The organism is Citrobacter sp. RHB21-C05 (assembly GCF_013889015.1).
GTDB classification, from domain to species: domain Bacteria; phylum Pseudomonadota; class Gammaproteobacteria; order Enterobacterales; family Enterobacteriaceae; genus Citrobacter_A; species Citrobacter_A sedlakii.
Window position 1 is genome coordinate 859,732 of the sequence record NZ_CP057611.1, and the last position, 115,343, is coordinate 975,074.

Below are 115,343 nucleotides of genomic sequence, written 5' to 3' on the forward strand. Positions count from 1 at the left end.
GAAGAAAAACTCGGTAGCCGCATTGACGGTATTGGCCTGTACCGCACCGAAATACCCTTCATGCTGCAAAGCGGCTTTCCGTCTGAAGAGGAGCAGGTCGCGCAGTATCAGGGCATGCTGCAAATGTTTAACGACAAGCCGGTCACGCTGCGTACGCTGGACGTCGGGGCGGACAAACAGCTGCCGTATATGCCGATCAGCGAAGAGAACCCGTGTCTTGGCTGGCGGGGGATCCGCATTACGCTCGATCAGCCGGAGATCTTCCTGATCCAGGTGCGTGCGATGCTCCGCGCCAACGCGGCAACGGGCAACCTGAGCATTTTGCTGCCGATGGTCACCAGCATTGATGAAGTGGATGAAGCGCGGCGGTTGATCGATCGCGCCGGGCGCGAAGTGGAAGAGATGATCGGTTACGCGATCCCTAAACCACGGATCGGCATCATGCTTGAAGTGCCGTCAATGGTGTTTATGCTGCCGCATCTTGCCAGTCGCATCGACTTTATCTCGGTTGGCACGAACGATCTGACCCAGTACATTCTGGCGGTAGATCGCAATAACACGCGCGTCGCCAGTATTTATGACAGCCTGCATCCAGGCATGCTGCGCGCGCTGGCAATGATCGTGCAGGAAGCGGAGCGAAGCGGCATTGATCTGCGCCTGTGCGGTGAAATGGCCGGGGATCCCATGTGCGTACCGATCCTGATTGGTCTTGGGTTCCGCCATCTTTCGATGAACGGCCGTTCGGTAGCGCGAGTGAAATACCTGCTTCGCCATATCGATTTTGAAGACGCGAAGGTGCTCGCCCGGCGCAGTCTGGAGGCGCAGCTGGCGACGGAGGTCCGGCATCAGGTCGCAGCCTTTATGGAGCGGCGTGGGGTCGGCGGTTTGATCCGCGGCGGACTGTGATTACGCAACTGTTTCCAGTGCGTTTGTCCGTTGCCTGACAGAACTTTTACAACCCGACGCAACTGCCGCGCGCCCCTTATGCTATTATTCGCACCTTCGGAGCGCCTGTAACCTGCGGGCGTGCATCTCGCGCGCTGACTTATTTCAGCAAAATTACAAGAACTTGTGGTGACAGATGACCAGTAGCTATCTGCATTTTCCGGAATTCGATCCGGTCATTTTCTCAATTGGACCCGTCGCGCTTCACTGGTACGGCTTAATGTATCTGGTGGGGTTCATTTTTGCGATGTGGCTGGCGACGCGGCGTGCCAACCGCCCGGGCAGCGGCTGGACCAGGAATGAAGTCGAAAATTTACTCTATGCAGGCTTCCTCGGGGTATTCCTCGGCGGACGTATTGGCTACGTGCTGTTCTATAACTTCCCGTTGTTTCTGGAAAATCCCCTGTATCTGTTCCGCGTCTGGGACGGCGGCATGTCCTTCCACGGCGGCCTGATCGGCGTGATTCTGGTGATGATCATTTTTGCCAGACGCACAAAGCGTAACTTCTTCCAGGTTTCTGATTTTATCGCGCCGTTGATCCCGTTTGGCCTGGGCGCGGGCCGTCTGGGCAACTTTATCAACGGCGAACTGTGGGGGCGTGTGGACCCTGATTTCTCTTACGCCATGCTGTTCCCTGGCTCGCGTACCGAGGATATTCTGCTGCTGCAAACGCATCCGCAGTGGCAGTCCATTTTTGACACCTACGGCGTCCTGCCTCGCCACGCTTCCCAGCTCTATGAAATGGTGCTGGAAGGGATAGTCCTGTTTATCATTCTTAACCTGTTTATTCGTAAACCGCGACCGATGGGCTCCGTATCCGGATTGTTTTTGATTGGTTACGGCGCGTTTCGTATCATCGTGGAATTCTTCCGCCAGCCGGATGCGCAGTTTACCGGCGAATGGGTACAGTACATCAGCATGGGGCAGATCCTCTCAATTCCGATGATTGTCGCTGGTGTGATCATGATGGTTTGGGCTTACCGCCGCAGCCCGCAGCAACACGTTTCCTGAGGAACCATGAAACAGTATTTAGAACTGATGCAAAAAGTGCTGGATGAAGGCACACAGAAAAACGACCGCACCGGAACCGGAACGCTTTCCATTTTTGGTCATCAGATGCGTTTTAACCTGCAGGAAGGATTCCCGCTGGTGACGACAAAGCGTTGCCATCTGCGCTCGATCATTCATGAACTGCTGTGGTTCCTGCAGGGTGACACCAACGTCGCTTATCTGCATGAAAATAATGTCTCCATCTGGGATGAATGGGCGGATGAAAATGGCGATCTCGGTCCGGTTTACGGCAAGCAGTGGCGTGCCTGGCCGACGCCTGACGGCCGTCATATCGACCAGATCACCACGGTGATGAATCAGCTGAAAAACGACCCCGATTCGCGCCGTATCATCGTTTCTGCCTGGAATGTCGGCGAACTGGATAAAATGGCGCTGGCGCCCTGCCATGCGTTCTTCCAGTTCTATGTGGCGGACGGCAAGCTCTCCTGCCAGCTTTATCAACGTTCTTGCGACGTGTTCCTCGGCCTGCCTTTCAACATCGCCAGCTACGCCCTGCTGGTGCATATGATGGCGCAACAGTGCGACCTGGAGGTGGGCGATTTCGTCTGGACCGGTGGCGACACCCACCTGTACAGCAACCATATGGAGCAAACGCACTTGCAGTTAAGCCGTGAACCGCGCGCGCTACCGAAACTGGTGATCAAGCGTAAGCCGGCATCGATCTTCGACTATCGCTTTGAAGACTTTGATATTGAGGGCTACGATCCGCATCCCGGCATCAAAGCGCCCGTGGCTATCTGACCCTTGCTATCCTGTCATGACCGACGCCACAGTGCGTCGGTTTTTTTTATCCTGATACCGATCTTTCGGCGCGGATTCCAACGATTCTGCAATCTGCTGCAACGCCGTAAATATTCTTCGTAACGCGCCGAATAATCCGCGTTCTCCCCTCGTTTTTATTTTTCGCCCGGCCATACTGCCGCTATGAAAAAACAGCAGGGTTATACGCTCATCGAAATGCTGGTCGCGATGCTTATTATCGTCAGCCTGAGTGCAACGGGACTGTATGGCTGGCAACGCTGGCAGCAACAGCAGCGCTTATGGCAGACCGCCTGCGAACTGCGGGATTATTTGCTTCAACTGCGTGAAGATGCCAACTGGCATAACCGCGACCATACCATTGCCGTCATCAGGGAGGAGGAAAGAGAGTGTCTTGTCAGTTCGCTTGCCCAACAAACGACCTGTGTGCCACGTTCCGCGCTGGTCTTTACGCCGCGTTGGCACGACATCGCCATCGCGGAGATCACGCCGTCGCTGGCCTTCTTTGGCCTGCGCAACACTGCCTGGGCCGGACATATCCGCCTGAAAAACCCGGCGGGAGAATGGCGTCTGGTTGTGTCGCCGTGGGGGCGCATTCGCTTGTGCGAGCGCGACAACACCGAGGCCTGCCGATGAACGAACGCGGATTTTCATTGCTCGAAGTTTTAATCGCGATGGCCATCGGTAGTGTACTGCTGTTGGGAGCCGCCCGCTTTTTGCCCGCCTTACAGCGCGACATTTTGCAGCATACCCGAAGGCTTTCGCTGGAAGACGATGTGTGGCAGCGGGTGTATACCGTCGCGAAGCATCTTCAGCGAGCCGGGTATTGTTATGGTAGCTGCAAGGGAAAAGGGTTGTTTATTGCCCAACAGGGGCAATGCGTGATCGCGCAGTGGGATGCCAACGGTAACGGTATCTGGGAGCGCGAGCCGCTAAAAGACGCCGAACAGATTGGGTTTCGTCTTAGCGGTAGCGCACTGGAAACATTGCGGGGGGCAAGAAGCTGTACCGACAAAGGTTGGGATAAAATGACCGATCCAGACACCGTTCAGATCACCGGGTTTGTGGTTGAACGGCAAGACACTGCTGGTTTTGCGCCCGAACTGACCCTACGGTTGCGCGGCGAGAGCCGGGCCCGTCCGCGGATGGCGATTGACGTGTTGTATAGCGTGACGGGATTTAATCTGTGAACCGTGAGCGAGGCGTCTCTTCTCTTGCACTGGTACTGTTGCTGTTGGTGCTTGGGAGCCTGCTGTTGCAAGGGCTAAACCAGCAGCAAACGCATTTTTCCCGGCGCGTGGTGCTGGAAAGCCAGGCCTTACAGCGTCAGGCGCTGGTGCAGTCAGCCATAGAGTGGGGCAGAATGCAGCATTGGGGCACAGGCGCTGAAAAACAGTGTCGGTATTATGCGGCGGAAAGGGTTCCCGTCTGCCTGCGTCAGATCGATGGAAAACGCGCGCTGCTTATTGCAAGCTGGCAGGGGACATCATTATGGCGACAAGCGGAACAGCGCGAAGAAAGCGTCGTGTTTTCTCCGTCTGGCTGGAGCGATTTTTGCCCGCTGCGGGAGGTTGCGCTATGCCAGCTTCCCTGAGCCGCCAGCGTGGTTTTAGCCTGCCTGACGTGCTGTTAGCCATGCTGTTGATGGTCATGGTGGTCACCGCGCTTTCCGGGTATCAGCGTGCGCTAATGAACAGTTTTGTCGTGAACGGCCAGTATCTGCAACAGTGGCGACTCGCCTGGCGACAAACGCAACTGCGGCCATTATCGCCACCTGATAACTGGCGGGTTAACCGGATGCAGACAACGCAGGCCGGATGTGTCAGCATCAGCGTTCAGCTGGTTTCACCGCTGGGCAGACAGGGCGCGATGACGCGTCTGCACTGCCCTAATCGTTAGTTGTCAGGAGTCTCTATGTTAAGGGTCTACCACTCAAACCGTCTGGATGTGCTGGAAGCGTTGATGGAGTTTATCGTCGAGCGCGAGCGGCTGGACGATCCGTTCGAGCCAGAAATGATTTTGGTGCAAAGCACCGGTATGGCGCAGTGGTTACAAATGACCCTTTCGCAGAAGTTTGGCATCGCCGCCAATATCGAGTTTCCTCTGCCGGCGAGTTTTATCTGGGACATGTTTGTTCGCGTGTTGCCGGAAATTCCTAAAGAGAGCGCATTTAGCAAACAGAGCATGAGCTGGAAACTTATGACGCTGTTGCCACAGCTTCTGGAGCAAGACGACTTCGCGTTGCTGCGCCACTATCTGACGGACGACAGTGACAAACGCAAACTGTTCCAGCTTTCTTCGCGTGCGGCGGATCTGTTCGACCAGTACCTGGTTTACCGTCCTGACTGGCTGACGCAGTGGGAAACAGGGCGCAGGATTGAGGGGCTGGGCGAGGCTCAACGTTGGCAGGCGCCGCTGTGGAAGGCGCTGGTGGAATACACCGCGGAGTTAGGACAACCGCGCTGGCACCGCGCTAACCTTTACCAGCGTTTCATTCAGACTCTTAACAGCGCCAGTTCCTGTCCGCCCGGACTGCCTTCTCGGGTGTTTATCTGCGGAATTTCCGCGCTACCGCCCGTCTATTTGCAGGCGCTGCAGGCCCTCGGTAAACATATCGACATTCATTTGCTTTTTACCAATCCCTGCCGTTATTACTGGGGTGATATTAAAGATCCTGCCTGGCTGGCAAAGCTGCTGGCGCGTCAACGGCGGCACAGCTTCGAAGAGCGCCATTTACCATTGTTTCGTGATAATGCGAAAGCCGAAAGCTTATTTAACCGCGACGGAGAACAGGACGTTGGCAATCCAATGTTGGCGTCATGGGGGAAGCTGGGACGAGACTACATTTACCTGCTCTCCGAACTGGAAAACAGCCAGGAGCTGGATGCGTTCGTCGACGTCACGCCGGATAACCTGCTGCACGCTATTCAGGCCGATATCCTTGAGCTGGAGAACCGCGCGGTAGCGGGCGTGAATCTGGAAGAATATTCGCGCAGCGACAGTAAGCGTCGGCTTGACCCGAACGATACCAGCGTTACTTTTCACGTGTGTCATAGTCCGCAGCGAGAAGTGGAAGTGCTTCACGATCGCCTGCTGGCAATGCTTGAGGCCGATCCCTCGCTGACTCCGCGCGATATTATCGTGATGGTGGCGGATATCGACAGCTATAGCCCGTTTATTCAGGCGGTATTTGGCAGCGCGCCGCCTGAGCGTTATCTGCCCTATGCCATTTCGGATCGCCGCGCCCGCCAGTCTCACCCGGTTTTGCAGGCGTTTATCAGTCTGCTGTCACTGCCTGACAGCCGCTTTGTTTCTGAAGATGTGCTGGCGTTACTGGATGTGCCGGTGCTGGCGGCGCGTTTTAATATCAGTGAAGAAGGGCTGCGCTATCTGCGGTTGTGGGTTAACGAATCCGGCATCCGTTGGGGGATTGATGACGATAACGTACGGGAGCTGGCGCTTCCGGCGACGGGGCAGCACACCTGGCGATTTGGCCTGACGCGAATGCTGCTCGGCTACGCGATGGAAAGCGCGCAGGGCGAATGGCAGTCCGTCCTGCCGTATGACGAATCCAGCGGGCTGATTGCGGAACTGGTTGGGCATCTTGCGTCTCTGCTGATGCAGCTCAACATCTGGCGACGTGGACTGGCGCAGGAGCGGCCTCTGGAGGAGTGGTTACCCGTTTGCCGGGACATGCTCAACGATTTTTTCCAGCCGGACAGCGAAACGGAAGCCGCCATGACGCTGATAGAGCAGCAGTGGCAGACGATTATTGCCGAAGGAATAGGCGCGGAATATGGCGATGCGGTACCGCTTTCGCTACTGCGTGATGAACTGGCGCAGCGACTGGATCAGGAGCGAATCAGTCAGCGATTCCTGGCCGGTCCGGTGAACATCTGTACCCTGATGCCGATGCGGTCCATCCCGTTCAAAGTGGTTTGTTTGCTGGGAATGAACGACGGCATTTACCCACGCCAGCTGCCCCCGCTTGGTTTTGACCTGATGAGCCAGAAGCCAATGCGTGGCGATCGCAGTCGTCGGGATGATGACCGCTACTTATTCCTGGAAGCATTAATTTCTGCCCAACAGACGTTGTATATCAGCTATATCGGGCGCTCCATTCAGGATAACAGTGAACGCTTTCCTTCGGTACTGGTGCAGGAACTGCTCGACTATATCGGACAAAGCCATTATTTGCCGGGCGACGAGGCGCTGACCTGCGATGAAAGCGAGGCGCGGGTGAAAGCACATATTGCCTGTCTGCATACGCGAATGCCGTTTGACGCGCAGAACTTCCAGCCTGGCGAGTTGCAGAGCTACGCCAGCGAGTGGTTGCCAGCGGCCAGCCGTAGCGGAAAGGCCCATAGCGATTTTGTCCAGCCGCTGGAATTTGCGATGCCGGATACGTTGAATCTCGACACGCTTCAGCGTTTCTGGGCGCATCCGGTACGGGCGTTTTTCCAGATGCGATTGCGGGTTAATTTTCGCGCTGAGGAGAGTGATATTCCGGACACGGAGCCTTTTACTCTGGAAGGTTTAAGCCGTTATCAGCTCAACCAGCAGTTGCTGAACGCGCTGGTCGAGCAGGGCGATGCGGAAAGCCTGTTCCGTCGTTTCCGCGCGGCGGGCGATCTGCCTTACGGGGCGTTTGGCGAAATTCTCTGGGAAGCTCAGCATCAGGAAATGCAGACGCTGGCCGACAAAATTATTGCCTGTCGCCAGCCGAGTCAGAGTCTGGAAATCGATCTCGACTGTCACGGCGTCCAGTTGACTGGCTGGCTGCCGCAGGTGCAGGAGGACGGCCTGTTACGCTGGCGGCCTTCCCTAATCAGTGTTTCGCAGGGCGTGCAACTTTGGCTCGAACACCTTGTCTATTGTGCCTGCGGGGGAAAAGGCGAAAGTCGGCTGTTTTTGCGAAAAGACGGCGAATGGCGCTTCCCGCCGTTGGAAAAAGAGCAGGCGTTAGGCTACCTTGCGCAACTGATTGAAGGCTATCGCGAAGGGATGTCCGCGCCGCTTTTGGTTCTGCCGGAAAGCGGCGGCGCGTGGATAAAAGCCTGTTACGACGCGGCAAATGATGCCATGTTAGAGGACGACGACACGCGCCAGAAGGCCCGCACGAAGTTTTTGCAGGCTTACGAAGGGAATATGGTCGTGCGTGGCGAAGGCGATGATATCTGGTATCAGCGCCTGTGGCGGCAGCTGGAGCCAGACACGCTTGAGATGATACTCGCGCAGTCGCAACGTTACCTGCTTCCGCTTTTCAGATTTAATCAGTCGTCATGATTGTATAAAAATTGCGCAATTTAAAGGCTTCCTTTAAGATGCGTTGCCCTGCCCGGAGTCGCAAACGGCGTGTCTTTGCGCAGAAAGAAAGTTAATGATGAGGTTTTTGAATGCCCCGCAGCACCTGGTTCAAAGCGTTACTGTTGTTCGTCGCCTTTTGGGCGCCCTTAAGTCAGGCAGACACCGGTTGGCAACCCATAGCGGAAACTATCCGGAAAAGCGACAAAGATACCCGTCAGTATCAGGCCGTGCGTCTGGATAATGACATGGTGGTTTTGCTGGTATCCGATCCGCAGGCGGTAAAATCCCTCTCTGCGCTGGTGGTACCCGTTGGTTCGCTTGAAGATCCGGAGGCGCATCAGGGGCTGGCGCACTATCTTGAGCATATGTGTCTGATGGGATCGAAAAAATACCCTCAGGCCGACAGCCTTGCTGAATATCTCAAACTGCACGGCGGCAGCCATAACGCCAGCACCGCGCCGTATCGCACCGCTTTTTATCTGGAAGTCGAAAACGACGCTCTGGCCGGAGCCGTTGATCGATTGTCAGACGCCGTCGCACAACCGCTTCTGGATAAAAAATATGCGGATCGTGAACGCAACGCGGTGAACGCAGAGTTGACGATGGCGCGTACCCGTGACGGGATGCGAATGGCGCAGGTCAGCGCAGAAACCATCAACCCTGCGCACCCGGGCTCACGCTTTTCCGGTGGAAACCTGGAAACCCTGAGCGATAAACCCGGAAACCCGGTGCAACAGGCGCTGGTCGACTTCCATAAAAAATATTACTCCGCCAACCTCATGAAAGCGGTGATATACAGCAATAAGCCGCTGCCGGAGCTGGCGAAGATGGCTGCTGAAACCTATGGTCGGGTGCCGAATAAAAACATCGAAAAACCGGCTATCACCGTCCCGGTGGTCACCGACGCGCAAAAAGGGATTATCATCCACTACGTTCCCGCGCTGCCGCGAAAAGTGCTGCGCGTCGAGTTTCGCATCGACAATAACAGCGCGCAGTTTCGCAGCAAAACGGACGAACTGATCGCATATTTGATCGGTAACCGTACGCCAGGCACGCTTTCTGACTGGCTACAAAAGCAGGGGCTGGTGGAAGGTATTCGCGCGGACTCCGATCCGGTAGTGAATGGCAACAGCGGCGTGCTGGCAATTTCGGCCACGTTGACCGACAAAGGGCTGGCCCAACGCGAAGAGGTTGTCGCCGCTATTTTCAGTTACCTCAATCTGCTGCGTGAAAAGGGAATTGATAAGCGCTACTTTGACGAACTGGCGCATGTACTTGACCTCGACTTCCGTTATCCGTCAATTACCCGCGATATGGACTACGTCGAGTGGCTGGCGGATACCATGATCCGCGTACCGGTGGCGCATACTCTCGACGCTGTAAACATTGCCGATCGTTACGACGCCAAAGCGATAAATGCGCGTCTTGGCATGATGACGCCGCAAAATGCGCGTATCTGGTACATCAGCCCGAAAGAGCCGCACAATAAAACCGCTTACTTTGTCGATGCGCCGTATCAGGTTGATAAAATCAGCGAGCAGACGTTTGCCGCATGGCAGAAAAAAGCGCAGGGCATTACCCTGTCGCTGCCGGAGCTTAACCCCTATATTCCTGACGATTTCACCCTGACTAAACCGCAAAAGTCATACACCCGCCCGGCGCTGATTGTCGATGAGCCGGCGCTGCGTGTGGTTTACGCGCCAAGCCAGCACTTTGCCAGCGAACCCAGGGCGGACGTCAGCGTCATTTTGCGCAACCCTAAAGCGATGGACAGCGCCAGAAATCAGGTGATGTTTGCCCTGAATGATTATCTGGCGGGGATCGCGCTCGATCAGTTAAGCAACCAGGCCTCCGTCGGCGGGATCGGCTTTTCCACGAACGCGAATAATGGTCTGATGCTGAATGCCGACGGTTATACGCAGCGCTTGCCGCAGCTTTTCAAGGCGCTGCTTGAAGGGTATTTCACCTATAGCGCGACGGAAGAACAGCTGGAACAGGCGAAATCCTGGTACAGCCAGATGATGGATTCCGCTGAGAAAGGTAAAGCTTACGAGCAAGCCATCATGCCGGTGCAGATGATCTCGCAGGTGCCTTATTTCACCCGCGATGAGCGTCGCGCGCTGCTGCCGTCAATCACGCTGAAAGAGGTGATGGAGTATCGTGAGGCGTTAAAAACCGGCGCGCGTCCGGAGTTCCTGGCTATCGGCAACATGAGCGAGGCGCAGGTGACGTCAATGGCGCGCGATATCCAGAAACAGCTGGGCGCGAACGGCTCTGAGTGGTGTCGTAATAAAGATGTGGTGGTCGATAAAAAGCAGTCCGTGATTTTTGAAAAAGCGGGCAGCAGTACAGACTCCGCACTGGCGGCGGTCTTTGTGCCCACGGGCTACGACGAGTATGCCAGCTCGGCCTACAGTGCGATGCTCGGTCAGATTGTGCAGCCGTGGTTTTACCATCAGCTTCGTACTGAAGAACAACTGGGTTACGCGGTATTCGCTTTCCCGATGAGCGTAGGGCGTCAATGGGGGATGGGCTTCCTCCTGCAAAGCAGCGACAAACAACCTAAGTATTTGTGGGAGCGTTATAAAGCGTTTTTCCCAACGGCGGAAGCAAAACTACGGGCAATGAAGCCGGAAGAGTTTGTGCAGATCCAGCAGGCGATCATTGCGCAAATGGTGCAGGCGCCGCAGACGCTGGGTGAAGAAGCATCGAAAATCAGCAAAGATTTCGATCGCGGCAATATGCGTTTCGATTCGCGTGATAAAATCGTCGCCCAGATAAAACTGCTGACGCCACAGAAGCTCGCGGATTTCTTCCATCAGGCGGTGGTCGCGCCGCAAGGCATGGCGATACTGTCGCAAATTTCCGGTGGTCAGAGCGGGAAGACGGGTTACGCCCGCCCGGAAGGCTGGAAAGTGTGGGATAACGTCAGCGCGTTGCAGCAAACTTTGCCCCTGATGAGTGATAAGAATGAATGATGTTGCCGAGTCCCTTGATCCCCTGCGCTTGCCCCTTACGGGCGAGCGCCTGATTGAAGCCTCGGCGGGGACCGGCAAAACCTTTACCATCGCAGCGCTTTATTTGCGCCTGTTGCTTGGACTCGGCGGTACAGCCGCCTTTCCTCGTCCGCTCACCGTGGAAGAACTCCTGGTGGTGACCTTCACCGAGGCCGCCACCGAAGAACTCCGCGGCCGTATTCGCAGCAATATTCATGAGCTGCGTATCGCCTGCCTGCGCAAGTCCACCGATAACCCGCTTTATGCCAGCCTGCTGGATGAGATCGCCGATACCGAACAGGCGGCCCAGTGGCTGCTGCTGGCTGAGCGTCAGATGGACGAGGCGGCGGTGTTTACTATCCATGGTTTTTGTCAGCGCATGCTGAGCCTGAATGCCTTTGAGTCCGGCATGCTGTTTGAACAGCAATTGATTGAGGACGAATCCCTGCTGCGCTATCAGGCGTGCGCGGATTTCTGGCGTCGCCACTGCTACCCCTTACCGCGTGAAATCGCTCAGGTGGTATTTGAGACCTGGACAGGTCCTAAGTCGCTGCTCGCCGATATCAATCGTTATTTGCAGGGGGAAGCGCCGGTCATTAAAGCGCCGCCGCCCGATGACGAAACGCTAGCCTCCCGTCATGACGCCATCGTCGGACGGATCAACGCGCTCAAGCAAAAGTGGTGTGAATCAGTCGATCAACTGGAGGGGCTGCTGGAATCCTCTGGCATTGACCGGCGCAAATTTAATCGTGGTAATCAGGGTAAATGGATCGAAAAGATCAGCGCCTGGGCGCAGGAAGAGACCCTGAGCTACCAGCTCCCGGACGCGCTGGAGAAATTTTCGCAGCGTTTTTTGCAGGAACGGACCAAAGCGGGCGGCGTCGTGCCGGAACATCCGCTGTTTGTCGCCATTGATGAACTGCTGGCGGAGCCTCTGACCATCCGGGATTTGGTGATCACGCGCGCGCTGGCGGAAATTCGTGAAACGGTTGCCCGCGAAAAGCGCCGCCGCGGCGAACTCGGGTTTGACGACATGCTCAGCAGGCTGGACGCCGCGCTGCGCAGTGAGAGCGGCGATGCGCTGGCTGCCGCCATTCGTACCCGTTTTCCGGTCGCGATGATCGACGAATTCCAGGACACCGATCCCCAGCAATACCGAATTTTCCGCCGTATCTGGCAGCGGCAGCCGGAGACGGCGCTGTTACTGATCGGCGACCCGAAGCAGGCGATATATGCATTTCGCGGCGCGGACATTTTCACGTATATGAAAGCGCGTAGCGAAGTGAACGCGCACTATACGCTCGATACCAACTGGCGTTCCGCGCCAGGAATGGTCAACAGTGTTAACCGACTGTTCGGCCAGATGGACGATGCCTTTATGTTTCGTGAGATTCCGTTCCAGCCAGTTAAGTCTGCCGAAAAAAACCAGTCGCTGCGCTTTGAGTTTCGTGGCGAAGCACAGCCCGCGATGACAATGTGGCTGATGGACGGGGAAGGCTGCGGCGTGGGGGATTACCAGAGCTACATGGCGCAGGTCTGCGCTGCGCAAATCCGCGACTGGCTGGAAGCCGGGCAGCGTGGCGACGCTCTGCTCATCCGCGGTGAGCGTGCGCAAGCGGTGAGCGCGTCCGATATCAGCGTACTGGTCAGAAGCCGCCAGGAAGCCGCGTTGGTGCGCGATGCCCTGACCCTGCTTGCCATTCCTTCTGTCTATCTATCCAACCGCGACAGCGTGTTCGACACGCTGGAAGCCCAGGAAATGCTCTGGGTGCTGCAGGCGGTCATGAACCCGGAGCGGGAAAATACCTTACGTAGCGCGTTAGCTACTTCGATGATGGGACTGAACGCCCGTGATATCGAAACGCTTAATCAAAGCGAAAGCGCCTGGGATCGGGTGGTGGAAGAGTTTGTCGGTTATCGTCAGATCTGGCAGAAGCGCGGCGTCATGCCGATGCTGCGCGCGCTGATGTCGGCGCGTCATATCGCGGAAAACCTGCTGGCAACGGCGGGTGGCGAACGTCGCCTGACCGATATCCTGCACATCAGCGAGCTATTGCAGGAGGCGGCGTCGCAGCTGGAGAGCGAACATGCGCTGGTACGCTGGCTTTCTCAACATATTCTTGAGCCGGACAACAATGCCGCCAGCCAGCAGATGCGTCTGGAAAGCGATAAGCATCTGGTGCAAATCGTCACCATTCATAAATCGAAAGGGCTGGAATACCCGCTGGTGTGGCTGCCGTTTATCACCCACTTTCGCGTTCAGGATCAGGCGTTTTACCATGACCGTCAGTCCTTTGAAGCGGTACTGGATCTCAGCCATGCGGAAGAGAGCATTGCGCTGGCCGAAGCCGAGCGTCTGGCGGAAGATCTGCGGTTGCTTTACGTGGCGCTGACCCGTTCCGTCTGGCACTGTAGCCTGGGCGTTGCGCCTCTGGTGCGCCGCCGGGGCGACAAAAAGGGCGATACCGATGTGCATCTGAGCGCGCTTGGCCGTCTGCTGCAAAAAGGCGAGCCGAAAGACGCCGCCGGGCTTCGCGCCGCGATTGAAGCGCTGTGCGATGAGCATATTCATTGCCGGACCCCGGACGTGATCCGTCCTGAGTCACTGCCAGCCTTCGCGGAAAGCGAGGCGGCGCTGAGCGTTCGTCATGTACTGCGTACCCCCGGCGATAGCTGGCGTGTGACCAGTTATTCCGGCCTGCAGCAGCGCGGACACGGCATCGCTCAGGATCTTATGCCGCGACTGGATATCGATGCCGCAGGCGTCGGCGAGGTGGTGGACGCCCCTGAACTGACGCCGCACCAGTTTCCGCGCGGCGCGTCGCCGGGCACGTTCCTGCACAGCCTGTTTGAAGATCTCGACTTTACCCAGCCGGTTGATCCCGTCTGGGTACGGGAAAAGCTTGAATTGGGCGGCTATGAGGCGCACTGGGAACCGACGCTTACCCAGTGGATCGCGGCGATTTTACGCACGCCCCTCAATGAAACGGGCGTCAGCCTGAACCAGCTTTCGGCGCGTGAAAAACAGGTCGAGATGGAGTTTTATCTGCCGATCGGCAAGCCGCTGGTCGCTGCGGAACTTGATGCGCTTATTCGTCAATATGATCCGCTCTCGGCGGGCTGTCCGCCGCTGGATTTCGCACAGGTTCGTGGGATGCTGAAAGGCTTTATCGACCTGGTGTTTCGTCATCAAGGCCGCTATTACCTGCTGGACTATAAGTCAAACTGGCTGGGCGACAATAGCCAGGCCTACACGCCGGAAGCGATGGCGGCGGCAATGCAGGCACACCGCTACGATTTACAGTATCAGCTTTATACCCTGGCGCTGCATCGCTACCTGCGACATCGCATTGCGGATTATGACTATACGCGCCACGTTGGCGGCGTGATTTATCTGTTTTTACGCGGAGTGGACAGCGAACAGCCGCAGCAGGGGATTTTCACTACCCGCCCTGACAGCGAGCTGATTACCCGCATGGATGAGATGTTTGCGGGTATGACAGAGGAGGAGACGCGATGACGTTACAGGAGCGACTGCTCGACGCAGTGGAACAAAAACAGCTTCGCCCGCTGGACGCGCAGTTTGCGCTGGCGGTAACTGGCGAGAATGAGCCTGCCGTGGCGCTGGCGGCGGCGCTGTTGAGTCGGGACGCCGGAGAGGGGCACGTCTGTTTACCGCTTGCGCGCCTGACGCAGAAGGATGATCTGCCACCGGTGCTGGCCGCCTGCCTGAGTGAGATCGGCGAGCCAGCAGACTGGCGTGAATGTCTGCTGGCCTCCAGCGCGGTCAGCCGCGGCGAGCGTCCCTCGCCGATGATTCTCTACGGCGATCGTTTGTATCTGAATCGCATGTGGTGTAACGAACGGACGGTAGCGCGGTTCTTTAGCGAAGTAAATCAGCCCATTGCGGTAGATGAAGCCCTACTGTCGCAAACGCTGGAAGCGCTATTTCCGGACGCTGATGACATTAACTGGCAAAAAGTGGCGGCGGCGGTCGCGCTGACCCGACGGATTTCGGTGATTTCCGGCGGGCCGGGGACGGGAAAAACCACAACCGTGGCGCGACTGCTGGCGGCGTTAATTCAACTGGCGGACGGCGAGCGATGCCGCATCCGGCTGGCGGCGCCGACGGGCAAAGCGGCAGCGCGGCTGACCGAATCATTAGGCAAGGCCCTGCGCCAGCTTCCGCTGACAGACGAACAGAAAAAACGCATTCCTGAAGAGGCCAGCACGCTGCACCGGCTGTTGGGCGCCCAACCGGGCAGTCAGCGCTTGCGCCATCACGCGGGTAACCCGTTGCATCTGGACGTGCTGGTGGTTGATGAAGCGTCTATGATTGACCTGCCGATGATGTCGCGCCTGATTGACGCGTTGCCGCCGCATGGGCGGGTGATTTTCCTCGGCGATCGCGACCAGCTGGCGTCGGTAGAAGCAGGGGCGGTGCTCGGTGATATCTGCGCGTATGTGAACGCGGGTTATACGCCGGAGCGGGCGCAACAGTTGACCCGCCTGACCGGTATGCCCGTCCCGGCAGGTACCGGTACTGAAGCCGCTTCTCTGCGGGACAGCCTGTGTCTGTTGCAAAAAAGCTATCGCTTTGGCAGCCATTCCGGCATTGGCCAACTGGCGGCGGCGATCAACCGGGGCGATAAGGCGGCGATAAACACCGTCTTTCAGCAGGATTTTGCAGATATTGAGAAACGGATATTGCAGAGCGGGGAAGACTACAGCGCTATGCTTGATGACGCGCTGCGCGGCTACGGACGCTATCTGCAACTGCTTTCACAGCGTGCGGAACCAGACGTAATCATTGAGGCTTTCAATGAATTCCAGTTGCTCTGCGCGCTCCGTGAAGGGCCGTTTGGCGTCAGCGGACTGAATGAACGTCTTGAGCAGGCTATGCAGCAGAAACGGAAAATTCGCCGTCTGCCGCATTCCCGTTGGTATGAAGGGCGGCCAGTTATGATTGCCCGCAACGACAGCGCGCTGGGGCTGTTTAACGGCGATATTGGCATTGCGCTTGAGCGCGGGGACGGCTTACGGGTTTGGTTCGCGATGCCGGACGGCAGCATCAAAGACATACAGCCCAGCCGCCTGCCGGAGCATGAAACAACGTGGGCAATGACGGTGCATAAATCGCAGGGATCGGAGTTCGACCATGCGGCGCTGGTGTTGCCCACCCAGCGCTCGCCGGTGGTGACCCGCGAACTGGTGTACACTGCTGTAACCCGCGCGCGCCAGCGGCTGTCGCTGTATGCCGATGAGCGCATTCTGAGCAGCGCGGTGGCCACCCGCACTGAACGCCGAAGCGGTTTGTCCGCGTTGTTCAATGGCGAAGGCTAACTGTCTGGCCGGAGAAGCGGTTGCGCGTTCCGGCCCCCGCTTATCCTAAATCCGCCATCAGCACTTTTGATCGCCGCTGGTAGTTGTACATCTCTTTTTTGCTTTCCGGCAACAAATCAATGTCCACCGGCGTAAAGCCGCGCTCCTGGAACCAGTGAATGCTGCGGGTGGTGAGTACGAACAGCTTGCTCAGGCCAATTTGCTTTGCCTGGGCGGCAATGCGTTCCAGCAGAACTTCTCCCCGCGAGGAGCTACGGTAGTCCGGATGCACCGCCACGCAGGCCATCTCGCCGATTTTTTCTTCCGGGAAGGGGTACAGGGCGGCGCAGGCGATGGTCATGTTATCGCGCTGAATAATGGTGAATTTGTCGATCTCCATCTCCAGTTGTTCGCGTGAGCGGCGCACCAGGATCCCCTGCTGCTCCAGTGGGCGAATCAGTTCCAGAATGCCGCCGATATCGTTTATGGTCGCGCGACGAATTTGTTCGGCGCTTTCCATTACGATCTGGGTCCCGATGCCGTCACGGGAGAACAGCTCCTGCAACAGCGCGCCATCTTCCTGATAGCTAATCAGATGACAGCGGCGCACGCCGCTGCGACAGGCTTTCACCGCCCCACGCAGAAAACGCACGGTGCCGGAGTTGTAATCGCCTTTTTCTTCCTGCGCCTCAACCCTGGCCTGCGCTTCATTGGGGAACAGTTCAGAGACGATATCGCCGTCCTCGTTGGTCACGCCCTGAGACGAACAGAAGCCAATCATCTTTTCTGCTTTCAGCTTGATCGCCAGTTGGGTGGCGATTTCTTCCGACGTCAGGTTGAAACTTTCGCCAGTCACCGAGACCGCGACCGGGCCCATCAGTACGATCGCGCCGCTGTCTAACTGTCGGTGGATCGCCTCTTCGTCAATACGGCGAATGCGTCCGCTGTGGCAATAGTCGACCCCATCGTCGACGCCCAGCGGCTGCGCGATAATGAAATTCCCGCTGACCACGTTAATGTGCGCGCCCTGGAGCGGCGTATTGTTCAGGCTCATTGATAAGCGCGCAGTGATATCCAGCTGCAAGGTGCCCGCTGCCTGTTTAACCAGTTCCAGTGTTTTGGCGTCGGTGACACGCGTATTTTTGTGATACATCGGCTCATGATGATGCACGGCCAGGTTGGCGTCGATTTGCGGACGCGCGCCATACACCACCACCAGGCGAATGCCAAGGCTATGGAGAAGGCCAATGTCATTGACAATACTGGAAAAGTTTTCATGCTCAATGGCTTCGCCACCAAGCATAATCACAAACGTTTTTCCCCGATGGGTATTGATATAGGGAACAGAATGGCGGAATCCCTGTACCAGTTCGGTTCTACGTTCCTTCACCACGGCCTACCCTCACTGCATGATTATTCGTAATTATTGTATTTTTATTCTGTTTCTTCGCCATGCGCAAGCGCAAATTTTAATCCGGGCAAAGTTTTTTCTCAGTAATACCGTGAATACCAAAAGAATGTTTACCCTTTTATTGATGACAGATTATGCGTCATTCGCTAAAGTTTCCGGTCAATTTGGACGTTTACTCACTCAACACCGTTAAGATTTACTTTGCTCGGGAGAAGCATGTCGGGATCACATCCACCCATCAGCCGCCGTCGATTACTACAAGGGGCGGGCGCCATGTGGCTATTGAGCGTCAGTCAGGTCGGCCTGGCTGCCACCAGTCAGGTCGTTGCGGTTCGTATTTGGCCAGCGTCGAGTTACACCCGTGTGACGGTGGAGTCGAACCGACAGTTGAAGTACAAACAGTTTGCCCTGAGCAATCCTGAGCGCGTGGTGGTGGATATAGAAGGGGTAAATCTGAACTCGGTGCTGAAAGGCATGGGGGCGCAAATTCGTCCTGATGATCCTTATATTAAGTCGGCGCGGGTAGGACAATTCGACCCGCAGACCGTCCGAATGGTGTTCGAACTAAAGCAAAACGTGAAGCCGCAGCTGTTCGCGCTGGCGCCGGTTGCCGGGTTTAAAGAGCGTCTGGTCATGGATCTTTATCCTGTCAATGCGCAGGATATGCAGGATCCATTGTTGGCGCTACTGGAAGATTACAATAAGGGCGATCTGGATAAACAGGTACCGCCTGCGCAGAGCGGGCCGCAACCGGGGAAAGCCGGGCGCGATCGCCCGATTGTGATCATGCTTGATCCGGGACACGGCGGAGAAGACTCCGGGGCGGTCGGCAAATACAAAACGCGTGAAAAAGACGTGGTGTTGCAAATCGCCCGGCGCTTACGCGCGCTGATCGAAAGAGAAGGCAATATGAAGGTCTATATGACGCGGAACGAAGATATCTTCATTCCGCTGAAGGTGCGTGTGGCGAAGGCCCAGAAACAGCGCGCAGACCTGTTTGTGTCGATTCACGCGGACGCCTTTACCAGCCGCCAGCCCAGCGGGTCATCGGTATTCGCGCTTTCCACCAAAGGGGCGACCAGTACGGCAGCGAAATATCTGGCGCAAACGCAGAACGCCTCGGACTTAATTGGCGGCGTGAGCAAAAGCGGTGACCGCTACGTCGACCATACGATGTTCGATATGGTGCAGTCGCTGACCATCGCCGACAGCCTGAAATTTGGTAAAGCGGTGTTGAACAAGCTCGGCAAGATTAACAATCTGCATAAAAATCAGGTCGAACAGGCCGGGTTTGCGGTGCTGAAAGCGCCGGATATTCCGTCGATTCTCGTCGAAACGGCGTTTATCAGTAATATTGAAGAAGAACGCAAGCTTAAAACCGCAAAGTTCCAGCAGGAAGTGGCCGAGTCGATTCTTGCCGGGATCAAAGCCTATTTTGCCGACGGGGCAACATTGGCGAGAAGAGGATAAACAGAGAGGCCGGAGAAGGCGCAGGTGTCGCCGCCCGGCCGCGTTTGGTCACCAGAAAAATCTTTTACGGACCACAGAAACAAAAAAACACCCGTTAAGGTGTTTAGTATTGGTTGCGGGGGCCGGATTTGAACCGACGACCTTCGGGTTATGAGCCCGACGAGCTACCAGGCTGCTCCACCCCGCGTCCGTCTTCTGCTGTGCAGAAAGCACTTCTGTCAAATTTGATTGGTTGCGGGGGCCGGATTTGAACCGACGACCTTCGGGTTATGAGCCCGACGAGCTACCAGGCTGCTCCACCCCGCGTCCGTCTTCTGCTATACAGAAAGCACTGCTATCAAATTTTAATTGGTTGCGGGGGCCGGATTTGAACCGACGACCTTCGGGTTATGAGCCCGACGAGCTACCAGGCTGCTCCACCCCGCGTCCGTGGATGCGCACTATACTCTGCTAACATTTTCATGCAACCCTTTTTTCACCTGGATCACGGTTTAAGGGCGAAATTGAACAAAAACAAGGCACTTCAGTTTAAATTTTGCGCGGAATTTGCGTCAGGCTAACCCTGCTCGTTTCATTAGCTGGCGGGGTTTGTTATCTTCTTTGCGTATGAATGACAGCGAAAAGATGAGAACAATGAAAGGACGTTGGGTAAGTTACCTTTTTTTGGGGGCGGTGGTTGCTATGCTTGCTGCCTGTTCCTCTAAACCGACCGATCGCGGACAGCAGTATAAAGACGGGAAGTTTACCCAGCCTTTCTCACTGGTGAACCAGCCTGACGCCGTTGGCGCCCCCATCAACGCCGGTGATTTTGCCGAGCAGGTGAGCCAGATCCGCAGTGCTTCTCCGCGCCTGTACGGCAGTCAGAGCAGCGTCTATAACGCCGTTCAGGACTGGCTACGCTCCGGCGGCGATACCCGTACCATGCGCCAGTTTGGAATCGACGCCTGGCAGATGGAAGGAGCCGATAACTACGGCAACGTCCAGTTTACCGGTTATTACACACCAGTTGTTCAGGCGCGCCACACGCGTCAGGGCGAATTCCAGTATCCCATTTACCGTATGCCGCCAAAACGCGGACGCTTGCCGTCTCGCGCAGAAATTTACGCTGGCGCGCTGAGCGACAATTACATTCTTGCCTACAGCAATTCTTTGATGGATAACTTCATTATGGATGTGCAGGGCAGTGGCTATATCGATTTTGGCGACGGCTCCCCGCTTAATTTCTTCAGCTATGCAGGGAAAAACGGGCATGCTTATCGCAGTATCGGTAAGGTCCTGATCGATCGCGGCGAAGTGAAGCGGGAAGACATGTCGATGCAGGCGATCCGTCACTGGGGGGAAACGCACAGCGAAGCGGAAGTCCGCGAACTGCTGGAACAAAACCCGTCGTTTGTTTTCTTTAAGCCGCAGTCTTTCGCACCAGTGAAAGGCGCAAGCGCGGTGCCGCTGATTGGCCGGGCTTCCGTTGCCTCTGACCGCAGCATTATCCCGCCGGGGACAACATTGCTCGCTGAAGTCCCGCTGCTCGACAACAACGGCAAATTCAACGGCCAGTATGAGCTGCGTCTGATGGTGGCGCTGGATGTCGGCGGCGCGATAAAAGGCCAGCACTTCGATATTTATCAGGGAATTGGTCCGGACGCCGGACATCGCGCAGGTTGGTATAACCACTATGGTCGCGTCTGGGTGCTGAAAAGCGCGCCTGGCGCTGGTAACGTGTTTAGCGGCTGAATATGGTATTCTGAGCGCTGTTTCTATGGATCAGACAGGGTGAGGGATAACCTCGCCCTTTTTAATTCTGAGGTGGTATGTCAGTAGTAATAAGTGATGCCTGGCGTCAGCGCTTCGGCGGCACGGCGCGTTTGTACGGTGAAAAAGCGCTGCAACTGTTTGCCGATGCGCATATTTGCGTGGTCGGGATTGGCGGCGTTGGTTCGTGGGCGGCAGAGGCGCTGGCGCGTACGGGCATCGGCGCCATTACCCTTATTGATATGGATGACGTCTGCGTCACCAACACTAACCGCCAGATTCATGCCCTGCGCGATAACGTTGGTCTGGCGAAAGCAGACGTCATGGCAGAACGTATTCGCCAGATCAATCCGGAATGCCGGGTCACCGTGGTCGATGACTTTGTCACGCCGGATAATGTCGCGGAATATCTGCGCGCAGGCTTCAGCTATGTCATTGACGCCATTGACAGCGTGCGACCGAAAGCGGCGCTGATCGCGTACTGTCGTCGCAACAAAATTCCGCTGGTCACCACCGGCGGCGCGGGCGGACAGATCGATCCCACTCAGATCCAGGTGACGGATCTGGCGAAAACGATTCAGGACCCGCTGGCGGCAAAGCTGCGCGAGCGGCTGAAAAGCGACTTTGGGGTGGTGAAAAACAGCAAGGGTAAGCTGGGCGTTGACTGCGTATTCTCCACTGAGGCGCTGGTTTATCCTCAGTCAGACGGCAGCGTCTGCGCGATGAAAGCGACCGCGGAAGGACCCAAACGGATGGACTGCGCATCGGGATTCGGCGCGGCGACGATGGTGACCGCCACGTTTGGCTTTGTCGCGGTCTCTCATGCGTTGAAGAAAATGATGGCGAAGGCGGCGCGTCAGGCTTAGTGGGATCCGAAATGGCGCCGGCAATCAGGGAGATGAAGCTGCGCTTATTTTGCCTACGGTTCGTTAAGATCCGGCGTCCTGGGCCGCGACCATAATCGCCTCGTTCAGCGCGTTCAGTCCCTGACTGCGCGACGCGCTCAGTTGCGCGCGCAACCCCAGTTCATCGAAGAACGCCAGCGGTGACTGCGCCAGCAGCTGCGCCGCGGTTTTCCCTTCGACAGCTGTCAGCAACACCGCCAGCAGTCCACGTACAATCCGCCCCTCGCTATCGCCGTAAAAGTGCAGCGCGCCATTTTCTCCACGGGTGTAACCCAGCCAGACGCGATTTTCGCAGCCCGCGATCTCCTTCGCCTGGGCTTTGAGATCGTCGGGCAGCGTCGGCAGCTGTTTTCCCAGTAATATCAACTGGCGGTATTTATCTTCCCACTGGTTGAGCGGCAGGAAGGTCTTGCGCAGCGTCTCTTCATTCACGGTTGTGCCGAACGGGTGTCCGGCAAACATTGGGCTTGTCATTCATCCACCAATAGCTCAAGCGCCCGATCAACGGCGTTGACCAGCGCATCCACATCACTCTTTGTATTATACGGCGCAAATGAGGCGCGCAGGGTACCCGTTACGCCCATTTCCGCCAGCAGCGGCTGGGCGCAGTGCTGTCCGGCGCGCAGGGCGATACCGTATTCCGCCAACAGCGTGATCATATCGCTGTGGTGAATGCCTGCAAAATCAAAGGCCAGCAGGCTGGCGTCCTGACAGCGGAAGGAGCGAAAACCGGGACGCTTCGCCAGCGCGTCTTCCGCCAGCGTCGCCAGCCCGCGGCTCCAGTTTTCCGCCTGGGCAGTATCGGTATCGGCTAACCATTCCAGCGCCGCGCTCATCCCGATGACGCCTGCGACGTTAGGCGTTCCAGCTTCCAGCTTCCACGGCGCGGCCTGAGTAGTGAAGCCGTCAAAGCTGACGGTGTCGATCATCTTACCGCCGCCAAGCCACGGCGACATAGCCGCCAGCAGTTCTGGTTTGCCGTAGAGCACGCCAATTCCCGTTGGACCGTACAGCTTATGCGCGGAAAACGCGTAGAAGTCGATGTCGAGCCGTTGTACATCGGCGGGAAAATGGACCACGCCCTGCGCGCCATCCACCATGACCACCATGCCTGCACGATGGGCAAGGGTAATGGCGCGGGCTAAGTCCGGACAGCCGCCGGTAACGTTCGACATTTGTCCCAGCGCGAGGATGCGGCTACGCGGCGTTATTCTCTCCGCCAGGCGCTCAACGTCCGGTAAAAATTGCGCATCGAGCGGCAATTTAACCACTTTCGCGCCGGTTTGCTCCGCCACCATCAGCCAGGGAACGAGATTGGCGTGATGTTCGGCGGCGCTGACGATGATTTCATCGCCAGGCTGAAGGCGGGGGCGAGCGTAGCTTTGCGCCACCATGTTAATGGCCTCGGTGGCGCCGCGAGTCCAGACGATGGTTTTGTCATTCGGCGCGTTCAGCAGCCGTGCGACCTGCTCCCGGGCGGCTTCGTAGCGCGCGGTAAGGCGTTGAGCTTCGGCAAACTGGCTGCGATGCACGTTTCCGGCGCTCAGGCTGTAGAATTGCTGCGTCGCGTCAATAACGGCCTGTGGCTTCAGCGCCGTGGCGGCGCTGTCGAGATAAACCCCGGCGTCGGCCAGTGCGGGAAACTGCGCGCGAAACTGCGCGGGATTGAAAGCGTTCATGGTATTCCTCAGTTCAGTCAGCCGATCGTGGCGCAATTTTGCCGCCGTGACAAGGCTTGCCTGTCACCAGGAATCTTCTGGATAACCTGGCGAAATCAGACCAGTGTCTTATGCTGAATAGTGTTAGGCAAATGTTTCTGCCTGTTACGGAGTACGTTTTTAATAGCATAAACAGCTTTAAGGAGAAGAAGATGAAAAAGACTGCCGCAATTATTTCTGCATGTATGCTGACTTTTGCCCTGAGCGCCTGTTCCGGTCCGAACTATGTAATGCACACCAACGATGGTCGCAGCATCGTGTCTGACGGTAAACCGCAGACCGATAACGATACCGGGATGATTTCTTACAAAGACGCTAACGGCAACAAACAGCAGATCAACCGTACTGACGTGAAAGAGATGGTCGCGCTGGAAGACTAATCCGTAGCGGACAGGTAAAAAAAAGCACCGCAATTTGGCGGTGCTACATTAATCACTATGGACAGACAGGGTAAATGTACAGGAAGTGAAAAAGGGTAGCTTCGCTACCGTGGTCTGAATCGCAGACCAATTGCAAACACAACAACACAACATCACAACCGTAAGCCAAAAGCCCACCAGAACACGCATTCCGATAAAACTTTTCGTTCCGGCTCAGGAAGTGCCGCCACTATAGGTATTTGCTGGTAGTTCCTCAACGGACAAATTATAATGGCTCAGATAAAAAAAACTAATAGGTTACAGCTTGTAATCTAATTGTTAAATTGTTTTAACATCAAAGTCTAATAGCCATGTCTAAACGTCTTCCACCTCTGAACGCATTACGTGTTTTTGATGCCGCCGCACGGCATCTCAGCTTCACTCGCGCAGCAGAAGAGCTTTTTGTGACGCAGGCCGCAGTAAGCCACCAAATCAAGTCACTTGAGGATTTTTTGGGACTTAAACTGTTTCGGCGACGCAACCGTTCTCTTCTTCTCACCGAGGAAGGCCAAAGCTACTTCCTCGACATCAAAGAGATTTTTTCGCAATTAACCGAAGCGACGCGTAAACTTCAGGCGCGAAGCGCAAAAGGGGCGCTGACGGTCAGTTTATTGCCCAGTTTTGCGATCCAGTGGCTGGTTCCCCGACTCTCTAGCTTTAACTCAGCTTATCCGGGAATCGACGTCAGGATCCAGGCTGTGGACCGTCAGGAAGACAAGCTGTCGGACGATGTCGACGTGGCGATTTTTTATGGTCGCGGCAACTGGCCGGGCTTGCGCGTCGAAAAATTGTACGCAGAATATCTGTTGCCCGTCTGTTCGCCGCTGCTGCTGACGGGGGATAAGCCATTGAAGTCGCCAGAGGATCTGGCGAAGCACACGCTATTGCATGACGCCTCGCGCCGCGACTGGCAAACCTATACGCGCCAGCTGGGCCTGAATCATATTAACGTCCAGCAGGGGCCGATCTTCAGCCACAGCGCGATGGTGCTGCAGGCGGCGATTCACGGTCAGGGCGTTGCGCTGGCGAATAACGTGATGGCGCAATCGGAAATTGAGGCCGGACGTCTGGTCTGTCCGTTTAACGATGTGTTGGTGAGTAAAAACGCATTTTATCTGGTTTGTCATGACAGTCAGGCAGAACTGGGTAAAATAGCCGCCTTCCGTCAGTGGATCCTGGCGAAAGCGGCGGCTGAACAAGAGAAATTCCGCTTTCGCTACGAACAATAACTTACTTAGGGTATTACCATGACCAGCCGTTTTATGCTGATTTTTGCCGCTGTCAGTGGCTTTATCTATGTTGCTCTGGGCGCTTTCGGGGCGCACGTGCTAAGCAAAACCCTTGGTGTGGTTGAGATGGGCTGGATCCAGACCGGTCTGCAATACCAGGCGTTTCATACGCTGGCGATCTTCGGTCTGGCGGTCGCGATGCAGCGCCGCATCAGCATCTGGTTCTACTGGAGTAGCGTTTTTCTGGCGTTAGGCACTGTGTTGTTTAGCGGCAGCTTATATTGCCTGGCGCTGTCGCATTTGCGCCTGTGGGCGTTTGTGACCCCGGTTGGCGGGGTGAGTTTCCTGGCAGGGTGGGTGTTGATGTTAATCGGCGCCGTTCGTTTGAAGCGTAAGGGCGTTGTTCATGAATAAAGTGGTGTTGTTGTGTCGCCCGGGCTTTGAAAAAGAGTGCGCTGCGGAAATTACCGATAAAGCGGGACGTCGCGAATTGTTTGGCTTTGCGCGCGTTAAAGAAAACGCGGGATATGTCATTTATGAATGTTATCAGGCCGATGATGCGGAAAAAATTATCAGCGAGCTGCCGTTCAGTTCACTGATCTTCACCCGCCAGTGGTTTGTGGTGGGCGAGCTGCTGCAGCATTTGCCGCCGGAAGACAGGATCACGCCGATCGTCGGTATGCTGCAGGGCGTGGTCGAGAAGGGCGGCGATCTGCGGGTTGAAGTGGCGGACACCAATGAAAGCAAAGAACTGATGAAGTTCTGCCGCAAGTTTACGGTGCCGTTGCGCGCCGCGCTGCGTGACGCAGGCATTCTGACGCACTATGAAACGCCGAAGCGTCCGGTGGTCCACGTCTTCTTTATCGCGCCGGGATGCTGTTATACCGGTTATTCGTATGCTTCAAATAACTCCCCGTACTACATGGGCATTCCGCGCCTTAAGTTTCCCGCCGACGCCCCAAGCCGCTCGACGCTCAAGCTGGAAGAAGCGCTGCACGTGTTCATTCCGGAAGATGAGTGGGATGAGCGTCTGGCGAACGGGATGTATGCGGTGGATTTAGGCGCCTGCCCCGGCGGCTGGACTTACCAGCTGGTGAAGCGGAACATGTGGGTTTACTCGGTCGATAACGGTCCGATGGCGCAAAGCCTGATGGATACCGGACAGGTGACCTGGCTGCGGGAAGATGGCTTTAAGTATCGCCCGAACCGTAACAACATCTCATGGATGGTATGCGATATGGTGGAGAAACCGGCGAAAGTGGCGGCGCTGATGGCGCAGTGGCTGGTGAATGGCTGGTGTCGTGAAACCATTTTTAACCTCAAGCTGCCGATGAAAAAACGCTATGAAGAAGTCTCCCAGAACCTGGCGTATATTCAGGCGCAACTGGATGAACATGGCGTGAACGCGCAGATCCAGGCGCGTCAGCTCTATCACGATCGCGAAGAAGTCACGGTGCACGTGCGTCGCCTGTGGGCGGCGGTAGGCGGGCGTCGCGACGAACGCTAAAACTACGCCGGAAGAGGCCTCGTTTGGCGCTATCTTGCCGACACGTCTGAAACAATAGACGTCACCTCATCCAGATGACCCAGCCGGGCCTCTCCCGAACGGTTGAATTTGCTTTTATCGATCAGCAGCAGCGACTGCGCGGCGCGACTCAGCAGTACGGATTTATATTCAGCGTTAAAAGCGCTGGAATCCCACAGCGCGCCGTGGCGGTCGATTCCTTCACAGGAAAAGATAAACAGATCAATTTCCAGCGTTTTCAGTTGAGAAATGAGTGAGGGATTCACATAACAACGGTGTTTACGCTCAAGCGTACCGCCAGAACAAATCAGTTGAATGTGCTCGCGCTTGCCTAGCGCCTGGCAGATTGGCTGACTGTTGGTGAACACCTGAATGTCGATATCCGGTAGCTGCCGCGCCAGATACCAGCAGGTTGAACTGGCATCCAGCGCAATGACCATACCGTTTTCGATCCAGCCGAGCGCCTTTCTGGCAATGTCTGCTTTGTGGGCGTAATGGCTTTTCAGACGAAGAGAAAACGGATCGCCGTTATCTCCGTTTTCCCGCCGAATGCTTTTTGCCCGTCCGTGGCTACGCAACACTTTGCCCTGACTTTGTAACGCGCTGAGATCGCGGCGGATGGTCTCTTTACTGACATTAAGCAGCGCGGCCAGCGCGTCAGTGGTCAGGCTTTGATGCTGACTAAGCAGATGCACTATCGCTTGCTGACGTACCGCTTTCATCGCTGACCCTCTCACCGTCCGGAAAACTCTGCCGCGGGTGAGATTACGGCGTTACGCCTTTTTTTAAAAGAATATTCCCGTATTTGGCGCGCTCGCCGGTGATGACGATCGCAAAAGCCTTTTGCGCGCGTTCGTAAAAAGCGAAGCGATCGATGCGCACAATGTCAGGGCAAGGCATTTGCAACGAAAGGGCATCGCGATAGCGGGTCTCAACATCCGGGTCGAGGGTATCGCCCTCAACCGCCGCCATCATCACCACCGGCGGCGCATAGCTGTCCAGCTCGAACAGCGGAATGATCGCCCGCAATAATTCGCTAACCTGCAGTCCATCGGCGCGGATTGTCTGCGGCCCCATGCTGTGTGCCGGAAAGTGCGCGTCCGAGAAAACGATCTCGTCGCCATGTCCCATTTCCGCCAGCACCTTGAGCAGTTCAGGCGAGATTAATGGAGAAAGTGTTTTAAGCATGAACCACTCCTTTAGTGTGACGGATAGGGTGACTGAGGATGAAAATAACGGTACTGGTAGCGCACCTGCTCGCGCGCCTGCTGCGGACTGGCAAATTCGCCAACGCCATACCAGCCAAACATCGCCGCCCCGGCGACGGTGGTCTCCGCGTCGTCAAGCACCTTAATGGGGAGGTTCAGCACGTTGGCTTTGATTTGATTCCACAACGGGTTGCGGCTTCCTCCCCCCACCAGCAGAAGCTCCGTTGCCCGGAAGTGCCCGATGCTTTCCAGCATATGCAGGTTTTGGCGAAGCTGTTCCGTTAAGCCTTCCAGCGCCGCGCGGTATAAATGCGCGCGAGTGGTGGCGAGCGTTACCCCTTGCCAGCCCGCCAGCGGGGAGGTAAGCAGTTCACACTGCATTCTGACCCCTTCAGCGCCAGGCGGTACACGCTGTGCCTCATCAATTAGCGTTTGCCAGGGCGTGTCGGGCGTCCATAACAGTTTGCGCGTCCATTCAAGTACGCCGGAGGCCAGCCACTGCATGCCGGGGTTATACAATCCGCTCTGGCTGTCCAGTTCACAGGTTGATCCGGCATAGCGGCTTAACGTCGCGGTATCGACCTGGCGACTGCGTACCATCAGGATTTCCCAGGTGCCGGAGGAGAGCACCGGCTCGTCCTGCGCCGCGCCCGCGCCAAACAAGGCAAACTGAGTGTCGTGTCCGGCGGAGATCACCGGAACGCCCGGCGGCAGTCCCAGCAGCGTCGCAGCGGTAGGCTGCAGCAAGCCGATTCGTTCACCCGCTTCTACCAGCCGGGGAAACAGCGCGCGCGTCAAACCGGCGGCCTGCAAAATATCGCCGCTGAAATCGCGCTGGTGAAGATCCAGCAGCTGGCTGGTGCCGGCCATTGTGATATCGGTGGTGAATTCGCCGGTCAGACGCTGATTAATCAGTGAGGAGATAAACAGCCAGGCATGCGCCTGCGCCAGAAGCGCAGGGTGATTCTCTTTCAGCCACACCAGCTTATACAGGGTATTAAAGCTGAATGCGCCCACGCCGGAAATCGCCTGAAGCTGGCGTGGCGGCATAAAACGGCCGATGGCGTCCATGACCGCCGCCGTGCGCGGGCATTTCCAGCTAATTACCGGATACAGCAGTTCGCCGCGCGCATCCACCAGCGCGCCGTCAACGCCAAAGGTGGTCACCGTAATGCCGCGAACCCGGCAGGCGGACAGTTCGCCGCTCAGCATCCGGCAACACCCGGCGAAGCGTTGCAGTATGGCGTCAAGCGACCACTGATGCCACGCGCTGTTTTCAGTGGCCGCCTCGCTGGCGTTAGGCACCGAGGCGCGGGCGACAATCTTGCCCTGCTGATCGACGGCTATCGCCCGCACGTTGGTTGCGCCACAGTCGAGAACCAGAATAACGTCATTTTTCATAAGGACTCCCGTTGCCGGATGGCATTACGCTATCCGGCCCACGTCGAATCTTAACGCTTATACAGCGGCCCGTAGTTCTGGCAGGCGCGGTAATCCTGACCTTCGATATCCATGCCGTGCGCGGCCCAGGCGGAAGGGCGATAAATTTTCGCTTCGTCCACGTTATGCATACAGACCGGAATACGTAGCATTGCAGCGAGGGTAATGAAGTCAGCGCCAACATGTCCCACGGTGAGCACCCCGTGGTTTGCGCCCCAGTTTGCCATGACCGAATAAACGTCAGTGAACGGTCCTTTGCCGGTTAGCCGCGGAGCGAACCAGGTGGTCGGCCAACTGGAGTCAGTACGCTTGTCGAGTGTGTCATGAACCGCTTTCGGTAGCGCCACGCTCCAGCCTTCGGCGATCTGCAATACCGGCCCCAGTCCCTTGATGATATTCACACGGGTCATGGTGAACGGGACGCCGCCTTCGCTCAGGAAGCGTGACGAATAGCCGCCACCGCGAAAATACTCGTGGATCGCCGGGCACCATTCGGTGGCTGCCAGACAGGCGTCGGCTTCCTCTTGCGTCACCTCCCAGTGCGGTTTCAGCGTCGGGTTGCCGTCACTGTCCCGCTGTTTACAGGTGCCGTCGAGCGCGGCGGAACCGGAGTTGATCAAGTGGATGATGCCGTGTTCCGCCGTACCGCTGAGGGTATGGCCGGTGACGCGTTTAACCGCGTCCGGCGACCAGTAGGTACGCACGTCAGCGAAGACCTGCGCCGTGCCGGTCAGTTGATGGCCGAACAACATCGCGACGCCGTTCAGGCTATCGTTTTCAGTGGCGACCACCAGCGGTTCGCGCACTCCGTTCCAGTCAAAGGAGCTGTTTAGCAGCGCTTCGGCGGTATCGCCGTTCGGGTATTGATCGGTCCAGTGGCGCTGTCCCTGAAAACCTGCCGCGATGGCGTTGTAGCCGAGGGACTCTTCCACGCGTCCCCTCTCCGCCAGCTTGCTGTTGCCCTGCATCATGTCGCGGATGCACATTGCCATCAGCAGGCTTTCGCGCAGGATGTGTCGGCTCTGTTCAGCGTTGCGCTGGTACTGTTTCGCATTTTTATCTTCGCCAAAGCGGAAATGGGCATCGGCCCAGGCCAGCGCCATTTCCAGTTCGGCTTCGTCGTAAATGTTATGATCGATACGGCGGCGCAGTTCGGTCATATCGACGGACTGCACCTTCATGCCGAGCCAGGACTCAAAGAAATTATGATCGACTATCGATCCGGCAATACCCATTGAGACACCGCCCAGCGAGAGGTAGCTTTTGCCCTTCATGCTGGCCACCGCCAGTCCTGCCCGCGCAAAGCGCAACAGCTTCTCTTCCACGTCGGCAGGAATGGCGCTGTCGCCTGCATCCTGCACATCCTGACCGTAAATGGAAAACGCCGGGATCCCTTTCTGGCTATGGGCCGCCAACGCCGCAGCCAGATACACCGCTCCCGGGCGTTCAGTGCCGTTAAATCCCCAGATAGCCTTTGGACGCATTGGGTCCATATCGATGGTTTCGCTGCCGTAGCACCAGCACGGGGTAACGGTGATTGTCAGACCGACGTTCAGGCCGCTGAATTTTTCTTCGCAAGCGGCGGCTTCCGCCATCCCGGCAATGCAGCTGTCGGCAATGACGCATTCGACGGGCGCGCCGCAGGCATAGCGCAGCTTTTCCGTCAGCAGAGCGGCGGTAGCTTTCGCCATATTCATGGTTTGGGTTTCCAGTGATTCGCGAACGCCCATACGGCGTCCGTCGATCACCGGACGAATACCGATTTTTGGCAGGGACATTTTCTTCATGCGTGGTTCCTCATCTTCGTTTAGACGCGCTGCGCAGGCGGAAGAGAGGCGCCACCGCGGCAGTCGGCTGAAAAAATGTGTTTTTGCTAACTCGAGTTAGCTTAGGTATTGGCAGGTTTTTTACACAACTTTTTTCTGACGGGATTGTGAGAAACTTCACGAGAAGTGGTTAAAATTCGATCTACGTCAAATAAAAGCGCGTGACGATTTCTATAAAAATCAATCTATTTCAATTGGTTAAAATAAAGAGTCTGCCCGGCGTCACAAATTCACGCCAAATAATTTGGCTATTTGGGGTGGCTAAAATAGCTTTAAAAGGCAAATCGCTAACTCGAGTTAGCAATATTCAGCATTGAGCCAACGTGACGTATCACTGTTTTCAGGAAGAATTCACATTCGCGGTAAGGGGCGGCCCTGAGAACGTACTTCGCCTGATTTACAGCCTGCGGTTTCTGATTATTGAGGAAAGCAGCAATGTCCGAAACATTTTTACAGATGAATCATATTACGAAACGCTTTCCCGGCGTATTAGCGTTGAGTAATGTGAATTTCACGCTCCGTAAAGGCGAAGTCCATGCGCTATTAGGTGAAAATGGCGCGGGTAAATCAACGCTAATGAAAATCTTAGCGGGCGTTTATCAACCGGACGAAGGCGAGATTATCTTTGAGGGAAGACCGATCGCGTTTAGCGATCCGCTTAGCGCGCAAAATGCTGGCATCACCATTATTCATCAGGAATTTAATTTATTTCCTGAATTAACCGTTGAAGAGAATATCTTTATTGGCCGCGAGTATTGTAAAAATAACCGTTGGCGGCTGGATGAAAAACACCAGCGCCAGGCGGCGACGGATATTTTGCAAAAGCTCAATCTAAATATTGCCCCCGATACGCTGGTCTCAGACCTGACGGTCGCGCAGCAGCAAATGGTGGAAATCGCCAAAGCGATCTCGGTTAACGCCAAAATTTTGATTATGGACGAACCCACCGCGGCGCTCACCGAAACGGAGATTGAGAGCCTGTTCCGCGTTACCCGACTGCTCAAGGCGCAGGGGACCGGCATTGTTTACATCTCGCACCGTCTGGAAGAACTGGCGCTGATCGCCGATCGCGCCACCGTGATGCGCGACGGTCAGTACATCGATACCGTGGAGTATGAAACGGTAAAAATCAGCGATCTGATAGCGATGATGGTGGGCCGCGAGTTGGGCAATATCTTTCCCCCTCGCGCGCGAAAGGCGCGCCGGGAGCCGGTGCTGGAGGTCTGCGGGTTAACGCGAAAAGGCGTGCTGAACGATATTCACTTTACCCTTCACCGCGGTGAAATTCTTGGTTTCGCCGGGTTGATGGGGGCTGGACGAACCGAACTGGCGCGGGCGATTTTTGGCGCCGATCCGGTCGATGCCGGGACGATAAAGCTCCACGGCAAAGCGATCGTGATTAACGATATTGCCGATGCCATCGCACAAGGTATTTGCTATTTAACGGAAGACCGCAAGAAGGAAGGGCTGGCGCTCAATCTTTCCGTCGAGCGTAACATTATGCTGGGCAATTACCCTGAGTTTTCTGACCGCTTTGGCAATGTTGATACCCGACGTTGCCAGCAAATCAGCGAGGAGCAGGTAAACGCGCTCAGAATAAAAACGCCGCATCTCGAACAGGCAGCCATTAATTTAAGCGGTGGGAACCAGCAGAAAATTATTATTGCCCGCTGGGTGTGTAAGGATACTGAAATTCTCATTTTTGATGAGCCAACCCGGGGAATTGATGTCGGGGCAAAACTGGAAATCTATGAATTAATGAATCGCCTGGTGGCGAAAGGTAAATCGATAATCATGATTTCCTCTGAATTACCGGAAGTGTTAGGCATGTGCGATCGCATCTTAGTGATGCGCAGCGGTCGTATTACCGGTGAATTAACTGCCGATAACGCCACACAGGAAAAAATCATGCAGTTCGCGACGTTAGAGGATTAAATCATGACCATCTCTGTCACCTCATCTGCTACGAATAATAAGAAATTAAAAGTTAACAAAGCGCTACTGATGCGCCTCGCGCCGCTGTTGAGTCTGATCATTCTGATCATTTTCTTCAGCTTCAGTTCGCCCTTTTTCTTTAATACCGAAAATATCATGACCATCGCGTTACAAACCTCGGTGATTGGCATTATGGCGATTGGCGTGACCTTTGTGATTATCACCGCAGGAATCGACCTTTCATTAGGCTCAGTGGTGGCGTTTTCCGGCGTCGCGGTGGGAATTTGCGCCACCCTCGGGCTGCCGCTGCCCGTCTGTATTCTGGCGGGCGTCATTGCCGGAGGGCTTTGCGGTTACGTCAACGGCCTGCTGGTCACCAAAATGACCATCCCGCCGTTTATTGCCACCCTCGGGCTGATGATGTCCGTTCGCGGGATCAACATGGTGATGACGGATGGCCGCGCAATCTATTTTGCCGATTACCCCACCTTTAAGCTGCTGGCCCAGGGGCGTTTGTTCGACGTACTGCCGTATCCGGTGTTTTATCTCGTTATCGTGGCGCTGGTGGCGGGGTACATTCTCAAGAAAACGGTGATTGGCCGCTATGTCTATGCCGTCGGCAGCAATGAGGTGGCGGCGCATCTCTCCGGTATTAAGGTCCAGCGGGTCAAAATATTCGTTTACGCCTTTTGCGGGCTACTGACCGGCATCGCGGGCGTCATTCTGGCCTCACGCCTGAACTCCGGGCAGCCTACGGTTGGCGTCGGCTATGAACTGGAGGCGATTGCGGCAGTCGTTATCGGCGGCACCAGCCTGATGGGCGGCATTGGCACCATCGGCGGCACTATCATTGGCGCGTTCATCATGAGCGTACTGAAAAATGGCCTGAACCTGATGGGCGTTTCCCAGTTCTGGCAAATGGTGGCGATGGGCATTGTGGTGGTGGCCGCTGTGTACCTTGATACCTTACGCAAAAAAATTCGTTGATTTACGCTCCCGGCAGTCACGGGGCATACAGACCCTGACGTAAAGGGTGAGACACTCACAACGGAGTCACATAATGAAAACCAGGCATCTTGTTTATGCGTTATCCCTGCTGGCGTGCATCTCTTCCGGCGCGCTGGCGAAAGATTTAAATCTTCCGGTGATCAGTAAAGGTTTCCAGCATGAATTCTGGCAAACCGTGAAAATGGGGACCGAAGCGGCGGCGAAGGAGCTGGGCGATAAAACCAGCTATGTCGGCCCTGCCGATGAAACTCAGATCGCCGAGCAAATTCAACTGGTGGAAAATGCAATGGCGAAGAAGCCCAACGGCCTGCTGCTGGCGGCGCTGGACGCTAACGCGCTGGCGCCGCTGGTAGAAACCGCCAATTCACGCGGTATCAAGGTGGTGACCTTTGACTCTGGCGTTAATTCTGATATTCCGGTGAGCTTCGTGGCGACCAATAACCGCAAAGCCGGGGCGGAAGCCGCCGACGCGCTGGCGGCGCAGGTGAATAAGAAAGGCAAGGTTGGCATTATCGCCCACGTAGCGGGGACGTCGTCGGCGATTGAACGTTCGGAAGGATTTATTGCGCGCATGAAGGAGATGTACCCGGATATTCAGGTGCTGCCGGTACAGTACAGCGACGGCGATCCGCAAAAAGCGATGGATAAAACCATCGATATGATCCAGGCGAACCCGGATCTGGCGGGGATCTACGGCACGAATGAGGGATCAACGCTCGGTGTCGCCAACGCCATCGACAGCCAGAACCTGAAAGGCAAAGTGAAAGTCATTGGCTTCGACAGCACTGAGGCGATTATCAATTTCCTGAATGCTGGCGTGATTCAGGGGTTTGTGGTGCAGGATGCGTTTCAAATTGGCTATCAGGGGATCAAAACGCTGAATGCGGCGCTTTCTGGCCAAACGGTGCCGAAAGAGATCGACATTCCGGTGAAATTTGTCAGTGCGCAAAATATCAATACGCCGGAAATTGACAAGCTGTTGCATCCGTTTGGCAAAAAGTAAGGCCGTGGGGGGCGAGGCCTGCGCCCCCGTTTATGCGTAACGCCCGCCGGCTCACGCTTAAGCGACTGATGCGGTAAGACAAAAGTGTAAAATGCTTTTATGATTGTGAATTGACGCTTGGACGGTGACTGGGGCAATGACATGGCTAAGACAGTAGAACAGATAGCCAGCGATCTGAATTTATCGGTAACGACCGTGAGACTGGTGCTAAATGGAAAAGCTGAACAGTATCGCATCAGCCTCAAGACACAAACGCGAATAAACGAATATGTGGAGCGCTATGGATATGTCATTAACCATTCCGCCCGTAGCCTTAAGCTGAATAAAACGTATACCCTGGGACTCATTGTTCCCAATATTTCTAACGTCTTCTTCGCCACGCTGGCAGAAAAGCTGGAACAGCGCTGTCGGCGTTCCGGCTACCAGTTGATGATCAGCTGTACCTATGACGATGTGGATTACGAAAATAAGTTAACGAAAGCGTTAATCGCCCGTAATGTCGATGGTCTGTTTATTGTGCCTTCGACCCTGGAAAATCAGCAGCATCATTTACGCCAGGTGAGAAAACCGATGGTATTGCTGGATCGTGATTTTAAATATACCGATAACGCGCTGGTGGAAAGCCATAATATGTCGGGCGGTGAGCAATTAACCCGGCAATTACTGGACGCAGAAAAATTGCCGGTCTGGTTTCTGGTGGGCGATACCGGTTTACCGAGTATCAGCGACCGTCTTAACGGTTATCTGAACGCACTCAGAGAAAAAGGCATTCACCATCGTGACTGGGTGCGCGAAGGGCCGGTGAACACCCCGGAAGGCGGTTACGAGATCATGCAAACGCTGATGGATGAACAAGGATGCCCGCAAGCGTTTATCGCGTCCTCATTGCCGGTTCTCGAAGGGGCGGTGAGAGCGATCCGCGATCGCGTTGGCGTCGTGCCGCCTGACATCAATATCGGCACCTTTGACGAACATCCGATGCTTGGGTTTTTGTCGAATAACGTCTGGTCGATGCAGCAGGATGAAAACGCCTGGGCTGAAAAGGCGGTGGACATGATGCTCAGTGCAATCGATGAACGACCAGTGAAAGAAACCGTAAAAGTGGAAATGAAATTAATTAAGCGCGTAAGACAAAAATAAGATGCGCAAAAAAATCAGCCATTGAACCGATTACCCGGAGAACAAAGATGGAAAGAACGCAATTATCCCGTGAAATCATTGAAACCTGTTTAGAAATGACCCGACTGGGACTTAATCAGGGAACGGCGGGAAACGTCAGCGCGCGTTATCAGGACGGCATGTTAATTACGCCCAGCGGCATTCCTTATGAACGCATGACGGAAAATATGATCGTCTTTGTCGATAACGACGGCCATTATGAAGACGGGAAATTGCCCTCCAGCGAATGGCGTTTTCATCTGGCGGCGTATCAGACGCGCCCGGACGCGAATGCCGTGGTCCACAACCATGCGATTCATTGCACCGCGGTTTCTATCCTTAACCGCCCGATCCCGGCTATTCATTACATTATTGCCGCAGCGGGGGGGAATACCATTCCTTGTGCGCCTTATGCGACCTTTGGCACCCGTGAGCTTTCCGGGCACGTCGCCGTCGCGCTGAAAAATCGTAAAGCCACGCTGTTGCAGCATCATGGGTTGATCGCCTGCGAAGCGAATCTGCAAAAAGCGCTGTGGCTGGCGCATGAGGTGGAAGTGTTAGCGCAACTGTACATGAGTACGCTGGCGGTGGTTGACCCGGTGCCCGTGTTATCAGATGCAGAGATTGCCGTGGTGCTGGAGAAATTTAAAACTTACGGTTTACGCATAGAGGAATAATTACAATCACTACGCTTTGACCAGCCGTAGCTGCTGCAGGTTGCCGTCGAGTTGTAAATCCGTTTGCAGTCGGGCGATATCGCGACAGAGAAAAGCCATCTCTTTATGCTCATCCAGTTTTTTACGCCACTTTTCCGGCACTTCCGCCAGGTGTGCGTAAAGTCCTTCCAGCGTCTGAAACTGCGCCAACAGCTGCGTGGCGCTTTTCGGACCGATACCGGCGACGCCGGGCACCTTTGAGCTACTGATCCCCGCCAGTCCCCAATAGTCTGGTAACTGTTGGGGCGAGACGCCAAACTCTTTTTCAATGAAGGGGGCATCCAGCCAGCGCTTCTGAAAGTAGTCGCGGATGCGCAGCGTCGGGGAGAGAAGCTGGCAATAACCTTTGTCTGTCGACACGATGGTGGCCTGATGACTGGCCTGAGTGACTTTCACCGCCAGCGTTGCCGCCAGGTCGTCAGCTTCGTGACCGTCAGATACCCAGCAGGCGACGCCGCGCTGTTCAAAGGCGGCACGCAGAGCGGGCATCTCGTCATGCAGGTCATCCGGCATTGGCGGGCGACCCGCTTTGTAATCCGGAAGCCGTTGGTGACGCCATCCGCTGTTTCGCGCTTCATCATCAAATACCGCCACGGCGTGGGTGGGTTGGCTGTGGAGAATCAGCTGATCCAGCGCATGCTGGCAGGTCTGCGCGCACGGCGAACCCTGCACGGCATGAATGCGGCGAATCAAATTGAGCGCGTCGACAATAAGCAGATGGACAGCCACGGTGTTCTCCCTTTACAACCTGCGGGTAGGGTAACATTCACGGCGAAATGAGGCGAGCCTGGCGTGGTTTGCCCGGTAAGCGCTATGCCACCGGGCAGACGGCAGGCGTTAGTCGCAGGTGACGATTTTCATTGCCAGACCGCCGCGAGAGGTTTCGCGGTATTTGGCGTTCATGTCTTTTCCGGTTTCATACATGGTTTCGATCACTTTATCGAGGCAGACGCGCGGTTCGCTGGTGCGACGCAGCGCCATACGCGCCGCGTTGACCGCTTTTACTGAGGCGATCGCGTTACGTTCGATGCACGGCACCTGTACTTGTCCCGCGACCGGGTCGCAGGTCAGACCGAGGTTGTGTTCCATGCCGATTTCCGCTGCAATGCACACCTGCGCCGGGCTGCCGCCCAGCAGTTCCGCCAGACCCGCCGCCGCCATAGAGCACGCCACGCCGACTTCGCCCTGGCAGCCTACTTCCGCACCGGAAATGGAGGCGTTCATTTTGTACAGTGAGCCAATCGCACTGGCAACCAGCATATAGCGGGCCAGCGAGTTCGCATTCACTTCACGGATGAACTTATCGTAGTACGCCAGCACCGCCGGAACGATACCGCAGGCGCCGTTGGTCGGTGCGGTGACTACGCGCCCACCGGCGGCGTTTTCTTCGTTAACCGCCAGCGCGAACATGTTGATCCAGTCCACGACGGCCATTGGATCGGTCGTGGTTTTATCCTGGCTGACCAGCATCCGGCGCAACGCCGCCGCACGGCGCGGCACACGCAATTTTCCGGGCAGAACGCCTTCGGTGGTAATGCCGCGCTCAATACCGCTGCGCATCACTTCCCAGACGTTGGCAAAGTGCTGTTCCAGCTCTTCTTTGCTGTGCAGCGCCAGTTCGTTTTGCATCATCAGGCCGGAAAGCGAGAGCCCGGTTTCTGCGCAATGTCTTTGCAGATCGGCGGCAGATTTGTATGGATAGGGCACTTCGACTGGCGCACTGTTCGGTAAACCGAAATGGTCTTCATCGACGATGAAGCCGCCGCCAATGGAGTAATAAGTCTGGCTGTAGAGGACGGTTTCTCCTGCCAGCGCGGTAATGCGCATTCCGTTCTCGTGCAGGGACAGGTTGTCGGCATGGAAATTCATGCACTTATCCACCGGGAATTCGACCTCATGCTGACCATTTGCCAGCAGCAGACGCCCGTGGGTATTCACATCCTGAATAAAACTCGGAATGGCATCGATGTCGACGCTGTCCGGCAGATTTCCCGCCAGACCCATAATAATCGCGATATCGGTGTGGTGGCCTTTCCCCGTCAAAGACAGAGAGCCATAAACATCCACCACGACGCGGGTGACATCGGTAAGCATGTTGCGGGCAATCAGATCGTCCGTGAACTGTTTGCCAGCCTTCATTGGTCCAACGGTATGAGAACTGGAAGGGCCAATGCCGATTTTGAAGATATCGAAGACGCTAATCATAGGACTTCCATTAAATAAAGCTCGGGAGGACGCGCCGCCCACAGGCGGCGCTGTAAAACTTAGCTGAACAGAGAGTAGAAAATTGCGGAGATAGCGATCAGACCCATGATGACAACGAAGACGTTGCTGATATGGCCGCTGTACTTACGCATTGCCGGTACTTTCTGAATCGCGTACATCGGCATCAGGAACAGAATCATCGCGATGATCGGGCCGCCCAGGGTTTCGATCATACCGAGAATGCTCGGGTTCAGCGTCGCGACAATCCAGGTGGTCACCAGCATGAACAGCGCGGTAATGCGGTTCAGTTTGTTGATCTCGATGGATTTACCTTTACCACGCAGAGATTTGATAACCATGCCGTTGAAGCCTTCACGCGCGCCCAGATAGTGGCCGAGGAAAGACTTCGTGATGGCGATCATCGCAATGATCGGCGCCATCCAGGCGATGATCGGCGCGTTAAAGTGGTTCGCCAGGTAAGACAGAATCGAGATATTCTGCTCTTTCGCCGCGGCGAGATCCGCCGGGGACAGGCTCAGTACGCAGCTGAAGACGAAGAACATGACCGTCAGCACCATCATGATGTGGGCGAACGCCAGAATCTTAGCGCATTTTTTCTCGGCGCCGTCGCCGTACTCTTCACGCTTCGCTACCGCGAAAGAGGAGATGATCGGCGAGTGGTTGAAGGAGAAGACCATCACCGGGATCGCCAGCCACAGGGTCATCCACAGGCCGTTGCCGGTAGAGGCGGCGGTATCAAAGGACAGCGTTTCCAGCGCCGCGCCGTTCCACTGCGGGATCAGGTACAGAGCCAGCAGCATCAGCGCTGCCACAAACGGGAACACCAGGATGCTCATCGCTTTCACGATCATCTGCTCGCCGAAACGCACGATAGTCATCATACCGACAATCAGAATCAGGGACAGAATCGCACGCGGCGGCGGCGTGATAGCCAGCTGATGCGTCAGAAAGCTTTCCACCGTGTTGGTGATCGCCACGCTGTAAACCAGCAGGATAGGGTAAATGGCAAAGAAATAGAGCAGGGTAATCAGCTTACCTGCGCCGATACCGAAGTGCTCTTCAACCACTTCAGTGATGTCTTCGCCCGGGTTTTTACCGGACAGAACAAAGCGGGTCAGGCCGCGGTGGGCAAAAAAGGTCATCGGGAAAGCGATAATCGCCATGATGATCAGCGGAATCATGCCGCCGACGCCTGCGTTGATTGGCAGGAACAGTACGCCCGCACCGATAGCCGTGCCGTAAAGGCCCAGCATCCACATGGTATCTGTCTTGCGCCATGCGCTTCGGGAATCAATCGAAGCAATAGTGCTGGTTTGAGTGGTTTCCATCTATTTCTCCTGGAGGATGCTAAAAGTCAGGTTGCTGGTCTAATCCAATGAAAAAAGTCCCGACCGTAAAACGAAATTTCATCAAAGACGATTTTTATATAATTTTTCGCCGTAATAATTTGCGGGCGGAAAGATACAGATAACCAATGAATCTATCAGTGATCGCGATCCCAAATGCAATAATCCACCTTTAATGTGGATAAAATTGGATCATTAATCTGTCAAAAAATCATCAAAGCGAATTTACGCGCGCGAAGGCTAGCATTAACGATACAGCGACGGGAAGTTTTCCCCGAGAGATGCGGAGGTTACGCTGTAAAAGTGCCATTTATTGGTGGTTTCTGATGCCTAAGCAAAGTTAAGAATGATAAAACGCGGTATCTCAGGGCGGGTAATCGTTTGCGTAGAAAAATAATGAGTATGATTTATAAGTGAAACTAATTAATTAGCGAGGCTATCTTATTGGTATCAATAAAAAAACCGGAAGGGCCTGCAGCCGTTTCCGGTTCGTTCAGGACTTTTCGCCTCAGGCGCAGATTTCGTAGCAGGGAATGTATGCAGAGCCAGGCAGCTTCATACGGTGTTGCGCGACAAACCCTTGCAGTAGATCGTCCATGCGCCGCATCATCGCCTTATCGCCATGGATTTTGTAAGGACCATATTGCTCGATGGCGCGAATGCCGACTTCCTTCACGTTACCCGCGACGATCCCGGAGAACGCGCGACGCAGGTCTGCCGCCAGCACTTCAACGGGCTGGTCAGGGTACAGCTTCAGGTTAGCCATATTTTCATGGGACGGTTCGAACGGCATTTGCAGATCCGGCGCGATGCGAATCGACCAGTTGAAGCTGTAGGCATCGCCAGTGTCACGACGGTTCTCTTTCACCCGCGGCATCGCTTTTTTCATCAGACGCGCCACTTCCGCCGCATCGTCGATAATAATCCGGTAGTGACTGCGCGCCGCTTCACCCAGCGTGTGCACGATAAACTCGTCCAGAACGCGGAAGTAGTCGGCGCTCTCTTTCGGGCCGGTGAGGAGCAGGGGCAGCACCTGATCTTTGTTCGCCGGATTCATCAGGATCCCCAGCAGGTACAGCAGTTCTTCCGCAGTACCGACGCCGCCCGGGAAGATGATAATCCCGTGGGCGATGCGTACGAACGCTTCCAGACGTTTTTCAATGTCCGGCATGATGATCAGTTCGTTGACCAGCGGATTTGGCGGTTCGGCGGCGATGATCGACGGTTCGGTCATGCCGATAAAACGACTGTCTTTGTAACGCTGCTGGGCGTGACCCACTGCCGCGCCCTTCATTGGCGCTTCCATTGCCCCCGGCCCGCAGCCGGTGCAGATGTTCAGTTCACGCAGACCCAGTTGCGTGCCGACGCGGCGGGCGTACAGGTACTCATTTTCGTTAATCGAGTGGCCGCCCCAGCACACCACCATGTTTGGCGCTTCGCCCACGTGTAGCGCTCTGGCGTTACGCAGAATGGAGAACACCAGGTTGGTAATGTGTACCGAACTTTCGAGATCCAGATGCTGGAAACGGCCCGCGTTATGGATCTGGCCGTTGACAAACAGGATGTCGCGCAGCACGGCAAACAGGTTGGCCTGTAGCGCGCGGATAATACGTCCGTCAACGAAAGCGTCTTCCGGTGGGTTGATCAGCTCCAGCTTCACGCCGCGCTCGCGGCGCAGCACGTTGATGTCGAAGGTTTCAAAGCGGGACAGCAGCTCTTTGCTGTTGTCAGTCAGACTGCCGGAGTTTAAGACGGCAAGCGAACAGTTACGAAACAGTTGATACAGGTCGCTGCTGGCCGTGCGTTTAAGCATATCGACTTCCAGTTGCGACAGCATGTCCATTGAGCCAAGCGGGCTAATATGTGTAATCAAGTAAACTCCTTATGGGACGCAAAACGTCATTCCCTGTTGATTACAATAGCCCTGGCTTATGATCTTTCACAACCTTGAGTGCGGAATCAGGCACGCAAAACGGTGAAATAATTTACTGGCGAACCAGTCTGCCGAGCGCAGGAACGAAATCGGTATTGCTCCGCCATGGGTTAATATCCAGTCCGCCACGGCGGGTGTAACGCGCGTAAACGCTGAGGGTTTCCGGCTGGCAGAAGCGCAGCAGGTCATTGAAGATGCGTTCCACGCACTGTTCATGGAACTCGTTATGATGACGGAAGGAAACCAGGTAACGCAGCAGCTTTTCGCGATCTATTTTCCGGCCGCGATACTGGATCTGAATGGAGCCCCAGTCCGGCTGGTGAGTGATCAGACAGTTGGATTTCAGCAGATGGCTGACCAGCGTCTCCTCTACGACTTTTTCGCCGCTGGCGGCATCCTGCAGAGCGTCGGTGGTGAACTGATAGTTGTCGATGCTGATGTCCTGATCGTCAATACAGGCGCCATGAAAATGGGCGATCGGCTGGCCTTCCAGCTCATCCAGGCGGTACAGCGCGACGCTGACTTGTCCTTGCGCGCAAGCGCTGAGATCGTTTTCCAGCGTCTGGCGCACCGCGTCCCAACTGTCAAAACGGGTCTGGTTAAAGCTGTTGAGATAGAGCTTAAAGCTTTTGGATTCAATCAGATTAACGCTGGCGTAATCCAGTTCCACCTGCCCGACCGCGACCTGCGGCAGGCCTTTGGCGTTCAGCCACGACAGTTCGTACAGCGTCCAGATGTCGCCGCCGTGAAAGGGCAGGCGGTCAGCGTGGAGGCCGAGCGGGTCGCGATTGAGGCTGCGGGGAACGCCCTGTAACAGGCTGGCGTCGTAATTATCCCGGTAATCGGTTGATTTACCAAGAGTCAGGCCGTCAAGCGCCTGATGGTTTTCATAAGAAGACATGTTTCACCGTCGTAAACCAGATACACTATGGCTCCAGTGTATCCTGGCTTTTATGATGAGAGAAACCGGTGAACGAACAGACTGCATTGGCCCTGAAGGCTTTTACGACGCGTTATTGCGACGCATGGCATGAAAAACAGCAAAGTTGGCCGATGAGCGAGGAGCTGTATGGCGTGCCTTCTCCCTGCATCATTTCCTCTACTCAGGACGCGGTTTACTGGCAGCCGCAGCCGTTTGAGGGCGAGTCGAATGTAAACGCGGTTGAACGCGCCTTTGATATTGTGATACAACCTGCCCTTCACGCGTTTTACACCACGCAGTTTGCCGGCGATATGCCCGCACAGTTTCACAATGAAACGCTGACGCTGCTGCAAACCTGGAGCGCTGACGATTTCCGTCGGGTTCAGGAAAACCTGATTGGTCATCTGGTTACGCAAAAACGTCTGAAGCTGCCGCCGACGCTGTTCATCGCCACCCAGGAAAATGAACTGGAGGTGATTTCAGTGTGTAATCTGTCTGGTGATGTCATCAAAGAAACGCTGGGAACGCGGCAACGCACCGTTCTGGCTCCCTCCCTTGCGGAATTCCTTACTCAGCTTAAGCCTGTTCTGTAATCCATTTACCTGGTAATGTTGTGAGAGATCTCTTACACGCCCTGTAGGAGATCGCCAGGTGATAAGTGAAGACTTAAGGGCATAAGAATTATCAATATCCTAATAAATCAGATGGTTAACTAATTCGTGTCAACTTTCATATGAAATTTTCCTTAAGGCATTGCCTGTAAGTCCCTTGTAAGACGGCGTAAAAAAGGCGATTCTATGTACGTCGACAGGGAGTCGCACAACAAAGCGAACATCAGGATGATGGCGCTTTGGCAGGACACACCAGGACGGTGTTGCAAGGAAAGGCTTCAGGACGAAGCAAAGTGGAAAACGCAGGAAGGCGTTAAAGGACACCTCCAGGAAGGAGAATGAGAGCCGGTCAGGATGGTCGGTGGGTCAGGAAGGCCAGGACACTTCAGGATGAAGTTTTCACATCGGGGTGGTGTGAGCAGGATGCGCACGTTCAGGATGAACAACGGGTCGCAAGACCGCTGGAAAAGTTGTCAAGGATGAGCAGGGAGCACTAAAAGTAGCTGGAATGCTGCGAAACGAACCGGGAGCACTGTTTTTACAGTGCTCCCTTTTTTTATTTCTTTTTTTACTGGTGGTATTCTTCGCGCCACATTTTTCTTTACTGAGGTGACTTCATGACGACTCATGACCGTGTGCGTCAGCAGCTTCACGCACTGGAAGCGCTGCTGCGCGAGCATCAACACTGGCGGATGGATGAACCCGAAGCCCACCTGTTTACCAGTACGCAGCCTTTTTGCATGGATACCATGGAGCCGCTCGAGTGGCTGCAATGGGTGTTGATCCCCCGGATGCAGGCCCTGCTGGACAGCGCCCAGCCATTGCCTGAGGCTTTTGCCGTCGCGCCGTACTACGAAGTGGCGCTGAGCGCCGATCATCCGCAGCGTGAGGTTCTGATCGCCGCGCTGCAGGCGCTGGATGCGCTGTTTGCGCAAGATAAATCCTGATGCTGGAGATTCTGTATCAGGACGAATGGCTGGTGGCGGTCAATAAACCCTCCGGTTGGCTGGTGCACCGCAGCTGGCTCGATCGCGATGAAAAAGTGGTGGTGATGCAGACCGTGCGCGATCAGATTGGTCAGCACGTTTTTACCGCCCACCGTCTCGACAGGCCCACCTCCGGCGTCCTGCTGATGGGGTTATCCAGCGAAGCCGGACGGCGGCTGGCGCAGCAGTTTGAGCAGCATCAGATCCAAAAGCGCTACCACGCGATTGTACGCGGCTGGCTGATGGACGACGCGGTGCTCGACTATCCGCTGGTAGAAGAACGAGACAAAATCGCCGATAAATTTGCCCGCGAGGATAAAGAGCCGCAGCCAGCGGTGACCCATTATCGTGGTCTGGCGACCGTAGAAATGCCGGTGGCAACCGGGCGGTATCCAACGACGCGTTACGGTCTGGTGGCGTTAGAGCCAAAAACCGGCCGCAAGCATCAGCTCAGGCGTCACCTTGCGCATTTGCGTCATCCGATTATCGGCGACAGCAAGCATGGCGATCTGCGGCAAAACCGCAGCGCAGCGGAACATTTCGGCTGCCATCGTCTCATGCTGCACGCCAGCGCGCTTTCTCTGACTCATCCCTTTACCGGCGAGCCGCTGACGATTCGCGCCGGGCTGGATGCGGTCTGGATGCAGGCGCTGGCGCATTTTGGCTGGCGAGGATGTCTCCCCGACAATGAAAGGGTTGAGTTAAGCGCGTCGGCAGGTCAGGATGAAGGCGTAAATTCGTAACTCAGGGAGTCAGTAAGCATGGCGAAAATAGGCATTTTTGTCGGGACGATGTACGGAAACTCGCTGTTGGTTGCCGAAGAAGCCGAAGCGATCCTCACGGCGCAGGGACATGAGGCGACCGTTTATGAAGATCCTGAACTGAGCGACTGGCAGAACTATCAGGATAACGTCGCACTGGTGGTGACCTCCACAACGGGGCAGGGAGATTTACCTGACAGCATCGTGCCGCTGTTTCAGGGCATAAAGGATAATCTGGGGTTTCAGCCCAATTTGCGCTACGGCGTTATCGCGCTGGGCGACAGCAGTTACGTGAATTTCTGTAACGGCGGCAAACAATTTGATGCCCTGCTGCAGGAACAGCGCGCGCAGCGCGTCGGCGAGATGCTGTTGATTGATGCCAGCGAACATCCGGAACCCGAAAGCGAATCGAATCCCTGGGTGGAACAGTGGGGAACGCTTTTATCGTGAGAGTAAACCCTCCCCCTACCGGGAGGGACTCCCGCTTGCGCCAGTAAGCAAGGGGGACAACCTGAAATCAGTTTAGTCAAAACTGAATCGTGTTAGCATCGGGCAAATGCCTAAAATCCTTTCAGACGAAAGGGTTTTTATTGACGTTTTCATAGGGTCAAGCGACCTGATTCACACTCCTGCCTTTTCTGCCTCTCCTGCCGGGCGAATTCCCTGACTGCTTTTCATTTCCGTGAAGTCGCTTCCATTACCCTGGGCTTTTGCCACAAACCGACGCGTTATCCCCCTGAAATGTTGTGTTGTTGCACGGTGAGCAACCTCCTGGCGCTTTTTATACTTCTCCTGCCAGTTATAAAAAAGCAGTACGCAAGGCGAACGACCTACAAAAAGCTGCCATGTATGAAACGTCACCTCTGATTCCCTACCGGCTGTGCAGTTCAGAGTGAGCGTGACTAACGCAAAATTCAGGAGTGCAACAATGAGTTCATTAAGTCAGGCTGCGAGCAGTGCGGAAAAACGCACTAACGCCCGCTACTGGATAGTGGTGATGCTGTTTATCGTCACATCCTTCAACTACGGCGACCGCGCGACGCTTTCTATCGCTGGTTCCGAGATGGCCAAAGACATTGGCCTCGATCCGGTCGGTATGGGTTACGTTTTCTCTGCGTTCTCATGGGCCTACGTTATCGGTCAAATTCCGGGTGGCTGGCTGCTCGACCGCTTTGGTTCCAAACGCGTCTACTTCTGGTCCATCTTTATCTGGTCGATGTTTACCCTCCTGCAGGGCTTCGTCGATATCTTTAGCGGCTTCGGCATTATCGTCGCGCTGTTTACGCTACGTTTCCTGGTCGGTCTGGCGGAAGCGCCCTCTTTCCCGGGCAATAGCCGTATCGTCGCAGCGTGGTTCCCGGCGCAGGAAAGGGGAACCGCGGTGGCGATTTTTAACTCCGCGCAATACTTTGCCACCGTTATTTTCGCCCCCATCATGGGCTGGCTGACCCACGAAGTAGGCTGGTCGCACGTGTTCTTCTTCATGGGCGGACTGGGTATCGTCATCAGCTTCATTTGGTTGAAGGTGATCCACGAGCCGAACCAGCATCCGGGCGTCAACCAGAAAGAGCTTGAGTACATTGCAGAGGGCGGCGCGCTGATCAACATGGATCAGAAGAGCAACAAAGCTAAAGTGCCGTTCAGCGTGAAATGGGGACAGATCAAGCAACTGCTGGGCTCACGCATGATGATCGGGGTTTATATCGGCCAGTACTGCATCAATGCGTTGACGTACTTCTTTATCACCTGGTTCCCGGTTTATCTGGTGCAGGCGCGGGGCATGTCGATACTGAAAGCGGGTTTTGTGGCCTCGGTTCCCGCCATCTGCGGCTTTGTTGGCGGCGTACTGGGCGGCATTATCTCCGACTGGCTGATGCGCCGTACCGGCTCGCTAAATATCGCCCGTAAAACGCCGATTGTGATGGGGATGCTGCTGTCGATGGTGATGGTGTTCTGTAACTACGTTAACGTCGAGTGGATGATCATCGGCTTTATGGCGCTGGCGTTCTTCGGTAAAGGGATTGGCGCGCTGGGCTGGGCGGTAATGGCGGACACCGCGCCGAAAGAGATCAGCGGTCTGAGCGGCGGTTTGTTCAACATGTTCGGCAACATCTCCGGTATCGTGACGCCTATCGCCATCGGCTACATTGTCGGCACGACCGGCTCCTTCAACGGCGCGCTGATCTACGTGGGGATCCATGCGTTGGTCGCGGTGCTGAGCTACCTGGTGCTGGTGGGTGATATTAAACGTGTCGAACTGAAACCTGTTGCGGGGCAATGATCATGACAACGCAATCGAGTCCTGTTATCACCGACATGAAGGTCATTCCGGTGGCCGGACATGACAGTATGCTGCTGAACATCGGCGGCGCGCATAACGCGTACTTCACCCGAAATATCGTGGTGCTCACCGACAACGCCGGGAATACCGGCGTTGGCGAGGCGCCGGGCGGAGACGTGATTTATCAAACGCTGGTCGATGCCATTCCGATGGTGCTCGGTCAGGAGGTGGCCCGGCTGAATAAAGTGGTTCAGCGGGTGCATAAAGGCAACCAGGCTGCAGACTTTGACACCTTCGGCAAAGGGGCGTGGACGTTTGAACTGCGCGTTAACGCGGTCGCCGCGCTGGAAGCGGCGTTGCTCGACCTGCTGGGCAAAGCGCTGAATGTGCCTGTCTGTGAGCTGTTAGGGCCTGGCAAGCAGCGCGATGCGGTGACGGTGCTGGGTTACCTGTTCTATATCGGCGATCGTACAAAAACCGATCTGCCCTATCTGGAAAACACCCCGGGGAATCACGACTGGTATCATCTGCGCCATCAGGAAGCATTGACCTGCGACGCGGTCGTGCGTCTGGCGGAAGCCTCGCAGGATCGCTACGGCTTTAAAGATTTTAAACTCAAGGGCGGCGTTCTGCCGGGCGAGCAGGAGATTGAAACTGCCCGTGCGCTGAAAACACGTTTTCCGGATGCGCGTATCACCGTTGATCCGAACGGCGCCTGGCGGTTGGATGAAGCCATTGCGTTATGCAAAGGGCTGAACGATGTGCTGACCTACGCGGAAGATCCCTGCGGCGCGGAACAGGGCTTCTCTGGTCGCGAAGTGATGGCGGAATTCCGTCGGGCGACCGGGCTGCCGGTCGCAACCAACATGATCGCGACCAACTGGCGCGAGATGGGCCACGCGGTGATGCTCAACGCCGTTGATATTCCGCTCGCCGATCCGCATTTCTGGACGCTTTCCGGCGCGGTACGCGTGGCGCAACTGTGTGACGACTGGGGCCTGACCTGGGGCTGCCATTCCAACAGTCACTTTGATATCTCTCTGGCGATGTTTACTCACGTTGGCGCGGCCGCGCCAGGCAAACCGACCGCCATTGATACCCACTGGATTTGGCAGGAGGGTGATTGCCGCCTGACCCGACATCCTCTGGAGATCAAAAACGGCAAAATTGCCGTTCCGGACGCGCCCGGGCTGGGCGTTGAGCTGGACTGGGATCAGGTGCATAAGGCGCATGAAGCGTACAAAAAGCTGCCCGGCGGCGCGCGCAATGACGCAGGCCCGATGCAGTATCTGATCCCCGGCTGGACTTTTGACCGCAAACGCCCCGTTTTCGGTCGTCACTGATTTTGAAAAGGACAAGATTATGAGCGCACAATTTACCACTCCCGTTGTTACCGCCATGCAGGTGATACCGGTTGCCGGTCACGACAGCATGCTGATGAACCTGAGCGGCGCGCACGCTCCGTTTTTCACGCGTAACATCGTCATTATCAAAGATAACTCTGGCCACACCGGCGTTGGTGAAATTCCTGGCGGCGAAAAGATCCGTAAGACACTGGAAGATGCGATCCCGCTGGTGGTGGGGAAAACGCTGGGCGAATACAAAAATGTGTTAACCGCGGTGCGGAATGAATTTGCCGATCGCGACGCGGGTGGTCGTGGCTTGCAGACCTTCGACCTGCGTACCACCATTCACGTGGTGACCGGTATCGAAGCGGCGCTGCTTGACCTGTTGGGTCAGCATCTTGGCGTTAACGTGGCGTCACTGCTCGGCGACGGACAGCAACGTAGCGAAGTGGAAATGCTCGGTTATCTGTTCTTCGTCGGTAACCGTAAAGCGACGCCGCTGCCGTACCAGAGCCAGCCGGATGAGCAATGCGACTGGTATCGCTTGCGCCATGAAGAAGCGATGACCCCGGATGCGGTGGTGCGCCTGGCGGAAGCCGCGTATGAAAAATATGGTTTCAATGACTTCAAACTGAAAGGCGGCGTGCTGGCCGGAGAAGAAGAAGCCGAGTCCATCGTGGCGCTGGCGAAACGCTTCCCGCAGGCGCGGGTGACGCTCGACCCGAACGGCGCATGGTCGCTGAATGAGGCGATTAAAATTGGTAAGTACCTGAAAGGCACGCTGGCCTATGCGGAAGATCCATGCGGCGCTGAGCAGGGCTTCTCCGGACGCGAAGTGATGGCGGAGTTCCGTCGCGCTACCGGCTTGCCGACGGCGACCAATATGATCGCAACCGACTGGCGTCAGATGGGCCATACTCTGTCGTTGCAATCCGTGGATATTCCGCTGGCGGATCCGCACTTCTGGACGATGCAAGGTTCTGTGCGCGTGGCGCAGATGTGCCACGAGTTTGGTCTGACCTGGGGCTCGCACTCTAATAACCATTTCGATATTTCACTGGCGATGTTTACCCATGTCGCGGCCGCCGCGCCGGGCAAGATCACCGCTATCGACACTCACTGGATCTGGCAGGAAGGCAACCAGCGTCTGACCAAAGAACCGTTCGAGATCAAAGGCGGTATGGTTCAGGTTCCGGCGAAACCGGGACTGGGCGTTGAGATCGACATGGATCAGGTGATGAAGGCGCATGAGCTGTATCAGAAACACGGCTTAGGCGCGCGTGACGACGCGATGGGCATGCAGTATCTGATTCCGAACTGGACCTTTGATAACAAGCGTCCTTGCATGGTGCGTTAAGACCTGTGCCGGTCCCCTTTCGGACCGGCCATTTTTTTATTTGAAGTATGACGGGTATATGCTTAACAGAGTCAACATGCGTAAGGACGATTTATGAAAATAGTGATCGCACCGGACTCATATAAGGAAAGTTTGAGTGCTCTTGAGGTGGCGAGCGCCATTGAACAGGGGTTTCGCGAGATCTGGCCCGATGCGGATTACGTCAAGCTGCCGGTCGCTGATGGCGGTGAAGGAACGGTTGAAGCCATGGTTGCGGCGACGGCGGGACGCATTGTTGACGTTGAGGTCATGGGGCCTCTGGGCGAGCCGACGCAGGCTTTTTATGGATTATCCGGCGATGCGCGCTCCGCCTTTATTGAAATGGCGGCGGCCAGCGGGCTGGAGCAGGTTCCTCCCCATCGGCGCGATCCGTTAAAAACCACCTCCTGGGGTACCGGAGAGCTTATTCGACATGCTCTGGACGCGGGCGTGGAACATATCATTATCGGGCTTGGCGGCAGCGCGACCAACGACGGCGGCGCGGGTATGGTTCAGGCGTTAGGGGCAAAACTGCTCGACGCCCGGCATGCCGACATCGCCCAGGGCGGCGCGGCGCTGGAAACCCTCGACCGCATTGATATTAGCCAGTTAGACCCGCGTCTGGCCGGATGTCGCATTGAGGTAGCGTGCGACGTCACCAATCCGTTGACCGGTAAGCAGGGCGCTTCAGCGGTGTTCGGGCCGCAAAAAGGGGCGACGCCGGAGATGATTGTGCGCCTGGATCGGGCGCTGGAACATTATGCTCAACTCATCGCCCGCGATCTGGATGTGGATGTCTCTACGCTTGCGGGCGGCGGCGCGGCAGGGGGAATGGGCGCGGCGCTGTATGCATTCTGCGGCGCGCAGCTGCGGCGCGGCATTGAGATTGTGACCGACGCGCTGCATCTCGATGCCTGCGTCGCCGACGCCGATCTGGTGATTACCGGCGAAGGGCGCATCGACAGCCAGACCATTCACGGTAAGGTGCCGGTTGGCGTGGCGAACGTGGCAAAACGCTATAACAAACCAGTGATCGCGATTGCCGGCAGCCTGACCGCGGACGTTGGCGTGGTGCACGAACATGGGCTGGATGCGGTGTTCAGCGTCATTTACTGCATCTGTACTCTGGACGACGCCCTGAAAAATGCGGAAGACAACGTGCGGATGACGGCGCGAAATGTGGCTGCAACGATCAAGATTGGGCGGCTTTCAGGCTAATTTCCCCAATGGCGCAACGCTTATCAGGCCTGCAATTATCCTGTCCGCAGGCCCGGTAAGCCGCTTACATTACTTCCGTCAATAGACAGTCACCCCAGTATCTTCTTCGCTTCGCGCGCCACGTTGTCCATCTCGTCGAGCAGTTCGAGGAATTCAGGTTCCAGTTCGCTTTCGGGCGTACCGTTACGTAACTGGCCTTCCAGCAGCTGACAGAGATTTTTCATCCGTGGAACCCCGCTGTAGCCACAGCTGCCGTGCAGCTTATGAATTAAATCGACTAACCCATCCGGGTTTTCGCCGACCAGTTGTTCTTCGATGCAGTTACGCACTTCCGGCAGGAAATCGATCAGCATTTGCAGCATATCGCGCGCCAGATCCGGTTTTCCTGCCGCCTGGCGCAGCGCCAATTGCCAGTCGAGCGTCGCGTTTGGATTAAAAACCGGCTCGGGCGGCTCAGCCGTCAGCATCCGCGTGGTGACGCCGGTGCCCGGTTTGTAGCGCAGCAGCAGGTTATGCAGCTTTTCTTCTTCAATCGGCTTCGCCAGATAATCATTCATACCGGCGCTCAGCAGCTTCTCCTTCTGACCCGCCATTGCATGTGCGGTCACGGCAATCACCGGCGTTTGCTGTTGGTGAGGAAGCTGGTGGATCAACTCACAGGCGCGAATGCCGTCCATATCCGGCATCTGAATATCCATCAGGATCAAGTCGAACTGCATCTGTCTGGCGCGATCCACCGCCTGTTGGCCGCTGTCGCAAAGCTCAACGTGCTGCACCAGATCGTCCAGTAAGGCGCCGATCAGTTTCAGGTTAGCGGGGTTATCATCTACCGCCATTACCGTCATGGCGATCTTGTTTTCGTCGGATGGCAGGGCGTCATGATGGTGATTCTGGCGGCACAACTCCACCAGCGCGGGCAGCAGGCGCGTTGAGGTCAGCGGTTTTAACAGACAACTCGCCACGCCGTCTTGCTTAAGTTTTTCCGCGTTAACCTGCGCGTGACAAGGCAGCGCCAGCATCAGGAAGTCGGTCATTTCCGTCGCCTGAATCAGGCGTTCATGCTGCATGGTCAGCGGTTCGTTGAAGGTCACGGCGACGCCCAGCAGCATGTAGTCGTAATGCTCTACCGCCAGCGCGGAGAATGAAGGACTGTAAATCACCTCCAGCGGCGTTTCCGCGAGGATATCTAAAGTGCATTGCGCGGCGGCGGCGTTTGGCTCAACGTAAGCGATGCGCTTCCCGGTCAGGCAGCCAGTGGCCGGACCATCGCTGACCACGTTCGGATTCAAATCCAGGTTGATATGGAACCAGAACGTCGAGCCCCGGTTCGGCTGGCTATGGAAGGAGATATCTCCCCCCATTTCATTGACCAGCTTCTGTGTAATCACCAGCCCCAGCCCAGTACCGCCATGGCGACGGGAGATACTGGCATCGGCCTGACGGAAGGCCTGGAACAGGCGTGACTGGTCGCGTTCAGGAATACCGATACCGGTATCACGAATCTGGACCTCTATCTGGACTTTGGTATTACTGATCGCGCGTTTCTCGACCAGAATATCGATGTTGCCGCTTTCGGTAAATTTGATCGCGTTGCCGACCAGGTTGGTAATCACCTGCTGTAAGCGCAGCGGGTCGCCGATGACGTTGTCCGGAACGTCATTTTTAATGTTAAGCGTCAGCTCAAGGCCTTTATCGTGGGACGAGTGCGCCAGCAACGTCACCACTTCATCCAGCGTATTGCGCAGGGCGAAGGGAATGCTTTCCAGAATCAGTTTGCCCGCTTCCAGCTTGGAAAAGTCCAGCACGTCGTTAATGATCGCCAGCAGATTATTTGCCGAACGCTCAATGGTGTTCAGGTGGTCACGCTGGGTGGTGTTCAGCTCTGTTTTCAGCGTCAGGCGAGTAAAGCCGATGACACCGTTAAGCGGCGTGCGTAGCTCATGGGACATATTGGCCAGAAACTCGGACTTGATGCGGGCGGCTTCCTGGGCGCGCTTCTTCGCCAGATCCAGCTCAACGTTCTGGATCTCCATCTGTTCAAGCGTTTCACGCAGATCGGAGGTTGCTTGGTCGATGTTGTGCTGCATCTCTTCGTGATAGGCGGCAAGCGACATCGCCATGGAGTTAATGCCGTTTTTCAGCATATCCAGTTCACCCAGCATGAAACCTTCAACCCGGCTGTCGAGTTGCCCGCGACGAATGCGATCCACCGTGTTGACCATGTTACGAATAGGCCCGGTTACGTCGCGCATCAGGCGCCAGCCAAAAATGAGCGCGATGCCGATGCAGAACAGCATCATCACCGTGGAGATGAAAATTTCTTTATACTGCTGCAGGCGAACAGACTTGAGATCCAGCTCAAGCGCCACATATCCCAGCATATTATGCGCATTTTTCGCGTCGGTTAACGCAGACTCGTCCGGTGAATAGCTTTCCGACACGATCGGCGTTCGCAGGATTAAAATGTCGCCATGGCGTTCCACGCTCAACCTGCGTGGAAACGGCAGACCCGGCGGAAGCTGGAGCTCCGACGGATTAAGATTAAAGTTCGATGTGACGAACAGGCGGTTATTCTCGTCGTAGACCGAAATCGCCCGCACGATCTCTGAATGGCGGCGATGCAGAACGCTAATCAACTGGCCGATAGATTCGCGGTTTTGCAGATTCATACCATATTCAGTGGAGACGGCGAGCGGCTCAATAATGCTCGCGCCGGCATCTTCCAGTTGACGCTGCAGGTCGTGATAGCGATGAACGACAAAGAAGATACTTAGCAATAAACCGATCAGTACGGTCGGCGCCAGGATCAGAATCATCATGCGAGCGCGCAGGCTGTAGTTGGTCATGGAGTTCCGTTATGGGACAATTAGGGTCACACTGTTAATTTGAGAATAATCTCGTCGATGGCGCAATTCTACTCTGCAAAACGGCGCGTGACGACGCGCCAGATCATAACCGTTACAGTCACTGACCTGGATGCCTTTGGTCAGGGCGTGGCGCGGCATAACGGAAAGGCGCTGTTTATCCCAGGATTACTGCCGCAGGAAAGTGCGGAGGTGGTCATTACTGAAGATAAAAAACAGTACGCCAGAGCGCAAGTGAAGCGCCGGTTAAATGAAAGCCCTGAGCGCGTCGCGCCGCGCTGCCCCCATTTTGGCGTTTGCGGCGGCTGCCAGCAGCAGCACGCCAGCGTTGCCCTGCAACAGCGCAGCAAATGCGCCGCGTTAGCGCGCCTGATGAAAAATGAGGTGGCGGAGGTCATCGCCGGGGAGCCGTGGGGTTATCGCCGTCGCGCGCGCTTAAGCCTCCATTACCCGCCGAAAACCCAGCAACTGCAGATGGGCTTTCGCCAGTCGGCGTCCAGCGACATTGTTGACGTCACCCGGTGCCCTGTTCTGGCGCCCCAGCTTGAGGCGCTGTTGCCTGACCTCAGGGCATGTCTGGAGACATTACAGGGAAAACGCCATCTGGGGCACGTCGAACTGGTGCAGGCGGGCAGCGGCACGCTGATGATCTTGCGCCATACGGCGCCATTAAGCGCCCATGACCGGGAAAAACTGGAACGCTTTTCGCATTCACAGAAACTGGCGCTTTATCTGGCGCCCGCTAGCGAGATACTGGCGTCCGTTTCGGGGCAAACGCCCTGGTACGAGTCAAACGGGCTACGCTTAAACTTTAGTCCCCGCGACTTTATCCAGGTCAACGAAGGGGTGAATCAGCAGATGGTCGCCCGGGCGCTGGCGTGGCTTGACGTACAGCCGGACGATCGCGTGCTTGACCTTTTTTGCGGCATGGGCAACTTCACGTTGCCGCTCGCGACGCTGGCGGCGAGCGTAGTGGGCGTCGAAGGCGTACCCGCGCTGGTTGAGAAAGGGCGTGAAAACGCGCGGCAAAATGCATTACAGAATGTGACATTCTTTCATGCCAATCTGGAAGAGGATGTTACCCAACAGCCGTGGGCGAAAAACGGCTTCGACAAGGTCCTGCTGGACCCTGCGCGCGCCGGGGCGGCGGGCGTGATGCAGCATCTTGTAAAATTACAGCCTGACCGCATTGTTTATGTATCCTGTAACCCTGCCACGCTGGCGCGGGACAGTGACGAATTATTACGTGCGGGATACCAAATTCAGCGGCTGGCAATGCTCGACATGTTCCCGCACACTGGGCACCTGGAATCAATGGTTCTGTTTGAGCGCAAGTAATAACTTCCGGCTTGCTGAATTCGGCAGGCCCGGTCCCTTAAGGAGAGGACAATGGTTGCGGTAAGAAGTGCACATCTAAATAAAGCTGGGGAATTTGATCCGAAAAAATGGATCGAAAGTCTTGGGATCGCCAGCCAGCAGTCGTGTGAACGCTTAGCCGAAACCTGGGCGTATTGCCTGCAACAGACACAGGGGCATCCGGACGCGGAACTGCTGCTGTGGCGCGGCGTCGAGATGGTGGAAATCCTTTCGACGCTGAGTATGGATATCGACACGCTGCGGGCGGCGCTGCTGTTCCCGTTAGCCGACGCCAACGTGGTCAGCGAAGACGTTCTGCGCGAAAGCGTGGGCAAATCGATCGTCAACCTGATCCATGGCGTGCGTGACATGGCGGCGATTCGCCAGCTTAAAGCCACGCACACCGACTCCGTTTCGTCCGAGCAGGTCGATAATGTTCGCCGTATGCTACTGGCGATGGTGGACGATTTCCGCTGTGTGGTCATTAAGCTTGCCGAACGTATTGCCCATCTGCGTGAGGTGAAAGACGCGCCGGAAGATGAGCGCGTGCTGGCGGCGAAAGAGTGCACGAACATTTACGCTCCGCTGGCCAACCGTCTGGGTATTGGTCAGTTGAAATGGGAGCTGGAAGATTACTGCTTCCGCTATCTGCATCCGGCGGAATACAAGCGTATCGCCAAACTGCTGCATGAGCGTCGTATCGATCGCGAACACTATATTGAAGAGTTCGTTGGCCATCTGCGCGCCGAAATGAAAACCGAAGGCGTGAAGGCGGAAGTTTACGGACGTCCGAAACATATCTACAGCATCTGGCGCAAGATGCAGAAAAAAGATCTGGCGTTTGACGAGCTGTTTGACGTACGCGCCGTGCGTATCGTCGCCGAGCGTTTGCAGGACTGCTACGCCGCGCTGGGCATTGTGCACACCCACTATCGTCATTTGCCGGATGAGTTTGACGACTACGTCGCTAACCCAAAACCAAACGGTTATCAGTCTATTCATACCGTGGTGCTGGGGCCGGGCGGTAAAACCGTTGAGATTCAAATCCGCACCAAACAGATGCACGAAGATGCCGAGCTGGGCGTCGCCGCGCACTGGAAGTATAAAGAAGGGGCGGCGGCAGGCGGCGCGCGTTCGGGTCATGAGGATCGCATCGCCTGGCTGCGTAAGCTGATCGCCTGGCAGGAAGAGATGGCGGATTCGGGCGAAATGCTCGATGAAGTGCGCAGCCAGGTTTTTGACGACCGGGTGTATGTGTTTACGCCAAAAGGCGATGTGGTCGACTTACCTGCGGGCTCCACGCCGCTTGACTTCGCCTATCACATTCACAGTGACGTGGGGCATCGTTGCATCGGGGCGAAAATTGGCGGGCGTATCGTGCCGTTTACCTATCAGTTGCAGATGGGCGATCAGATCGAAATCATCACCCAGAAGCAGCCGAACCCCAGCCGCGACTGGCTTAACCCGAACCTGGGCTATGTCACCACCAGCCGCGGACGCTCAAAAATCCACGCCTGGTTCCGCAAGCAGGATCGCGACAAGAATATCCTTGCCGGTCGCCAGATCCTTGACGATGAGCTGTCGCATCTGGGGATCAGCCTGAAAGAGGCTGAAAAACTGCTGCTGCCGCGCTACAACTTTAACGAGCTGGAGGAACTGCTGGCGGCGATCGGCGGCGGCGATATCCGCCTTAACCAGATGGTCAACTTCCTGCAGTCGCAGTTCAACAAACCGAGCGCGGCTGAAGAAGATGCCGCCGCGCTGAAACAGCTTCAGCAGAAAACTTACGCGCCGCAGAATCGCCGGAAAGACGACGGTCGGGTTGTGGTGGAAGGGGTTGGCAACCTGATGCACCACATCGCGCGTTGCTGCCAGCCGATTCCGGGCGATGAGATCGTCGGATTCATCACTCAGGGGCGCGGGATTTCCGTTCACCGCGCCGACTGCGAACAACTGGTGGAACTGCGCTCGCATGCGCCGGAGCGGATTGTGGATGCGGTGTGGGGCGAAAGCTATTCGGCCGGTTACTCGCTGGTGGTGCGCGTTCAGGCTAACGACCGCAGCGGGTTATTGCGTGATATCACCACCATTCTGGCGAACGAAAAGGTCAACGTGCTGGGCGTCGCCAGCCGCAGCGACACGAAGCAGCAACTGGCGACCATCGATATGACCATCGAAATCTACAACCTGCAGGTGCTGGGTCGCGTTCTCAGCAAGCTCAACCAGGTGCCGGATGTGATTGACGCGCGTCGTCTGCACGGCAATTAACGATAATACAGGCCGGATCGCGCGGTACGCCGCCATCCGGCTTTTTTTTTGCCCGACAGCGTTTGGCTTGACGGGCCTGGAGGTTCAGGACATACCCATGACACAAATTGATCGCCTGCTTAACATCATGCAGCGCCTGCGCGACCCGGAAAACGGCTGCCCGTGGGACAAAGAACAGACTTTTGCCACCATTGCGCCCTATACGCTGGAAGAAACCTATGAAGTCCTTGACGCGATTGCGCGCGAAGACTTTGACGATCTGCGCGGCGAATTGGGCGATCTGCTGTTTCAGGTGGTGTTTTACGCGCAAATGGCGCAGGAAGAAGGGCGCTTTGATTTCAATGATATTTGCGCTGCCATCAGCGACAAACTCGAACGCCGTCACCCGCACGTTTTTGCGGACGTTTCCGCCAGCAACAGTACGGAAGTCCTGACTCGCTGGGAGCAGATCAAAACCGAAGAACGGGCGCAAAAAGCGCAGCATTCCGCGCTGGATGATATCCCGCGCAGCTTACCCGCGCTGATGCGGGCGCAGAAAATCCAGAAGCGTTGTTCAAACGTCGGGTTTGACTGGACCACGCTCGGGCCGGTCGTCGATAAAGTGTATGAAGAAATCGACGAGGTGATGTATGAAGCCCGACAGGCGGTGGTTGACCAGGCTAAACTCGAGGAAGAAATGGGGGATCTGCTGTTTGCCACCGTCAATATGGCGCGTCATTTGGGGACCAAAGCCGAGATTGCCCTGCAAAAAGCCAACGAGAAATTTGAGCGTCGTTTTCGCGAAGTCGAACGGATTGTTGCGGCGCGCGGCCTGGAAATGACAGGAGTCGATCTGGAAACCATGGAAGACGTGTGGCAGGAAGTAAAACGCCAGGAAACTGATCTCTAACGGAATTTTGCGAACAAGCGCTATTTGTACGGTTTTTTAAATGACAAGCGCTTGATTTGCGTCAAAAACATTTACCCAAAAGGGGCTATTTTCTCACTCCTTATGATAGTCCTGGCCTGGGAAGGAGACGGAGAATGAAAGTTTGTGGCGCTCGCTGTGTTCGGGTATACTACTTTCCCGTCCTGGTTATTCCATCGTTTCACCCTAACTTCTCAGGTTCAGCATGACAACGAACTATATTTTTGTGACCGGCGGGGTCGTATCCTCTCTGGGTAAAGGCATTGCCGCAGCCTCCCTCGCAGCCATTCTTGAAGCCCGTGGCCTCAATGTGACCATGATGAAACTGGATCCGTACATCAACGTCGATCCTGGCACCATGAGCCCAACCCAACACGGGGAAGTGTTCGTTACTGAAGACGGCGCTGAAACCGATCTGGATCTTGGCCACTACGAGCGTTTCATCCGTACCAAAATGACCCGTCGTAACAACTTTACGACTGGCCGTATCTACTCTGATGTTCTGCGTAAAGAGCGCCGTGGTGACTATCTGGGCGCAACCGTGCAGGTTATCCCACACATCACCAACGCCATTAAAGAACGCGTCCTTGCCGGTGGCGAAGGGCATGACGTTGTGCTGGTTGAAATCGGCGGTACCGTAGGGGATATCGAATCCCTGCCTTTCCTCGAAGCGATTCGTCAGCTGGCGGTCGATATTGGTCGTGAACATGCGCTGTTCATGCACCTGACGCTGGTGCCTTACATGGCGGCGGCTGGTGAAGTAAAAACCAAACCGACACAGCACTCCGTTAAAGAGCTGCTTTCCATTGGAATTCAGCCAGACATCCTGGTTTGCCGTTCCGATCGCGCGATTCCGGCAAACGAACGTGCGAAAATTGCATTGTTCTGTAACGTGCCTGAAAAAGCCGTTATTTCAATGAAAGATGTCGATTCCATTTATAAAATTCCGGGCCTGTTGAAATCTCAGGGTCTGGACGATTATATTTGTAAACGATTCAGCTTGAACTGTCCGGAAGCTAACCTGTCTGAATGGGAACAGGTAATTTATGAAGAAGCCAATCCGGGCGGCGAAGTGACTATCGGTATGGTCGGCAAATACATTGAACTGCCGGACGCCTATAAGTCGGTTATCGAAGCGCTGAAACACGGTGGTCTGAAGAATCGCGTCTCCGTCAACATCAAGCTGATTGATTCGCAGGATGTTGAAACGCGCGGCGTCGAAATTCTGAAAGATCTGGACGCTATTCTCATCCCTGGCGGCTTCGGCTACCGTGGTGTTGAAGGCAAGATCGCCACTGCACGCTATGCGCGTGAGAACAATATTCCTTACCTCGGCATTTGCCTGGGTATGCAGGTTGCGCTGATCGAATTTGCGCGCAACGTAGCGGGAATGGAAAACGCGAACTCTACGGAATTTGTGCCAGACTGTAAGTACCCTGTCGTGGCGCTGATTACGGAATGGCGCGACGAAGACGGTAACGTCGAGGTCCGTACCGAGAAAAGCGATCTGGGTGGTACTATGCGTCTTGGCGCACAGGCTTGCCAGTTGTCCGACGATAGCGTGGTTCGCCAGCTGTACGGCCAGCCAGTCATCACCGAGCGCCATCGTCACCGCTATGAAGTCAACAACATGTTGTTGAAACAAATTGAAGCTGCGGGTCTGCGCGTTGCGGGCCGCTCCGGGGACGATCAGTTAGTCGAGATCATCGAGGTGCCTAACCATCCGTGGTTCGTTGCCTGCCAGTTCCACCCGGAATTTACTTCAACGCCGCGTGACGGGCATCCGCTGTTTGCAGGCTTCGTGAAGGCCGCCAGCGAGTATCAGAAGCGTCAGGCGAAGTAAGAAGTAAACAAGTTAGAACGGCAACGCGTACCAAAGGTACGCGTTGTTTGTCTGGAGTTTTAGTTAACTAGTGACTCGAGGAAAACCTAATGTCCAAAATCGTTAAAGTCATCGGTCGTGAAATCATCGACTCCCGTGGTAACCCGACTGTTGAAGCCGAAGTACACCTGGAAGGTGGTTTCGTCGGTATGGCAGCTGCCCCGTCAGGTGCCTCTACGGGTTCCCGCGAAGCGCTGGAACTGCGCGATGGCGACAAATCCCGTTTCCTGGGTAAAGGCGTAACCAAAGCAGTTGGCGCGGTTAACGGTCCGATCGCTCAGGCTATCCTTGGCAAAGACGCCAAAGATCAGGCTGGTATCGACAAGATCATGATCGATCTGGACGGTACTGAAAACAAATCCAACTTCGGTGCGAACGCAATCCTGGCGGTATCTCTGGCTAACGCCAAAGCCGCTGCAGCCTCTAAAGGCATGCCGCTGTACGAGCACATCGCTGAACTGAACGGTACTCCGGGCAAATACTCCATGCCGGTTCCGATGATGAACATCATCAACGGTGGCGAGCACGCTGACAACAACGTCGACATCCAGGAATTCATGATTCAGCCGGTTGGCGCGAAAACCGTTAAAGAAGCCATCCGCATGGGTTCTGAAGTTTTCCATCACCTGGCAAAAGTGCTGAAAGGCAAAGGCATGAACACTGCGGTGGGTGACGAAGGGGGTTACGCGCCGAACCTGGGTTCTAACGCCGAAGCACTGGCTGTTATCGCTGAAGCGGTAAAAGCGGCTGGCTACGAGCTGGGCAAAGACATCACTCTGGCGATGGACTGCGCAGCGTCTGAATTCTACAAAGACGGTAAATACGTTCTGGCTGGCGAAGGCAACAAAGCGTTCACCTCTGAAGAATTCACTCACTTCCTGGAAGAACTGACCAAGCAGTACCCGATCGTCTCTATCGAAGACGGTCTGGACGAGTCTGACTGGGACGGTTTCGCATACCAGACTAAAGTCCTGGGCGACAAAATTCAGCTGGTGGGCGACGACCTGTTCGTGACTAACACCAAGATCCTGAAAGAAGGTATCGAGAAAGGCATCGCTAACTCCATCCTGATCAAATTCAACCAGATCGGTTCTCTGACCGAAACCCTGGCTGCAATCAAGATGGCGAAAGACGCGGGCTACACTGCCGTTATCTCTCACCGTTCTGGCGAAACTGAAGATGCGACCATCGCTGACCTGGCTGTAGGTACCGCTGCTGGCCAGATCAAAACCGGTTCCATGAGCCGTTCTGACCGCGTTGCTAAATACAACCAGCTGATCCGTATCGAAGAAGCGCTGGGCGAAAAAGCACCGTACAACGGTCGTAAAGAGATCAAAGGCCAGGCGTAATCCTGAACTTTCGTTCTTCTAAAAAACCCGCTTCGGCGGGTTTTTTTATGCCTGCGGTAAAGCAGCTCTCGCACATGACCTTAAGGGCAACATCTGCGATACTTAACGTTTATTCCCCTTACAGAGATGACTATGCAGTACCCGATTAACGAGATGTTCCAGACCCTGCAAGGCGAGGGTTATTTTACCGGCGTTCCCGCTATTTTTATTCGCTTACAGGGATGCCCGGTTGGCTGCGCCTGGTGTGATACCAAACATACATGGGATAAGCTCGCGGATCGGGAAGTGTCGCTGTTCAGCATTCTGGCGAAAACTAAAGAGAGCGATAAATGGGGGGCAGGCAGTGCAGAAGATCTGCTTGCCATCATTGGTCGACAGGGCTGGACGGCTCGCCATGTGGTGATCACAGGAGGGGAACCCTGCATTCACGATCTGATGCCGCTAACCGAACTGCTCGAAAAGAATGGCTTTAGTTGCCAGATAGAAACCAGCGGCACTCATGAAGTGCGCTGTTCTCACTCAACATGGGTCACGGTCTCACCAAAAGTGAATATGCGTGGCGGTTACGACGTGCTGTCGCAAGCGCTTGAGCGTGCTGATGAAATCAAACATCCTGTGGGACGTGTGCGTGACATTGAAGCGCTGGACGAACTGTTGGCGACGCTGACGGACGAAAAGCAGCGCGTTATCGCACTCCAACCCATCAGCCAGAAAGACGATGCGACCCGACTGTGCATTGAAACCTGTATCGCCCGCAACTGGCGGTTGTCGATGCAAACGCATAAATATTTGAACATTGCCTGACAACCGCGTCAGACGTCACAGTGCAGGCCGGATAAGGCGCTTCGCGCCGCTATCCGGCACAGGGCGGGGCCGCCATGCCGGATCTGACGGTGTAGCGGGTACGTTATGCGTTAGACCAGCTTTGAATCGAGTCGACGTTATCCAGACTGCCATGCAGCACTTCATACGATTTTTTCAGAATCACATCGGTATGGCTGGTTAAATCGCGGAAGATCCCTTTATTCAATGCATCATAGCGCCTGGCGTGGCTCTCTGTCGGCATGAAGACATCTTTTACCCGCACCATTTTTTCTGTCGCCGTCTCATAGTCCGGATATAATCCAAGCCCTACCGCTGTATTGATAGCGGCCCCAAGACTGGCGCAACCGTTTATCACATTCCGCCTCGTTGGCAGGTTGAACACATCGGCAAAGATTTGCATAAACAGATCGCTGTTTGAACCGCCCCCCGTAATGATGAGATGTCTGGCAAAGCGGCCCATTTCATTACACATCTCGTCGTAGTTATTTTTCAGGGTCAGGGCAACGCTCTCCAGAATGGAGCGATAGATCCAGGCGTAGTCCATACTGGAATCAAAACCAATCATTATGCCGCGCTTGAAGGGTTCCCAGGGATTGGTGAGCCAGTCCAGAACGGTCATCAGGCCGTTGCAGCCAGGTGGAACGCAGGCGGCTTTTTTATTTAACAAATCCTCGGGGGAAAGATCCTGCGCTTTTGCCTCCGCAATCAACGATTCACCCAACATATCGCGCAACCAACTGACCGTCCACATGCCTTTACGGATACCATAGCCTTCATACAGTAAGGTTTCAGGAACAGAAGACATAATCGGCCAGTAAGCGCGCGGTTCTACAGGCAGCGTTTTACCGTTCATCATCAGGGCGATATAAGTGCCCAGAGAAATCACTGCGGTTTCGTCGTCCAGTAATCCCGCGCCCAGCGCCTCTACCGGTTTATCGCTGGTGGTGCAGACGACGGGTAATCCAACTGGGAAATGGGTAGCCAGTGCAGCCTCGCGGGTCAGATGACCGAGCACGGTGCCGGGCATCTGAACATCAAACAGCATATTGCGTGGGATATTGAATTTCCTGATAACCTCTTCATCGTCACTCCATGTCCAGGTCTTATAATCCACCGGCCACTGGCCAAAATAATTGGCGATGTTGTCTTTAAACTCGCCGGTTAAGCGATGAGACAGATAACCTGAAAATGACGTAACGTAGGTCACATCGGGGTTGTTGTGCTCATAGGGACGCGTAACGCGCGCATCCTGCCAGCTTATCAGCGGAGCGGCCGGGGTGCCGTCGGCTTTAAGCAAAGCGCGACAGCAGCGAATGGAGCCAAGCCCAATGCCGACAATGTCCTTTTTATCTCCCGCGAACTGGCTCATTAATTCTCTGCCGGCAAAGCATAAAGAGGTCCATAAATCGTCGTCAGGATGTTCTGCGGTATCAGCATCCGGCGTGTGCATAGGTTGCAGTTGCCCTTTACCTTCACAAACAATATTGCCATTCAGATCGTACATCACAACTTTGGTACTCTGACTTCCACCATCAATTCCAATGATGTATTTCTTCGACATTGCCATTCTCCTTTAATTTTCTCTCTTCACTCGCCGGTGGTATCAGCAGCCAGTGAGGTTAACTTTTCCGGTACGGCGTTGGCGGTACGAATTTTGCGAAACAGTAAGAAGGTAAAAAAGATCACCATGCACAGCGCCGCCAGTCCCATCAGCCACATGTTGCGGTAAGCTTCGGCAGCTGGCAGGGTGTCCTGCCAGTACCCGACGATCGGATAGACAAAGACGTCTGGCAGGAAACCGATCACTGAACAGATCCCTACGGTGGTTCCCATAATGTAAGACGGCGTTCTGGCTTCGCCGGGACAGGCCCAGTACAGCCCACGGGAGGCGTAACAGGTGAAACCGAGGAGCAGAATCAACCCGATCCCCATCACCACGGACTGCGGATTGGTATTGGTCGCCAGCAGTGCGATGAGCGTGAGCGCGCCGACACAGGAGAGCAACTGGATCACCCGCGTAGGGGATTTGATTTTGCTGTAAGTGGTAATGATCCCACCCAACGGTCCGCAGATCGCACGGAAGATTTTATTGATGACGATCCCCATGTAGCTTGCCGCCACCAGCGACATGCCGTACATTTCGGTCAGATAATTGGTGGAGTAGCTGAGAATGGCATAGATGGTAAAGACGCCGAAAATGACCATACTGCAGTACCATGTCGTGCTGATACGCAATACCGCCAGAATATCGCGTAGCTGAAACGTCTGTTTTTCGACCGCCACACTGTCGCGACGGGCGTGGCTGTCGCTAACGAAGAACCAGCATAAAATGCCCAGCAGGATGTACACAACGCTGTAAATCAGAATCACGGCCTTCAGGCTGTTGCTGTCATCCGGCGCGAAGCGGGAAAAGACCCACATAGTGAATACCGCCAGTGACATAACGCCCACGCCGCGAAGCCCTTCCATCCAACCCATTATTTTGCCCTGCTCGCTGTGGTCTCCCAGCAGTGACGCGGCTTTGATTGAGACTGACCACAGCATCAGGATCGTGGTGACTGCAAAAGCGACCTGGATACAGAGCATGACCTACAACGGTGGGTAAGTCATCATCAGCAGACCGAGCATGCCGGTTAATATCATTGCTGAGGTAATCATTTTGCGATGCGAAAATTTATCGGCAATAACCCCGCTGGGAGCATAAAGAATAATAGCGGCAACGCCGAACGTACTCATTATTAGCCCGATTTCGGTATTGCTAAACCCCATAAATTTTGCCATGGGAATCTGATATATATAGCGTAAATAAGCCAGATCGAAACTGACGCCTCCGCTAAAGCTTATAATAGCGAGGGTTATCCAACGACGATATGAGTTCTGGTGCATATCGAATTCCCATTTTTGACAGACAAAAAAAAGAGAAAAGTAAACCGCCTTTTCAGGTGGATTACTTTTCTCAGGTCTCTAGTAATTGCATTCAGAAATAGCATGGAAGGGCTAATAAGTGTGTGAGAATAATCACGCTTCTGGATGTTTGGCTTATTTATAAAATGAAACGGGCAACTGTGATTTCGATCACGTAAGATAGATTAACGCTGTGTTAAAACATATCACAGTTACCAGAGATAATGAGAAAGGTAACTTCCCTGTCGCCGGGGAAGTTACCTTTCTTTTTTTTTGCCTTAAGGAATGTGGAGCTTACTATGTCGATCGAATCTCTCAATGCGTTCTCAATGAATTTTTTCTCGTTGCAAGGAAAAACCGCGATCGTAACGGGCGGCAACAGCGGCCTGGGCCTCGCTTTCGCAACGGCGTTGGCGAAGGCTGGGGCGAATCTGTTTATCCCGAGCTTTATAAAAGACCATGAGGAAAGCAGGGAACTTATTGAAAAACAGGGTGTTGAAGTTGAGTTTATGCATGTGGATATCACGGAAAAAGGGGCGCCGCAGAAGATTATCGCCGCCTGCTGCGAACGTTTCGGCACCGTGGATATTCTGGTGAATAACGCCGGGATTTGTAAGCTGAACAAAGTACTGGACTTTGGCCGCGCGGACTGGGATCCGATGATTGACGTTAACCTGACCGCGGCATTTGAGTTAAGCCATGAGGCCGCCAAAATAATGATCCCGCAACATAGCGGTAAAATTATTAATATCTGTTCTTTGTTCTCTTATCTTGGCGGGCAATGGTCGCCAGCTTATTCCGCAACTAAACATGCGCTTGCCGGGTTGACGAAAGCATATTGTGATGAACTGGGGCAATACAATATCCAGGTTAATGGCATTGCCCCTGGCTATTATGCAACAGATATTACATTAGCGACGCGCAGTAATCCGGAAACAAATCAACGGGTGTTGGATCATATCCCGGCAAATCGTTGGGGAGATACTCAGGATTTAATGGGCGCGGCGATATTCCTTGCCAGTCAGGCTTCTGATTATGTTAACGGTCATTTACTGGTCGTCGATGGTGGTTATCTGGTCCGCTAATTTATGGCGGTGGTTTCTGTTTTTATTCATTATTCCGAATGACTTATCAGGAAGGAAGGGCTATGACTTTATCTCGAGAAGCGATTGTTGACCAGTTAAAAGAAATTGTCGGTTCAGAACGTGTCATTACCGATGAAACGGTGTTAAAGAAAAACAGTATTGATCGCTTTCGCAAATATGCGGATATTCACGGCGTTTATACGCTGCCACTGCCCGCGGCTGTCGTGAAGCTGGGATCGACAGAACAGGTGTCCCGCGTACTGGCGTTTATGAACCAGCATAAAATCAATGGCGTACCGCGTACCGGCGCATCCGCAACCGAAGGCGGGCTGGAAACCGTAGTCAAAAATTCCGTTGTCCTTGATGGCGCAGGGATGAATCAGATCCTGAGCATTGACGTTGAAAATATGCAAGCGACGGCGCAGTGCGGCGTTCCGCTTGAGATTCTGGAGAACGCGCTACGTGAGAAAGGTTATACCACCGGCCATTCGCCGCAATCTAAACCCCTGGCTCAGATGGGTGGGCTGGTAGCGACCCGCAGTATTGGGCAGTTTTCCACCCTGTACGGCGCGATTGAAGATATGGTCGTCGGGCTGGAAGCGGTGCTGGCGGATGGAACTGTCACCCGAATTAAGAACGTCCCGCGCCGCGCTGCCGGGCCGGATATTCGCCATATTATTATCGGTAATGAAGGCGCGCTGTGCTATATCACTGAAGTCACAGTGAAAATTTTTAAATTTACGCCGGAAAACAATCTCTTTTACGGCTATATCCTTGATGATATGAAGGTTGGTTTCGATATCCTCCGCGATGTGATGGTAGAGGGATATCGGCCCTCCATTGCGCGCCTGTATGACGCCGAGGACGGCACCCAGCACTTCACCCATTTTGCCGATGGCAAATGCGTACTCATCTTTATGGCCGAGGGAAACGCGCGGATAGCGAAAGCGACCGGTGAAGGGATTGCTGAGATCGTGGCGCGCTATCCGGAGTGCCAGCGTGTGGACAGCAGGCTTATTGAGAACTGGTTCAATCAACTGAACTGGGGGCCGGAGAAAGTGGCGGCTGAGCGGGTGCAGATCCTGAAAACCGGCAATATGGGATTCACGACAGAAGTGTCGGGCGGTTGGGGATGTATTCACCAGATCTACGAAAATGTGATCAGGCGTATCCGTAATGAGTTTCCCCACGCGGATGATATCACCATGCTCGGCGGTCACTCTTCTCACAGTTATATCAACGGCACCAATATGTATTTTGTCTATGACTACAACGTAGTGGACTGTAAGCCGGAAGAAGAGATCGATAAATACCATAATCCACTGAATAAGATCATCTGCGAAGAGACTATCAGACTGGGCGGCTCAATGGTGCATCACCACGGCATTGGTAAGCATCGCGTTCACTGGAGCAAGCTGGAGCATGGCAGCGCATGGCCGCTTCTGGAAGGTCTCAAACGCCAGTTTGATCCGAACGGCATAATGAATACGGGGACGATTTATCCCATCGAGAAATAACGTAACAGGTGGCTTCCCGCTCGGGAAGCCACTTTTTTTACCGGACAATGAAGGGGTAGAAATGAACACTTCACCGGTGCGCATGGATGACTTACCGTTAAATGCTTTTCACTGCCGTATTGCGGCGTTAACCTTTGGCGCGCATCTTACTGACGGATATGTTCTTGGTGGGGTGGGTTACGCCATTATCCCATTGATGTCAGCAATGCAACTGACGCCTTTTATGGCCGGGATGATTGGCGGAGCCGCGTTGCTCGGGCTTTTTCTCGGTAGCCTTATACTGGGCTGGGTGTCCGATCATATCGGCCGACAGAAGATTTTTACCTTCAGCTTTATGCTGATCACTATCGCTTCATTTTTGCAGTTTTTCGTCTCAACGCCGGAACAGCTGATCGCGTTACGGATCCTCATCGGGATTGGGCTTGGCGGCGATTATTCCGTCGGCCATACGCTGTTGGCTGAATTTGCGCCGCGACGTCATCGGGGAGTTCTGCTCGGAGCATTCAGCGTGGTATGGACTATCGGCTACGTACTGGCGAGTCTGGTTGGACATCATTTCATTTCCGCAAGCCCGGATGCCTGGCGCTGGCTGCTTGCCTCGGCGGCGTTGCCCGCACTGTTGATTACTTTGCTTCGTTGGGGAACGCCGGAATCACCTCGCTGGCTGATACGCCAGGGACGCTTTGCGGAAGCTCATGCGGTGGTTCATCGCTATTTTGGCCCGCACGTCCTGCCCGGCGATGAAATTGCCGCCGCGTCCACTAAACATATTAAAACGCTCTTTTCCGCTCGCTACTGGCGGCGAACTGTTTTTAACAGCGTTTTCTTTGTCTGCCTGGTGATCCCGTGGTTTGTTATCTATACCTGGCTGCCGACGATTGCCCGGACTGTTGGTCTGGAGGATGCGCTTACCGCCAGCCTGCTGCTGAATGCGCTATTAATTGTCGGCGCACTGCTGGGGCTACTATTAACGCATCTGTTGACGCATCGTCGGTTCCTGCTCGGCAGTTTCCTTCTGCTTGCGGCAACGCTGTTCGTGATGGCTTTCTTGCCGCCAGGCAGCGCTTTCACATTGCTGCTGTTTGTTCTGTTCAGCACCACGATTTCTGCTGTCAGCAACCTGGTGGGGATCCTGCCTGCGGAAAGCTTCCCGACTGATATTCGTTCGCTGGGCGTTGGATTTGCGACGGCGATGAGTCGGCTTGGCGCTGCGATAAGCACCGGTCTGTTACCTTTGACGCTGGCGCAATGGGGAATGCAGGTCACGTTGTTGCTATTGGCGGGCGTGTTACTGATTGGATTTATCGTGACCTGGCTATGGGCGCCGGAAACGAAGGCATTGCCGCTGGCGGTGGCCGGGAGGGTGGAGAAAAGACAGGGAGGGGTAAATGAACATTCTGTTAGCGTTTAAAGCAGAGCCGGACTCCGGCATGCTGGCGGAAAAGGACTGGCTGGCTGCGACACAGGATACCTGCGGCCCCGACACCGCTTTGCTGCGCAGCTCGCCTGGCGCCGACGAGCAGGCCGCCGCCGCATTGCTGTTGGCTGAGCGCCGGGCAGGTTGTGAGATGGTCCTGACGGCGCTGAACATCGGCGATGAACGGTCGCTGCACTGGTTACGCTATTTTTCCGCGCTGGGTTTTGATAAGACGGTACTGCTGGAGAACGGGGCGGATCTGCGATTTGCGCCAGCATTCATCGCCGGGCAGATCGCCGACTGGCATTACCGTCACGGGGCCGACCTGATTATCACTGGATGCCAGAGTAGCGAAGGGCAGAACGGGCAAACGCCGTTTCTGCTGGCGGAAATGCTGGGGTGGCCATGCTTTAGCCAGGTGACGCGTTTTGCGCTTGAGGCGCCCTTCATCAGCGTTGATCAGCGAATGGAGTCCGGGCTTCGTCGTTGCCGGGTACGTCTTCCGGCGGTCATCGCCGTCAGACAGTGTGGCGAAGTGGCGCTCCCTGTGCCCGGCATGCGCCAGCGCCTGGCGGCGGCCAAAGCGGAGATTATCCGCCAGCCCGTCGACATTGTGGTGCCTCAGGGGCGCAATTGTCTGGCGCTGACGCGACCGGAACAGCGACGGCGCGCGAAAATTATCGACGGCGCGACGGCGCAAGAAAAGGCCCGGATTTTATGGCGGGACTATTTGCGTCAGAGGTGCGCGCCATGAAAATAGCAATGATTACCACGCCCGGAGAATGTGCGGCAATGGCGGGATGGATCGCGGCAAATGCCCCCGGTGCGGCGGAAGTGGAGCGCTGGGTAATCGATTCCGTACCGGCGGTTGCGGAACAGGTGCTCGACGCGCTGGCCGCCCAATGGGCGATAACGCCTGCCGGGGTGCTGATCTTTCCCTCTGGTTCGTTCGGCGATGAGCTTGCAACACGTCTGGCCTGGCGGCTACGGGGTGATAGCGTATGTCAGGTGGTTACCGCAGACCTGCAACAAGGGCGGGTGAGTAAATCACATTGGGGGGGCGCGCTCTTAGCGTCCCTGCCTGTCTCCGGTTGTCCTGTGTGCCTCTCACTGGCGCGCCAGCCTGATGCGGGCGCGTCAGCGTCGGTTTTGCCAGTTATGACGGAACGACGTATCGTCCCGGCGGAACCACCTGACTGGCTCGAACACCTTGAAAGCGTGAAAAGCGAAAACAGGCACCCTCTGTTACAGGCCAGCCATGTTCTGGTGGTTGGGCAGGGAGGCCGCGAGGTTGAAGAGGATAACATCACCGCTCTGGCCCAGGCGCTACGCGCCGAGGCGGGATACAGCCGGGCGCGGGTGATGAACGGCGGAGTGGATGTGGAACGGATGGTTGGCATCACCGGCCATCTGCTTTCGCCGGATGTCTGTATTGTGGCGGGAGCTTCCGGCGCGGCGGCGTTGATGGCCGGGATTCGCCAGAGTCAGTTTGTCGTGGCGATAAATTGCGATCCCGACGCGCCTGTTTTTTCCCAGGCGGATGTCGGTATCGTCGATGACTGGCCAGAGGTGCTGGAGGAACTCGTGGCGTGTACGAAAACGTAGCCTCAGGGTGTTTGCCCTCCGGCCGCTGAGGCTAATTCAGCTTTTTAGCCAGCGTCCAGACGTCGGTATTGGTGGTGGAAAGCGCCGCCACGCCGGCTTTTATAGCATTGCGCGCGTCTTCCTCATCGCAGACCAGCCCGCCGGCAATCAGCGGCTGGCGTATTTTTTCCGTGACCCAACCCAGCACTTTTGGCATGCAGCCGGGCAAAATCTCAATACAGTCCGGATTTGACTGCGCGACTTGCTTATCAATATTGTGAAAAGAGATGGAGTCGACGATAAACAGGCGATGGATGCAGAAAAAGCCCTCCGCCCGTGCGGCTTTAAGCATCGGGGCTTTGGTGCTGATGATGCCATCTGCCTCGGTGACCAGCTTCAGAAACTGAATGACCACCTCTTTATTCGATGCTCCCTCCAGCAGATCAACGTGGATAAACGCATATTTTCCGGCATTCTTGATCTTCTTCACGATGTTGCTGATGGTGCAGATATTGCCATACAGCACGGAGATGAACAGACATTCGGAGTCAATCGCTAACTGCAGGCTGGCATTATCTTTTACGGCGGCAATGACGGGATTCTGGCGGAGCAGGTGTAACAGGGGCATAGATTATCCTTATAAATATTAGCCGAAGCGGTAAGCGATGCCAGCACCGGACGCGGGATAGCGCCACTGTAGCAACATTTCATCGTCGCACAACAGGCGACAGGCGCCGCACTCCAGACAGCCGCGAAAGTCGATGAGCAATTCGCCTTCCGGTGACAGGGAATACAGCCCGGCAGGGCAGGCGGCGATCAACCGCGCGGCCGTTTCGTGGTCGATCTGCCTGGCGGGAACGATATGGGAAAAACTGGCGGGACGCCAGACGTTGCGGGCTACAGACATCGTATGCTCCTGATAATATCGCCTGCTAAATGACGCAGGCCGTGACGACGGAGATGACGCCAGACAACCTGGCGCAGCGGGGCCACCGGTCCCTCTCCCTGACGCCAGATTTCGCGGGAAACATCATCCATCAGCGCGGGCCATTGACGATACCATCCCGGGCGCTGTAACAGGTCCGGAAGATGACGGTAGCGTTGCAGAACGTCCCACAGCAGACTGTGCTGAATATCCTGATGGTAGGCCGGAAAAAGATTTTGCGGATCGCGTTTCTGGCAGGCGTGAATTAGCGTTTGCGCCGCGGCCTGCGCGCCGAGAAGCGCCATGTCCATTCCTCTGATTGTGAAGCCGGTATTGACGCAGCTACGTAGCGCATCTCCGACCAGCAGCCAGCCTTCCCCTGCATATTGCACGGGCAGACTATGCAGGCCGCCTTCCGGCACCAGATGGGCGCCGTACTCCAGTGTTTCGCTGCCTTTGAGTAAAGGGCGAAGCGCCGGATGCGTTTTCAGCCGCTCCAGCAGTCTGCCTGCCGGAATATCACCCTGCGCCAGCGAGGAGAGGGGACAGACGACGCCAAAAGAGAGCGTGTCCTGATTGGTATACAGGAACGCTCCGCCGGGCCGATCGGCACAAATTTCACCACTGAACAACATCGCTGCGCCTTCTTCAGAAGATAAGCGAAAACGCTCCTCAAGCAATTGTTTGTCCAGCGCCATACTGCTTCGCGATGGCGGCGGCAAAAAACCATAACGTTCCGCCAGAAGGCTGTTTGCGCCTTCCGCCAGGACAACATAGCGGGCGCGCAGCGTCTCGTTGTCAGCAATCACGCCGCAAACCCTGCCCTTTTCACAATGCAGCGCTTCAACCGTCACGCCGCTGATAAACTGAACACCTTCGGCTTCCGCCTGGGCGACAAACCAGGGATCGAAGCGGGCGCGCAACAGGCTCCATGACGCCCCGTCCGAACGCAGGCTGGAGTAGGTTGTCGCGCCGTCATGCGTGAGTAACGTGAGGTTTTCCTGGGTAATTCGTCGTTCCAGCGGGGCGGTGCGTTGGAAGTGGGGGAGAAGTTCGGCGAGCGCATGCGCGTAGAGTCGTCCGCCGGAAAGGTTTTTACTGCCGGGGCGTTCTCCACGCTCAAGCAACAGCACCGACAGTCCGGCGCGGGCGCAACGTAAAGCACAAGCGGTTCCCGCTATCCCTGCCCCGACAAAAATAATATCGAAATCGTCAACCATGCTGTGCTCCTTTATCCAGAGCACATAACCCTATCAGATTGACGGTAAAGGAATGTTGACTCCCGGCACATCCCGGTTATACGCCAGGTAGCTGGGGAAAATGCGGATCATTCGCCGCGATAGACGCAGCCTGCCGTACACGTTTCTTTTACCATCACCGCGCTCAGTAACGGTACTGCGGGTTTTACCTGTTCCCAAATCCACTTCGCCAGCACTTCGCTGGTGGGATTCGACAAACCCGGAATATCATTCAGGTAGTAGTGATCCAGACGGTCATAGGTCGGCTTAAACGCCGCCTTCAGTTCTGCAAAATCAATAATCCAACCCGTGTGCGGATCAACTTCGCCGGTAACCTCCAGGCGCACCATAAAAGAGTGCCCGTGCAGACGACCACATTTATGTCCTTCCGGGACGTGCGGCAAACGGTGAGCGGCTTCGAAGGTGAAATCTTTAAACAGGGTGGTGGTCATCTTAAATTCTCAGTCAGGCAAAAACCGCCGTAGGGTACAGCAAAGTACATTTTTTCGCATTAACTAAAGCGGCCATGACGCGTTGATTACGGAATTGACGCGCTGAATAATGTGTATCTCTATATATTTCAGCGGGTTATTTAATCGCTTTTATTGTTAATAACGATAACTAAAACAGGTTAGTCCATTTGGTTATTTGATATTTCCAACCCTTCTTTAATTGTTATTATCCCCGCCGTTAACCTTACCCTCAGTTTGGGTTTTATCGCTTAAATCCGCTTTGCTTACTGGAACATAACGACGCATGACGACACAGGCCCCACCTTCCGCTTTGCTTCCGCTGAACCCGGAGCAGCTGGCGCGCCTTCAGGCGGCCACAACCGATCTCTCGCCCACGCAGCTTGCCTGGGTCTCTGGCTATTTCTGGGGCATGCTGAATCAGCAGCCGGGCGCAGCCGTGTCACCGCCTGCGCCGGTCGCTGAAATGCCGGGCATCACGCTGATTTCCGCTTCCCAGACCGGCAATGCGCGCCGTGTCGCAGAAGCGCTGCGTGATGATTTGCTGGCGGCTAAACTCAGCGTCACGCTGGTCAACGCAGGCGACTACAAATTCAAACAGATCGGCAATGAAAAGCTGCTGGTTGTTGTGGCTTCCACGCAGGGAGAAGGGGAACCGCCGGAAGAAGCCGTCGCGCTGCACAAGTTCCTGTTTTCGAAAAAAGCGCCGAAGCTGGAAAATACCGCCTTTGCCGTGTTCGGTCTTGGCGATACGTCGTATGAATTCTTCTGCCAGGCCGGGAAAGATTTCGACAGCAGGCTGGCGGAACTGGGCGGTGAGCGTTTACTGGATCGCGTGGATGCCGACGTCGAATACCTGCCCGCCGCCGCAGAATGGCGTGCGCGCGTGGTTGACGTGTTGAAATCCCGTGCGCCGGTCGCTGCCCCTTCGCAGGTCATTGCCAGTGGTGCGGTTAACGAAATTCACTCCAGCCCCTACACCAAAGAAGCGCCGCTCAGCGCATCGCTTTCGGTCAATCAAAAGATTACCGGGCGCAATTCAGAAAAGGACGTGCGCCATATCGAGATCGACCTTGGCGATTCCGGCCTGCGTTACCAGCCTGGCGATGCGCTGGGCGTCTGGTATCAGAACGATCCGGCGCTGGTTAAAGAGATTGTCGAGCTGGTATGGCTGAAAGGCGATGAACCCGTAACGGTCGACGGGAAAAACCTCCCGCTGTCGGAGGCGTTGCAGTGGCATTTTGAGTTAACGGTCAACACCGCCAATATCGTTGAAAACTACGCCACGCTAACGCGCAGTGAATCCCTGTTGCCGCTGGTGGGCGATAAAGCGCAGTTGCAGCACTACGCGGCGACGACGCCGATTGTCGACATGCTGCGCTTCTCACCGGCACAACTGGATGCAGACGCGCTGATCGGCCTGCTGCGTCCGCTTACGCCGCGCCTGTATTCCATTGCCTCATCGCAGGCGGAAGTGGAAAGCGAAGTGCATATTACCGTCGGCGCGGTACGTTATGAGGTGGAAGGCCGTGCCCGTGCCGGTGGTGCGTCCAGTTTCCTCGCCGATCGTGTCGAAGAAGAAGGCGAAGTGCGCGTGTTCATCGAACACAATGATAATTTCCGTCTGCCGGAAAACCCACAAACGCCAGTCATTATGATCGGTCCTGGCACCGGTATCGCCCCCTTCCGCGCCTTTATGCAGCAGCGCGCGGCGGATGAAGCGCCGGGGAAAAACTGGCTGTTTTTTGGCAATCCGCACTTTACCGAAGATTTCCTCTACCAGGTGGAATGGCAGCGCTACGTTAAAGAGGGCGTGCTCACGCGCATCGATCTGGCCTGGTCACGCGATCAAAAAGAAAAAGTCTACGTACAAGACAAACTGCGCGAACAGGGCGCAGAACTGTGGCGCTGGATTAACGACGGCGCGCACATTTATGTCTGCGGCGACGCCAATCGCATGGCGAAGGACGTTGAGCAGGCACTGCTGGACGTGATTGCTGAATTCGGCGGGATGGACGCCGAAGCAGCGGATGAATTTTTAAGTGAGCTGCGCGTAGAGCGCCGTTATCAGCGAGATGTCTACTAATGAGCGAAAAACATCCAGGACCACTGGTGGTCGAAGGTAAACTGTCAGACGCCGAGCGCATGAAGCTGGAAAGCAACTACCTGCGCGGCACCATTGCTGAAGATCTGAATGACGGTCTCACCGGCGGGTTTAAAGGCGACAACTTCCTGTTGATCCGCTTTCACGGTATGTATCAGCAGGACGATCGCGATATCCGCGCCGAGCGCGCCGAGCAGAAGCTGGAGCCGCGTCACGCGATGCTGCTGCGCTGCCGTTTGCCGGGCGGCGTCATCACCACGAAACAGTGGCAGGCGATCGACAAGTTCGCGGCTGAAAACACGATTTACGGCAGCATCCGTCTGACCAACCGTCAGACCTTCCAGTTCCACGGCATTCTGAAGAAAAACGTGAAGCCGGTGCACCAGATGCTGCACTCCGTTGGACTGGATGCGCTGGCGACCGCCAACGACATGAACCGCAACGTGCTCTGCACCTCGAACCCTTATGAGTCTGAGCTGCATGCCGAAGCCTACGCGTGGGCGAAGAAAATCTCTGAGCATCTGCTGCCGCGCACCCGCGCTTATGCGGAGATCTGGCTGGATCAGGAAAAGGTCGCGACCACCGATGAAGAACCGATTCTCGGTCAGACCTATCTGCCGCGTAAGTTCAAAACCACGGTGGTGATCCCGCCGCAGAATGATATCGATCTGCATGCCAACGACATGAACTTTGTCGCCGTGGCGGAAAACGGCAAGCTGGTGGGCTTTAACCTGCTGGTGGGCGGCGGATTGTCCATCGAACACGGTAACAAGAAAACCTATGCCCGCACCGCGAGCGAGTTCGGCTTCCTGCCGCTGGAGCACACGCTGGCGGTGGCTGAAGCGGTGGTCACCACCCAGCGCGACTGGGGTAACCGCACCGACCGTAAAAACGCGAAAACCAAATACACCCTGGAGCGCGTGGGCGTTGAGACATTTAAAGCGGAGGTTGAACGTCGCGCGGGGATCACATTTGCGCCGATTCGCCCGTATGAATTCACCGGTCGCGGCGATCGTATCGGCTGGGTAAAAGGCATCGACAATAACTGGCACCTGACGCTGTTTATTGAAAATGGCCGTATTCTGGATTATCCGGGCCGTCCGCTGAAAACGGGTCTGCTTGAGATTTCGAAGATCCATAAAGGTGAATTCCGCATTACCGCTAACCAGAACCTGATTATTGCCGGCGTGCCGGAGAGCGAAAAAGCGAAAATAGAGAAGATCGCGCAGGAGAGCGGCTTAATGAATGCCGTAACGCCGCAGCGGGAAAACTCAATGGCTTGCGTCTCGTTCCCGACCTGTCCGCTGGCAATGGCAGAGGCTGAACGCTTCCTGCCGACCTTTATTGATAAGGTCGATACGCTGATGGCGAAGCATGGGGTGAGCGATGAGCATATTGTTATGCGCGTGACCGGTTGCCCGAACGGCTGTGGCCGCGCCATGCTGGCGGAAGTGGGGCTGGTCGGGAAAGCGCCGGGGCGTTACAACCTGCATCTGGGCGGCAACCGCATCGGAACGCGTATTCCCCGCATGTTTAAAGAGAATATCACCGAGCCGGAGATTCTGGCCTCGCTGGATGAACTGATCGGGCGCTGGGTGAAAGAGCGCGAAGCGGGTGAAGGCTTCGGCGACTTTACGGTGCGTGCGGGCATTATTCGCCCGGTGCGCGATCCTGCGCGGGATTTTTGGGAATAACCACGCCTTTGCCCGGAGGCGCTTCGCTTACCGGGCCTTTAGGTTTTCAGGCCGGGCAAACGTCATTGCCGCCCGGCAATGCAGGCAAACGAGGTTCTTATGTCCATACTCGATCTAAACGCCCTGAACGATCTGCCAAAAGTTGAACGTGTTATGGCGTTGGCAGAAATCAACAGCCAGCTGGAAAAACGGGATGCAGAAGGCCGCGTGGTCTGGGCGCTGGAAAATCTGCCCGGTGAATACGTGCTGTCGTCCAGCTTTGGCATTCAGGCGGCGGTCAGTTTGCATCTGGTCAATCAGATCCGCCCGGACATTCCGGTGATCCTCACTGATACCGGTTATTTGTTTCCGGAAACCTACCGCTTTATTGATGAGTTAACGGACAAGCTCAAGCTGAACCTGAAGGTGTACCGCGCGACTGAAAGCGCGGCCTGGCAGGAGGCGCGCTACGGCAAACTCTGGGAACAGGGCGTTGAGGGCATTGAGAAGTACAATGAGATCAACAAAGTCGAGCCAATGAACCGTGCGCTGAAAGAGCTGAACGCGCAGACCTGGTTTGCCGGTTTGCGTCGCGAGCAGTCCGGGAGTCGGGCCCATCTGCCGGTGCTGGCCATTCAGCGTGGGGTGTTTAAGGTGTTGCCCATCATCGACTGGGACAACCGCACGGTGTACCAGTACCTGCAAAAACACGGCCTGAAATACCACCCGCTGTGGGATGAAGGCTATCTCTCGGTGGGCGACACGCACACTACCCGCAAGTGGGAGCCGGGGATGGCAGAAGAAGAAACCCGCTTCTTTGGCCTGAAACGCGAATGCGGTTTGCACGAGGGGTAATTTCTTCAGGAAGGTTGAATCACTATAATACTTGCCCTGGTGAAACATAAGAAAGCCTACAGGCCCTTTTATTCCATATTCTAATACCACTCAACCACTGCGTTTTGATGTTATGGAATAATCAGTAAAGCATTCAATGAAAAACTCTTGATACTCCAGTGAGTTATGTGTTGACAGATCCCTGCGAAAGCGGGGATTTAATGACGATAACCATGTTGTTACAGGGCTAAAATTCTGGGACTTTCGTCACGGTATCCCGCCATCATGCGCGCGCTTATTTTCCCGAAAATGTCTGACCTCTTCCAGCCTGTCACGATACTTTAGCAAAAAGTGCTGAAAGTGAAATTTCGTTATCTCATAAAAAGAGAGCAATATTCCTGGAGTGGTTAAGAAAAATCAGCCAAAAAAAGCATCGGCAATTTTATCTAACTGTTTTTGCAATATGTAAAATTTATATTTATTGGCGATAACTCATTTTGGTTAGGATTTTTCCATTAAAAATCACGTTTCGTAATTATATCACCATCTTGCTTAGTTTTATTCTTTTCCATACCATAGCAATTAAGGGATGGTATATATAGGAAGGAACTCCAACCTGCTGATTTTTTTAATGTATCAGTCGCATCATTTTATTTCCCTCCCGCTATCACCCGCTAAAAATCCCCAAGTATTTTACGCAAGAGGGGCGTTTTTTTTATTTTTATCTGTATCACACGCATGGTATTAAATGATGAAGCTTAAAACACAACTGACGACACTTGCATTTCTGACGGCGATATCATTATCGCAATCTTCCTTTGCCGCGACATTTTGCGGTAGCCGCACCAGCGTATCGTATGGCGGCTCTGCAACGGTGACTGGCGATCTTGACGCAAATCGCTGCATCGAAATTGGCGCATATAACTATGGTGGGGTTAATGGCTACGCTGGCACGGCAATGAACGTCAATATGTTGAGCGGTAGCCTGATGAGTGTGCTCGGTTTTATGGAAGATTCTATCGTCAACTCGGGCGCCGAAGTTTACATCACGCAGGTCTCAAAAATAGCGAATGGTGGTTTTGATAGTACAGTACCCGCTACCGCATCCAATATAAAAATTAAAAGTGGCGGCTTAGTACGCGTATATGATGGTGGCACGCTGCAAAATTCTCATCTGGAAGGGGGGACCGCTTATGTTTCTAACAGTGGGAACACCGGGAGTACTGGTAAAGCCATAGATAATAACGTCAGTGATGGCGGGAAATTATTTGTCTACGAAGGTGGCAGCAGCAGCGGTACCGTTATTGATCAAGGCGGCTACGAATATGCTCAGCAGTCTGGAGTCTCCAGTAATGCGCAGATTAACGGCGGCATCCAGTATGTGACCTTATCGGGTATCGCAAATAGCGCGACCATCAATGAAGATGGACGTCAATATGTCTATAACAGCGGCGTAGTGAATGATACAACCATCAAAAGCGGTGGCATTCAGTACTTGTTTATCAACGGTTCGGATACATCAGCCATTGCCGGCGTCGCCAATAATACGACGTTGTTTGGTACCGGGGCGCAGGTATTACAACAGGGCGGTACGGCTAACATCGTCACCCTGAACGATAATGCCGTACAGACGATTTACGCTGGCTCTGCTGCGAATAATGTGACGCTGAACGATGCGGCGATACAGACGGTGTATGGTAATGCGACCACGGAAAATGTCACCATTAACGGCAGCGCGAAATCCTGGTTGGCGAATAGCGCAACAATGACAGGAGCAACGCAGGTTAATGACCGGGGGCAATTGCAGCTTTCTACATCCGCTGATGGCGGGGCGAGGGCAGATAACGTAGCGCTGAATGGCAGCGATTCAACATTGTTGATTATCGCCAACAGCAGTGACAGTGACGCGGCAACCGTAGGTGCCTTGTCTGGACAAGGTAATGTCAGGTATTACACTGGCAGCGATGCCACCAGCGGTGCGGCTATTTACTCCAGACTGAATGTTGACTCACTGTCTGGCAATTTACATTTTTACTTCAATACCTCTTTAGAAGGCGGCAAAGGGGACTACCTGAACATCACCTCGGGTACCGGCAACCATAACGTTACCGTAGCCGATTCAGGTGCGGAGATCACAGAGCCGGATAGACGCAGCCTTGATATTATTTCCGATGCAAGCGGTGGAGCGAGTTTTAGCCTTGCCACGCTCGCCGGTACCAATATTAGTGCCATTGACGGCGGTACCTACATGTATTCGCTTTATGAAAGAGATGAAGACACCGGTAAAATTTGGTATCTGGCAGCAGAAAAAGAGCCTGTAGTCGAAATTCCGGAGCCAGAACCGGGAGAAGAAATTCCGACTCCTGAACCGGGCGAAGAAACCCCGACACCTGTCGATCCTACACCTGATCCGGGTCAGGAAATTCCGTCCATCACGGACAAGCCGAAAACCACGCCCGCGACGGATGCTGTGCTTTCTATGTCAGCGGCGCCCGTTATCATGTTTAAAAACGAGATGCAGAATTTACGCTTCCGGCAAGGCCTGGCGGAGAAAACGGAAGGTGACAATGGCGCATGGGTGCGTTTCACGGGTGGAAACTCAAATATCGACAGCGGGCATACTGACTTTAAACTTGAACAATCGGGAATAGAGTTAGGCGTTGACCAAATAATGGCAACCGAAGGCGCCAAAACACGTGTTGGTCTGTTTACAAGCTATAACAGCGGTAAGGTGAAGCATGCGCGAGGGGGCGTAAGCCGTATTGATAGCCTTAGCATTGGCGCACAGGCCACCTGGTTTCACAACGAGGGATGGTATGTTGATGGCATACTGAAGTACAACCATTTTGATAACGCTTTAAATGCAGTATCGACAAATGGAAGCGGTATTTCGGCCGATTACAGTCAACATGCTCTGGGCGCAGCGATCGAAGTGGGTAAGAGCATCCATTTCCAGAACCATTTTTGGTTTGAGCCGTATGCAAAGGTTGCCGCAATTCAGGTTAAAGGTCAGGATATCAAACTGAATAATGGCATGAAAGGCAGCATTGACGATCAGGATTCGCTGACCACAGAAGCTGGTTTTAATCTTGGACGTACTTTCCTGCTAAACAAAGGGACATCTATTACGCCGTATTTCAAAGCGGCGTGGGTGCATGAATATGTCGACAACAACAGTACGACAATTAACCAGCGCAATACGTTTACCACCAATCTTTCCGGTGACCTGGGAAAAGCGGGTATCGGGGTAAGTGCGTCCTTCAACAAGGAGCTTTCACTGTTTGCCGAACTTGATTATGCAAAAGGGAATAAGCAAGAAGACCCTGTTCAGGCGAATCTTGGATTCCGTTACAGCTTCTAATCATCCATGTTCTCTCTTCTGAACAACAAACCGGTACGTTGTGCCGGTTTGTTTACCAGCTGACCCGATGTTTCAGACGTAACTGCTCTAAGCGTTTTAAATTACCCAGTTTCTTACACAGCGAGTATTGGTAATTATAAACACTCTTAACAGAACAGTTGATTTTTTGTGCGATGAAAGACGTTGAGTGCCCACTTCCAAACATCCTTAAAACTTGCATTTCATTTTCTGTTATTTCAACAATACCTTTAGGTTTGACCTTTTTTCCGCGTAAGATATCTTCTGCGTCCTTCATAAAGGAGGCGCGTTCGTTGCCTGCCACCAGTATAGCAATAATCTCTTTTCTTCTGTTGAACCAGTACCTGGCCATTGACTTCATTGACCGGTCGGTGACCAGTACAATGCTCATCTCAAAATTTTTAAGTTTTTCCAGCCAGGCAATGTCGATGAACAATGGCAGATTCTCAATGCAAAAATCAACAAAGATAACGCCCCTTGGTAATTTGCACGCGTATTTTCTGAAGACTAAATGATGCAGTGATGCCGAGAAAAAATAGTTGTCCTCAGGCCATATGATTATTTTTTTATTTTCACAAAGTACAGCCCAAATGGTTTTTTGATCGCTGGTTGGACAATGTAACCCACAACCTACACAGTGAGTGATATCGGGTATTTCTTTTATTTTCAAAATGTACCTTCACAATTAATTTATTATCGAAGAGAACCATAATGAAGCGAGCATGAACAAACAGTAAACATATTTCTTTATCGAAATATATTTACGTTGACATACAGAAAATAGCGGAAATTTAAGAAAAGCCCGTTTCCAGTTAAGCACCCGATCGCCTAAAAGTTAAAAAAGTGGAAACGAAAAAGCAATGATACTTTGTGATGCCAGGTGTTTTTCCCCACACAGAGCGAGAGCTGCTTTCATTTTCGAAGCATTTTGTGAAACACATTTAACATTTTGTGCTATTTACCTTTACATAAACCCGCGCCATCGCCAGCAATAATCCTAAAATTGTCTGGAAAGAATCTTGGTAAACAGGATAAAAAGCAATATCAGTATCGCATAGCCTCGAGATACTTTTCTGCGAAGCATAAGAATAATCCATCTTTTCCATAATAATAGAGAAGTGAAATATATCTAGAATAGCAACAAATAAAACAATAATATTTAGATAAGGAATGTTATTTCTCCATAATGGACGCATTGTGAACTACCATAAAGATTACCCCATTAAATGCCAAAGCTGTGCCTGGCAATGTAATATGACCGATACTTTTAACGTGCGCATGCTCAATTGCATGGAGAGTCAATATATTATCTGGCCTATAGGGAATTTCCTACTGGAAAAAGGAATAACTCTCTTGCTGAAGGATAATTATTACAATATTCATTCGGGTGGGATGATTTTTGTTGATTTTTCCCATTATTATCTTTCTCTATTTGCTGACGATGCATGGCTGAATCATTTGAAAAAAGTGCCGATGAAGATAATTTTGCTTAGCGATCAAACGATGGAGCCTCTTGCCGGTTACTGGAAACATAAGGAAACGTGTATCGTTGATGTATTGACTGTACGAACCTACAAGCCGTTAGCATTGCGCAAGTCCGGACGTATGGTTTCAATGAACCTGAGCCAAAAGATAACGAGGGCGACGGGTCTTGAAGTAAAGATCCTGCATTTACTCCTTTCCGGTTACAGCACCCAGGAAGTGGCGGAAATAGTCAGAATAAGCAACAAAAGTGTTTTTAACCTAAAGTACTCCTTAGAGCGGAAGATGGGTAAAAAGTTGAAAGAATTGATTATTTTATAAATGCCAGTCTTTCTTATCAGCCTCTTCTCATCTGAGGTGCAGGGTTAAAAATGTCGTCAGGCGTCGAACTGTGATCTGTTTGTCGAAAACTAAAATGAATAATCTGAAAATAATGTCTGAAGCTGTTTTACCCTCTCGTTTGCATTACTCTTGATGACGTTATTGCCGGAGGCAGTAACGTCATTTTAACACTGAGGGAAAAACAGATGAAAAAAATCATTTTTGCTACGGCACTGACGCTGGTGTCCGGCACTTCTTTTGCAGCAATCACCGAAACCTGTCAGCAATATTTTAACGATGTTGATACATTAATTGTTGAAGCGTCAAAATCCAGCGAACAAGCTAAACAACAAATGGAGGCCATGAAACCGCAGTTGGAACAGGCTAAAAAACAACTTGCGGAATTACCGGCGGAAAACCAGGATGCTGGCTGTAAGCAAGGTGCGGCGGCGCTGGTTCAAATGAAACAGTCCATGGGTCTCAAATAACGCCCTGGTTATACCGCGTACCGCAATTACTTCCGGGCCGGATAAATCGTTGACGTTATCCGGCTTTTTGCGGTTTGCTATTCCCGTAGGCAAAATGTACCCTTCACATCACATTACTCGTCATCGATTTACTTTGCGTTAAATTGCTTGTTTTATAACGATTCTTCAAGGTGATTATTGGATTTTCTCTTCTCTCATTTTACAGTGCTGACTATTTCGGTAGAAATTTTCAAATAATAATTCCGTATTCCTGCTACTTAATAACAGTTTTATTTCATGAAAAAATAGTGTGGCGCCAGAGAATTGCGTGAAGGCGATCTGTGGTCATGGAGACTGGCAACTGGCCCTGCGTGCGTCAGGGCCAGGCGATATGGGAAACTTAAGACGCTTTCGCCAGCTCTTTCACCAGCGGCAGCATGATACGCATCACGTCCCGGTTGCGGCGCTCAATGCGTCCGGGAAGCGCTTTATCGATATGCTGCTGGTTATCCAGGCGAACGTCGTGCCAGCTGTTGCCTGCCGGGAAGGACGCTGTTTTCGCGCGCTGCTGATACCCGTCTTTTTTACCGAGGTTCCAGTTCGTGGCCTCAACGGAAAGCACCGCAATTCCGGCTCTGTCGAACACTTCCGCATCGTTACAACAGCCGGTGCCTTTCGGGTAATCCTTATTCATCCCCGGATTGGTGGCCGCGGCAATGCCGTGACGGCGGGCAATGGCGAGCGCCCGGTCGCGGGTTAATTTGCGCACGGCTTCCGGAGTGCGCTGTCCGCTATTAAAGTACAGCTTATCGCCAGTAATCAGGTTATCGAGATTAATCACCAGCAGGGTGTTTTTCTTCTCCGCTGCGCTCATACGCTTGAGAAGATTTTCCGCGCCGAGTTTGCCTTCTTCCTCGCCGCTGGTGGCGATAAAACGAATGCCGTATTCGGTGGGGACATCTTTCAGACGTTCGGCCAGCTCGAGCATCACGCCCAGACCCGCGGCGTTATCGTCCACGCCCTGTAGGGTCAACCCGCCCAGATTCGCGTCGATGTCGGCGTCGCTTTGCGGGGCGTAGGTATCCAGGTGCGCCATGATAATAATTTGCTGCGGCGCTTTGCCTTCATGGGCGGCAATCACGGTGCTACCGGTCACGTTATGCCAGTTCTTGCGGTTATCTTTCGCGGTATAAATATAACGGCTGTTAAAGGTACGAATATCGCTGCGATACCCCATTTGCGCAAACTGCTGACGTAAATAGTCAGCGGAAAGCATTTCAGCCGGGGAACCCGTCATTCGACCGGGAAAGACGGTCGCAATATGCCGGGTTTGTAATGTCGCAAAATCGCCAGGTGACGATGCTGACGCCTGTGCGGGAGCCATAAAGCAGACGCCGAGGGCCAGGATGGCGACAAAACGGCGCGTTGCGGAAAACATAGTGAGTCCTTAAATAGCCTGCCAGGGAGACGCCCTGAATACAAAGCAAAAATTTTAACCCGCCTAGTATGAAACCGCGGCCCGACTAACACAATTTCATTTGCTCTGAAATGCCCGAAAAACCGCTGGCTTAAGCACTTTTTGATATGTGCTTTCCCAGATCGTTATTCCTTTGAGGAACTACTCATTCCAATTCGTAATTTCATTCGTTCTGCTGCGCTCCCTATAGTCGGGTTATCTGACGCGCTCGACAGTAGCGGTATTGTAAAGGAACGGCTATGGACCAAAAACGACTCACCCACCTGCGACAGCTGGAAGCGGAAAGCATCCATATTATTCGCGAGGTGGCGGCAGAATTCTCCAACCCGGTAATGCTCTATTCTATTGGTAAAGACTCCAGCGTCATGCTGCATTTGGCGCGTAAGGCGTTTTACCCGGGAACGCTGCCGTTTCCGCTGCTGCACGTCGACACCGGTTGGAAGTTCCGCGAAATGTACGAATTCCGCGACCGTACCGCGAAAGCTTACGGTTGCGAGTTGCTGGTACATAAAAACCCGGAAGGGGTAGCGATGGGCATTAACCCGTTTGTCCACGGCAGCGCCAAACATACCGACATCATGAAAACCGAAGGCTTGAAGCAGGCATTGAACAAGTACGGGTTTGACGCTGCGTTCGGCGGCGCGCGTCGTGACGAAGAAAAGTCTCGCGCTAAAGAGCGCATTTACTCTTTCCGCGACCGTTTTCATCGCTGGGATCCCAAAAACCAACGCCCGGAACTGTGGCACAACTATAACGGACAGATTAACAAAGGCGAGAGCATCCGCGTCTTCCCGCTTTCTAATTGGACGGAACAGGATATCTGGCAGTACATCTGGCTGGAAAACATCGAGATTGTCCCGCTGTATCTGGCGGCTGAGCGTCCGGTGCTGGAGCGCGACGGCATGCTGATGATGATCGACGACGATCGCATTGACCTGCAACCGGGGGAAATGATCAAAAAACGGATGGTGCGCTTCCGCACCCTCGGCTGCTGGCCGCTGACCGGCGCGGTTGAATCGAACGCCCGGACGTTACCGGAAATTATTGAAGAGATGCTGGTTTCGACCACCAGCGAACGTCAGGGGCGGGTCATCGACCGCGACCAGGCAGGCTCTATGGAGCTGAAGAAACGTCAGGGGTATTTCTAAGGAGCCGCCATGAACACCACACTTGCACAACAAATCGCCAATGAAGGCGGCGTCGAAGCCTGGATGGTCGCCCAACAGCATAAAAGCCTGCTGCGTTTCTTAACCTGCGGCAGCGTGGATGATGGCAAAAGTACCCTGATTGGTCGTTTGCTGCATGACACTCGCCAGATTTACGAAGATCAGCTCTCATCGCTGCATAATGACAGCAAGCGTCACGGGACGCAGGGCGAGAAACTGGATCTGGCGCTGTTGGTGGATGGCCTACAGGCTGAACGCGAGCAGGGGATCACCATTGACGTCGCGTACCGCTATTTCTCCACCGAGAAGCGCAAATTTATCATCGCCGATACGCCTGGGCACGAGCAATATACCCGTAACATGGCGACCGGCGCGTCCACCTGCGATCTGGCGATCCTGCTGATCGATGCGCGAAAAGGCGTGCTGGATCAAACCCGCCGCCATAGCTTTATTTCCACGCTGCTGGGGATCAAGCACCTGGTCGTGGCGATCAACAAAATGGATCTGGTCGGTTTCAGCGAAGAGACTTTTGCGCGCATTCGGGAAGATTACCTGAACTTTGCCGGGCAGTTGCCGGGGGATCTGGATATCCGCTTTGTGCCGCTGTCTGCGCTGGAAGGCGACAACGTGGCTTCCCGAAGCGAGAGCATGCCGTGGTACAGCGGCCCGACACTGCTGGAAGTGCTGGAAACCGTTGAGATCCAGCGGGTGGTGGACAACCAGCCAATGCGCTTCCCGGTGCAGTACGTTAACCGTCCGAACCTTGATTTTCGCGGTTACTCCGGCACTCTGGCCTCCGGGAACGTCCACGTGGGTCAACGCGTTCGGGTGCTGCCGTCCGGCGTGGAGTCCAGTGTGGCCCGCATCGTCACCTTTGACGGCGATTTGGAGCAGGCGTTTGCCGGTGAGGCGATCACCCTCGTTTTAAAAGATGAAATCGATATTAGCCGCGGCGATTTGCTGCTGGATGCGGGCGACACGTTACCTGCCGTACAACGCGCCGCTGTAGATGTGGTGTGGATGGCAGAACAGCCATTGGTGGCGGGTCAGAGCTACGAAGTCAAAATTGCCGGCAAAAAGACCCGCGCGCGCATTGACGGCGTGCAGTATCAGGTGGATATCAACAACCTGACCCAGCGTGAGGTGGAAAACCTGCCGCTGAACGGCATTGGCCTGGTTAATCTGACCTTTGACGAACCGCTGGTGCTGGACACCTATTCGCAGAATCCGGTGACCGGCGGACTGATCTTTATCGACCGTCTCAGCAACGTTACCGTCGGGGCGGGCATGGTGCGTGAGCCCATTGCGCAGGCAGCGACAGCCCCAACTGGTTATAGCGACTTTGAGCTGGAACTGAATGCGCTGGTGCGCCGTCACTTCCCCCACTGGGGCGCGCGCGATCTGCTGGAGGGCAAATAATGGCGCAGCATGACGAAAATGTCGTCTGGCATGCGCATTCCGTTACGCCGCACCAGCGTGAGCAACGCCATGGTCATCGTGGGGTTGTGCTGTGGTTTACCGGGCTTTCTGGGTCGGGAAAATCGACGGTGGCCGGCGCGCTGGAAGAAGCGCTGCACGCGCTCGGCGTCAGCACATATTTGCTTGATGGCGATAACGTGCGCCACGGCCTGTGCAGCGACCTGGGCTTTAGCGATGCCGACCGCAAAGAGAACATTCGTCGGGTCGGCGAGGTAGCGAATCTGATGGTGGATGCCGGGCTGGTGGTGCTGACAGCGTTTATCTCGCCGCACCGGGCGGAGCGGCGGATGGTGCGTGAGCGGGTAGGCGAAGGGCGTTTTATTGAGGTGTTTGTCGATACGCCGCTGGAAATCTGTGAAGCGCGCGATCCAAAGGGGTTATATAAGAAGGCGCGCGCCGGTGAGTTGCGCAACTTTACCGGTATTGATGCGGTTTACGAAGCCCCTGAATCGCCAGAGATTCATCTGAATGGTGAACAATTAGTAACAAATTTGGTGAGTCAATTGTTAGACCTGCTGAGACAGGACGATATTATCAGATCCTGAGACACCTGACCTGTTTGCCCGGTCAGTCAAGGTTACAGGATTCGATATGCGTAATAGCCAGAACATCACCCTCCCGGCGTCCGAAACGTTTTCTGCCGATGACGAAACCACCTGGTCGCTACCCGGCGCCGTGGTGGGATTCGCGTCATGGCTGCTGGCGCTGGGGATCCCTTTTTTGGTGTATGGCCCTAACACCTTGTTTTTCTTCATCTATACCTGGCCATTCTTTCTGGCGCTAATGCCCGTCGCGGTTGTCGTGGGTATCGCCCAACATTCCCTCTTCAACGGAAAATTGCGCTACAGCATTGTCGCCACGCTGCTGACGGTGTGCGCGATGTTCGGCGCGCTGTTTTTGTGGCTGCTGGGCTAAAGCGCGACCGCTGTCCATAATTCAAACCGTAACCAACAATGAGATGATGTTCCCGGGGTGCCGGGTATACGTTATGCAGGGCAAATGTGGTACATTTGCCCGCGTTGTCGCGGCATTCCCGCCCACAGCATAGAGTCGTTTGTGGAAGTATGGGATGATAGTGCCGTTTTTCAGGGGGCAGGATGGGTAAACTAACGCTGCTGTTGCTGGCTTTACTGGTCTGGCTGCAGTATTCGCTGTGGTTCGGTAAGAACGGTATACATGACTACAGTCGCGTCAACGATGACGTGGCGGCGCAGCAGGCGACGAACGCCAAACTTAAAGCGCGTAACGATCAGCTTTTCGCCGAAATTGACGATCTCAATGGCGGTCAGGAAGCTATCGAAGAACGCGCACGCAACGAACTCAGCATGACGAAACCGGGCGAAACGTTTTATCGCCTGGTGCCCGACGCGTCTAAACGCGCGCAAACTGCGGGGCAAAATACTCGATAAACCATCCAGGGATTTAACATGGCAGCCACTTATTTGGATGTTTGCGCCGTGGTGCCGGCGGCCGGCTTTGGCCGCCGTATGCAAACTGAATGTCCTAAGCAGTACCTCTCGATCGGCAATAAAACCATTCTCGAACACTCGGTCCATGCGCTGCTGGCGCACCCTCAGGTCACCCGCGTGATCATTGCCATCAGCCCAGGCGACAGCCGCTTTGCACAACTTCCGCTGGCGCAACATCCGCACATCACCGTGGTGGACGGCGGCAATGAGCGTGCCGATTCCGTTTTGGCCGGGCTTCGCGCCGCAGGCGACGCAGAATGGGTGCTGGTGCACGATGCGGCGCGCCCCTGTCTGCATCAGGATGATCTCGCCCGCCTGCTGGCGATCCGCGAAACCAGCCGCACCGGCGGGATCCTTGCCGCCCCGGTGCGCGACACGATGAAGCGCGCCGAACCGGGCGTTGCGGCCATCGCCCATACCGTCGAACGCACCGATCTATGGCATGCGCTGACGCCGCAATTTTTCCCGCGTGAACTGCTGCATGATTGTCTGACCCGCGCGCTGAACGAAGGCGCGACCATTACCGACGAAGCCTCGGCGCTGGAGTACTGCGGCTTCCATCCACAGCTTGTTGAAGGGCGGGCTGATAATATCAAAGTAACGCGTCCGGAAGATTTAGCGCTGGCTGAATTTTATCTGACCCGAAAAAACCATGAGGAGATAGCGTAATGCGAATTGGACACGGTTTCGACGTACATGCCTTTGGCGGCGAAGGCCCGGTTATCATTGGCGGCGTGCGCATCCCGTATGAGAAGGGCCTGTTAGCGCATTCTGACGGCGACGTCGCGCTCCACGCGCTGACCGATGCGCTGCTCGGCGCAGCCGCGCTGGGGGATATCGGCAAGCTGTTTCCGGATACCGATCCGGCATTTAAAGGCGCGGACAGCCGTGAATTGCTGCGTGAAGCTTGGCGTCGCATTCGGGCCAAAGGCTATACCCTCGGAAACGTTGATGTGACGATTATTGCCCAGGCGCCAAAAATGCTGCCGCACATTCCGCAGATGCGCGTGTTTATCGCGGAGGATCTCGGCTGCCACATGGATGACGTTAACGTGAAAGCCACCACCACGGAAAAACTCGGCTTTACCGGACGGGGGGAAGGGATCGCCTGCGAGGCGGTCGCGTTACTGATAAAGGCGGTGAAATGACAGCGTTTGACGATCTCACCTGGCTCCACGGCAAACCGCAGAGCACCGGGCTGTTGAAAGCCAACCCGGAAGATTTTGTGGTTGTGGAAGATTTAGGTTTTGAGCCCGACGGTGAAGGTGAGCATGTCCTGGTGCGGATCCTCAAAAACGGCTGCAATACCCGTTTTGTCGCGGACGCGCTGGCGAAATTTCTGAAAATTCACGCCCGGGAAGTCAGCTTTGCCGGGCAAAAAGATAAGCATGCCGTCACCGAACAGTGGCTGTGCGCGCGTGTGCCGGGCAAAGCGATGCCGGACCTGAGCGCCTTCCAGTTGGAAGGTTGCAAGGTGCTGGAGTATGCGCGCCACAAGCGTAAGCTGCGTTTAGGCGCCCTGAAGGGGAACGCGTTTACGCTGGTGCTGCGCGACATCAGTCAGCGTGATGAGTTGGAATCCCGTCTGAAGGCGATTAATGAGGCGGGGGTGCCCAACTATTTTGGCGCGCAGCGCTTCGGCATTGGCGGCAGTAACATACAGGGCGCGCTGCGCTGGGCGCAAAGCGATGCGCCGGTGCGCGATCGCAATAAACGCAGTTTTTGGTTGTCGGCGGCCCGTAGTGCGTTGTTTAATCAAATTGTCAGCGAGCGTTTGAAAAAACCAGACTTTAATCAAGTTGTTGACGGCGATGCGCTACAATTAGCGGGACGCGGAAGCTGGTTCGTGGCGACGTTGGAAGAGCGGGCGGAATTACAGGCTCGCGTCGACGCTAAAACGCTGATGATTACGGCTTCGCTTCCCGGTCGCGGTGAATGGGGAACCCAGCGTGATGCGCTGGCGTTTGAACAGGCCGCTATCGCGGAAGAAACGCAGTTACAGTCATTACTGGTGCGTGAAAAAGTAGACGCGGCGCGCCGGGCGATGCTGCTTTATCCGCAACAGATGCGCTGGAACTGGTGGGACGACGTCACCGTCGAACTGCGTTTCTGGTTACCTGCGGGGAGCTTCGCCACCAGCGTAGTGAGGGAACTGATTAACACAATGGGTGATTATGCGCATATTGCTGAGTAACGATGACGGGGTCCACGCACCCGGTATACAAACGCTGGCGAAAGCGCTGCGGGAGTTTGCCGACGTACAGGTCGTCGCCCCGGATCGTAACCGCAGCGGCGCGTCGAACTCATTAACGCTGGAATCTTCGCTTCGCACCTTCACCTTTGATAACGGCGACATTGCGGTCCAAATGGGTACGCCCACTGACTGCGTTTATCTGGGCGTAAATGCGCTGATGCGTCCGCGTCCGGACATCGTGGTGTCCGGGATTAACGCCGGGCCGAATCTCGGCGATGATGTGATTTACTCGGGGACCGTCGCCGCGGCGATGGAAGGACGGCATCTTGGTTTTCCGGCGCTGGCCGTTTCGCTGGACGGCTATCAGCATTACGAGACCGCCGCCGCCATCACCTGCCGTATCCTGCGCGCGTTAAGCCGTGAGCCGCTGCGTACAGGACGGATCCTGAACATCAACGTCCCGGACCTGCCGTTGGACCAGATCAAAGGGATCCGCGTAACCCGCTGCGGCAGCCGCCATCCGGCGGATAAAGTGATCCCGCAGGAAGATCCGCGTGGCAATACGCTGTACTGGATTGGCCCGCCGGGCGACAAGCATGACGCCGGGCCTGACACCGATTTTGCCGCGGTGGAGGACGGTTATGTCTCCATTACGCCGCTGCATGTGGATTTAACCGCGCACAGCGCGCATGATGTGGTTTCTGACTGGTTAGACAGCGTGGGAGTTGACACGCAATGGTAAGCAGACGCGTACAGACGCTTCTTGATCAACTTCGTGGGCAGGGGATCCGCGATGAGCATGTGCTTGAGGCGCTAGCCGCCGTGCCGCGCGAAAAATTCATCGATGAAGCGTTTGAACATAAAGCCTGGGATAACATCGCGCTACCGATAGGACAGGGGCAGACGATCTCGCAGCCCTATATGGTCGCGCGTATGACCGAATTGCTGGAACTGACGCCGCAGTCGCGGGTGCTGGAGATCGGCACGGGTTCCGGGTATCAGACGGCGATACTGGCGCATCTGGTGCACCATGTCTGCTCGGTCGAACGCATCAAAGGGCTGCAATGGCAGGCGCGCCGTCGCCTGAAACAGCTTGATTTACACAATGTTTCAACTCGTCACGGCGATGGATGGCAAGGTTGGCAAGCACGTGCGCCGTTTGACGCTATCATTGTGACGGCAGCACCGCCGGAGATCCCGACTGCGTTAATGACGCAGCTGGACGAGGGCGGCATTCTCGTTTTGCCCGTGGGCGATGAGCATCAGTTTCTGAAACGGGTGCGTCGTCGGGGCGGCGAATTTATTATCGACACCGTGGAAGCCGTGCGTTTTGTTCCCCTGGTCAAGGGCGAACTGGCATAGAAAACGGCCTGAATACCTGGAGTTTTCCTGGTTATTTTGCAACAGGTCAGCGTATTGTGAAGACGTTTTCCAGTGCTTTCATGGTTATTATGTCACTGGTTGTTAACCAATTTTTTCCTGGGGGATAAATGAGCGCGGGAAGCCCAAAATTCACCGTCAGCCGCATCGCGGCATTGTCACTGGTTTCGTTATGGCTGGCAGGCTGTTCAAATTCCTCTAATCCGCCAGCGCCAGTCAGTTCCGTTAATGGCAGCGCCCCTGCGAACACGAATTCTGGGATGCTGATTACGCCCCCGCCGACAATGGGGAGCGCGAATACCGCACAGCAGCAAACGCCGCAAATTCAGCCGGTCCAGCGTCCGGTGAGTCAACCGACGCAAATCCAGCCCGTTGCGGAGCAACCCGTTCAGATGGAAAACGGTCGTATTGTGTACAATCGTCAATATGGGAACATTCCGAAAGGTAGCTATACCGGCGGCAGTACCTACACCGTTAAAAAGGGCGATACGCTATTTTATATCGCGTGGATCACCGGCAACGACTTCCGCGATCTTGCGCAACGGAATAACATTCCGGCCCCGTATGGCCTGAATGTCGGGCAGACCCTCCAGGTCGGCAACGCGTCCGGTGCGCCAATCACGGGCGGAAATGCGATCACCCAGGCCGATGCGGCCGCGCAAGGAGTTGTGACCAACCCTGCACAAAATTCCGCCGTCGCTGTTGCGTCGAAACCGACAATTACGTATTCTGAGAATTCAGGTGAACAAAGTGCTAACAAAATGTTGCCTAACAACAAGCCTGCTGGGACAGTTGTCACAGCGCCTGTAACGGCTCCGGCGGTTAGCACAACCGAATCGACTGCAAGCAGTACGTCTACCAGTTCGCCAATTTCAACATGGCGCTGGCCGACGGAAGGCAAAGTGATCGAAAACTTTGGCGCTACCGAAGGGGGCAATAAAGGGATCGACATTGCAGGCAGCAAAGGACAGGCAATTGTCGCGACCGCAGATGGCCGCGTCGTGTATGCCGGTAACGCGCTGCGCGGTTACGGTAATCTTATTATCATCAAACATAACGATGATTACCTGAGTGCCTACGCCCATAACGATACAATGCTGGTCCGGGAACAACAGGAAGTGAAGGCGGGGCAAAAAATAGCGACCATGGGTAGCACCGGAACCAGTTCTACACGCTTGCATTTTGAAATTCGTTACAAGGGGAAATCCGTAAACCCGCTGCGTTATTTACCGCAGCGATAAATCGACGGAACCTGGCTGACACTTGCTAGTTCCGTCAAGGGATCACGGGTAGGAGCCACCTTATGAGTCAGAATACGCTGAAAGTTCATGATTTAAATGAAGACGCGGAATTTGATGAGAACGGAGTTGAGGTTTTTGACGAAAAAGCCTTAGTTGAAGAGGAACCCAGTGATAACGAGTTGGCTGAAGAGGAGCTGTTATCGCAGGGGGCCACACAGCGTGTGTTGGACGCGACTCAGCTTTACCTTGGTGAAATCGGATATTCGCCACTGCTAACAGCCGAAGAAGAAGTGTATTTCGCGCGTCGCGCACTGCGCGGAGATGTTGCCTCACGCCGTCGGATGATTGAAAGTAACCTGCGTCTGGTGGTGAAAATTGCCCGCCGATACGGCAATCGTGGTCTGGCGTTGCTGGACCTGATCGAAGAGGGCAATCTGGGGCTTATCCGTGCCGTCGAGAAGTTTGACCCGGAACGCGGGTTCCGCTTCTCAACATACGCAACCTGGTGGATTCGCCAGACGATTGAACGGGCGATTATGAACCAAACCCGTACCATTCGACTGCCTATTCACATTGTAAAAGAGCTGAACGTTTACCTGCGTACCGCCCGTGAGTTGTCCCATAAGCTGGACCACGAACCGAGCGCGGAGGAAATCGCAGAGCAACTGGATAAACCGGTTGATGACGTTAGCCGCATGCTTCGTCTTAACGAGCGCATTACCTCGGTGGACACCCCGTTGGGTGGCGACTCTGAAAAAGCGTTGCTGGATATCCTGGCCGATGAAAAAGACAACGGTCCGGAAGACACCACGCAGGATGACGATATGAAGCAGAGTATCGTCAAATGGCTGTTCGAACTGAACGCCAAACAGCGTGAAGTGCTGGCACGTCGTTTCGGTCTGCTGGGTTATGAAGCTGCGACACTGGAAGATGTGGGCCGCGAAATTGGTCTCACGCGTGAACGTGTCCGTCAGATTCAGGTTGAAGGTCTGCGTCGTCTGCGGGAAATTTTGCAGACTCAGGGACTGAATATCGAAGCGCTGTTCCGCGAGTAAGCAAAGTTCCATCAAGAAAGACCAGTCTCTGTGAGGCTGGTCTTTTTTTTGGGGATTGTCCGGCAAGTCCAGGGGAACGGGCTTCAGGCCGGATAAGGCGTGAGCTGCGCCAGGAAAATCATTCCATCATTTTACGCACCAGGCGCGTGAACTGTTCGCGCTCTTCTTCGCTTAGCCGCCCCAGAAACTCCTCATCCACGCGGTTGCCCAGCGGCATCGTCGTTGTCAGCAACGCTTCGCCTTGCGCAGTGAGAAACACAAAGCGTCGACGTTTATCCAGCGGATCGTTTTCTCGCCTCACCAGCCCGCGTTTTTCCATTCGGCTTAGCATCTCCGCCAGCGTAGCTTTCGTACTTACCGCAGCCTCGGTAAGGTCGACCTGCTCAATGCCAGGGCGCTCGGCAATAGCGCGCATGACGGCGTACTGAGGTTTGGTCAGCTCCGGTAATTCATGCTGCCAGCGTGCGGTATGCTGCTGAAAAAGTTGCCGTAACAGGTGAAACGCTGTGTTTCGTAACGCCATGGGAACTCCGGTTTGCGTATCGGCTTCTATCATAGCGGTTTCTTGCCGGTTTTTTAATGCAGCCGTTTTAAGCGATCCGTGCGGTGCAATTTTCAGGATCTTGTTGTTACTTCATCGCTGGCGTATTTTAATGCAAACGTTCGTATACGAACAATATTGAGGCGATGAATGAGACTGATTGTTGGGATGACCGGCGCAACAGGCGCGCCGCTTGGCGTGGCGCTGCTTCAGGTGTTGCGGCAGATGCCGGAGGTGGAAACGCATCTGGTGATGTCAAAGTGGGCCAAAACCACCATTGAGCTGGAAACGCCCTGGCGGGCGCGGGACGTTGCGGCACTGGCTGATTACTGTCATAGCCCGGCGGATCAGGCGGCCACGATCTCCTCGGGATCCTTTCGTACCGACGGCATGATCGTCATTCCGTGCAGTATGAAAACGTTGGCCGGTATTCGCGCAGGCTATGCCGAAGGCCTGGTGGGGCGCGCTGCCGACGTGGTGCTGAAAGAGGGGCGCAAACTGGTGCTGGTGCCGCGCGAAATGCCGCTTAGCACCCTGCATCTGGAGAACATGCTTGCCTTATCCCGCATGGGCGTGGCGATGGTGCCGCCCATGCCCGCGTTCTACAACCATCCACAAACCGTAGATGACATCACTCAGCATATCGTGGCGCGCGTACTCGACCAGTTCGCGCTTGAGCATCCCCACGCCCGCCGCTGGCAGGGGTTGCAGCAGGAGCGGAATTTTTCTCAGGAGAATGAATAATGGCATTTGATGATTTACGCAGCTTTTTACAGGCGCTGGACGAGCAGGGGCAACTGCTGAAGATCGGTGAAGAAGTGAGCGCCGAGCCGGATCTGGCGGCAGCCGCTAACGCCACCGGACGTATTGGCGACGGCGCGCCCGCGCTGTGGTTTGATAACATTCGTGGCTTCACCGACGCGCGCGTGGCGATGAACACCATCGGTTCGTGGCAAAACCACGCGATCTCACTGGGGTTGTCACCGAATACGCCGGTAAAAAAGCAAATAGATGAGTTTATTCGTCGCTGGGATCACTTTCCCGTTGCGCCGGAACGCCGGGCGAATCCTGCATGGGCGGAAAACACCGTCGACGGCGATGCGATCAACCTTTTCGACATCCTGCCGCTGTTTCGACTGAACGACGGTGACGGCGGTTTTTACCTCGATAAAGCCTGCGTGGTCTCCCGCGATCCGCTTGACCCGGACAACTTCGGCAAGCAAAACGTCGGGATTTACCGCATGGAAGTCAAAGGCAAGCGCAAACTTGGTCTGCAACCGGTGCCGATGCATGACATCGCGCTGCATCTGCATAAAGCGGAAGAGCGCGGTGAGGATCTGCCGATTGCGATTACCCTCGGTAATGATCCGATCATCACTCTGATGGGCGCCACACCGCTGAAGTACGATCAGTCGGAGTATGAAATGGCCGGCGCGCTGCGCGAAAGCCCGTATCCCATCGCCACCGCCCCGCTGACCGGCTTTGACGTACCCTGGGGCTCCGAAGTGATCCTCGAGGGCGTCATCGAAAGCCGTAAGCGCGAGATCGAAGGGCCGTTCGGGGAGTTTACCGGCCACTACTCCGGCGGACGCAATATGACGGTGGTGCGTATTGATAAAGTCTCTTACCGCAGCAAACCGATTTTTGAGTCGCTTTATCTCGGGATGCCATGGACTGAAATCGACTATCTGATGGGACCGGCGACCTGCGTACCGCTGTATCAGCAACTGAAAGCGGAATTCCCGGAGGTTCAGGCGGTAAACGCGATGTACACCCACGGCCTGCTGGCGATTATTTCGACCAAAAAGCGCTACGGCGGTTTTGCCCGCGCCGTGGGCCTGCGCGCGATGACCACGCCGCACGGTCTCGGCTACGTGAAGATGGTGATTATGGTTGACGAAGATGTCGATCCGTTCAATCTGCCGCAGGTGATGTGGGCGCTGTCGTCGAAGGTCAATCCAGCGGGAGATTTGGTGCAGTTGCCGAATATGTCGGTGCTGGAGCTGGATCCCGGTTCAAGTCCGGCGGGGATCACCGACAAGCTGATTATTGACGCCACCACGCCGGTTGCGCCGGACAACCGTGGACATTACAGCCAGCCGGTCTGCGATCTCCCGGAAACCAAAGCCTGGGCGGAGAAACTGACCGCCATGCTGGCTAACCGTAAATAAGGAGGAGCAGATGATTTGTCCACGTTGTGCCGATGAGCAGATTGAAGTGATGGCGACCTCGCCGGTGAAGGGGGTCTGGACGGTTTACCAGTGTCAGCATTGCCTGTATACCTGGCGCGATACCGAACCGCTACGCCGTACCCGCCGCGAGCATTATCCCGAGGCGTTTCGCATGACGCAGAAGGATATCGACGACGCGCCGATGGTGCCAGCTATCCCGCCGTTGCTGGCGGAAGATAAACGTTAATACAGAACCGGATAGCAGCGACGCTTTATCGGGCCTACGAATTCTTAACGCCGTAGGCCCGATAAGCGCAACGCCACCGGGCGATAACGGTTACACCAGGCTTTTGAGCCGATAAATCCACTCCAGCGCCTGGCGCGGCGTCAGCGAATCCGGATCGAGATTTTCCAGCGCTTCCACGGCAGGAGAGGTGTCCTCTGGCATCGACAGCAGCGACATCTGCGTGCCATCGAACTGCGTAGCGGCAGCGTTCGGCGAAATGCTTTCCAGCTCGCGCAACTTCTGGCGCGCGCGCTTAATCACCTCTTTCGGCACGCCCGCCAGCGCCGCCACCGCCAGACCATAGCTTTTGCTGGCCGCGCCGTCCTGCACGCTGTGCATAAAGGCGATGGTATCGCCATGTTCCAGCGCATCCAGATGGACATTGGCTACCCCTTCCATTTTTTCCGGTAATTGGGTCAGCTCGAAGTAGTGTGTCGCAAACAGCGTCAGCGCCTTGATCTTATTCGCCAGGTTTTCCGCACAGGCCCATGCCAGCGACAGGCCGTCGTAAGTGGAGGTGCCGCGTCCGATTTCATCCATCAGCACCAGGCTGTTCTCGGTGGCGTTATGCAAAATGTTGGCGGTTTCAGTCATCTCCACCATGAAGGTGGAACGCCCGGAAGCCAGATCGTCTGCCGCGCCGACGCGGGTGAAGATGCGATCAATCGGACCAATCTCCACTTTCTGGGCGGGCACATAGCTGCCAATGTATGCCAGCAGCGCGATCAGCGCGGTCTGACGCATATAGGTGCTTTTACCCCCCATGTTCGGCCCGGTGATAATCAACATCCGCCGCTGCGGCGTGAGATCCAGCGGGTTGGCGATAAACGGCTCATTGAGCACCTGCTCAACCACCGGATGACGGCCTTCGGTAATGCGAATGCCCGGCTTATCGGTGAAGACAGGGCAGGTATAGTTGAGTGTGTAAGCGCGCTCTGCCAGGTTCACCAGCACGTCGAGTTCCGCCAGCGCATTAGCGCTTTGCTGCAGATCTGCCAGATGTGGCAGCAGCAGGTCGAACAGTTCGTCATAAAGCTGTTTTTCCAGCGCCAGCGCTTTGCCCATAGAGGTGAGCACTTTATCTTCGTACTCTTTCAACTCCGGTATAATGTAGCGCTCGGCGTTTTTCAGCGTCTGACGGCGGACGTAGTTGATTGGCGCCAGGTGGCTCTGCCCGCGGCTAATCTGAATGTAGTAACCGTGTACGGCGTTAAAACCGACTTTGAGGGTGTCCAGTCCGGTACGTTCGCGCTCGCGGATCTCCAGCCGGTCGAGATAGTCGGTCGCGCCGTCAGCCAGCGCGCGCCATTCGTCCAGCTCTTCGTTGTAGCCCGGTGCGATAACGCCGCCGTCACGGACCAGCACCGGCGGCGCGTCGATGATGGCGCGCTCCAGCAGATCGCGCAGTTCAGCAAATTCGCCCATCTTTTCGCGCAGCTTCTGCACGGGGGCGCTGTTTACCGACTCCAGTTGCGCGCGCAGTTCCGGAAGCTGCTGGAAGGCGTGACGCATACGGGCGAGATCGCGAGGACGGGCGGTTCGCAGGGCCAGACGCGCGAGGATACGCTCCAGATCACCGACCTGACGCAGCACCGGTTGCAGGTCGCCAGTGGCATCCTGTAATGCGCCGATAGTTTGCTGACGTTCGGTGAGGATGTTGGTGTCGCGCACCGGCATATGCAGCCAGCGTTTGAGCATACGGCTGCCCATCGGGGTCACGGTGCAGTCGAGCACCGAGGCCAGCGTATTGTCCACGCCGCCCGCCAGATTCTGGGTGATTTCCAGATTACGACGCGTAGCGGCATCCATAATGATGCTGTCCTGCTGGCGCTCCATGGTGATGGAACGGATATGCGGCAGAGAGGTGCGTTGGGTATCTTTCACATACTGCAAAAGGCATCCTGCGGCGCAAAGCCCACGCGGCGCGTTTTCGACGCCGAAACCGATCAGATCCCGGGTGCCAAACTGCAAATTAAGCTGTTGGCGAGCGGTATCAATTTCGAATTCCCATAGTGGGCGACGACGCAACCCACGGCGCCCCTCAATCAGCGCCATCTCGGCGAAATCTTCCGCGTACAGTAATTCTGCCGGGTTGGTGCGTTGCAGCTCGGCAGCCATCGTTTCGCGGTCGGCGGGTTCGCTCAGACGAAAGCGCCCGGAGCTGATATCCAGCGTCGCGTAGCCGTAGCCTTTGCTGTCCTGCCAGATGGCGGCCAGCAGGTTGTCCTGGCGCTCCTGCAACAGCGCTTCATCGCTGATGGTGCCTGGTGTGACAATGCGAACCACCTTACGTTCAACCGGACCTTTGCTGGTGGCCGGGTCGCCAATCTGTTCGCAAATAGCGACTGATTCGCCCTGATTGACCAGCTTCGCGAGATAGTTTTCGACGGCATGATGGGGGATGCCCGCCATTGGAATCGGTTCGCCCGCCGACGCGCCGCGTTTGGTCAGCGATATATCGAGCAACTGCGACGCACGTTTCGCATCGTCATAAAACAGTTCGTAAAAGTCACCCATGCGGTAAAAAAGCAGGATCTCAGGATGCTGGGCTTTCAGCTTGAGATACTGCTGCATCATGGGGGTATGGGCGTCGAGATTATGGATTGTACTCATGAAGTTGTGTCCAGTTCCCTGAATTTAAACGGATTGCGATGCTTTTCGTTTTCGTTGTTATCACATAAGGGGCTTATGATAACGGAGATAAGCAACTCAGGGAAAGCGAGGATCGAGACTTCTCGATCCTCATTCCATTTCGGATTAGCCAAACCGTGGCAGGAGGTTAAAGGTGCTGCCGAACCAGCAAAGAATGACCGTAATGCCGAACAATATCACCACCATGGGGATCGCTCTGCCGCCCCATACGGTGAACATTTTATCCGGAAAGCGTTCACGCGATTTCAGCGCAAGGAATGCCGGCACGATAACCGCCCAGATGGTGGCACACAGCCCGGCTCCGCCAATCGCGTAGATAAAACCGTTTGGGAACAGCAGGTACAACGCAGCCGGAGGTAAAAAGGTAAACAGCAGGGTTTTGAATCGCCCGAGGGGGGAATTGTCGATTTTGAACAGATCCGCCAGGTAGTCGAACAGCCCCAGCGTGACGCCAAAGAATGAACTGGCTACCGCGAGGTTAGAAAAGATCAGCAGAAAAAACTCGATAATGCCATGTTGGTTAGTGCCTAAAAATGACTTTACCAGCGAATCAACATTGCCGCCTGAGGCGATGATCTCCTTGAAGTTGCTGCGATGAATATTGCCCATCGTGCAGTACAGCCAGAACAGATAAATCACCAGCGCCAGCAGTGAACCAAAGACGATGCTTTTGATCAGCTTATCCTTTCTCTTGCCGTAACAGATAATCAGGCTGGGAATATTGCCGTGAAAACCGAACGAAGCCAGGCAGACCGGAACCGCCATCAAAATATAGGGCAGATAGGTGCGATTGGCCTGTGGCTCGGCGATGTCCCTGAGAATGGAATAGTCAACCTGAAAGAAGAATGAGCCGAACACCACGATAAAGGCAATGATCTTAATGCCGAGAAAAAAAGAGGTGATGCGACTGGCGGCGAGAGAACTGATCCACAAAATGCTGGCGACGAAGATTGCGCTACCTATGCCCACGATCCTCGGGTTCACATGTGTGCCGGTGTTAATCGCAATGGTTTCGCTAATGATTGCCCCGTTCGCCGAAATATAGGCATAGGTCAAAATATATAACACAAAAGCGACGGTGATGCCGCTGATGATGTTCCACTTCGCGCCTATTAAATCTTTCGTAATCGTGTTAAAGCTGGATCCTACGGGGTAATTAAGGTTGGCTTCTAATAACAATAACCCGGAATGCAACATGGAAAACCAGGAGATAATTAAAATAAACGCCCCCCAGAAAAACCACGCGCCAGCAAGGTCAACCGGTAAAGCAAACATCCCGCCACCAATAACGGTGCCGGCAATCACCATAATTCCCCAGAATGAGGAGTGTTTTTTATTTGCGTCTTCGTCCATGGCGTTCCCTTAATGATAACGGCTAAGTCGGTGTTGTCGTCAGGAATATCAGTAATGCCAGGCTTGAATTCGCCAGCGGCGTTATCAAGGCGATAACGCCGCTGGCGTCAGGGTTAATTACACTTCCGCGAGTCGCGCGGTAAAGTGACGTAAGACTTTTGGCTCGTAGGTGAAGGTTAACCCTTTAATATTATGGGCATTCTCTTTGACGTGTCCGAAGGCTTCAATAATAAAGTCCATATGCGTTTGGGTGTACGTCGCGCGGGGGATGGTTAAGCGCAGCAGCTCGGCCGGACACGGTAGCTGCTTGCCGGTTTTCGGATCGCGGCCAAGCAGGAATGACCCAATCTCGACGGCGCGAATGCCCGCGACTTTATACAGTTCGCAGGCCAATGCCTGGGCCGGGAACTGCTCAGCAGGAATATGCGGCAGCAGCTTACCGGCGTCGACGAATGCCGCATGCCCGCCCGCTTGCTGACAGGTCACGCCGATGGCTTCCAGGCCGTCTACCAGGTACTGAACCTGCGCGATGCGGTAGGATAGCCAGTCCTGGTTCATCCCATCGTAGAGGCCCGCGGCCAGACGCTCCATTGCGCCGCCTTCCAGCCCACCGTATGTCGGGAAGCCTTCCTGCACCACGCAAATCGTCCTGCATTCGGTATACACATCGAGGAAACTGTCGTCTTTAATGCACAGCAGCCCGCCCATTGGCACCATGGCATCCTTCTTCGCTGACATGGCGAGCATATCCGCATACTTATAGGTCTCGCGGGTGATCTCTTCAATGGTCCAGTCCTGATAACCCGGCTCTCGTTGCTGAATAAACCAGGCGTTTTCCGCAAAGCGCGCCGAGTCCATTACCACCGGAATATCGTACTTCTTCGCGATAGCGTACATCGCTTTCAGGTTCGCGAGCGAAACCGGCTGGCCACCCGCCGAGTTACAGGTAATGGTCGCCACGATATAAGGGACATTATTCGGGCCGACGGTTTCAATTTCATGCTCCAGACTCTGCAGATCAAAATCACCCTTAAAGTCATTGCGAACGGCAGTATCAAACGCTTCCTTAATGTAGACGTTGCGAACGGTACAGCCATTAATCTGGCTATGACCCTGGGTGGTGTCGAAGAAATAGTTGGAGAAAGCCACCATTTTGCTGCGATCGAGGCCTTTTTCCTGCTCGCGTTTTTTGATCAGCACCGGAATGTAGATTTGTTCAGCGCCGCGCCCCTGGTGCGTTGGAATGGTGTACTGATAACCAAAAATATCGTTCACCGCTTTGCATAACGCATAATAGCTTCGGCTGCCGCTGTAAGCTTCATCGCCGCGCATCATTGCCGCCTGCATATTTTGCGTGACGGCGCCGGTGCCGCTGTCAGTCAGCAGATCAATAAAGACATCTTCGCTATCCAACAGGAAGGGGTTCATCCCGGCGTTAATAATCGCATTGTCACGATGCTCCCGGGTGGTGCGTTTTACCGGTTCAATAACGCGAATACGAAAAGGTTCTGGCAGATGTTTAAAGTTATTCATGATGTCATCCTTTAATCTTTATTTTGGGCGCGCGATTCCCGGGGTTATTCATGAAATATGAAAACCACTTTTCTGACGCAATACGAATTCGTCTTTATGATTAACCGTAGAACGCCGAAACGACTGACCTTCGCCAATTTATCAGGGCGAGTCAAAACCGCTGCGGTGAAACAGAAATCATAAAAACAAGTATGGGATATCAGTTACTGGCTAAATAAATAGCCTGCAATGATATTGCGGTGGAGGCGTATGTGGCGTTAAGGACGGTGATTGACAATAACGGTGTCAATATTAAACCATTTGGACATTTTATAAGATGTGGTCAGGATGTTCATAATGTACGTTCTCCATTAGTCACGAATATACATTATGTTATTTTCTCTTTTTGTCTAATCTTTGTGCATTCAATTGTGAATTTGGTCACGAACGATGTCATTCAACGATTTTGTCAGCGTAAAAGAGGAGCGCTACGTCGCGTTCCTCTTTATGCCACGAAATCAGACGGGCTGGCGGCTCCGCATTTCAGATCGCCGATCGCGAAGGGATGAATAAATAAACGCGACGATAAAAATCACCGTAAACAGCACAACAATCGTTGGCGCAGGGGCGCTGTCTAAGAAAAAGGATAAATAGACCCCGAGAAACGCGCTGATCGTCGACAGCAACACCGCCAGCAACAGCGCGTGGCCAAAACGGCGGGTGAGCAGAATGGCAATCGCGCCAGGGGCGATCAGCAAAGAAATCGACAAAATAATGCCGACCGATTTTAACGTCGCGACAATGGTCAGGGCGATCATGCACAGCAGACCGTAATGCAGCAGCGTGGTGTTCAGCCCACAGGCTTTCGCCTGATGGGGATCGAAAGCGTGCAGCAGCAAATCTTTCCATTTTACGCCGATAATCAGCGCGATCCCCAGGGCAATAAGCGCGGTTTGCAGAATATCGACCAGCGATACCCCAAGCATGTCGCCGAACAGAATATGGTCCAGATGCACTTCAGACTGAATTGACACGTACAGCACCAGCCCTGCGCCAAACATACCAGAGAATACGATCCCCATGATGGTATCGCGTTTGATGCGGCTGTTATCGTCGAGAAAGCCCGTGGCGACAGCGCAAAACAGCCCGGCGATAAACGCGCCGATAGCCAGCGGAATACCGACGATATACGCCAGCACAATACCCGGAAACACCGCGTGACTCATGGCATCACCCATGAGCGCCCAGCCTTTCAGCACCAGAAAGACCGACAGCAGCGCGCAGGGAATAGCGACAATGACGGAAACGGCAAGGGCGTTCAGCATAAAGTCGAACTGAAAAGGCTCAAGCAGTGTGCTTAAGAACATGACGGCTCCTTAAGACGTGCGCGACGTCGGTTAGCGAGCAGTCCGTGCTTCGGCGCAAAAATAAACGCCAGCAAAAACAGTAATGTTTGCAGGACCACGATAATTCCTCCGGTGGCGCCGTCCAGCCAGTAGCTGAGCCCGGCGCCGAAGAAGCTGGTCAGGCTGCCAATGGCGACAGCGAGAGTCAGTAAACGCGGAAAGCGGTCGGTTAACAGCCAGGCCGTTGCGCCGGGCGTGACCACAAGGCAGATCACCAGAAAGGCTCCAACGGTTTGCAGGGCGGCAACGGTCGACACCGACAGCAGGGTAAAAAACAGCAGCTTCAGACGACCCGGGTTCAGGCCAATCGAACGGGCGTGGTTTTCATCAAAGAAGGTGACCATCAGGTCTTTCCACTTTAACAACAGGATGAGCAAAGAAACCACGCCGATAATTGCTAACTGCAGAATGTCTTCCGGCGCGATAGCCAGCACGTTACCGAGGATTATCGTCTGAATATTCACCGACATCGGGTTTAGCGACACCATAAACAGTCCGATGCCAAAAAATGAGGAAAAAATCAGACCGATAATGGCGTCCTCTTTTAACCGGGAGCGCTGATTAAGAAACAACATACTGCCCGCCGCCAGGCCGCCGGAAAGAAACGCGCCGACAGAGAAGGGAAGACCCAGCATATACGCCCCGGCGACGCCGGGCACGATCGAATGCGACAGCGCATCGCCAATCAGCGACCAACCCTTGAGCATCAAATAGCAGGAGAGAAATGCGCACAGGCCGCCGACCATCGCCGAGACCCACATTGCATTGAGCATATACTGATAGCCAAACGGCTCGGTCAGCCAGTTCATCATTGGCCTCCCTCAACCGTACGGCGGGCGATAAACGGGCGTTCATCATCAGTAATGATATGTTCTTCGCCGCCGCTGAGCGTGACGTGTCGCAAAACGCCGCTGAACGCCAGTTCCAGGTTTTCGGCGGTAAAGGTGGTATCGGTAGGGCCGCTAGCCAGCACCGTGCCTTTGATCATCACGGTGTAATCGCAAAACTCGGTTACCGAGCCGAGATTATGCGTCGACACCAGCATGGTGCGCCCCTCGTCGCGCAGTTCACGCAACAGCGCAATAATGCGGGCTTCGGTTTTAACGTCCACACCGGTGAAAGGTTCATCCAGCAGGATCACCTGACCCTCCTGGGCGATCGCTCTGGCAAGAAATACGCGTTTTTTTTGCCCGCCGGACAGTTCACCAATCTGGCGGTGGCGGTACGCCAGCATATCTACCCGTGCCAGCGCCGCGTCGACGCGCGCATGATCTTCCGCGCTCGCTCGCCGCAGCCAGCCCATGTGACCGTAGCGTCCCATCATCACCACATCTTCCACCAGCACCGGAAAAGACCAGTCCACTTCTTCGGACTGCGGCACATAAGCGATCAGATTGTGCTTCAGCGCCTTGCTCACCGGCTGTTGCAGAATGGCGATATTCCCTGCAGCCAGCCGGACAAAGCCCATTAGCGCCTTAAACAGCGTCGATTTTCCCGAGCCGTTCACCCCGACCAGCGCGGCGATGGAGCCGCCCGGCACCTGAAACGTGGCATCCCGCAGCGCGGTGTGACCGTTGCGATACGTCACCGTCAGCTGATTCACGGTAATCGCAGATGGACTCATGGTTGGCTCCTCAGACCGTCGTTAATCCCTTTGACGATGGTTTCAGTGGTGACGCGCAGCAGCTCGAGATAGGTCGGAACCGGACCGTCTGCCGCGCTCAGGGAGTCGACATACAGCACACCGCCATAGTGTGCGCCGGATTCCCGCGCCACCTGGCGGGCAGGTTTATCCGGGACGGTGCTTTCACTGAATACCGTAGGGATGTGGTGCGCTTTGATGGCGTCGATCACCTTGCGCACCTGCTTTGGCGTGCCCTGCTGATCGGCGTTGATTGGCCAGAGATAAAGCTCTTTCAGCCCGTTATCGCGCGCAAGGTAAGAGAAAGCCCCTTCGCTGGTGACCAACCAGCGTTTGTCGGCGGGGATCTTCGCCAGTTCGGCCTGTAACGGAGCCAGCGCCTTGCGGATTTCCGCTTTATAGGTCTCGGCGTTTTTCTGGTAAACCGCGGCGTTGTCCGGATCGTATTTCACCAGTGCAGCGCGAATATTATCGACATAGATCAAGGCGTTTTCTGCCGACATCCACGCGTGCGGATTAGGCTTCCCGTTATAGGGACCTTCGCTGATGCCCATTGGCTTCACGCCGTTTGAGACCGTGACTTCCGGTACGCCGTCCAAATGCTGGTAAAAGCGGGCAAACCACAGTTCCAGATTCAGGCCATTAGAGAGGATCAACTGCGCGCCCTGCGCCCGTTTAATGTCGCCAGGCGTGGGTTGATACTCATGAATTTCTGCGCCGGGCTTGGTGATGGAGCTGACGTCTGCCGCATCGCCCGCGACATTTCGCGCCATGTCAGCGATCACCGTGAAGGTGGTAATGACTTTGAATTTCTCTTTTGCATACGCAGGCGACAGCGCAAAAACGGCAAGTGCGCCAGTGAACAGGAGCGATGTTAAACGGGGCAGGTGCGGCATAGTATCCCTCATAATAAAGTGGTTAATTATTCATCGAATATAGCCTTTGCTATGTTATATAGCACAAGGTATAGATAAGATACAGTTAAATGAAAATAATTCTTATTTGAATGACCGGTAAGGAACCTGTCACCTTCGGGGGATAGTGTCGTGAATAGTTAAGTTGTAGAATAAATGCATCTTAATGCCGCGGAGGGCACATCATGACCGGCAAGCGTATTGCTCGTGAAAAATTGACGATTAAAAAGATGATCGCGCTATACGAAAGCCAGTGTCCGCAGGCGTCTGACGAATCAGGGCACTATGACGCGCTGTTCGCCTATGCGCAAAAGCGGCTGGACAGATGCGTGTTTGGCGAGGAAAAACCGGCCTGTAAACAGTGTCCGGTGCACTGTTACCAGCCCGCTAAGCGCGAGGAAATGAAGCAGATCATGCGCTGGGCGGGCCCGAGAATGCTCTGGCGGCATCCGATCCTCACCGTTCAGCATTTGATTGACGATAAACGTCCCGTTCCGGCGCTGCCCGAAAAATTTCAGCGTAAGAAGCGCAGGGAAGAGGGCTGAACGGGTAGGACGAATAAGGCGCATGCGCCTTATTCGTCAATGGCCTCTTACACCAGCGCGTCCTTATCAATCCCCAGTCTTTTCATGCGCGACAGCAGGGTGGTGCGCTTCAGGCCCAGACGCTGGGCTGCGCCTTTCGGCCCCGCAACCACGCCGTTGGTCTCTTTTAATACGCGCATAATCAACTGGTACTCATCCTCGCCGTCCTGCGCCACTTCGGTCGCCACCGGCGGCGTGTGAGGCGTGAGCATTCCCATATCCGGTAGCGAGAGCTGGAGCACGTTGCCTCTGGTGAGCAGTACGGCGCGCTCAATAACGTTTTCCAGTTCACGTACGTTACCCGGCCACTCCATACTGCTAAGCGTACGCAGGGTTTCCGCCGGAATGCTGTCGATATTGCGTCCCAGACGGCGGGCGATCTTGAAGGTAAACGCTTTGACCAGCAGTGGAATATCTTCCGGGCGCTCGCGCAACGGCGGCAACTGGATCGGAAAAACGTTCAGCCGGTAGTAAAGATCGCTGCGAAACTCGCGGTCGAGAACCATTTTTTTCAGATCGCGGTTAGTGGCGGCAATCAGGCGCACATCGGTCTGGATCAGTTTGTTGCTGCCCAGCCGTTCAAATTCCTGCTCCTGTAACACGCGCAACAGTTTCGGCTGCAACTCCAGCGGCATGTCGCCCACTTCATCCAGGAACAGGGAACTTTTATCCGCCAGCTCAAAACGGCCTATCCGCTGCGCGCTGGCGCCGGTGAACGCCCCGCGCTCATGACCGAACAGATCGCTTTCCAGCAGTCCGGCGGGCATTGCCGCGCAGTTCATTTTCACCATCCGGCGTGCGTTGCGGCCGCTCAGGTTATGAATCGCTCGGGCAATCAACTCCTTCCCGGTGCCGGTTTCACCGAGGATCAGCACCGTACTGTCGCTTTGCGCGACCATCTCTACCTGCTTCAGCACGCTGTACATTGCCTCGCTGCGACCGATGATCTCGCCGAACTCACTGTCGACGTTGTTGAGCTGTTCGGTCAGCGCCAGGTTCTCGTCCACCAGACGTTCTTTCAGACGGTGGATTTCCTGATACGCCCGCGCGTTATCGACGGCGATCGCCACACGTTCGGCAATCTGGCGCAGCAGCTTCAGGTTGGCGGTGGTAAACACTTTTTCTTCGCACTGCGCCAGTTTCAGCACCCCGACCATGCTATTGCCTGACATCAACGGCAACAGGCACAGCGTCTGGATCTGATTACCCCAGGTTTCAAACAGCATCCGTTCATATGGCGCCAGCGCATCCCGTTCATTGAGGTTGATCAGCAGCATCTCTTTGCTTTTAAACACCCGTTCGGTCAGGGTACCAGCTTCATCGACCTCGCTCTGTTCGTGCGCGGGATGATTCTGATCGAGATAATGCGTGGAATAGATATTGAGTTTGTTTTTCCGGTGGCTGCGCAGAACGATGCTGATGTCGTCAATGTTGAAATAATGATGGATCTCTTTGGCGACTTCGCTCACCAGTTCGTCCATATCCAGACGCGAGAGCACAGCGTTGGTGATGGCGACCAGAATACGGAAGTTATCGCGCTCCCGGCACAGAAGTTCGTAATCGACGTTATTGGTTACCCGGCACTGGATCTGCTCTGCCACCACGCCGACGATCTGGGTGAAGGTTTGCAGGCGTTGGTACTCTTTTTCGCTCCAGGAACTTTCTTCACGGCGGGTAAACTCGCAGCCGCCGAAAATGCGTCCTTCCGCCGCCAGCGGCAGCAGGCAGTAATGCCCGAAGGGCTCATACAGACCGCCGGATGCCAGCTGCGGCCAGGTCTCGCTGAACTCGGTATAGTGACAGTGCAGGGCGTCAGGACGGGAGAGGATCCGACGAATCGGCCCGTGAGCCAGCACCGTCTCATCCTCATAAGCGACGGGTTTACCCTGTTCGCGCGTGGCGTAATACGATGCGCGCTGCGTTTCGGCTTGCCACAACACTATCGCCGCGCTGTCGGCAAGCGCAGAGCGCTTTACCAACTGCGAAAGCGCCTCACTCAGCGATTGCAGGTCGGGCTGCTGTAATAATGTACGAGTGATATCGAACAATCCTTGCTGCCCGAGATCGCTCATCGGTGTATACGACATGTTGCTTTTCCAGGAAAGTACCGCTGCGCGGTGAGAAAAGTGAGTTAAATTATAGGTATTCTTTTGCGTTTATTGCGGGCCACTGGGTCGACCCGCTTGTACTGGCCGGACAAGCATTTAGCGTCATCCGGCAACATAACGAACTTAACAGATCCGCGGCAGCGGCTCGGCGTGCGGGAGATCGAGCGTTCGCTTCACGCCGTACAGACCCGCCAGCCGCACGCCTTTACGCTCGACCACGTCACCAATCAGCGCGGCGTCGCGCCCCAGCGGATGCGCATGCAGCGCCGCCAGCACCGCTTCTGCCGCATCACGTTCCACGGCAATCACCAGTTTGCCTTCGTTGGCAAAGTTGAGCGCGTCCAGCCCCAGCAGCTCGCATACTCCCCGAACGGCAGGCTTTACGGGAAGTGCGGATTCGGACAGCTCAATGCCATAACCACAGGCGGCGGCAAATTCATGGACCACCGCGTTGACGCCGCCGCGGGTGGCGTCGCGCAGCGCCTTCACGCCCGGAATATCCCGCAGGGCCTGAATCAGCGGCGTCAGCACCGCGCAGTCGCTGACCAGTTCGCCGTCCAGCCCGAGCTGTTCGCGCAGGTTGAGGATAGTGGCGCCGTGGTCGCCAAGGGTGCCGCTGACCAGCAGCACATCGCCCGCAGACAGGGTTTGCGCGCCCCAGTGGATGTTGGCTGGAATCGCCCCCATTCCGGCGGTGTTGATAAACAGCTTGTCCGCCGCGCCGCGCTGCACGACTTTGGTGTCGCCGGTGACGATGGCGATATTTGCTTCGCGCGCGGTCGCCGCCATGCTGCTCACCACGGCTTTCAACGTCTCCATCGGCAGGCCTTCTTCAAGAATAAAGCCGCAGGAGAGATAGCGCGGAACAGCGCCGCTGACCGCCACGTCGTTGGCGGTGCCGCAGATCGCCAGCTTGCCGATATTGCCGCCGGGGAAAAACAGCGGGTCAATAACGTAGCTGTCGGTCGAAAAGGCCAGCCGATCGCCTTCGGCCACCAGTTGCGCCAGTTCCAGCCGCGCCTGGTCTTCCTGCTCGGCGAGCCACGGGTTGGCGAAGGCCTCCATAAACAAGCTGTTAATCAGCTGCTGCATGGCCTGTCCGCCGCTACCGTGGGCGAGTTGTACGCTGTTCATGCTTCACACTCCTGCTGACGATACTGATACCAGGCGGCACATGCGCCTTCTGAAGACACCATCAACGCGCCAAATGCGCTTTCCGGGTTACAGGTTTTGCCAAACAACGGACACTGATGCGGCTTACATTTGCCGGTCAGCACTTCGCCACAGCGCGCGCGCGGGTCGTCGTAAACCTGCTGCGGCGCCGGACGGAAGTGGGTTTCAGCATCAAAACGCTGATAATCAGGCGTCAAATGCACGCCGGACGATTCAATCACCCCCAGACCGCGCCACTCGCTGTCGCCGGTCACGCAAAACACCTCGGCGATCGCCTGCTGCGCCAGCAGATTTCCGGCGTCGGGCACCACGCGGCGGTACTGGTTTTCCACCTGGCTGTGGGCCGCTATTTTCTGCTCAACCAGCATCACTACGCCTTGCAGTAGATCAAGCGGTTCGAATCCGGCGACCACCAGCGGACGATCGAACTCACGTGCTATGAAATCATAGGCGTTGGTGCCAATCACCATGCTGACGTGGCCCGGCGCGAGGAACGCGTCGATGCCGTTGTCGGGCTGCTCAAGCAGGCTGCGCAGCGTCGGAATGAGGGTGATGTGCTGACAGAAAAAGTAAAAGTTCTGCACGTCGCGCTGTTTCGCCTGCTGTAAGGTAATGGCTGTGGTTGGCATGGTGGTTTCAAAACCCAGACCGAAGAACACCACTTTGCGCGTCGGGTTTTCCTGCGCCAGTTTAAGGGCATCCATCGGCGAATAAACGATGCGCACATCCGCGCCGCGGGCTTTCGCCTGTAACAGCGATCCCTGTTTGCCGGGTACGCGCATGGCGTCGCCAAAGGTACAAAAAATCACCTCCGGGTGGCTGGCGATTTCAACGCAGCTGTCGATGCGCCCCATTGGCAGTACGCAGACCGGGCAGCCCGGGCCGTGAATGAATTCCACGTTCTCCGGCAGCAACTGGTCGAGACCAAACTTAAAGATTGCGTGGGTATGACCGCCGCAGACTTCCATAATGCGCAGCGGACGTTCAGGGGTGTAAGGCAGCAGCGCGGCGCGTTCGCGCAGGTGCTCAATCAACTGCATCACCTGTTCCGGCGCGCGGTATTCGTCAACAAAACGCATTATTTTTCCTCGCCGTACAGCAAAGCGCCGACGTCCGGCTCAACATCAAACATGTTTTGTAGCGCGTCGAGGGTGTCGCGCGCTTCGGCTTCGTTGATGACGCTCATCGCGAAACCAACGTGCACCAGTACCCATTGACCGAGACGCGGCGCGCCGTTTTCGTCATGGCTGCCGACCAGCGTCAGATCGACGTCGCGCTGGATGCCGCAGACGTCGACTTTGGCCTGGTTACCGTCAATGGCGCGGATTTGGCCGGGAACGCCTATGCACATCGCTGTGCCTCCAGCCAGTTGAGCCATTTCTCCATCCCTTCGCCGCTGGTGGCGGAAATGAGGATGATCTCGATGTCCGGGTTGACTTCCCGGGCGCTGGCCATGCATTTCTCTACGTCAAAATTGAGGTACGGTAGCAGATCGACTTTGTTAAGCAGCATTAACGAGGCGGCGGCAAACATATGCGGGTATTTCAGCGGCTTGTCTTCACCTTCGGTAACGGAAAGCACCGCGACCTTGTGGCGTTCGCCGAGATCGAAGCTGGCCGGACAGACAAGGTTGCCGACGTTTTCGATAAACAGGATGCCGTTATCGTCAAGCGGTAAGCGTGGCGCGGCGTCGGCAATCATCTGTGCGTCGAGATGGCAGCCTTTGCCAGTGTTGACCTGAATCGCTGGCGTGCCGGTCGCGCGAATGCGCGCGGCATCGTTGACCGTTTGCTGGTCGCCCTCAATGACCGCGCACGGAACCCGGTCTTTTAGCTTCATCAGCGTTTCGGTGAGCAGGGTGGTTTTACCGGAACCAGGGCTGGAGACGAGGTTGAGCACCAGGTGTTGACGGGCGGCGAAGCGGGCGCGGTTGCGCTCGGCCAGACGGTTATTTTTATCCAGCACGTCGATTTCTACTTCCAGCATGCGGCGCTGGCTCATGCCCGGCGCGTGGGTGCCGGCTTCGCCGTGTCCGTAATGCAGATCGCCTTCTTCGCTCTGGCTCGGGGTGAAGGCAGACGTTTTAATACCGGTAATATTCAGCGCCGGGCGGGCTGCCGGGGCAAAAGGCGCGCTACGAAACGCCGAATGCGGGTTATGCTCATCACCCTCTATATAAAGGTTGCCTTCAGCGCAACCGCACGTTGTACACATTGCTCACTCCTGGTCTCTTTCTTGTTACAGGCTTTCTGCCGGATAAGGCGCAACCGCCGCCCGGCTTAATCTTCTGTTCCATCAATTTCAATTCGCCGAATCTGTAATCCGTCGTCTGCCACGATGCGTAGCGTATCGCTGTTGCATTGCGGACAACGGCGTACGCGGTGGGTCAGTAACGTGACGTATTCCTGACAGCACTCGCACCAGCATTCGGCTTCTTGCTGTTCGAGGTGCAGTTTACAACCTTCCGCAACAGTGCCACGGCATACCAGATCAAAACAAAAGGAGAGAGCGCTGCTTTCAACGCAAGAAAATGCGCCAATTTTGAGCCAGACCCCAGTTATGC

The 115,343-nt window shown here is 55.0% G+C and carries 99 protein-coding genes, 3 tRNA genes and 1 pseudogene (2 of these 103 only partly in view); 64 read left to right on the forward strand and 39 right to left on the reverse strand.

What is annotated here, in order from left to right; translation table 11 throughout:
- The 11 genes from ptsP to recD all read left to right on the forward strand — a co-directional run.
- Positions 1 to 906: the 3' end of a phosphoenolpyruvate--protein phosphotransferase gene (gene ptsP, locus HVX72_RS04100; protein ID WP_181822593.1), read on the forward strand. 1,341 nt of this gene lie to the left of the window's left edge; the window shows 906 of its 2,247 coding nt (coding positions 1,342-2,247); its start codon lies beyond the left edge, outside the window; the stop codon is at positions 904 to 906.
- Positions 907 to 1,081: 175 nt separating this feature from the next.
- Positions 1,082 to 1,957, forward strand: a complete 876-nt coding sequence (lgt, locus tag HVX72_RS04105; protein ID WP_042288910.1) for a prolipoprotein diacylglyceryl transferase — start codon at positions 1,082 to 1,084, stop codon at positions 1,955 to 1,957.
- A 6-nt stretch (positions 1,958 to 1,963) separates the two neighbouring features.
- Entirely contained in the window at positions 1,964 to 2,758 is a 795-nt protein-coding gene (gene thyA / locus HVX72_RS04110) for a thymidylate synthase (protein ID WP_042288907.1), read from the forward strand.
- 183 nt (positions 2,759 to 2,941) lie between these two features.
- Positions 2,942 to 3,412, forward strand: coding sequence for a prepilin peptidase-dependent protein (locus tag HVX72_RS04115; protein ID WP_181822594.1), 471 nt, complete (start codon positions 2,942 to 2,944; stop codon positions 3,410 to 3,412).
- Positions 3,403 to 3,966 (forward strand): prepilin peptidase-dependent protein, encoded by a 564-nt coding sequence (locus HVX72_RS04120; RefSeq protein ID WP_042289061.1) that lies wholly within the window; start codon positions 3,403 to 3,405, stop codon positions 3,964 to 3,966. The genes HVX72_RS04115 and HVX72_RS04120 overlap by 10 nt, the downstream gene beginning before the upstream one ends.
- Entirely contained in the window at positions 3,963 to 4,370 is a 408-nt protein-coding gene (locus HVX72_RS04125) for a DUF2509 family protein (RefSeq protein WP_181822595.1), read from the forward strand. The genes HVX72_RS04120 and HVX72_RS04125 overlap by 4 nt, the downstream gene beginning before the upstream one ends.
- Positions 4,355 to 4,675: a prepilin-type N-terminal cleavage/methylation domain-containing protein gene (locus HVX72_RS04130; protein ID WP_042288899.1), complete on the forward strand. Its 321-nt coding sequence runs from the start codon at positions 4,355 to 4,357 to the stop codon at positions 4,673 to 4,675. Before HVX72_RS04125 ends, HVX72_RS04130 begins: the two co-directional genes overlap by 16 nt.
- Positions 4,676 to 4,690: 15 nt before the next feature.
- Positions 4,691 to 8,062: an exodeoxyribonuclease V subunit gamma gene (gene recC, locus HVX72_RS04135; RefSeq protein ID WP_181822596.1), complete on the forward strand. Its 3,372-nt coding sequence runs from the start codon at positions 4,691 to 4,693 to the stop codon at positions 8,060 to 8,062.
- A 110-nt stretch (positions 8,063 to 8,172) separates the two neighbouring features.
- Positions 8,173 to 11,061: a pitrilysin gene (ptrA, locus tag HVX72_RS04140; protein ID WP_060569433.1), complete on the forward strand. Its 2,889-nt coding sequence runs from the start codon at positions 8,173 to 8,175 to the stop codon at positions 11,059 to 11,061.
- Positions 11,054 to 14,599, forward strand: coding sequence for an exodeoxyribonuclease V subunit beta (recB, locus tag HVX72_RS04145; RefSeq protein WP_181822597.1), 3,546 nt, complete (start codon positions 11,054 to 11,056; stop codon positions 14,597 to 14,599). The genes ptrA and recB overlap by 8 nt, the downstream gene beginning before the upstream one ends.
- Complete coding sequence (gene recD, locus HVX72_RS04150) at positions 14,596 to 16,422, forward strand: exodeoxyribonuclease V subunit alpha (protein ID WP_181822598.1); 1,827 nt, start codon at positions 14,596 to 14,598, stop codon at positions 16,420 to 16,422. Before recB ends, recD begins: the two co-directional genes overlap by 4 nt.
- 40 nt (positions 16,423 to 16,462) lie before the next feature.
- On the opposite strand, the gene argA is transcribed toward recD, so the two are convergent.
- Positions 16,463 to 17,794, reverse strand: a complete 1,332-nt coding sequence (argA, locus tag HVX72_RS04155) for an amino-acid N-acetyltransferase (protein WP_042288887.1) — start codon at positions 17,792 to 17,794, stop codon at positions 16,463 to 16,465.
- A gap of 234 nt (positions 17,795 to 18,028) precedes the next feature.
- Here argA and amiC point away from each other — a divergent pair, with 234 nt between their 5' ends.
- Positions 18,029 to 19,282, forward strand: a complete 1,254-nt coding sequence (amiC, locus tag HVX72_RS04160; protein ID WP_042288884.1) for an N-acetylmuramoyl-L-alanine amidase AmiC — start codon at positions 18,029 to 18,031, stop codon at positions 19,280 to 19,282.
- Between the two features lie 110 nt (positions 19,283 to 19,392).
- Here the strand turns inward: amiC and HVX72_RS04165 are convergent.
- The 3 genes from HVX72_RS04165 to HVX72_RS04175 all read right to left on the reverse strand — a co-directional run bounded on the left by HVX72_RS04165 (position 19,393) and on the right by HVX72_RS04175 (position 19,708).
- Positions 19,393 to 19,469, reverse strand: a tRNA-Met gene (locus tag HVX72_RS04165).
- A 42-nt stretch (positions 19,470 to 19,511) separates the two neighbouring features.
- Positions 19,512 to 19,588, reverse strand: a tRNA-Met gene (locus HVX72_RS04170).
- A 43-nt stretch (positions 19,589 to 19,631) separates the two neighbouring features.
- Positions 19,632 to 19,708: transfer RNA gene (locus HVX72_RS04175), tRNA-Met, on the reverse strand.
- Positions 19,709 to 19,915: 207 nt separating this feature from the next.
- Here HVX72_RS04175 and mltA point away from each other — a divergent pair.
- Together mltA and tcdA are read left to right on the forward strand one after the other, a co-directional pair.
- The gene (mltA, locus tag HVX72_RS04180; protein WP_181822599.1) at positions 19,916 to 21,013 is read left to right on the forward strand and encodes a murein transglycosylase A; all 1,098 of its coding nucleotides are present in this window, start codon (positions 19,916 to 19,918) and stop codon (positions 21,011 to 21,013) included.
- 77 nt (positions 21,014 to 21,090) lie between these two features.
- A complete protein-coding gene (tcdA, locus tag HVX72_RS04185) occupies positions 21,091 to 21,897 on the forward strand; it encodes a tRNA cyclic N6-threonylcarbamoyladenosine(37) synthase TcdA (RefSeq protein WP_060569367.1) in 807 nt (268 codons plus the stop codon).
- 63 nt (positions 21,898 to 21,960) lie between these two features.
- On the opposite strand, the gene csdE is transcribed toward tcdA, so the two are convergent.
- Both csdE and csdA read right to left on the reverse strand, forming a co-directional pair.
- Positions 21,961 to 22,410 carry a cysteine desulfurase sulfur acceptor subunit CsdE gene (csdE, locus tag HVX72_RS04190; protein WP_181822600.1) on the reverse strand — a complete coding sequence of 150 codons (450 nt, stop codon included), beginning with the start codon at positions 22,408 to 22,410 and terminating at the stop codon, positions 21,961 to 21,963.
- Complete coding sequence (csdA, locus tag HVX72_RS04195; protein ID WP_181822601.1) at positions 22,407 to 23,615, reverse strand: cysteine desulfurase CsdA; 1,209 nt, start codon at positions 23,613 to 23,615, stop codon at positions 22,407 to 22,409. The genes csdE and csdA overlap by 4 nt, the downstream gene beginning before the upstream one ends.
- Positions 23,616 to 23,806: 191 nt before the next feature.
- Here csdA and HVX72_RS04200 point away from each other — a divergent pair, with 191 nt between their 5' ends.
- From HVX72_RS04200 to rlmM, 4 genes are all read left to right on the forward strand, one after another.
- Positions 23,807 to 24,034, forward strand: coding sequence for a YgdI/YgdR family lipoprotein (locus tag HVX72_RS04200; protein WP_012906999.1), 228 nt, complete (start codon positions 23,807 to 23,809; stop codon positions 24,032 to 24,034).
- A gap of 350 nt (positions 24,035 to 24,384) precedes the next feature.
- A complete protein-coding gene (gene gcvA / locus HVX72_RS04205; protein WP_042288871.1) occupies positions 24,385 to 25,302 on the forward strand; it encodes a glycine cleavage system transcriptional regulator GcvA in 918 nt (305 codons plus the stop codon).
- An 18-nt stretch (positions 25,303 to 25,320) separates the two neighbouring features.
- A complete protein-coding gene (locus HVX72_RS04210) occupies positions 25,321 to 25,716 on the forward strand; it encodes a DUF423 domain-containing protein (protein ID WP_042288868.1) in 396 nt (131 codons plus the stop codon).
- The gene (gene rlmM, locus HVX72_RS04215; RefSeq protein WP_042288866.1) at positions 25,709 to 26,809 is read left to right on the forward strand and encodes a 23S rRNA (cytidine(2498)-2'-O)-methyltransferase RlmM; all 1,101 of its coding nucleotides are present in this window, start codon (positions 25,709 to 25,711) and stop codon (positions 26,807 to 26,809) included. The genes HVX72_RS04210 and rlmM overlap by 8 nt, the downstream gene beginning before the upstream one ends.
- Before the next feature lie 29 nt (positions 26,810 to 26,838).
- Here the strand turns inward: rlmM and fucR are convergent, their stop codons facing one another.
- From fucR to fucI, 4 genes are read right to left on the reverse strand one after another with little or no spacing between them, the layout of a single operon-like run.
- Positions 26,839 to 27,549 carry an L-fucose operon activator gene (fucR, locus tag HVX72_RS04220; RefSeq protein ID WP_060569369.1) on the reverse strand — a complete coding sequence of 237 codons (711 nt, stop codon included), beginning with the start codon at positions 27,547 to 27,549 and terminating at the stop codon, positions 26,839 to 26,841.
- Positions 27,550 to 27,592: 43 nt separating this feature from the next.
- Positions 27,593 to 28,015 (reverse strand): L-fucose mutarotase, encoded by a 423-nt coding sequence (fucU, locus tag HVX72_RS04225; protein WP_060569370.1) that lies wholly within the window; start codon positions 28,013 to 28,015, stop codon positions 27,593 to 27,595.
- A gap of 11 nt (positions 28,016 to 28,026) precedes the next feature.
- Positions 28,027 to 29,436 (reverse strand): L-fuculokinase, encoded by a 1,410-nt coding sequence (fucK, locus tag HVX72_RS04230; protein ID WP_181822602.1) that lies wholly within the window; start codon positions 29,434 to 29,436, stop codon positions 28,027 to 28,029.
- Positions 29,437 to 29,486: 50 nt separating this feature from the next.
- Positions 29,487 to 31,262 (reverse strand): L-fucose isomerase, encoded by a 1,776-nt coding sequence (gene fucI / locus HVX72_RS04235; RefSeq protein WP_042288856.1) that lies wholly within the window; start codon positions 31,260 to 31,262, stop codon positions 29,487 to 29,489.
- A 474-nt stretch (positions 31,263 to 31,736) separates the two neighbouring features.
- Here fucI and HVX72_RS04240 point away from each other — a divergent pair, with 474 nt between their 5' ends.
- The 5 genes from HVX72_RS04240 (at position 31,737) to fucA (ending at position 37,082) form a co-directional block, all read left to right on the forward strand.
- Entirely contained in the window at positions 31,737 to 33,236 is a 1,500-nt protein-coding gene (locus HVX72_RS04240; protein WP_181822603.1) for a sugar ABC transporter ATP-binding protein, read from the forward strand.
- Positions 33,237 to 33,239: 3 nt separating this feature from the next.
- On the forward strand, positions 33,240 to 34,223 hold the full coding sequence (locus HVX72_RS04245) for an ABC transporter permease (protein WP_042288851.1): 984 nt from the start codon (positions 33,240 to 33,242) through the stop codon (positions 34,221 to 34,223).
- Positions 34,224 to 34,296: 73 nt separating this feature from the next.
- Positions 34,297 to 35,247, forward strand: coding sequence for an ABC transporter substrate-binding protein (locus HVX72_RS04250; protein WP_060569372.1), 951 nt, complete (start codon positions 34,297 to 34,299; stop codon positions 35,245 to 35,247).
- A 141-nt stretch (positions 35,248 to 35,388) separates the two neighbouring features.
- Positions 35,389 to 36,387 (forward strand): LacI family DNA-binding transcriptional regulator, encoded by a 999-nt coding sequence (locus HVX72_RS04255; RefSeq protein WP_042288844.1) that lies wholly within the window; start codon positions 35,389 to 35,391, stop codon positions 36,385 to 36,387.
- Between the two features lie 47 nt (positions 36,388 to 36,434).
- Positions 36,435 to 37,082, forward strand: coding sequence for an L-fuculose-phosphate aldolase (fucA, locus tag HVX72_RS04260; RefSeq protein WP_181822604.1), 648 nt, complete (start codon positions 36,435 to 36,437; stop codon positions 37,080 to 37,082).
- 9 nt (positions 37,083 to 37,091) lie between these two features.
- On the opposite strand, the gene xni is transcribed toward fucA, so the two are convergent.
- From xni to queF, 5 genes are all read right to left on the reverse strand, one after another.
- Entirely contained in the window at positions 37,092 to 37,850 is a 759-nt protein-coding gene (xni, locus tag HVX72_RS04265; RefSeq protein WP_181822605.1) for a flap endonuclease Xni, read from the reverse strand.
- A gap of 108 nt (positions 37,851 to 37,958) precedes the next feature.
- A complete protein-coding gene (gene sdaB / locus HVX72_RS04270; RefSeq protein ID WP_042288836.1) occupies positions 37,959 to 39,326 on the reverse strand; it encodes an L-serine ammonia-lyase II in 1,368 nt (455 codons plus the stop codon).
- 59 nt (positions 39,327 to 39,385) lie between these two features.
- Positions 39,386 to 40,675, reverse strand: a complete 1,290-nt coding sequence (sdaC, locus tag HVX72_RS04275) for an HAAAP family serine/threonine permease SdaC (protein WP_042288834.1) — start codon at positions 40,673 to 40,675, stop codon at positions 39,386 to 39,388.
- Positions 40,676 to 41,201: 526 nt separating this feature from the next.
- Positions 41,202 to 42,566, reverse strand: a complete 1,365-nt coding sequence (ppnN, locus tag HVX72_RS04280) for a nucleotide 5'-monophosphate nucleosidase PpnN (protein ID WP_181822606.1) — start codon at positions 42,564 to 42,566, stop codon at positions 41,202 to 41,204.
- Positions 42,567 to 42,678: 112 nt separating this feature from the next.
- Entirely contained in the window at positions 42,679 to 43,527 is an 849-nt protein-coding gene (gene queF / locus HVX72_RS04285; RefSeq protein ID WP_042288829.1) for an NADPH-dependent 7-cyano-7-deazaguanine reductase QueF, read from the reverse strand.
- A 68-nt stretch (positions 43,528 to 43,595) separates the two neighbouring features.
- Between queF and syd the strand changes: the two genes are divergently transcribed.
- From syd to HVX72_RS04325, 8 genes are all read left to right on the forward strand, one after another.
- On the forward strand, positions 43,596 to 44,141 hold the full coding sequence (syd, locus tag HVX72_RS04290) for a SecY-interacting protein (protein ID WP_042288827.1): 546 nt from the start codon (positions 43,596 to 43,598) through the stop codon (positions 44,139 to 44,141).
- Positions 44,142 to 44,776: 635 nt separating this feature from the next.
- Positions 44,777 to 45,106: a YqcC family protein gene (locus HVX72_RS04295; protein WP_181822607.1), complete on the forward strand. Its 330-nt coding sequence runs from the start codon at positions 44,777 to 44,779 to the stop codon at positions 45,104 to 45,106.
- A complete protein-coding gene (truC, locus tag HVX72_RS04300; protein ID WP_042288822.1) occupies positions 45,106 to 45,888 on the forward strand; it encodes a tRNA pseudouridine(65) synthase TruC in 783 nt (260 codons plus the stop codon). Before HVX72_RS04295 ends, truC begins: the two co-directional genes overlap by 1 nt.
- 18 nt (positions 45,889 to 45,906) lie before the next feature.
- A complete protein-coding gene (locus HVX72_RS04305) occupies positions 45,907 to 46,356 on the forward strand; it encodes a flavodoxin (RefSeq protein ID WP_042288819.1) in 450 nt (149 codons plus the stop codon).
- A gap of 478 nt (positions 46,357 to 46,834) precedes the next feature.
- Positions 46,835 to 48,187 carry a galactarate/glucarate/glycerate transporter GudP gene (gene gudP, locus HVX72_RS04310; protein WP_042288816.1) on the forward strand — a complete coding sequence of 451 codons (1,353 nt, stop codon included), beginning with the start codon at positions 46,835 to 46,837 and terminating at the stop codon, positions 48,185 to 48,187.
- Between the two features lie 2 nt (positions 48,188 to 48,189).
- Positions 48,190 to 49,530 (forward strand): enolase C-terminal domain-like protein, encoded by a 1,341-nt coding sequence (locus HVX72_RS04315; RefSeq protein ID WP_181822608.1) that lies wholly within the window; start codon positions 48,190 to 48,192, stop codon positions 49,528 to 49,530.
- A 19-nt stretch (positions 49,531 to 49,549) separates the two neighbouring features.
- Complete coding sequence (gudD, locus tag HVX72_RS04320) at positions 49,550 to 50,890, forward strand: glucarate dehydratase (protein WP_042288813.1); 1,341 nt, start codon at positions 49,550 to 49,552, stop codon at positions 50,888 to 50,890.
- Between the two features lie 93 nt (positions 50,891 to 50,983).
- Positions 50,984 to 52,126 (forward strand): glycerate kinase, encoded by a 1,143-nt coding sequence (locus tag HVX72_RS04325; protein ID WP_042288811.1) that lies wholly within the window; start codon positions 50,984 to 50,986, stop codon positions 52,124 to 52,126.
- Positions 52,127 to 52,215: 89 nt separating this feature from the next.
- Here HVX72_RS04325 and barA read toward each other — a convergent pair whose 3' ends face one another.
- Positions 52,216 to 54,972 (reverse strand): two-component sensor histidine kinase BarA, encoded by a 2,757-nt coding sequence (barA, locus tag HVX72_RS04330; protein WP_181822609.1) that lies wholly within the window; start codon positions 54,970 to 54,972, stop codon positions 52,216 to 52,218.
- Positions 54,973 to 55,029: 57 nt separating this feature from the next.
- On the opposite strand from barA, the gene rlmD reads away from it, so the two are divergent.
- The 6 genes from rlmD to queE all read left to right on the forward strand — a co-directional run bounded on the left by rlmD (position 55,030) and on the right by queE (position 63,556).
- Positions 55,030 to 56,328, forward strand: a complete 1,299-nt coding sequence (gene rlmD, locus HVX72_RS04335) for a 23S rRNA (uracil(1939)-C(5))-methyltransferase RlmD (RefSeq protein WP_181822610.1) — start codon at positions 55,030 to 55,032, stop codon at positions 56,326 to 56,328.
- A 51-nt stretch (positions 56,329 to 56,379) separates the two neighbouring features.
- A complete protein-coding gene (gene relA / locus HVX72_RS04340) occupies positions 56,380 to 58,614 on the forward strand; it encodes a GTP diphosphokinase (RefSeq protein WP_181822611.1) in 2,235 nt (744 codons plus the stop codon).
- Positions 58,615 to 58,711: 97 nt separating this feature from the next.
- Positions 58,712 to 59,503, forward strand: coding sequence for a nucleoside triphosphate pyrophosphohydrolase (mazG, locus tag HVX72_RS04345; RefSeq protein ID WP_042288804.1), 792 nt, complete (start codon positions 58,712 to 58,714; stop codon positions 59,501 to 59,503).
- Between the two features lie 223 nt (positions 59,504 to 59,726).
- Positions 59,727 to 61,364 (forward strand): CTP synthase (glutamine hydrolyzing), encoded by a 1,638-nt coding sequence (gene pyrG, locus HVX72_RS04350; protein WP_042288801.1) that lies wholly within the window; start codon positions 59,727 to 59,729, stop codon positions 61,362 to 61,364.
- A gap of 89 nt (positions 61,365 to 61,453) precedes the next feature.
- Positions 61,454 to 62,752 (forward strand): phosphopyruvate hydratase, encoded by a 1,299-nt coding sequence (gene eno, locus HVX72_RS04355; protein WP_042288799.1) that lies wholly within the window; start codon positions 61,454 to 61,456, stop codon positions 62,750 to 62,752.
- Positions 62,753 to 62,884: 132 nt separating this feature from the next.
- Complete coding sequence (gene queE / locus HVX72_RS04360; protein WP_042288797.1) at positions 62,885 to 63,556, forward strand: 7-carboxy-7-deazaguanine synthase QueE; 672 nt, start codon at positions 62,885 to 62,887, stop codon at positions 63,554 to 63,556.
- A 103-nt stretch (positions 63,557 to 63,659) separates the two neighbouring features.
- On the opposite strand, the gene HVX72_RS04365 is transcribed toward queE, so the two are convergent.
- Both HVX72_RS04365 and HVX72_RS04370 read right to left on the reverse strand, forming a co-directional pair.
- Positions 63,660 to 65,138, reverse strand: coding sequence for an FGGY-family carbohydrate kinase (locus HVX72_RS04365; RefSeq protein WP_181822612.1), 1,479 nt, complete (start codon positions 65,136 to 65,138; stop codon positions 63,660 to 63,662).
- Positions 65,139 to 65,164: 26 nt separating this feature from the next.
- Positions 65,165 to 66,463, reverse strand: a pseudogene (locus HVX72_RS04370) (MFS transporter).
- 317 nt (positions 66,464 to 66,780) lie between these two features.
- On the opposite strand from HVX72_RS04370, the gene HVX72_RS04375 reads away from it, so the two are divergent.
- The 5 genes from HVX72_RS04375 (at position 66,781) to HVX72_RS04395 (ending at position 72,105) form a co-directional block, all read left to right on the forward strand.
- Entirely contained in the window at positions 66,781 to 67,566 is a 786-nt protein-coding gene (locus HVX72_RS04375; protein ID WP_042288792.1) for an SDR family oxidoreductase, read from the forward strand.
- A 62-nt stretch (positions 67,567 to 67,628) separates the two neighbouring features.
- Positions 67,629 to 69,083, forward strand: coding sequence for an FAD-binding oxidoreductase (locus HVX72_RS04380; protein ID WP_042288788.1), 1,455 nt, complete (start codon positions 67,629 to 67,631; stop codon positions 69,081 to 69,083).
- Positions 69,067 to 70,494, forward strand: coding sequence for an MFS transporter (locus tag HVX72_RS04385; protein ID WP_249418875.1), 1,428 nt, complete (start codon positions 69,067 to 69,069; stop codon positions 70,492 to 70,494). Before HVX72_RS04380 ends, HVX72_RS04385 begins: the two co-directional genes overlap by 17 nt.
- Positions 70,472 to 71,254, forward strand: a complete 783-nt coding sequence (locus HVX72_RS04390; RefSeq protein ID WP_181822614.1) for an electron transfer flavoprotein subunit beta/FixA family protein — start codon at positions 70,472 to 70,474, stop codon at positions 71,252 to 71,254. The genes HVX72_RS04385 and HVX72_RS04390 overlap by 23 nt, the downstream gene beginning before the upstream one ends.
- Positions 71,251 to 72,105 carry an electron transfer flavoprotein subunit alpha/FixB family protein gene (locus tag HVX72_RS04395; RefSeq protein ID WP_181822615.1) on the forward strand — a complete coding sequence of 285 codons (855 nt, stop codon included), beginning with the start codon at positions 71,251 to 71,253 and terminating at the stop codon, positions 72,103 to 72,105. Before HVX72_RS04390 ends, HVX72_RS04395 begins: the two co-directional genes overlap by 4 nt.
- Before the next feature lie 31 nt (positions 72,106 to 72,136).
- Here the strand turns inward: HVX72_RS04395 and HVX72_RS04400 are convergent, their stop codons facing one another.
- The 4 genes from HVX72_RS04400 to queD all read right to left on the reverse strand — a co-directional run bounded on the left by HVX72_RS04400 (position 72,137) and on the right by queD (position 74,699).
- A complete protein-coding gene (locus tag HVX72_RS04400; RefSeq protein WP_042288779.1) occupies positions 72,137 to 72,712 on the reverse strand; it encodes a glycerol-3-phosphate responsive antiterminator in 576 nt (191 codons plus the stop codon).
- An 18-nt stretch (positions 72,713 to 72,730) separates the two neighbouring features.
- The gene (locus tag HVX72_RS04405; protein ID WP_042288777.1) at positions 72,731 to 72,991 is read right to left on the reverse strand and encodes a ferredoxin; all 261 of its coding nucleotides are present in this window, start codon (positions 72,989 to 72,991) and stop codon (positions 72,731 to 72,733) included.
- The gene (locus tag HVX72_RS04410) at positions 72,982 to 74,229 is read right to left on the reverse strand and encodes an FAD-dependent oxidoreductase (protein WP_181822616.1); all 1,248 of its coding nucleotides are present in this window, start codon (positions 74,227 to 74,229) and stop codon (positions 72,982 to 72,984) included. Before HVX72_RS04410 ends, HVX72_RS04405 begins: the two co-directional genes overlap by 10 nt.
- 107 nt (positions 74,230 to 74,336) lie before the next feature.
- Positions 74,337 to 74,699, reverse strand: a complete 363-nt coding sequence (gene queD, locus HVX72_RS04415) for a 6-carboxytetrahydropterin synthase QueD (protein ID WP_060569385.1) — start codon at positions 74,697 to 74,699, stop codon at positions 74,337 to 74,339.
- 304 nt (positions 74,700 to 75,003) lie between these two features.
- Here queD and cysJ point away from each other — a divergent pair, with 304 nt between their 5' ends.
- From cysJ to HVX72_RS04435, 4 genes are all read left to right on the forward strand, one after another.
- On the forward strand, positions 75,004 to 76,803 hold the full coding sequence (gene cysJ, locus HVX72_RS04420) for an NADPH-dependent assimilatory sulfite reductase flavoprotein subunit (RefSeq protein WP_181822617.1): 1,800 nt from the start codon (positions 75,004 to 75,006) through the stop codon (positions 76,801 to 76,803).
- Entirely contained in the window at positions 76,803 to 78,515 is a 1,713-nt protein-coding gene (gene cysI / locus HVX72_RS04425; protein ID WP_042288765.1) for an assimilatory sulfite reductase (NADPH) hemoprotein subunit, read from the forward strand. Before cysJ ends, cysI begins: the two co-directional genes overlap by 1 nt.
- Positions 78,516 to 78,614: 99 nt before the next feature.
- Complete coding sequence (cysH, locus tag HVX72_RS04430) at positions 78,615 to 79,349, forward strand: phosphoadenosine phosphosulfate reductase (protein ID WP_042288763.1); 735 nt, start codon at positions 78,615 to 78,617, stop codon at positions 79,347 to 79,349.
- 727 nt (positions 79,350 to 80,076) lie between these two features.
- On the forward strand, positions 80,077 to 82,689 hold the full coding sequence (locus HVX72_RS04435; RefSeq protein WP_181822618.1) for an autotransporter outer membrane beta-barrel domain-containing protein: 2,613 nt from the start codon (positions 80,077 to 80,079) through the stop codon (positions 82,687 to 82,689).
- Between the two features lie 52 nt (positions 82,690 to 82,741).
- Here HVX72_RS04435 and HVX72_RS04440 read toward each other — a convergent pair whose 3' ends face one another.
- A complete protein-coding gene (locus HVX72_RS04440; protein WP_181822619.1) occupies positions 82,742 to 83,377 on the reverse strand; it encodes a LuxR C-terminal-related transcriptional regulator in 636 nt (211 codons plus the stop codon).
- Between the two features lie 584 nt (positions 83,378 to 83,961).
- On the opposite strand from HVX72_RS04440, the gene HVX72_RS04445 reads away from it, so the two are divergent.
- Entirely contained in the window at positions 83,962 to 84,510 is a 549-nt protein-coding gene (locus tag HVX72_RS04445) for a LuxR C-terminal-related transcriptional regulator (protein ID WP_181822620.1), read from the forward strand.
- A 206-nt stretch (positions 84,511 to 84,716) separates the two neighbouring features.
- Positions 84,717 to 84,998, forward strand: a complete 282-nt coding sequence (locus HVX72_RS04450) for a DUF5339 domain-containing protein (RefSeq protein WP_181822621.1) — start codon at positions 84,717 to 84,719, stop codon at positions 84,996 to 84,998.
- A gap of 379 nt (positions 84,999 to 85,377) precedes the next feature.
- Here HVX72_RS04450 and HVX72_RS04455 read toward each other — a convergent pair whose 3' ends face one another.
- Entirely contained in the window at positions 85,378 to 86,415 is a 1,038-nt protein-coding gene (locus HVX72_RS04455) for an aminopeptidase (protein WP_181822622.1), read from the reverse strand.
- Positions 86,416 to 86,693: 278 nt separating this feature from the next.
- Here HVX72_RS04455 and cysD point away from each other — a divergent pair, with 278 nt between their 5' ends.
- From cysD to HVX72_RS04505, 10 genes are all read left to right on the forward strand, one after another.
- Positions 86,694 to 87,602, forward strand: coding sequence for a sulfate adenylyltransferase subunit CysD (gene cysD / locus HVX72_RS04460; protein ID WP_042288720.1), 909 nt, complete (start codon positions 86,694 to 86,696; stop codon positions 87,600 to 87,602).
- A gap of 9 nt (positions 87,603 to 87,611) precedes the next feature.
- Positions 87,612 to 89,039 carry a sulfate adenylyltransferase subunit CysN gene (gene cysN / locus HVX72_RS04465; RefSeq protein ID WP_181822623.1) on the forward strand — a complete coding sequence of 476 codons (1,428 nt, stop codon included), beginning with the start codon at positions 87,612 to 87,614 and terminating at the stop codon, positions 89,037 to 89,039.
- On the forward strand, positions 89,039 to 89,644 hold the full coding sequence (gene cysC, locus HVX72_RS04470) for an adenylyl-sulfate kinase (protein WP_181822624.1): 606 nt from the start codon (positions 89,039 to 89,041) through the stop codon (positions 89,642 to 89,644). The genes cysN and cysC overlap by 1 nt, the downstream gene beginning before the upstream one ends.
- 46 nt (positions 89,645 to 89,690) lie before the next feature.
- Positions 89,691 to 90,014: a DUF3561 family protein gene (locus HVX72_RS04475; RefSeq protein ID WP_042288710.1), complete on the forward strand. Its 324-nt coding sequence runs from the start codon at positions 89,691 to 89,693 to the stop codon at positions 90,012 to 90,014.
- 182 nt (positions 90,015 to 90,196) lie between these two features.
- A complete protein-coding gene (gene ftsB / locus HVX72_RS04480; RefSeq protein WP_042288707.1) occupies positions 90,197 to 90,508 on the forward strand; it encodes a cell division protein FtsB in 312 nt (103 codons plus the stop codon).
- A gap of 18 nt (positions 90,509 to 90,526) precedes the next feature.
- The gene (gene ispD, locus HVX72_RS04485; protein ID WP_060569393.1) at positions 90,527 to 91,237 is read left to right on the forward strand and encodes a 2-C-methyl-D-erythritol 4-phosphate cytidylyltransferase; all 711 of its coding nucleotides are present in this window, start codon (positions 90,527 to 90,529) and stop codon (positions 91,235 to 91,237) included.
- Positions 91,237 to 91,716 (forward strand): 2-C-methyl-D-erythritol 2,4-cyclodiphosphate synthase, encoded by a 480-nt coding sequence (ispF, locus tag HVX72_RS04490; RefSeq protein WP_181822625.1) that lies wholly within the window; start codon positions 91,237 to 91,239, stop codon positions 91,714 to 91,716. The genes ispD and ispF overlap by 1 nt, the downstream gene beginning before the upstream one ends.
- Entirely contained in the window at positions 91,713 to 92,762 is a 1,050-nt protein-coding gene (truD, locus tag HVX72_RS04495) for a tRNA pseudouridine(13) synthase TruD (protein WP_181822626.1), read from the forward strand. The genes ispF and truD overlap by 4 nt, the downstream gene beginning before the upstream one ends.
- Complete coding sequence (gene surE, locus HVX72_RS04500) at positions 92,743 to 93,504, forward strand: 5'/3'-nucleotidase SurE (protein WP_042288698.1); 762 nt, start codon at positions 92,743 to 92,745, stop codon at positions 93,502 to 93,504. The genes truD and surE overlap by 20 nt, the downstream gene beginning before the upstream one ends.
- Complete coding sequence (locus HVX72_RS04505) at positions 93,498 to 94,124, forward strand: protein-L-isoaspartate(D-aspartate) O-methyltransferase (protein ID WP_042288697.1); 627 nt, start codon at positions 93,498 to 93,500, stop codon at positions 94,122 to 94,124. The genes surE and HVX72_RS04505 overlap by 7 nt, the downstream gene beginning before the upstream one ends.
- 46 nt (positions 94,125 to 94,170) lie before the next feature.
- Here the strand turns inward: HVX72_RS04505 and HVX72_RS22140 are convergent, their stop codons facing one another.
- Positions 94,171 to 94,392 (reverse strand): hypothetical protein, encoded by a 222-nt coding sequence (locus HVX72_RS22140; RefSeq protein ID WP_229264090.1) that lies wholly within the window; start codon positions 94,390 to 94,392, stop codon positions 94,171 to 94,173.
- On the opposite strand from HVX72_RS22140, the gene nlpD reads away from it, so the two are divergent.
- Together nlpD and rpoS are read left to right on the forward strand one after the other, a co-directional pair.
- On the forward strand, positions 94,298 to 95,383 hold the full coding sequence (nlpD, locus tag HVX72_RS04510) for a murein hydrolase activator NlpD (protein ID WP_233459309.1): 1,086 nt from the start codon (positions 94,298 to 94,300) through the stop codon (positions 95,381 to 95,383). The two genes, HVX72_RS22140 and nlpD, sit on opposite strands and share 95 nt — an antisense overlap.
- A 62-nt stretch (positions 95,384 to 95,445) precedes the next feature.
- Positions 95,446 to 96,438, forward strand: coding sequence for an RNA polymerase sigma factor RpoS (rpoS, locus tag HVX72_RS04515; RefSeq protein ID WP_042288692.1), 993 nt, complete (start codon positions 95,446 to 95,448; stop codon positions 96,436 to 96,438).
- 118 nt (positions 96,439 to 96,556) lie between these two features.
- Here the strand turns inward: rpoS and HVX72_RS04520 are convergent, their stop codons facing one another.
- Entirely contained in the window at positions 96,557 to 96,961 is a 405-nt protein-coding gene (locus HVX72_RS04520) for a MarR family winged helix-turn-helix transcriptional regulator (RefSeq protein ID WP_060569397.1), read from the reverse strand.
- Between the two features lie 168 nt (positions 96,962 to 97,129).
- Here HVX72_RS04520 and HVX72_RS04525 point away from each other — a divergent pair, with 168 nt between their 5' ends.
- Genes HVX72_RS04525 through HVX72_RS04535 form a run of 3 tightly spaced genes read left to right on the forward strand, consistent with a single transcriptional unit; the run spans position 97,130 to position 99,397 of the window.
- Positions 97,130 to 97,723 (forward strand): non-oxidative hydroxyarylic acid decarboxylases subunit B, encoded by a 594-nt coding sequence (locus HVX72_RS04525; protein ID WP_060569398.1) that lies wholly within the window; start codon positions 97,130 to 97,132, stop codon positions 97,721 to 97,723.
- Positions 97,723 to 99,150, forward strand: a complete 1,428-nt coding sequence (locus HVX72_RS04530; protein WP_181822627.1) for a non-oxidative hydroxyarylic acid decarboxylases subunit C — start codon at positions 97,723 to 97,725, stop codon at positions 99,148 to 99,150. Before HVX72_RS04525 ends, HVX72_RS04530 begins: the two co-directional genes overlap by 1 nt.
- A gap of 10 nt (positions 99,151 to 99,160) precedes the next feature.
- Entirely contained in the window at positions 99,161 to 99,397 is a 237-nt protein-coding gene (locus tag HVX72_RS04535) for a non-oxidative hydroxyarylic acid decarboxylases subunit D (protein WP_060569400.1), read from the forward strand.
- Positions 99,398 to 99,487: 90 nt separating this feature from the next.
- Here the strand turns inward: HVX72_RS04535 and mutS are convergent, their stop codons facing one another.
- The 7 genes from mutS to sitA form a co-directional block, all read right to left on the reverse strand.
- Entirely contained in the window at positions 99,488 to 102,049 is a 2,562-nt protein-coding gene (gene mutS, locus HVX72_RS04540; RefSeq protein WP_181822628.1) for a DNA mismatch repair protein MutS, read from the reverse strand.
- Positions 102,050 to 102,193: 144 nt separating this feature from the next.
- Complete coding sequence (gene tnaB / locus HVX72_RS04545; protein ID WP_060569402.1) at positions 102,194 to 103,441, reverse strand: low affinity tryptophan permease TnaB; 1,248 nt, start codon at positions 103,439 to 103,441, stop codon at positions 102,194 to 102,196.
- A gap of 117 nt (positions 103,442 to 103,558) precedes the next feature.
- On the reverse strand, positions 103,559 to 104,974 hold the full coding sequence (gene tnaA, locus HVX72_RS04550; RefSeq protein ID WP_042288670.1) for a tryptophanase: 1,416 nt from the start codon (positions 104,972 to 104,974) through the stop codon (positions 103,559 to 103,561).
- 497 nt (positions 104,975 to 105,471) lie between these two features.
- The gene (sitD, locus tag HVX72_RS04560; protein WP_042288667.1) at positions 105,472 to 106,320 is read right to left on the reverse strand and encodes an iron/manganese ABC transporter permease subunit SitD; all 849 of its coding nucleotides are present in this window, start codon (positions 106,318 to 106,320) and stop codon (positions 105,472 to 105,474) included.
- Positions 106,311 to 107,168 carry an iron/manganese ABC transporter permease subunit SitC gene (gene sitC / locus HVX72_RS04565; RefSeq protein WP_181826348.1) on the reverse strand — a complete coding sequence of 286 codons (858 nt, stop codon included), beginning with the start codon at positions 107,166 to 107,168 and terminating at the stop codon, positions 106,311 to 106,313. Before sitC ends, sitD begins: the two co-directional genes overlap by 10 nt.
- Positions 107,168 to 107,983 carry an iron/manganese ABC transporter ATP-binding protein SitB gene (gene sitB, locus HVX72_RS04570; RefSeq protein ID WP_181822629.1) on the reverse strand — a complete coding sequence of 272 codons (816 nt, stop codon included), beginning with the start codon at positions 107,981 to 107,983 and terminating at the stop codon, positions 107,168 to 107,170. Before sitB ends, sitC begins: the two co-directional genes overlap by 1 nt.
- Entirely contained in the window at positions 107,980 to 108,897 is a 918-nt protein-coding gene (gene sitA / locus HVX72_RS04575; RefSeq protein ID WP_181822630.1) for an iron/manganese ABC transporter substrate-binding protein SitA, read from the reverse strand. Before sitA ends, sitB begins: the two co-directional genes overlap by 4 nt.
- Before the next feature lie 203 nt (positions 108,898 to 109,100).
- Between sitA and HVX72_RS04580 the strand changes: the two genes are divergently transcribed.
- Positions 109,101 to 109,460 carry a nitrous oxide-stimulated promoter family protein gene (locus HVX72_RS04580; protein WP_042288659.1) on the forward strand — a complete coding sequence of 120 codons (360 nt, stop codon included), beginning with the start codon at positions 109,101 to 109,103 and terminating at the stop codon, positions 109,458 to 109,460.
- A gap of 47 nt (positions 109,461 to 109,507) precedes the next feature.
- Here the strand turns inward: HVX72_RS04580 and flhA are convergent, their stop codons facing one another.
- The 6 genes from flhA to hypA form a co-directional block, all read right to left on the reverse strand.
- A complete protein-coding gene (flhA, locus tag HVX72_RS04585; protein WP_181822631.1) occupies positions 109,508 to 111,586 on the reverse strand; it encodes a formate hydrogenlyase transcriptional activator FlhA in 2,079 nt (692 codons plus the stop codon).
- A 144-nt stretch (positions 111,587 to 111,730) separates the two neighbouring features.
- Positions 111,731 to 112,741, reverse strand: a complete 1,011-nt coding sequence (gene hypE, locus HVX72_RS04590) for a hydrogenase maturation carbamoyl dehydratase HypE (protein ID WP_181822632.1) — start codon at positions 112,739 to 112,741, stop codon at positions 111,731 to 111,733.
- On the reverse strand, positions 112,738 to 113,859 hold the full coding sequence (hypD, locus tag HVX72_RS04595; protein WP_181822633.1) for a hydrogenase formation protein HypD: 1,122 nt from the start codon (positions 113,857 to 113,859) through the stop codon (positions 112,738 to 112,740). Before hypD ends, hypE begins: the two co-directional genes overlap by 4 nt.
- The gene (gene hypC, locus HVX72_RS04600; protein WP_042288645.1) at positions 113,859 to 114,131 is read right to left on the reverse strand and encodes a hydrogenase 3 maturation protein HypC; all 273 of its coding nucleotides are present in this window, start codon (positions 114,129 to 114,131) and stop codon (positions 113,859 to 113,861) included. The genes hypD and hypC overlap by 1 nt, the downstream gene beginning before the upstream one ends.
- Positions 114,122 to 114,994 (reverse strand): hydrogenase nickel incorporation protein HypB, encoded by an 873-nt coding sequence (gene hypB, locus HVX72_RS04605; RefSeq protein WP_042288643.1) that lies wholly within the window; start codon positions 114,992 to 114,994, stop codon positions 114,122 to 114,124. Before hypB ends, hypC begins: the two co-directional genes overlap by 10 nt.
- A gap of 65 nt (positions 114,995 to 115,059) precedes the next feature.
- Positions 115,060 to 115,343: the 3' portion of a hydrogenase maturation nickel metallochaperone HypA gene (hypA, locus tag HVX72_RS04610; protein ID WP_042288638.1), read on the reverse strand. It continues 73 nt past the right edge of the window; the window shows 284 of its 357 coding nt (coding positions 74-357); its start codon lies beyond the right edge, outside the window; it ends in the stop codon at positions 115,060 to 115,062.

Bases quoted from the DNA above. Each gene is read 5' to 3' on its own strand.
- HVX72_RS04325 (WP_042288811.1), top strand. From the start codon at position 50,984: ATGAAAATAGTGATCGCACCGGACTCATATAAGGAAAGTTTGAGTGCT.
- rlmM (WP_042288866.1), top strand. From the start codon at position 25,709: ATGAATAAAGTGGTGTTGTTGTGTCGCCCGGGCTTTGAAAAAGAGTGC.
- rlmD (WP_181822610.1), top strand. From the start codon at position 55,030: ATGGCGCAATTCTACTCTGCAAAACGGCGCGTGACGACGCGCCAGATC.
- sdaC (WP_042288834.1), bottom strand. From the start codon at position 40,675: ATGGAAACCACTCAAACCAGCACTATTGCTTCGATTGATTCCCGAAGC.
- recC (WP_181822596.1), top strand. From the start codon at position 4,691: ATGTTAAGGGTCTACCACTCAAACCGTCTGGATGTGCTGGAAGCGTTG.
- HVX72_RS04240 (WP_181822603.1), top strand. From the start codon at position 31,737: ATGTCCGAAACATTTTTACAGATGAATCATATTACGAAACGCTTTCCC.
- barA (WP_181822609.1), bottom strand. From the start codon at position 54,972: ATGACCAACTACAGCCTGCGCGCTCGCATGATGATTCTGATCCTGGCG.
- sitD (WP_042288667.1), bottom strand. From the start codon at position 106,320: ATGTTCTTAAGCACACTGCTTGAGCCTTTTCAGTTCGACTTTATGCTG.
- queE (WP_042288797.1), top strand. From the start codon at position 62,885: ATGCAGTACCCGATTAACGAGATGTTCCAGACCCTGCAAGGCGAGGGT.
- cysI (WP_042288765.1), top strand. From the start codon at position 76,803: ATGAGCGAAAAACATCCAGGACCACTGGTGGTCGAAGGTAAACTGTCA.
- HVX72_RS04250 (WP_060569372.1), top strand. From the start codon at position 34,297: ATGAAAACCAGGCATCTTGTTTATGCGTTATCCCTGCTGGCGTGCATC.
- fucU (WP_060569370.1), bottom strand. From the start codon at position 28,015: ATGCTTAAAACACTTTCTCCATTAATCTCGCCTGAACTGCTCAAGGTG.
- csdA (WP_181822601.1), bottom strand. From the start codon at position 23,615: ATGAACGCTTTCAATCCCGCGCAGTTTCGCGCGCAGTTTCCCGCACTG.
- queF (WP_042288829.1), bottom strand. From the start codon at position 43,527: ATGTCTTCTTATGAAAACCATCAGGCGCTTGACGGCCTGACTCTTGGT.
- eno (WP_042288799.1), top strand. From the start codon at position 61,454: ATGTCCAAAATCGTTAAAGTCATCGGTCGTGAAATCATCGACTCCCGT.
- flhA (WP_181822631.1), bottom strand. From the start codon at position 111,586: ATGTCGTATACACCGATGAGCGATCTCGGGCAGCAAGGATTGTTCGAT.
- rpoS (WP_042288692.1), top strand. From the start codon at position 95,446: ATGAGTCAGAATACGCTGAAAGTTCATGATTTAAATGAAGACGCGGAA.
- HVX72_RS04130 (WP_042288899.1), top strand. From the start codon at position 4,355: ATGCCAGCTTCCCTGAGCCGCCAGCGTGGTTTTAGCCTGCCTGACGTG.
- mazG (WP_042288804.1), top strand. From the start codon at position 58,712: ATGACACAAATTGATCGCCTGCTTAACATCATGCAGCGCCTGCGCGAC.
- ispD (WP_060569393.1), top strand. From the start codon at position 90,527: ATGGCAGCCACTTATTTGGATGTTTGCGCCGTGGTGCCGGCGGCCGGC.
- pyrG (WP_042288801.1), top strand. From the start codon at position 59,727: ATGACAACGAACTATATTTTTGTGACCGGCGGGGTCGTATCCTCTCTG.
- tnaB (WP_060569402.1), bottom strand. From the start codon at position 103,441: ATGGACGAAGACGCAAATAAAAAACACTCCTCATTCTGGGGAATTATG.
- ptrA (WP_060569433.1), top strand. From the start codon at position 8,173: ATGCCCCGCAGCACCTGGTTCAAAGCGTTACTGTTGTTCGTCGCCTTT.
- HVX72_RS04400 (WP_042288779.1), bottom strand. From the start codon at position 72,712: ATGCCCCTGTTACACCTGCTCCGCCAGAATCCCGTCATTGCCGCCGTA.
- cysH (WP_042288763.1), top strand. From the start codon at position 78,615: ATGTCCATACTCGATCTAAACGCCCTGAACGATCTGCCAAAAGTTGAA.
- ispF (WP_181822625.1), top strand. From the start codon at position 91,237: ATGCGAATTGGACACGGTTTCGACGTACATGCCTTTGGCGGCGAAGGC.
- HVX72_RS04295 (WP_181822607.1), top strand. From the start codon at position 44,777: ATGACGACTCATGACCGTGTGCGTCAGCAGCTTCACGCACTGGAAGCG.
- recD (WP_181822598.1), top strand. From the start codon at position 14,596: ATGACGTTACAGGAGCGACTGCTCGACGCAGTGGAACAAAAACAGCTT.
- sitA (WP_181822630.1), bottom strand. From the start codon at position 108,897: ATGCCGCACCTGCCCCGTTTAACATCGCTCCTGTTCACTGGCGCACTT.
- fucK (WP_181822602.1), bottom strand. From the start codon at position 29,436: ATGAAAAATGACGTTATTCTGGTTCTCGACTGTGGCGCAACCAACGTG.
- gudD (WP_042288813.1), top strand. From the start codon at position 49,550: ATGAGCGCACAATTTACCACTCCCGTTGTTACCGCCATGCAGGTGATA.
- gudP (WP_042288816.1), top strand. From the start codon at position 46,835: ATGAGTTCATTAAGTCAGGCTGCGAGCAGTGCGGAAAAACGCACTAAC.
- HVX72_RS04210 (WP_042288868.1), top strand. From the start codon at position 25,321: ATGACCAGCCGTTTTATGCTGATTTTTGCCGCTGTCAGTGGCTTTATC.
- ftsB (WP_042288707.1), top strand. From the start codon at position 90,197: ATGGGTAAACTAACGCTGCTGTTGCTGGCTTTACTGGTCTGGCTGCAG.
- HVX72_RS04450 (WP_181822621.1), top strand. From the start codon at position 84,717: ATGAAAAAAATCATTTTTGCTACGGCACTGACGCTGGTGTCCGGCACT.
- HVX72_RS04255 (WP_042288844.1), top strand. From the start codon at position 35,389: ATGGCTAAGACAGTAGAACAGATAGCCAGCGATCTGAATTTATCGGTA.
- csdE (WP_181822600.1), bottom strand. From the start codon at position 22,410: ATGACAAGCCCAATGTTTGCCGGACACCCGTTCGGCACAACCGTGAAT.
- HVX72_RS04475 (WP_042288710.1), top strand. From the start codon at position 89,691: ATGCGTAATAGCCAGAACATCACCCTCCCGGCGTCCGAAACGTTTTCT.
- lgt (WP_042288910.1), top strand. From the start codon at position 1,082: ATGACCAGTAGCTATCTGCATTTTCCGGAATTCGATCCGGTCATTTTC.
- HVX72_RS04580 (WP_042288659.1), top strand. From the start codon at position 109,101: ATGACCGGCAAGCGTATTGCTCGTGAAAAATTGACGATTAAAAAGATG.
- sitB (WP_181822629.1), bottom strand. From the start codon at position 107,983: ATGAGTCCATCTGCGATTACCGTGAATCAGCTGACGGTGACGTATCGC.
- gcvA (WP_042288871.1), top strand. From the start codon at position 24,385: ATGTCTAAACGTCTTCCACCTCTGAACGCATTACGTGTTTTTGATGCC.
- HVX72_RS04445 (WP_181822620.1), top strand. From the start codon at position 83,962: ATGACCGATACTTTTAACGTGCGCATGCTCAATTGCATGGAGAGTCAA.
- HVX72_RS04455 (WP_181822622.1), bottom strand. From the start codon at position 86,415: ATGTTTTCCGCAACGCGCCGTTTTGTCGCCATCCTGGCCCTCGGCGTC.
- recB (WP_181822597.1), top strand. From the start codon at position 11,054: ATGAATGATGTTGCCGAGTCCCTTGATCCCCTGCGCTTGCCCCTTACG.
- cysC (WP_181822624.1), top strand. From the start codon at position 89,039: ATGGCGCAGCATGACGAAAATGTCGTCTGGCATGCGCATTCCGTTACG.
- HVX72_RS04525 (WP_060569398.1), top strand. From the start codon at position 97,130: ATGAGACTGATTGTTGGGATGACCGGCGCAACAGGCGCGCCGCTTGGC.
- sdaB (WP_042288836.1), bottom strand. From the start codon at position 39,326: ATGATTAGCGTCTTCGATATCTTCAAAATCGGCATTGGCCCTTCCAGT.
- surE (WP_042288698.1), top strand. From the start codon at position 92,743: ATGCGCATATTGCTGAGTAACGATGACGGGGTCCACGCACCCGGTATA.
- fucR (WP_060569369.1), bottom strand. From the start codon at position 27,549: ATGAAAGCGGTACGTCAGCAAGCGATAGTGCATCTGCTTAGTCAGCAT.
- HVX72_RS04200 (WP_012906999.1), top strand. From the start codon at position 23,807: ATGAAAAAGACTGCCGCAATTATTTCTGCATGTATGCTGACTTTTGCC.
- relA (WP_181822611.1), top strand. From the start codon at position 56,380: ATGGTTGCGGTAAGAAGTGCACATCTAAATAAAGCTGGGGAATTTGAT.
- HVX72_RS04505 (WP_042288697.1), top strand. From the start codon at position 93,498: ATGGTAAGCAGACGCGTACAGACGCTTCTTGATCAACTTCGTGGGCAG.
- thyA (WP_042288907.1), top strand. From the start codon at position 1,964: ATGAAACAGTATTTAGAACTGATGCAAAAAGTGCTGGATGAAGGCACA.
- amiC (WP_042288884.1), top strand. From the start codon at position 18,029: ATGTCGGGATCACATCCACCCATCAGCCGCCGTCGATTACTACAAGGG.
- HVX72_RS04410 (WP_181822616.1), bottom strand. From the start codon at position 74,229: ATGGTTGACGATTTCGATATTATTTTTGTCGGGGCAGGGATAGCGGGA.
- fucA (WP_181822604.1), top strand. From the start codon at position 36,435: ATGGAAAGAACGCAATTATCCCGTGAAATCATTGAAACCTGTTTAGAA.
- HVX72_RS04405 (WP_042288777.1), bottom strand. From the start codon at position 72,991: ATGTCTGTAGCCCGCAACGTCTGGCGTCCCGCCAGTTTTTCCCATATC.
- HVX72_RS04395 (WP_181822615.1), top strand. From the start codon at position 71,251: ATGAAAATAGCAATGATTACCACGCCCGGAGAATGTGCGGCAATGGCG.
- hypC (WP_042288645.1), bottom strand. From the start codon at position 114,131: ATGTGCATAGGCGTTCCCGGCCAAATCCGCGCCATTGACGGTAACCAG.
- tcdA (WP_060569367.1), top strand. From the start codon at position 21,091: ATGTCAGTAGTAATAAGTGATGCCTGGCGTCAGCGCTTCGGCGGCACG.
- HVX72_RS04520 (WP_060569397.1), bottom strand. From the start codon at position 96,961: ATGGCGTTACGAAACACAGCGTTTCACCTGTTACGGCAACTTTTTCAG.
- mutS (WP_181822628.1), bottom strand. From the start codon at position 102,049: ATGAGTACAATCCATAATCTCGACGCCCATACCCCCATGATGCAGCAG.
- HVX72_RS04375 (WP_042288792.1), top strand. From the start codon at position 66,781: ATGTCGATCGAATCTCTCAATGCGTTCTCAATGAATTTTTTCTCGTTG.
- HVX72_RS04390 (WP_181822614.1), top strand. From the start codon at position 70,472: ATGAACATTCTGTTAGCGTTTAAAGCAGAGCCGGACTCCGGCATGCTG.
- cysJ (WP_181822617.1), top strand. From the start codon at position 75,004: ATGACGACACAGGCCCCACCTTCCGCTTTGCTTCCGCTGAACCCGGAG.
- hypD (WP_181822633.1), bottom strand. From the start codon at position 113,859: ATGCGTTTTGTTGACGAATACCGCGCGCCGGAACAGGTGATGCAGTTG.
- HVX72_RS04365 (WP_181822612.1), bottom strand. From the start codon at position 65,138: ATGTCGAAGAAATACATCATTGGAATTGATGGTGGAAGTCAGAGTACC.
- cysD (WP_042288720.1), top strand. From the start codon at position 86,694: ATGGACCAAAAACGACTCACCCACCTGCGACAGCTGGAAGCGGAAAGC.
- HVX72_RS04435 (WP_181822618.1), top strand. From the start codon at position 80,077: ATGATGAAGCTTAAAACACAACTGACGACACTTGCATTTCTGACGGCG.
- tnaA (WP_042288670.1), bottom strand. From the start codon at position 104,974: ATGAATAACTTTAAACATCTGCCAGAACCTTTTCGTATTCGCGTTATT.
- hypB (WP_042288643.1), bottom strand. From the start codon at position 114,994: ATGTGTACAACGTGCGGTTGCGCTGAAGGCAACCTTTATATAGAGGGT.
- fucI (WP_042288856.1), bottom strand. From the start codon at position 31,262: ATGAAGAAAATGTCCCTGCCAAAAATCGGTATTCGTCCGGTGATCGAC.
- hypE (WP_181822632.1), bottom strand. From the start codon at position 112,741: ATGAACAGCGTACAACTCGCCCACGGTAGCGGCGGACAGGCCATGCAG.
- sitC (WP_181826348.1), bottom strand. From the start codon at position 107,168: ATGAACTGGCTGACCGAGCCGTTTGGCTATCAGTATATGCTCAATGCA.
- truD (WP_181822626.1), top strand. From the start codon at position 91,713: ATGACAGCGTTTGACGATCTCACCTGGCTCCACGGCAAACCGCAGAGC.
- HVX72_RS04245 (WP_042288851.1), top strand. From the start codon at position 33,240: ATGACCATCTCTGTCACCTCATCTGCTACGAATAATAAGAAATTAAAA.
- cysN (WP_181822623.1), top strand. From the start codon at position 87,612: ATGAACACCACACTTGCACAACAAATCGCCAATGAAGGCGGCGTCGAA.
- HVX72_RS04115 (WP_181822594.1), top strand. From the start codon at position 2,942: ATGAAAAAACAGCAGGGTTATACGCTCATCGAAATGCTGGTCGCGATG.
- mltA (WP_181822599.1), top strand. From the start codon at position 19,916: ATGAAAGGACGTTGGGTAAGTTACCTTTTTTTGGGGGCGGTGGTTGCT.
- HVX72_RS04305 (WP_042288819.1), top strand. From the start codon at position 45,907: ATGGCGAAAATAGGCATTTTTGTCGGGACGATGTACGGAAACTCGCTG.
- queD (WP_060569385.1), bottom strand. From the start codon at position 74,699: ATGACCACCACCCTGTTTAAAGATTTCACCTTCGAAGCCGCTCACCGT.
- HVX72_RS04530 (WP_181822627.1), top strand. From the start codon at position 97,723: ATGGCATTTGATGATTTACGCAGCTTTTTACAGGCGCTGGACGAGCAG.
- truC (WP_042288822.1), top strand. From the start codon at position 45,106: ATGCTGGAGATTCTGTATCAGGACGAATGGCTGGTGGCGGTCAATAAA.
- HVX72_RS04535 (WP_060569400.1), top strand. From the start codon at position 99,161: ATGATTTGTCCACGTTGTGCCGATGAGCAGATTGAAGTGATGGCGACC.
- HVX72_RS04315 (WP_181822608.1), top strand. From the start codon at position 48,190: ATGACAACGCAATCGAGTCCTGTTATCACCGACATGAAGGTCATTCCG.
- HVX72_RS04380 (WP_042288788.1), top strand. From the start codon at position 67,629: ATGACTTTATCTCGAGAAGCGATTGTTGACCAGTTAAAAGAAATTGTC.